The 113,133-nt window shown below is 63.1% G+C and carries 104 protein-coding genes, 3 tRNA genes, 8 pseudogenes and 1 riboswitch (2 of these 116 only partly in view); of the genes and pseudogenes, 57 read left to right on the forward strand and 58 right to left on the reverse strand.

The window, feature by feature from the left end; genetic code table 11:
• Positions 1–2,007, forward strand: partial view of an efflux RND transporter permease subunit gene (locus tag QNO18_RS14205; protein WP_283178193.1) — the 3' portion only. It extends 1,284 nt beyond the left edge of the window; the window shows 2,007 of its 3,291 coding nt (coding positions 1,285–3,291); its start codon lies off the left edge, out of view; the stop codon is at positions 2,005–2,007.
• Between the two features lie 79 nt (positions 2,008–2,086).
• Here the strand turns inward: QNO18_RS14205 and QNO18_RS14210 are convergent, their stop codons facing one another.
• The 6 genes from QNO18_RS14210 to QNO18_RS14235 all read right to left on the reverse strand — a co-directional run bounded on the left by QNO18_RS14210 (position 2,087) and on the right by QNO18_RS14235 (position 6,045).
• A complete protein-coding gene (locus QNO18_RS14210; RefSeq protein ID WP_283178194.1) occupies positions 2,087–2,479 on the reverse strand; it encodes a Fur family transcriptional regulator in 393 nt (130 codons plus the stop codon).
• A 440-nt stretch (positions 2,480–2,919) separates the two neighbouring features.
• Positions 2,920–3,177, reverse strand: coding sequence for a hypothetical protein (locus QNO18_RS14215; RefSeq protein ID WP_283178195.1), 258 nt, complete (start codon positions 3,175–3,177; stop codon positions 2,920–2,922).
• A gap of 18 nt (positions 3,178–3,195) precedes the next feature.
• On the reverse strand, positions 3,196–3,462 hold the full coding sequence (locus QNO18_RS14220) for a hypothetical protein (protein ID WP_283178196.1): 267 nt from the start codon (positions 3,460–3,462) through the stop codon (positions 3,196–3,198).
• A gap of 323 nt (positions 3,463–3,785) precedes the next feature.
• Positions 3,786–4,304, reverse strand: coding sequence for a DUF2478 domain-containing protein (locus QNO18_RS14225; RefSeq protein WP_283178197.1), 519 nt, complete (start codon positions 4,302–4,304; stop codon positions 3,786–3,788).
• 66 nt (positions 4,305–4,370) lie between these two features.
• On the reverse strand, positions 4,371–5,483 hold the full coding sequence (aroB, locus tag QNO18_RS14230) for a 3-dehydroquinate synthase (RefSeq protein WP_283178198.1): 1,113 nt from the start codon (positions 5,481–5,483) through the stop codon (positions 4,371–4,373).
• A 19-nt stretch (positions 5,484–5,502) separates the two neighbouring features.
• Positions 5,503–6,045, reverse strand: coding sequence for a shikimate kinase (locus tag QNO18_RS14235; RefSeq protein ID WP_283178199.1), 543 nt, complete (start codon positions 6,043–6,045; stop codon positions 5,503–5,505).
• Positions 6,046–6,254: 209 nt separating this feature from the next.
• On the opposite strand from QNO18_RS14235, the gene QNO18_RS14240 reads away from it, so the two are divergent.
• The 5 genes from QNO18_RS14240 (at position 6,255) to QNO18_RS14260 (ending at position 11,565) form a co-directional block, all read left to right on the forward strand.
• Complete coding sequence (locus QNO18_RS14240) at positions 6,255–6,389, forward strand: hypothetical protein (RefSeq protein ID WP_283178200.1); 135 nt, start codon at positions 6,255–6,257, stop codon at positions 6,387–6,389.
• A gap of 79 nt (positions 6,390–6,468) precedes the next feature.
• Positions 6,469–8,025: a hypothetical protein gene (locus QNO18_RS14245; RefSeq protein ID WP_283178201.1), complete on the forward strand. Its 1,557-nt coding sequence runs from the start codon at positions 6,469–6,471 to the stop codon at positions 8,023–8,025.
• Positions 8,026–8,029: 4 nt separating this feature from the next.
• Positions 8,030–9,016: a site-specific tyrosine recombinase XerD gene (locus tag QNO18_RS14250; RefSeq protein WP_283178202.1), complete on the forward strand. Its 987-nt coding sequence runs from the start codon at positions 8,030–8,032 to the stop codon at positions 9,014–9,016.
• Between the two features lie 227 nt (positions 9,017–9,243).
• Entirely contained in the window at positions 9,244–10,914 is a 1,671-nt protein-coding gene (ctaD, locus tag QNO18_RS14255; RefSeq protein WP_283178203.1) for a cytochrome c oxidase subunit I, read from the forward strand.
• Between the two features lie 138 nt (positions 10,915–11,052).
• Positions 11,053–11,565 carry a DUF2244 domain-containing protein gene (locus QNO18_RS14260; RefSeq protein ID WP_283178204.1) on the forward strand — a complete coding sequence of 171 codons (513 nt, stop codon included), beginning with the start codon at positions 11,053–11,055 and terminating at the stop codon, positions 11,563–11,565.
• A gap of 40 nt (positions 11,566–11,605) precedes the next feature.
• Here the strand turns inward: QNO18_RS14260 and QNO18_RS14265 are convergent, their stop codons facing one another.
• Positions 11,606–12,067 (reverse strand): GatB/YqeY domain-containing protein, encoded by a 462-nt coding sequence (locus QNO18_RS14265; protein ID WP_283178205.1) that lies wholly within the window; start codon positions 12,065–12,067, stop codon positions 11,606–11,608.
• A gap of 195 nt (positions 12,068–12,262) precedes the next feature.
• On the opposite strand from QNO18_RS14265, the gene carA reads away from it, so the two are divergent.
• On the forward strand, positions 12,263–13,420 hold the full coding sequence (gene carA / locus QNO18_RS14270; RefSeq protein WP_283178206.1) for a glutamine-hydrolyzing carbamoyl-phosphate synthase small subunit: 1,158 nt from the start codon (positions 12,263–12,265) through the stop codon (positions 13,418–13,420).
• 379 nt (positions 13,421–13,799) lie between these two features.
• Entirely contained in the window at positions 13,800–15,587 is a 1,788-nt protein-coding gene (locus QNO18_RS14275; RefSeq protein WP_283178807.1) for a glycosyltransferase, read from the forward strand.
• Between the two features lie 47 nt (positions 15,588–15,634).
• Here QNO18_RS14275 and QNO18_RS14280 read toward each other — a convergent pair whose 3' ends face one another.
• A complete protein-coding gene (locus QNO18_RS14280; RefSeq protein WP_092898108.1) occupies positions 15,635–16,270 on the reverse strand; it encodes a GntR family transcriptional regulator in 636 nt (211 codons plus the stop codon).
• 205 nt (positions 16,271–16,475) lie between these two features.
• On the opposite strand from QNO18_RS14280, the gene QNO18_RS14285 reads away from it, so the two are divergent.
• The 7 genes from QNO18_RS14285 to QNO18_RS14315 all read left to right on the forward strand — a co-directional run bounded on the left by QNO18_RS14285 (position 16,476) and on the right by QNO18_RS14315 (position 23,670).
• Complete coding sequence (locus tag QNO18_RS14285) at positions 16,476–17,126, forward strand: pyrimidine 5'-nucleotidase (RefSeq protein ID WP_283178207.1); 651 nt, start codon at positions 16,476–16,478, stop codon at positions 17,124–17,126.
• Positions 17,127–17,309: 183 nt separating this feature from the next.
• A complete protein-coding gene (locus QNO18_RS14290) occupies positions 17,310–17,555 on the forward strand; it encodes a hypothetical protein (protein ID WP_283178208.1) in 246 nt (81 codons plus the stop codon).
• Positions 17,556–17,684: 129 nt separating this feature from the next.
• Entirely contained in the window at positions 17,685–18,899 is a 1,215-nt protein-coding gene (locus QNO18_RS14295) for a UbiH/UbiF family hydroxylase (RefSeq protein WP_283178209.1), read from the forward strand.
• A gap of 28 nt (positions 18,900–18,927) precedes the next feature.
• Positions 18,928–19,006: riboswitch (SAM riboswitch) on the forward strand.
• Between the two features lie 57 nt (positions 19,007–19,063).
• Positions 19,064–20,242: an O-succinylhomoserine sulfhydrylase gene (gene metZ, locus QNO18_RS14300; protein WP_283178210.1), complete on the forward strand. Its 1,179-nt coding sequence runs from the start codon at positions 19,064–19,066 to the stop codon at positions 20,240–20,242.
• A 203-nt stretch (positions 20,243–20,445) separates the two neighbouring features.
• A complete protein-coding gene (gene folE2, locus QNO18_RS14305) occupies positions 20,446–21,537 on the forward strand; it encodes a GTP cyclohydrolase FolE2 (RefSeq protein ID WP_283178211.1) in 1,092 nt (363 codons plus the stop codon).
• Positions 21,538–21,540: 3 nt separating this feature from the next.
• The gene (locus QNO18_RS14310; RefSeq protein WP_283178212.1) at positions 21,541–22,164 is read left to right on the forward strand and encodes a DUF1287 domain-containing protein; all 624 of its coding nucleotides are present in this window, start codon (positions 21,541–21,543) and stop codon (positions 22,162–22,164) included.
• A 57-nt stretch (positions 22,165–22,221) separates the two neighbouring features.
• A complete protein-coding gene (locus QNO18_RS14315) occupies positions 22,222–23,670 on the forward strand; it encodes a TrkH family potassium uptake protein (RefSeq protein WP_283178213.1) in 1,449 nt (482 codons plus the stop codon).
• A 54-nt stretch (positions 23,671–23,724) separates the two neighbouring features.
• On the opposite strand, the gene QNO18_RS14320 is transcribed toward QNO18_RS14315, so the two are convergent.
• Positions 23,725–25,542, reverse strand: coding sequence for a serine protease (locus QNO18_RS14320; RefSeq protein WP_283178214.1), 1,818 nt, complete (start codon positions 25,540–25,542; stop codon positions 23,725–23,727).
• Positions 25,543–26,038: 496 nt separating this feature from the next.
• Between QNO18_RS14320 and dnaG the strand changes: the two genes are divergently transcribed.
• Positions 26,039–28,045, forward strand: coding sequence for a DNA primase (gene dnaG, locus QNO18_RS14325; RefSeq protein ID WP_283178215.1), 2,007 nt, complete (start codon positions 26,039–26,041; stop codon positions 28,043–28,045).
• Positions 28,046–28,135: 90 nt separating this feature from the next.
• Positions 28,136–30,145, forward strand: coding sequence for an RNA polymerase sigma factor RpoD (gene rpoD, locus QNO18_RS14330; protein WP_283178216.1), 2,010 nt, complete (start codon positions 28,136–28,138; stop codon positions 30,143–30,145).
• Between the two features lie 42 nt (positions 30,146–30,187).
• On the opposite strand, the gene QNO18_RS14335 is transcribed toward rpoD, so the two are convergent.
• Complete coding sequence (locus QNO18_RS14335; RefSeq protein WP_283178217.1) at positions 30,188–31,303, reverse strand: GlxA family transcriptional regulator; 1,116 nt, start codon at positions 31,301–31,303, stop codon at positions 30,188–30,190.
• Between the two features lie 184 nt (positions 31,304–31,487).
• Between QNO18_RS14335 and QNO18_RS14340 the strand changes: the two genes are divergently transcribed.
• On the forward strand, positions 31,488–32,186 hold the full coding sequence (locus QNO18_RS14340; protein WP_283178218.1) for a glutathione S-transferase N-terminal domain-containing protein: 699 nt from the start codon (positions 31,488–31,490) through the stop codon (positions 32,184–32,186).
• Positions 32,187–32,297: 111 nt separating this feature from the next.
• On the opposite strand, the gene QNO18_RS14345 is transcribed toward QNO18_RS14340, so the two are convergent.
• The 4 genes from QNO18_RS14345 to QNO18_RS14360 form a co-directional block, all read right to left on the reverse strand.
• Positions 32,298–32,915: an inner membrane-spanning protein YciB gene (locus tag QNO18_RS14345; RefSeq protein ID WP_283178219.1), complete on the reverse strand. Its 618-nt coding sequence runs from the start codon at positions 32,913–32,915 to the stop codon at positions 32,298–32,300.
• Between the two features lie 33 nt (positions 32,916–32,948).
• Positions 32,949–33,899, reverse strand: a complete 951-nt coding sequence (locus QNO18_RS14350; RefSeq protein WP_283178220.1) for a hypothetical protein — start codon at positions 33,897–33,899, stop codon at positions 32,949–32,951.
• Positions 33,900–34,025: 126 nt separating this feature from the next.
• Positions 34,026–35,261 carry a signal recognition particle-docking protein FtsY gene (gene ftsY / locus QNO18_RS14355; protein ID WP_283178808.1) on the reverse strand — a complete coding sequence of 412 codons (1,236 nt, stop codon included), beginning with the start codon at positions 35,259–35,261 and terminating at the stop codon, positions 34,026–34,028.
• Between the two features lie 434 nt (positions 35,262–35,695).
• Positions 35,696–35,905, reverse strand: a complete 210-nt coding sequence (locus tag QNO18_RS14360) for a hypothetical protein (protein ID WP_283178221.1) — start codon at positions 35,903–35,905, stop codon at positions 35,696–35,698.
• On the opposite strand from QNO18_RS14360, the pseudogene QNO18_RS14365 reads away from it, so the two are divergent.
• From QNO18_RS14365 to QNO18_RS14375, 3 genes and pseudogenes are all read left to right on the forward strand, one after another.
• Positions 35,834–36,554 (forward strand): annotated as a pseudogene (locus QNO18_RS14365) (fatty acid desaturase). The gene QNO18_RS14360 and the pseudogene QNO18_RS14365 sit on opposite strands and share 72 nt — an antisense overlap.
• A 94-nt stretch (positions 36,555–36,648) precedes the next feature.
• The gene (locus QNO18_RS14370) at positions 36,649–37,083 is read left to right on the forward strand and encodes a hypothetical protein (RefSeq protein ID WP_283178223.1); all 435 of its coding nucleotides are present in this window, start codon (positions 36,649–36,651) and stop codon (positions 37,081–37,083) included.
• A gap of 1 nt (position 37,084) precedes the next feature.
• Positions 37,085–37,594 carry a hypothetical protein gene (locus QNO18_RS14375; protein WP_283178224.1) on the forward strand — a complete coding sequence of 170 codons (510 nt, stop codon included), beginning with the start codon at positions 37,085–37,087 and terminating at the stop codon, positions 37,592–37,594.
• 27 nt (positions 37,595–37,621) lie between these two features.
• Here the strand turns inward: QNO18_RS14375 and xseA are convergent, their stop codons facing one another.
• The 13 genes and pseudogenes from xseA to QNO18_RS14440 form a co-directional block, all read right to left on the reverse strand.
• Entirely contained in the window at positions 37,622–39,262 is a 1,641-nt protein-coding gene (gene xseA / locus QNO18_RS14380; RefSeq protein WP_283178225.1) for an exodeoxyribonuclease VII large subunit, read from the reverse strand.
• 58 nt (positions 39,263–39,320) lie between these two features.
• Positions 39,321–39,527 carry a hypothetical protein gene (locus tag QNO18_RS14385; protein ID WP_283178226.1) on the reverse strand — a complete coding sequence of 69 codons (207 nt, stop codon included), beginning with the start codon at positions 39,525–39,527 and terminating at the stop codon, positions 39,321–39,323.
• Between the two features lie 42 nt (positions 39,528–39,569).
• Entirely contained in the window at positions 39,570–40,214 is a 645-nt protein-coding gene (gene scpB, locus QNO18_RS14390; protein ID WP_283178227.1) for an SMC-Scp complex subunit ScpB, read from the reverse strand.
• Entirely contained in the window at positions 40,211–41,023 is an 813-nt protein-coding gene (locus QNO18_RS14395; RefSeq protein ID WP_283178228.1) for a ScpA family protein, read from the reverse strand. The genes scpB and QNO18_RS14395 overlap by 4 nt, the downstream gene beginning before the upstream one ends.
• Positions 41,020–42,050: pseudogene (locus QNO18_RS14400) on the reverse strand (glycoside hydrolase family 3 N-terminal domain-containing protein). The gene QNO18_RS14395 and the pseudogene QNO18_RS14400 overlap by 4 nt, the downstream one beginning before the upstream one ends.
• The gene (locus QNO18_RS14405) at positions 42,047–43,300 is read right to left on the reverse strand and encodes an SPOR domain-containing protein (RefSeq protein WP_283178229.1); all 1,254 of its coding nucleotides are present in this window, start codon (positions 43,298–43,300) and stop codon (positions 42,047–42,049) included. The pseudogene QNO18_RS14400 and the gene QNO18_RS14405 overlap by 4 nt, the downstream one beginning before the upstream one ends.
• A 74-nt stretch (positions 43,301–43,374) precedes the next feature.
• Entirely contained in the window at positions 43,375–45,117 is a 1,743-nt protein-coding gene (gene argS, locus QNO18_RS14410; protein ID WP_283178230.1) for an arginine--tRNA ligase, read from the reverse strand.
• A gap of 150 nt (positions 45,118–45,267) precedes the next feature.
• Positions 45,268–45,729, reverse strand: coding sequence for a cytochrome c maturation protein CcmE (ccmE, locus tag QNO18_RS14415; RefSeq protein WP_283178809.1), 462 nt, complete (start codon positions 45,727–45,729; stop codon positions 45,268–45,270).
• A 114-nt stretch (positions 45,730–45,843) separates the two neighbouring features.
• Positions 45,844–46,872, reverse strand: a complete 1,029-nt coding sequence (argC, locus tag QNO18_RS14420; RefSeq protein WP_283178231.1) for an N-acetyl-gamma-glutamyl-phosphate reductase — start codon at positions 46,870–46,872, stop codon at positions 45,844–45,846.
• A 190-nt stretch (positions 46,873–47,062) separates the two neighbouring features.
• Complete coding sequence (gene prfB / locus QNO18_RS14425) at positions 47,063–48,184, reverse strand: peptide chain release factor 2 (RefSeq protein WP_283178232.1); 1,122 nt, start codon at positions 48,182–48,184, stop codon at positions 47,063–47,065.
• Between the two features lie 124 nt (positions 48,185–48,308).
• The gene (locus QNO18_RS14430) at positions 48,309–50,864 is read right to left on the reverse strand and encodes a PBP1A family penicillin-binding protein (RefSeq protein WP_283178233.1); all 2,556 of its coding nucleotides are present in this window, start codon (positions 50,862–50,864) and stop codon (positions 48,309–48,311) included.
• 285 nt (positions 50,865–51,149) lie between these two features.
• Positions 51,150–52,412, reverse strand: coding sequence for an N-acetylmuramoyl-L-alanine amidase (locus QNO18_RS14435; protein WP_283178234.1), 1,263 nt, complete (start codon positions 52,410–52,412; stop codon positions 51,150–51,152).
• A gap of 90 nt (positions 52,413–52,502) precedes the next feature.
• Complete coding sequence (locus QNO18_RS14440) at positions 52,503–53,654, reverse strand: pyridoxal phosphate-dependent aminotransferase (RefSeq protein WP_283178235.1); 1,152 nt, start codon at positions 53,652–53,654, stop codon at positions 52,503–52,505.
• Positions 53,655–53,742: 88 nt separating this feature from the next.
• Here QNO18_RS14440 and QNO18_RS14445 point away from each other — a divergent pair, with 88 nt between their 5' ends.
• On the forward strand, positions 53,743–54,492 hold the full coding sequence (locus QNO18_RS14445; protein ID WP_283178236.1) for a DsbA family protein: 750 nt from the start codon (positions 53,743–53,745) through the stop codon (positions 54,490–54,492).
• Between the two features lie 69 nt (positions 54,493–54,561).
• On the opposite strand, the gene ispG is transcribed toward QNO18_RS14445, so the two are convergent.
• The 3 genes from ispG to hemA all read right to left on the reverse strand — a co-directional run bounded on the left by ispG (position 54,562) and on the right by hemA (position 58,451).
• The gene (ispG, locus tag QNO18_RS14450) at positions 54,562–55,686 is read right to left on the reverse strand and encodes a flavodoxin-dependent (E)-4-hydroxy-3-methylbut-2-enyl-diphosphate synthase (protein WP_092898165.1); all 1,125 of its coding nucleotides are present in this window, start codon (positions 55,684–55,686) and stop codon (positions 54,562–54,564) included.
• A 117-nt stretch (positions 55,687–55,803) separates the two neighbouring features.
• Positions 55,804–57,039, reverse strand: coding sequence for a helix-turn-helix domain-containing protein (locus QNO18_RS14455; RefSeq protein WP_283178237.1), 1,236 nt, complete (start codon positions 57,037–57,039; stop codon positions 55,804–55,806).
• A 182-nt stretch (positions 57,040–57,221) separates the two neighbouring features.
• Positions 57,222–58,451 carry a 5-aminolevulinate synthase gene (gene hemA / locus QNO18_RS14460; protein WP_283178238.1) on the reverse strand — a complete coding sequence of 410 codons (1,230 nt, stop codon included), beginning with the start codon at positions 58,449–58,451 and terminating at the stop codon, positions 57,222–57,224.
• A 282-nt stretch (positions 58,452–58,733) separates the two neighbouring features.
• Between hemA and QNO18_RS14465 the strand changes: the two genes are divergently transcribed.
• Complete coding sequence (locus QNO18_RS14465) at positions 58,734–60,128, forward strand: M20/M25/M40 family metallo-hydrolase (RefSeq protein WP_283178239.1); 1,395 nt, start codon at positions 58,734–58,736, stop codon at positions 60,126–60,128.
• Positions 60,125–60,589, forward strand: coding sequence for a GNAT family N-acetyltransferase (locus tag QNO18_RS14470; RefSeq protein WP_283178240.1), 465 nt, complete (start codon positions 60,125–60,127; stop codon positions 60,587–60,589). Before QNO18_RS14465 ends, QNO18_RS14470 begins: the two co-directional genes overlap by 4 nt.
• A gap of 129 nt (positions 60,590–60,718) precedes the next feature.
• On the opposite strand, the gene QNO18_RS14475 is transcribed toward QNO18_RS14470, so the two are convergent.
• From QNO18_RS14475 to QNO18_RS14485, 3 genes are all read right to left on the reverse strand, one after another.
• Positions 60,719–60,795: transfer RNA gene (locus tag QNO18_RS14475), tRNA-Asp, on the reverse strand.
• Between the two features lie 32 nt (positions 60,796–60,827).
• Positions 60,828–60,903 (reverse strand) — tRNA-Asp (locus QNO18_RS14480).
• 129 nt (positions 60,904–61,032) lie between these two features.
• Positions 61,033–61,971, reverse strand: a complete 939-nt coding sequence (locus tag QNO18_RS14485) for a pirin family protein (protein WP_283178241.1) — start codon at positions 61,969–61,971, stop codon at positions 61,033–61,035.
• Positions 61,972–62,242: 271 nt separating this feature from the next.
• On the opposite strand from QNO18_RS14485, the gene QNO18_RS14490 reads away from it, so the two are divergent.
• Positions 62,243–62,318 (forward strand) — tRNA-Val (locus tag QNO18_RS14490).
• A gap of 187 nt (positions 62,319–62,505) precedes the next feature.
• Here QNO18_RS14490 and QNO18_RS14495 read toward each other — a convergent pair.
• From QNO18_RS14495 to QNO18_RS14510, 4 genes are all read right to left on the reverse strand, one after another.
• Entirely contained in the window at positions 62,506–62,700 is a 195-nt protein-coding gene (locus QNO18_RS14495) for a hypothetical protein (protein ID WP_283178242.1), read from the reverse strand.
• A 256-nt stretch (positions 62,701–62,956) separates the two neighbouring features.
• Positions 62,957–63,739: an SDR family oxidoreductase gene (locus QNO18_RS14500; protein ID WP_283178243.1), complete on the reverse strand. Its 783-nt coding sequence runs from the start codon at positions 63,737–63,739 to the stop codon at positions 62,957–62,959.
• A gap of 113 nt (positions 63,740–63,852) precedes the next feature.
• Entirely contained in the window at positions 63,853–64,020 is a 168-nt protein-coding gene (locus QNO18_RS14505; RefSeq protein WP_283178244.1) for a hypothetical protein, read from the reverse strand.
• A gap of 30 nt (positions 64,021–64,050) precedes the next feature.
• Entirely contained in the window at positions 64,051–64,296 is a 246-nt protein-coding gene (locus QNO18_RS14510; protein WP_283178245.1) for a hypothetical protein, read from the reverse strand.
• Between the two features lie 392 nt (positions 64,297–64,688).
• Between QNO18_RS14510 and QNO18_RS14515 the strand changes: the two genes are divergently transcribed.
• Complete coding sequence (locus QNO18_RS14515) at positions 64,689–65,030, forward strand: helix-turn-helix transcriptional regulator (protein WP_283178246.1); 342 nt, start codon at positions 64,689–64,691, stop codon at positions 65,028–65,030.
• A 37-nt stretch (positions 65,031–65,067) separates the two neighbouring features.
• On the opposite strand, the gene QNO18_RS14520 is transcribed toward QNO18_RS14515, so the two are convergent.
• Entirely contained in the window at positions 65,068–65,463 is a 396-nt protein-coding gene (locus QNO18_RS14520) for a hypothetical protein (RefSeq protein ID WP_283178247.1), read from the reverse strand.
• 193 nt (positions 65,464–65,656) lie between these two features.
• On the opposite strand from QNO18_RS14520, the gene QNO18_RS14525 reads away from it, so the two are divergent.
• Both QNO18_RS14525 and QNO18_RS14530 read left to right on the forward strand, forming a co-directional pair.
• The gene (locus QNO18_RS14525) at positions 65,657–66,277 is read left to right on the forward strand and encodes a hypothetical protein (RefSeq protein WP_283178248.1); all 621 of its coding nucleotides are present in this window, start codon (positions 65,657–65,659) and stop codon (positions 66,275–66,277) included.
• Between the two features lie 169 nt (positions 66,278–66,446).
• Complete coding sequence (locus tag QNO18_RS14530; RefSeq protein ID WP_283178249.1) at positions 66,447–66,878, forward strand: VOC family protein; 432 nt, start codon at positions 66,447–66,449, stop codon at positions 66,876–66,878.
• A gap of 211 nt (positions 66,879–67,089) precedes the next feature.
• Here the strand turns inward: QNO18_RS14530 and QNO18_RS14535 are convergent, their stop codons facing one another.
• From QNO18_RS14535 to QNO18_RS14565, 7 genes are all read right to left on the reverse strand, one after another.
• Positions 67,090–67,281, reverse strand: coding sequence for a hypothetical protein (locus QNO18_RS14535; protein ID WP_283178250.1), 192 nt, complete (start codon positions 67,279–67,281; stop codon positions 67,090–67,092).
• A 177-nt stretch (positions 67,282–67,458) separates the two neighbouring features.
• Positions 67,459–68,187 (reverse strand): IS21-like element helper ATPase IstB, encoded by a 729-nt coding sequence (istB, locus tag QNO18_RS14540; protein WP_283177605.1) that lies wholly within the window; start codon positions 68,185–68,187, stop codon positions 67,459–67,461.
• Entirely contained in the window at positions 68,187–69,686 is a 1,500-nt protein-coding gene (gene istA / locus QNO18_RS14545; RefSeq protein WP_283177606.1) for an IS21 family transposase, read from the reverse strand. Before istA ends, istB begins: the two co-directional genes overlap by 1 nt.
• Before the next feature lie 98 nt (positions 69,687–69,784).
• A complete protein-coding gene (locus tag QNO18_RS14550; RefSeq protein WP_283178251.1) occupies positions 69,785–70,234 on the reverse strand; it encodes a hypothetical protein in 450 nt (149 codons plus the stop codon).
• Between the two features lie 109 nt (positions 70,235–70,343).
• Entirely contained in the window at positions 70,344–70,802 is a 459-nt protein-coding gene (locus QNO18_RS14555) for an acetyltransferase (protein WP_283178252.1), read from the reverse strand.
• Positions 70,803–70,885: 83 nt separating this feature from the next.
• Entirely contained in the window at positions 70,886–71,653 is a 768-nt protein-coding gene (locus QNO18_RS14560) for an alpha/beta hydrolase (RefSeq protein ID WP_283178253.1), read from the reverse strand.
• A 74-nt stretch (positions 71,654–71,727) separates the two neighbouring features.
• Positions 71,728–71,862 (reverse strand): hypothetical protein, encoded by a 135-nt coding sequence (locus tag QNO18_RS14565; protein WP_283178254.1) that lies wholly within the window; start codon positions 71,860–71,862, stop codon positions 71,728–71,730.
• A gap of 527 nt (positions 71,863–72,389) precedes the next feature.
• Here QNO18_RS14565 and QNO18_RS14570 point away from each other — a divergent pair.
• Positions 72,390–72,836 (forward strand): annotated as a pseudogene (locus tag QNO18_RS14570) (transposase); the annotation flags it as partial.
• Between the two features lie 165 nt (positions 72,837–73,001).
• Here the strand turns inward: QNO18_RS14570 and mnmH are convergent.
• A complete protein-coding gene (gene mnmH, locus QNO18_RS14575) occupies positions 73,002–74,045 on the reverse strand; it encodes a tRNA 2-selenouridine(34) synthase MnmH (protein ID WP_283178255.1) in 1,044 nt (347 codons plus the stop codon).
• Positions 74,046–74,267: 222 nt separating this feature from the next.
• Between mnmH and QNO18_RS14580 the strand changes: the two genes are divergently transcribed.
• The 9 genes and pseudogenes from QNO18_RS14580 to QNO18_RS14620 form a co-directional block, all read left to right on the forward strand.
• A complete protein-coding gene (locus tag QNO18_RS14580) occupies positions 74,268–75,440 on the forward strand; it encodes a Xaa-Pro peptidase family protein (RefSeq protein WP_283178256.1) in 1,173 nt (390 codons plus the stop codon).
• A 161-nt stretch (positions 75,441–75,601) separates the two neighbouring features.
• A complete protein-coding gene (locus tag QNO18_RS14585; RefSeq protein ID WP_092898183.1) occupies positions 75,602–77,206 on the forward strand; it encodes an ABC transporter substrate-binding protein in 1,605 nt (534 codons plus the stop codon).
• 78 nt (positions 77,207–77,284) lie between these two features.
• Positions 77,285–78,292: an ABC transporter permease subunit gene (locus tag QNO18_RS14590; protein WP_092898185.1), complete on the forward strand. Its 1,008-nt coding sequence runs from the start codon at positions 77,285–77,287 to the stop codon at positions 78,290–78,292.
• Entirely contained in the window at positions 78,289–79,191 is a 903-nt protein-coding gene (locus QNO18_RS14595) for an ABC transporter permease subunit (protein WP_283178257.1), read from the forward strand. The genes QNO18_RS14590 and QNO18_RS14595 overlap by 4 nt, the downstream gene beginning before the upstream one ends.
• Before the next feature lie 4 nt (positions 79,192–79,195).
• On the forward strand, positions 79,196–80,044 hold the full coding sequence (locus QNO18_RS14600) for an ABC transporter ATP-binding protein (protein ID WP_283178258.1): 849 nt from the start codon (positions 79,196–79,198) through the stop codon (positions 80,042–80,044).
• Positions 80,028–80,882, forward strand: a complete 855-nt coding sequence (locus QNO18_RS14605) for an ATP-binding cassette domain-containing protein (RefSeq protein ID WP_283178259.1) — start codon at positions 80,028–80,030, stop codon at positions 80,880–80,882. Before QNO18_RS14600 ends, QNO18_RS14605 begins: the two co-directional genes overlap by 17 nt.
• A gap of 804 nt (positions 80,883–81,686) precedes the next feature.
• Positions 81,687–82,019 (forward strand): hypothetical protein, encoded by a 333-nt coding sequence (locus QNO18_RS14610; RefSeq protein ID WP_283178260.1) that lies wholly within the window; start codon positions 81,687–81,689, stop codon positions 82,017–82,019.
• A 573-nt stretch (positions 82,020–82,592) separates the two neighbouring features.
• Positions 82,593–83,216, forward strand: coding sequence for a nicotinate-nucleotide adenylyltransferase (locus tag QNO18_RS14615; protein ID WP_283178261.1), 624 nt, complete (start codon positions 82,593–82,595; stop codon positions 83,214–83,216).
• Positions 83,217–83,334: 118 nt separating this feature from the next.
• Positions 83,335–83,713 (forward strand): annotated as a pseudogene (locus QNO18_RS14620) (transposase); the annotation flags it as partial.
• 79 nt (positions 83,714–83,792) lie between these two features.
• Here the strand turns inward: QNO18_RS14620 and QNO18_RS14625 are convergent.
• Positions 83,793–84,167, reverse strand: a complete 375-nt coding sequence (locus QNO18_RS14625; RefSeq protein WP_283178810.1) for a transposase — start codon at positions 84,165–84,167, stop codon at positions 83,793–83,795.
• A gap of 486 nt (positions 84,168–84,653) precedes the next feature.
• Between QNO18_RS14625 and QNO18_RS14630 the strand changes: the two genes are divergently transcribed.
• On the forward strand, positions 84,654–85,541 hold the full coding sequence (locus QNO18_RS14630; protein WP_283178262.1) for a hypothetical protein: 888 nt from the start codon (positions 84,654–84,656) through the stop codon (positions 85,539–85,541).
• A 202-nt stretch (positions 85,542–85,743) separates the two neighbouring features.
• Here the strand turns inward: QNO18_RS14630 and guaD are convergent, their stop codons facing one another.
• A complete protein-coding gene (guaD, locus tag QNO18_RS14635; protein WP_283178263.1) occupies positions 85,744–87,018 on the reverse strand; it encodes a guanine deaminase in 1,275 nt (424 codons plus the stop codon).
• 165 nt (positions 87,019–87,183) lie between these two features.
• Here guaD and mgtE point away from each other — a divergent pair.
• The 3 genes and pseudogenes from mgtE to QNO18_RS14650 all read left to right on the forward strand — a co-directional run bounded on the left by mgtE (position 87,184) and on the right by QNO18_RS14650 (position 89,649).
• Positions 87,184–88,553 (forward strand): annotated as a pseudogene (gene mgtE, locus QNO18_RS14640) (magnesium transporter).
• Positions 88,550–89,095 carry a 5-formyltetrahydrofolate cyclo-ligase gene (locus QNO18_RS14645; protein WP_283178264.1) on the forward strand — a complete coding sequence of 182 codons (546 nt, stop codon included), beginning with the start codon at positions 88,550–88,552 and terminating at the stop codon, positions 89,093–89,095. Before mgtE ends, QNO18_RS14645 begins: the two are co-directional and overlap by 4 nt.
• Positions 89,092–89,649, forward strand: coding sequence for a hypothetical protein (locus tag QNO18_RS14650; RefSeq protein ID WP_283178265.1), 558 nt, complete (start codon positions 89,092–89,094; stop codon positions 89,647–89,649). The genes QNO18_RS14645 and QNO18_RS14650 overlap by 4 nt, the downstream gene beginning before the upstream one ends.
• Before the next feature lie 7 nt (positions 89,650–89,656).
• Here QNO18_RS14650 and QNO18_RS14655 read toward each other — a convergent pair whose 3' ends face one another.
• The gene (locus QNO18_RS14655; RefSeq protein ID WP_283178266.1) at positions 89,657–90,742 is read right to left on the reverse strand and encodes a substrate-binding domain-containing protein; all 1,086 of its coding nucleotides are present in this window, start codon (positions 90,740–90,742) and stop codon (positions 89,657–89,659) included.
• A 196-nt stretch (positions 90,743–90,938) separates the two neighbouring features.
• Here QNO18_RS14655 and QNO18_RS14660 point away from each other — a divergent pair, with 196 nt between their 5' ends.
• The 3 genes from QNO18_RS14660 (at position 90,939) to QNO18_RS14670 (ending at position 93,969) form a co-directional block, all read left to right on the forward strand.
• Entirely contained in the window at positions 90,939–92,408 is a 1,470-nt protein-coding gene (locus QNO18_RS14660; RefSeq protein WP_283178267.1) for an aldehyde dehydrogenase family protein, read from the forward strand.
• A gap of 104 nt (positions 92,409–92,512) precedes the next feature.
• Positions 92,513–93,475 (forward strand): methionyl-tRNA formyltransferase, encoded by a 963-nt coding sequence (locus tag QNO18_RS14665; protein ID WP_283178268.1) that lies wholly within the window; start codon positions 92,513–92,515, stop codon positions 93,473–93,475.
• A complete protein-coding gene (locus QNO18_RS14670; protein ID WP_283178269.1) occupies positions 93,472–93,969 on the forward strand; it encodes a hypothetical protein in 498 nt (165 codons plus the stop codon). The genes QNO18_RS14665 and QNO18_RS14670 overlap by 4 nt, the downstream gene beginning before the upstream one ends.
• Before the next feature lie 36 nt (positions 93,970–94,005).
• On the opposite strand, the gene QNO18_RS14675 is transcribed toward QNO18_RS14670, so the two are convergent.
• From QNO18_RS14675 to QNO18_RS14685, 3 genes are read right to left on the reverse strand one after another with little or no spacing between them, the layout of a single operon-like run.
• A complete protein-coding gene (locus QNO18_RS14675; RefSeq protein WP_283178270.1) occupies positions 94,006–94,524 on the reverse strand; it encodes a periplasmic heavy metal sensor in 519 nt (172 codons plus the stop codon).
• A gap of 12 nt (positions 94,525–94,536) precedes the next feature.
• Positions 94,537–94,971 (reverse strand): hypothetical protein, encoded by a 435-nt coding sequence (locus QNO18_RS14680; RefSeq protein WP_283178271.1) that lies wholly within the window; start codon positions 94,969–94,971, stop codon positions 94,537–94,539.
• 3 nt (positions 94,972–94,974) lie between these two features.
• On the reverse strand, positions 94,975–95,589 hold the full coding sequence (locus QNO18_RS14685; protein WP_283178272.1) for an RNA polymerase sigma factor: 615 nt from the start codon (positions 95,587–95,589) through the stop codon (positions 94,975–94,977).
• Positions 95,590–96,059: 470 nt separating this feature from the next.
• Here QNO18_RS14685 and QNO18_RS14690 point away from each other — a divergent pair, with 470 nt between their 5' ends.
• Complete coding sequence (locus QNO18_RS14690; protein WP_283178811.1) at positions 96,060–96,407, forward strand: DUF983 domain-containing protein; 348 nt, start codon at positions 96,060–96,062, stop codon at positions 96,405–96,407.
• Positions 96,379–97,011: an NUDIX hydrolase gene (locus tag QNO18_RS14695; protein ID WP_283178273.1), complete on the forward strand. Its 633-nt coding sequence runs from the start codon at positions 96,379–96,381 to the stop codon at positions 97,009–97,011. Before QNO18_RS14690 ends, QNO18_RS14695 begins: the two co-directional genes overlap by 29 nt.
• Positions 97,012–97,092: 81 nt before the next feature.
• Here QNO18_RS14695 and QNO18_RS14700 read toward each other — a convergent pair whose 3' ends face one another.
• The 3 genes from QNO18_RS14700 to QNO18_RS14710 all read right to left on the reverse strand — a co-directional run bounded on the left by QNO18_RS14700 (position 97,093) and on the right by QNO18_RS14710 (position 99,360).
• Entirely contained in the window at positions 97,093–97,629 is a 537-nt protein-coding gene (locus QNO18_RS14700) for a lipocalin family protein (RefSeq protein ID WP_283178274.1), read from the reverse strand.
• Positions 97,617–98,027, reverse strand: coding sequence for a hypothetical protein (locus tag QNO18_RS14705; protein WP_283178275.1), 411 nt, complete (start codon positions 98,025–98,027; stop codon positions 97,617–97,619). The genes QNO18_RS14700 and QNO18_RS14705 overlap by 13 nt, the downstream gene beginning before the upstream one ends.
• A gap of 292 nt (positions 98,028–98,319) precedes the next feature.
• Complete coding sequence (locus tag QNO18_RS14710) at positions 98,320–99,360, reverse strand: aldo/keto reductase (RefSeq protein ID WP_283178276.1); 1,041 nt, start codon at positions 99,358–99,360, stop codon at positions 98,320–98,322.
• Between the two features lie 215 nt (positions 99,361–99,575).
• On the opposite strand from QNO18_RS14710, the gene QNO18_RS14715 reads away from it, so the two are divergent.
• The 7 genes and pseudogenes from QNO18_RS14715 to QNO18_RS14745 all read left to right on the forward strand — a co-directional run bounded on the left by QNO18_RS14715 (position 99,576) and on the right by QNO18_RS14745 (position 105,726).
• A complete protein-coding gene (locus QNO18_RS14715) occupies positions 99,576–100,529 on the forward strand; it encodes an SDR family NAD(P)-dependent oxidoreductase (RefSeq protein ID WP_349293863.1) in 954 nt (317 codons plus the stop codon).
• A 33-nt stretch (positions 100,530–100,562) separates the two neighbouring features.
• The gene (gene metG / locus QNO18_RS14720) at positions 100,563–102,281 is read left to right on the forward strand and encodes a methionine--tRNA ligase (protein ID WP_283178277.1); all 1,719 of its coding nucleotides are present in this window, start codon (positions 100,563–100,565) and stop codon (positions 102,279–102,281) included.
• 362 nt (positions 102,282–102,643) lie between these two features.
• Entirely contained in the window at positions 102,644–102,829 is a 186-nt protein-coding gene (locus QNO18_RS14725; RefSeq protein WP_283178278.1) for a hypothetical protein, read from the forward strand.
• A 79-nt stretch (positions 102,830–102,908) separates the two neighbouring features.
• The gene (locus QNO18_RS14730; protein WP_283178279.1) at positions 102,909–103,190 is read left to right on the forward strand and encodes a hypothetical protein; all 282 of its coding nucleotides are present in this window, start codon (positions 102,909–102,911) and stop codon (positions 103,188–103,190) included.
• Between the two features lie 394 nt (positions 103,191–103,584).
• Positions 103,585–104,211, forward strand: coding sequence for a hypothetical protein (locus tag QNO18_RS14735; RefSeq protein WP_283178280.1), 627 nt, complete (start codon positions 103,585–103,587; stop codon positions 104,209–104,211).
• 135 nt (positions 104,212–104,346) lie between these two features.
• On the forward strand, positions 104,347–104,649 hold the full coding sequence (locus QNO18_RS14740) for a DUF2218 domain-containing protein (RefSeq protein ID WP_349293864.1): 303 nt from the start codon (positions 104,347–104,349) through the stop codon (positions 104,647–104,649).
• 145 nt (positions 104,650–104,794) lie between these two features.
• Positions 104,795–105,726: pseudogene (locus tag QNO18_RS14745) on the forward strand (IS5 family transposase).
• A 77-nt stretch (positions 105,727–105,803) separates the two neighbouring features.
• On the opposite strand, the pseudogene QNO18_RS14750 reads toward QNO18_RS14745, so the two are convergent.
• From QNO18_RS14750 to QNO18_RS14760, 3 genes and pseudogenes are all read right to left on the reverse strand, one after another.
• Positions 105,804–106,604, reverse strand: a pseudogene (locus QNO18_RS14750) (IS5 family transposase).
• Positions 106,605–107,082: 478 nt separating this feature from the next.
• The gene (dusA, locus tag QNO18_RS14755; RefSeq protein ID WP_283178281.1) at positions 107,083–108,087 is read right to left on the reverse strand and encodes a tRNA dihydrouridine(20/20a) synthase DusA; all 1,005 of its coding nucleotides are present in this window, start codon (positions 108,085–108,087) and stop codon (positions 107,083–107,085) included.
• Positions 108,088–108,756: 669 nt separating this feature from the next.
• Positions 108,757–108,903 (reverse strand): annotated as a pseudogene (locus QNO18_RS14760) (IS5/IS1182 family transposase); the annotation flags it as partial.
• 441 nt (positions 108,904–109,344) lie between these two features.
• On the opposite strand from QNO18_RS14760, the gene dhaL (QNO18_RS14765) reads away from it, so the two are divergent.
• The 3 genes in view from dhaL (QNO18_RS14765) to QNO18_RS14775 are tightly spaced (at most 1 nt apart) and all read left to right on the forward strand, a layout consistent with a single transcriptional unit that may run on beyond the window.
• A complete protein-coding gene (dhaL, locus tag QNO18_RS14765) occupies positions 109,345–111,075 on the forward strand; it encodes a dihydroxyacetone kinase subunit DhaL (protein ID WP_283178282.1) in 1,731 nt (576 codons plus the stop codon).
• A gap of 1 nt (position 111,076) precedes the next feature.
• Entirely contained in the window at positions 111,077–111,730 is a 654-nt protein-coding gene (gene dhaL / locus QNO18_RS14770) for a dihydroxyacetone kinase subunit DhaL (protein WP_283178283.1), read from the forward strand.
• Positions 111,730–113,133, forward strand: partial view of a bifunctional sugar-binding transcriptional regulator/dihydroxyacetone kinase subunit DhaK gene (locus QNO18_RS14775; RefSeq protein ID WP_283178284.1) — the 5' portion only. Its footprint extends 645 nt past the window's final position; 1,404 of the gene's 2,049 nt are visible here — the first part of the coding sequence; it begins with the start codon at positions 111,730–111,732; its stop codon lies beyond the right edge, outside the window. Before dhaL (QNO18_RS14770) ends, QNO18_RS14775 begins: the two co-directional genes overlap by 1 nt.

Raw genomic sequence — 113,133 nt, forward strand, 5'->3', positions numbered from 1 at the left:
ATCGGCCTCGCGGTGATTTCAACCTCGGCGACGATCATCGCGGTTTTCGTGCCGGTCTCTTTCATGCCCGGCATTCCCGGACAGTACTTCATGCAATTCGGGCTGACGGTCGCGGTCGCAGTGTTCTTCTCACTGCTGGTTGCCAGGCTGATCACGCCGATGATGTCAGCCTATATCATGCGGCCGAAAGATGCCGAAGGCCAAATGGATGAGCATCGGGATGGTCCGGTGATGCGCTTCTATATGCGGCTCGTGCGGCTGAGCACCGGCCCCGCCCGCATGGGCCGCTGGCGCTTTCTCGCCCGCTACCTGACCCTGATCTTTGCCATCGTGCTGGTGACCGGCTCGGTGATCGCCATGTCGCGGATCCCCGGCAACCTCTTCCCGCCCGATGACGAAAGCCGCTTCACCATCTCGGTCGAACTGCCGCCCGGCTCGGGCCTTTCTGAAACCGACCGCATGACCGAAGCGATGCGTGCGGCCATCGCGCCGACCGAAGGCATCGAGCATATCCTCGTCACGGGCGGCGCCTCGCCTCTGGGCGACCGCGAACTGCGCCGCGCCACTATCACCGTGCTGCTGGAACGCCGCGATGTCAGCCTCCTGCGACGGCTCTCAGATGTGGCCGGCCAGCTGCCGCTGATCGGATCCTGGGCGACACTGCCGCCCTCTGACACCCGCACCCGCCCCCAGGACGTGATCGAGGCCGAAGTCCTGACCCGCCTCGCCGCGATCCCCGATATCCGCGCCTTCAAGCTCGGCGGCCCCGGAGGCCCGGGCGGCCGGCCTCTCGCCTATGACATCCTCTCGCCTGACGCAGACGCGCTGTCCAAAGCCATCGAGCAGCTGGAAAGCGCGCTGGCCGGCGAGCCGCTCCTGATGAATGTCTCGACCGAGGCCACGCTGCCGCGCCCCGAGATCCGCGTCACCCCCCGCCTTGAAGAGGCCGCGCGGCTTGGCGTCACCACCGGCGCCATTGCGGCCACCCTGCGCACCGCCACCATCGGCGATTTCGATGCGGCGCTTGCCAAGCTCTCGATCGACAACCGCCTGATCCCGATCCGGGTGCGGCTGAATGACGAGGCGCGCGGCGACCCGGACCGGCTGGCCGCGCTGAAGGTGCAGACCGCCACAGGCATTCTGGTGCCGCTGGCCTCGGTCGCCGATATCGCGATCTCGCAGGGCCCGGCGCAGATCAAACGGCTGAACCGGCTCCGGGTTGCGCAGATCGGCGCTGACCTCGCCCCCGGGATCGCGCTCGGCGATGCCACCGCCCGGTTCGAGGCACTGACCTCGGCGCTCGACCTGCCAGACGGCGTCATCCTGCGCCCCTCGGGCGATGCCGAGATCCAGGCCGAACTCCTCGACAGTTTCGCCAATGCGATGATCATGGGGCTGATGCTGGTGCTGTCGGTGCTGATCCTTCTGTTCCGCTCGGTCATCCAGCCAATCACCATCCTTGCCTCGCTGCTCCTCTCGGTCGGAGGCGTCGCCATCGCCCTGATCATCACCAATAACCCGGTCTCAATGCCGGTGCTGATCGGCATTCTGATGCTGATGGGGATTGTCACGAAAAACGCCATCCTGCTGATCGATTTCGCCATCGAGATGCGCGCGCGCGGCATGGAGCGGATCGCCGCCGTGATCGAGGCCGGCCATAAACGTGCCCGCCCTATCGTCATGACCTCGATCGCGATGTCGGCGGGGATGCTGCCTTCGGCGCTCGGTGTTGGCGAGGGCGGAACGTTCCGCGCACCGATGGCCATCGCGGTCACCGGCGGCATCATCGTCTCAACGGTCCTCAGCCTCGTGATCGTGCCGGCCTTCTACCTGATCATGGACGATATCTCGCGCCTCTTCGCCCGGATCTTCGGCCGTCTGATCGGCAGCCCGGAGCGCGAACCAGAGGCCCCCGCGCCTGAGGACCTCGCAGCCCGCATCGAGGGCCTCTCGGCAAGGCTCGAGAGCCTCACCACAGCGCCGCGCCGCAATCATGCCGCGGAATAACCCTTCCTCCTGACCGAGATACCCCCGGGGGGGCCGAAGGCCGCTTGGGGGCAGGCCCCCCACTCCCCGGCCAAACCCTTCAGACCTTGCGGCAATACAGCTCCAGCCGGTGATGGACGATCTCATAGCCCATCTCGGCGGCGATCCGGCGCTGCAATTCCTCGATCTTCTCACTGTGGAATTCGATGATCTCGCCACTGTCGAGATCGAGGATATGATCATGATGGCCCTGGGCCGCGACCTCGAACCGGGCCGAGCCGTTTTCAAACGAATGGCGATGGATCACGCCCTCGCGTTCCAGCACGGTCAGCGTGCGGTAGACCGTCGCCAAAGACACCGTGTCATCGATCACCTGCGCGCGGCGATGCAGCTCGGTCGCATCCGGGTGATCGGCGGATTCGGTCAGGACCCGGACCAGCGCCTCGCGTTGCCGGGTCACCCGCACCCCGCCATCGCGGAGCGCCTGGGTCATTCTTGCTGCCTGACTGGCCGCCTGATCGGAATGTTTTGCTTTCATGCCCGGATTTTAGCATGCACGTTCTCAGATGGGAACCGCAGTTGAGAATCCATCCACAGCTTCCTCGCCCCCCCCCCGGCGCAGAGCCGCCGCACTTGCTGCCTGAGCGCCTTGATCGCATGCAGCCACGCCGCGCGCAAAGCCGGGAGCCAGCGTCGGTGCCTGCAGCGGGCGTCCCGTTGCGACGGGATCACCTGCTCTCCCTCGCGCAGATCGTCAGCGCTCGCATCGATGCCGGCAGCCGGTCGATCACGGCACTGCCCTGAGCCGCGCCGGCAAGTCGCAGAGCAGCACGCAGACCCAGGGGCCATACCCATCCCCGGACCATGCCGCCGGGGCCAGGCAACACCGGTAAAGCTCGCCTCCTGCCCCGGCGCCACATGGCCGGTATCTGCCTAATCGACGGAAACGCGCAGCTCAATCCGCCGCAGTTCCACGGCCAGCATGAACAGCACCGGCCCATTCGGCGCGGCGGCAAGGATCTGTCCCTTCCCGCTCGCGCGGTCCGGCGCGATCCCGTCAATGGACAAACGGATCACCGCCTTATCGGGATCGTCGCTGATCGAGGCCAGCGCGCACTCACAGGCCGCGCAGGCGGCGATGAGTAGCGAACCGGGCCGACCCACGTAGGTCCAGCGCCTCGGCAGTGTCAAACCAATCAGCGGTCCTGATCACGGTGGCTTGCGCGGACACGAGCCGCGCCCGTGAGGCGCCAGCTGGGCCTCGGAATTCAACAACTGAACGTTTAGTCCGGTGCAATCCAGCCGCGCCAGAACCTTGCCCGAAGCAACTGTCGGGTGGAAATCGGCCTCGACTGCGGCAAACCTGCCGGAAAGCTCGGACGACATTGCGCCCCATGTGCCCGGCTGCACCGTGCCGATGGCGGTCACGGTCACCTCAAAATTGCCGCGCGTGACCGGCGCCGTCACCTGGTACACAGGCGCAGGTTCCCGCGCGCGCAGCCCCAGAAGATCGCCCAATGGCCAGGAATGCCATGACCGGTAAAAACCAACGTCTGTAGCGATGCATTTGCCCGATCCGGGCGAGATCTGACGCATCGCGCGGAAGGGGTTTCGTCCCGTCAGGTTACCTCATGCTGCCTTGCAGCAATTGGTCCGGATCGCGCCGGTGGGCGACCGGCGGCCGTGTCGCCGTATCATGGCGGGCGCGGATAAAGATCGATATCGGACTGTCAGCCCCGAGGCGAAGATCCGCCGCTCCCCCGGCAAAGACGGGGTTTGCCCTGACCTTCCCCACCAGCTCAGACGGTTGCGAGCCGGGCCTGATGCGCTTCCAGCACCCAGGCAAAAACCTGATCGGCTTCGCGGGGCAATTCCTCGGCATGGCCGGCGGCGTAGTTCAGGAAGCCTTCGAGAAAGTGATCCGCCATGCCGCAGAGCACGGGCTTGCCGTCCCCGAGCGCCTCGGCCACGGAATCGGCGAGGCCATGACCATCGGCCTCCTGCTTGCCGAATTTATTGACCATCAGCACATCCGCCGCGCCAAGTCGCTGCGCCACGATCACCGCTGCCTCTTCCAGCGCCGACGTGTCGAGCCGACAGCCGGTCGCCGCGTCGCCGCGGTCAAGGCTGATGCGGATCTGCGGCCCTTCGGGCAAAACCAAGAGATCCATGTCGCTTTTTGTGCGCCCCGGGCGCAGCGTGTTGATCTGCACCGTACCCGCCGTTGTCAGACCATGCGCGCTCAGACGGCGCGCGACTTCCTGGAGCAGCAGGTCGGTTTCGCCCTCGGGGCCAGCAGAAATATAGCCGAGCTTCATGGCAGCCTCTCAGGTCGATGCGTTATGTTTCGACAAGTATATCGAACCTTTCTGGCAGGTAAAGCCTCAGCGCTGCGCCAGCGCGTCCCGCAGCACAGAAAGCACCATATCCGGTGGCACATCATCGGCCACGAAAGCCTCACCAATGCCCTGCGCGAGGATGAAGCGCAGCTTGCCGTCGACCACTTTCTTGTCCTGGCCCATCAGGCGCAAGAGCCCCTCTGCATCGGGAAGTTCGCCCTCGATATCAGCGAGATCGGTCTTCATCCCCATCGATTTAAGATGGGCACGGACCCGGCTCGGCGCCTCCTGGGCGCAAAGGCCAAGCCGCTGCGACAGCTCGAATGCCAGCGCGCAACCGATGGCCACGCCCTCGCCATGCAAAAGCCGGCCGGAATAGCCAGTCGCGTTTTCCAGCGCGTGACAGAAGGTATGGCCCAGATTCAGAAGCGCGCGCTCGCCCTCTTCTGTCTCGTCGCGCTCGACGATGCCGGCCTTCATCTCGACCGAACGCGTCACCGCCTTCAGCCGTGCCTCGCGGTCGCCGCGCGCCAGCGCCGGACCTTCAGCTTCCAGCCATTCAAAGAACAGCGGGTCCCCAAGAAGGCCGTATTTCACCACCTCGCCATAGCCCGCCAGGAAGTCGCGCGGCGTCAGCGTTTCCAGCACACCGATATCGGCCAGCACCAGCGAAGGCTGGTGGAAAGCGCCGACCAGGTTCTTGCCCTGGGGGGTGTTGATCCCGGTTTTGCCGCCGACGGAACTGTCGACCTGGGCCAGCAGCGAGGTCGGGATTTGCACGAATCGAACGCCGCGACGCAGCACAGCCGCAGCGAAACCGACGAGATCCCCGATCACACCGCCGCCAAAAGCGACCACGACATCTTTGCGCTCGACCTTTTGTTCCAGCAGCCATTCGACGGTCTGCGACAGGGAGCGCCAGGACTTGGTCGCCTCGCCCGCCGGCAGCGCCATATGGGACATTTCGATGCCGACAGTGGCAAAGCCGGCCCTGAGCCGGTCCAGATGCAGCGCGCCCACGGTCTCATCGGTGACCACGGCCAGCTTCTTTCTGCGCAGCATCGGCAGGATTGCTGCACCCGCATTTTCGATCAGGCCAGAGCCGATCCGGACCTCATAGGAGCGCTCGCCCAGATTGACCGGCACAATATTCAACATGTTCTTCTCCGGATTCCCGTCAGAGTTCTTCCAGCACATCGGGGCGCGTCAACAGCGCCTCGACCACCCGCGCCGCCATCTGTTCGACCGTAAGGCCGGCTGCCGAATCCACCGCCAGATCGGCAAGCTGGTAAGACGGCTCGCGCGCGGCACAAAGCTCCATGAGCGTCTGGCGCGGGTTGGCGGTGCGCAGCAAGGGCCGCGTGGTTTTGTGCCGCACGCGCTGCCACAGGACTTCGGGTTCGGCCTTCAGCCAGACCGAGATCCCGTGCTCCGCGATCTGGTCGCGGTTGCGGACCGCCAGAAAGGCGCCGCCCCCGGTCGAGAGCACCGCCGGACGGCCGCGCAACAGCCGGCCGATCACCTCGAATTCGCGGTCGCGAAAGAAAGGCTCGCCATCGCGTTCAAAGATCTCGGCAATGCTGCGATCCGCGGCTTTGACGATTTCTTCATCCGAATCGACAAAGGGCACTTTCAGCAGTTTCGCCAGCGCCGTTCCGACGGCGGTTTTCCCCGCCCCCATCATACCGACCATGGCGACGGTCTTTTTCAGTCGATACATTGCCTTCACCATCGCGTGAACGCGGCGGAGATCACGGTAAGCCGCCGCGCTTTTCGTTCTCCAATGGCGTGATCTTGGCCGGAAAGCCATATATATTCACCCGGCGGGCAGACGATCAGGCAGGAAAAGGACCGGATCGGCAGAAATTACCTGTCCGCAAGGCAGCACAGAGGCAGCGCTGAGACAGGCGAATACAAAGGGACTGGTTTATGGGGCGGATTTTCAAGGCATTGCTGGTTCTGGCGATTCTCGGCTTTGCGGCGCTGGCCGCCTATGCCTATCTCGTCGATATGACACCGACACCGGCCGAAGTGACAAAACCTGTGGTGCTGGATGCGAGTTGATCGCTTTTGCGCGCTGCTGCCGCGGGCGATTTCCCCATCCGCGCCGCATCCGGGCGCCGGGAGGGCTCTGCGCCGGCTGATGGCGTCGGGGGTCGTTGGCTTCGCCTGCAGCATGGGCGGCGCTCCGGCTTTTGCGGCCGGTGATGATCCGCTCTCGGCGATCGACTGGCTGTCGCAATCGGTCAGCACGCCGGGCGCAGGCAAAGCGGGCAAGCCTGCCGGTCCGGTCAAGACCATCGAGCCACCGGTGACCAGCGAAGGCGCGCTGCCGGTGACGGTGTCTTCGACCTCGCTGGATATCCCATCGCCCGATTCCGTCGGGCTGATTTCCCCGGCGGTCTCGGGCCTGCCGCGCAATCTCTGGGGCGCGGGGCTCTCGGATGAGATTGCCCGCGCCGTGATCCGCGACCGGATGGAAAGCCTGCCGGCGCTGCGCCAGCTTTTCCTGACCATGTTGCTGGCCGAAGCCGATCCGCCGATTGACGCCGGCAATGACGGGCGGCTGCTTCTGGCCCGGATCGACAAGCTTTTGCAGATCGGCGCGCTGGAACAGGCGGCGGCGCTGATCGACATTGCGGGGGATGGGACACCTGATCTGTTCCGCCGCGCTTTCGACATCGCGATCCTGACCGGGCGCGAGGACAAAGCCTGCGAGAGGATGCAGAAGGCCCCGGGGCTGGCCCCGACGCTGCCGGCCCATGTCTTTTGCCTGGCGCGTGGCGGGGAATGGGATGCGGCCGCGCTGACCCTGACCAGCGCCGATGCGCTTGGCGATGTCGACAAGGCGCAGAGCGCGCTCTTGTCGCGTTTTCTCGACCCCGACCTGTTCGAGGCCGATACTGTGCCCCCGCCGCCAAGCCCGGTGACACCGCTGGACTGGAAGCTTTACGAAGCGATTGGCGAGACCATTCCCACGGGGCGAATGCCCATCGCATTCGCCTATGCCGAGATCGGGCCGCAATCGGGATGGAAGGCCCAGATCGAGGCCGCCGAGCGGCTGACCCGCGCCGGTACCATCGCGCCCAATGTCTTGCTCGGGCTCTATACCGAACGCGACGCGGCGGCGTCGGGCGGGGTCTGGGACCGGGTCGATGCGTTCCAGGCCTTCGATGCGGCGATGCAGTCGAAAGACAAGACCCGGATTGCGGCGGCATTGCCGCCGGTCTGGGCGAGGATGCAGGAAGCCGAGCTCGAAGTGCCTTTCGCCTCGCTTTACGGGCCGGCGCTTGCCGCGCTGGATCTGCCGCCGGATGTCGCGCGGATCGCCTTCCGCATCGGGCTGTTATCGCCGCAATACGAGACCATCGCCAGCGCGCATAAGGCGCTGGACGAAACCGAGATCTTCCTGACAGGGCTGGCGCTTGGCGATATTGCCGGGCTGCGCGCGCCGGATATGATGGGCCGCGCCATCGCCCCGGCCTTCCTCACGCCGGAGCTCTCGGATGAGGCGCGTATGCTTCTGGAAGGGATGCGGCTTGGCGAGGCGATTTTGCTGGCAATCGAAGACATCCAGCGCGGCGTTGACGGAAATGTCTCAGGGGTAACGCGCGGCCTGTCACTGTTGCGCAAGGTGAAACTGGAGAATGTCGCCCGCCGCACCGCGCTGGAACTGATGATCCTCGAGCGGCGGGGCTGAGCCGATGGCAGGCCGGACAGCAGGTGCAAAAGGGGTGAAGCCACCCGTCAATCCGGCCTGGCGCTGGATCTCGACCTTTCTCGATGCGATCGCAGCCGAAGCAGGCGCGGCACGCAATACCAGCCTCGCCTATGGCCGCGACCTTAAGGATTTCGCCGAATGGGTCGCGGCCGGGGGTCATGATATCGCGACGCTCGACCGTATGACCATCGAGGCCTATCTGGTCCATTGTGACGCCCAGGGGCTTTCGGCCGCGACACGCGCGCGGCGGCTCTCTTCGATTCGCCAGCTTTACCGCTTCGCCTTTGAAGAAGGCTGGCGCGAGGATAATCCCGGGCTGCGGATTTCCGGCCCCGGCAAATCGAAAAGCCTGCCGAAGACGCTTTCGGTCGAAGAGATCACCCGGCTGCTGGATGCCGCAGCCGGACATGGCCGCACACCGGCAGACCGGCTGCGCAATACTGCGCTGATGGAACTGCTTTACGCCACCGGCATGCGGGTGAGCGAGCTGGTGACGCTGCCCCAGGCGTCGGTGCGCGGCAATCCGGCGATGATCCTGGTCCGCGGCAAGGGCGACAAGGAACGGATGGTGCCGCTCTCGCCCCCGGCGCGCGCGGCTGTTGTGGACTGGCTGAATGTGCTGGACACGCGCGAGGCCGCACAGAAAGCCGCAGGCCAGCCGGTATCGAAATACCTCTTCCCGGGGAGTGGTGCGGACGGGCATATGACCCGGCAGAGCTTTTTCGTACTGATCAAGGCGATGGCGGTTGCCGCCGGCATCTCACCGGCAAAGGTGACCCCGCATGTGCTGCGCCACGCTTTCGCGACGCATCTGCTGGCAGGTGGTGCCGATCTGCGGGTCATCCAGACCCTTCTCGGTCATGCCGATCTTGGCACCACCGAGATCTATACCCATGTGCTGGAAGATGAGCTGAAGGACCTCGTGTTCAATCATCATCCGCTGGCGAAACTGCCGGGAAAACCGGGCTGAGCCGCCGCAGCCAGCCGCCATCGCCCCCCGACAGAGGCGCTGAAACCCGGCACTTCAGTGTGTTCGTGCCACAGGCCGGGCCCTGCCTCCTGGCGAATTTGATCCTGATCAATTCATCGTTGCGGCCCTTCGCCGCGCCCGCTAAACACGGATCAGCAAGGGAATGAGGCCCCAGCCACAGGCGTAAGCCCGGGCGTGGGGCCGAAGTGCAATAGCGGGAGACGCCTATGGCGGATGCAGCCATCCACGGGCATGACCATGACAAGCGCGGATTTTTTGTCCGCTGGTTCATGTCCACCAACCACAAAGATATCGGGATTCTCTATCTGTTCACGGCGGCAATCGTCGGGCTGATCTCGGTCATCTTCACCGTCTATATGCGGATGGAGCTGATGGAGCCGGGCGTACAGTATATGTGCGCCGAAGGAATGCGTCTGACCGCAGCGGCGCCCGGAGAATGTACTCCGAACGGCCACCTGTGGAACGTGACCGTCACCGCGCATGGCATCCTGATGATGTTCTTCGTGGTTATTCCGGCTTTGTTCGGCGGTTTCGGCAACTATTTCATGCCGCTGCAGATCGGCGCGCCGGATATGGCGTTCCCGCGCATGAACAACCTCTCCTACTGGCTCTATGTTGCAGGGACCGCGCTGGCCGTGGCCTCGCTCTTTGCGCCGGGCGGTGACGGGCAGCCGGGATCGGGCGTGGGCTGGGTGCTTTACCCGCCGCTCTCGGAAAAAGAAGCCGGTTTCTCGATGGATCTGGCGATCTTCGCGGTTCACCTTTCGGGGGCGTCCTCGATCGTGGGCTCGATCAATATCATCACCACCTTCCTCAATATGCGCGCGCCTGGCATGACCATGCATAAGGTGCCGCTGTTCGCCTGGTCGGTCTTTGTGACCGCCTGGCTGATCCTGCTCGCTTTGCCGGTTCTGGCCGGTGCGATCACCATGCTCTTGACCGACCGTAACTTCGGCACCTCGTTCTTCGTGCCCGAAGGCGGCGGCGACCCGATCCTCTACCAGCATATCCTGTGGTTCTTCGGCCATCCGGAAGTGTATATCATCGTGCTGCCGGCCTTCGGCGTTATCTCCCAGGTGGTTGCGACCTTCTCGAAAAAGCCGGTCTTCGGATATCTGCCGATGGTCTATGCGATGGTCGGGATCGGTGTTCTGGGCTTCGTCGTCTGGGCACACCACATGTACACTGTCGGCATGTCGCTGTCGCAGCAGAGCTACTTCATGATGGCGACCATGATCATCGCGGTGCCCACCGGCATCAAAGTGTTCAGCTGGATCGCGACCATGTGGGGCGGCTCGGTCGAGTTCAAGACGCCGATGCTCTTCGCCTTCGGCTTCCTCTTCCTCTTCACCGTCGGCGGTGTGACCGGTGTGGTCCTGTCGCAGGCGCCGCTGGACCGTGGCTACCATGACACCTATTACGTCGTGGCCCATTTCCACTATGTGATGAGCCTTGGTGCCGTGTTCGGGATCTTCGCTGCCGTCTATTTCTGGATCGGCAAGATGTCGGGTCGGCAATACCCGGAATTCGCAGGCAAACTGCATTTCTGGGCGATGTTCATCGGCGCGAACCTGACCTTCTTCCCGCAGCACTTCCTTGGCCGTCAGGGCATGCCGCGCCGCTATATCGACTACCCGGTGCAGTTCGAATACTGGAACTACATCTCGTCGATCGGTGCGTTCATCTCGTTTGCTTCGTTCCTCTTCTTCATCGGCATCGTGTTCTACACCCTGCTTGCAGGCCGCCGCGTGACCGAGAACAACTACTGGAACGAATATGCCGACACGCTGGAATGGACCCTGCCCTGCCCGCCGCCGGAGCATACGTTCGAAACGCTTCCCAAGCGTGAGGACTGGGACCGTTCGCACAGCCACTGAGCTGATGTGACACTCCTGAATCTGAAACGGCCCCGGAGATATCTCCGGGGCCGTTTCATTTCGGGCCTTTGCCTTTGGCGGCGACGCGGTTTATGCGACAGATCAGACGATCAGGCATAAGTTAAGTTCGGATCCACCATGCCCTATCACTGGTCGCGCCCCGCAGACGGGCCGGAACATCTGCACCTCGTGCCCTATTCCGCACTGAGCCGGCCGGGCTTTGCCTGGTTCATCGGCGCCACTGCCCTGCTGATCGCCCTGCCGCTGCTTTCTGTGATCGCGACGCCGGTCTTCTGGGGGCTGCTGCCATTTCTCCTGATCACACTGGCCGTAATCTGGCTCGCACTGAACCGGTCCTGGAGCGACCGTGCCATCACCGAGGATCTGGAGCTGAGCCGCGACCATATCAGCCTCACCCGGCGCGGCCCGCGTGGCCGGCTGCAAAGCTGGGAGGCCAATCCCTATTGGGTCAGCGTGCATCTCTGTCCAAATGAGGGGGAACACAGCGGGCCGGTGCCAGATTACCTGACCCTGCGCGGCGGCGCGCGCGAGGTTGAGCTCGGCGCTTTCCTCACCCCCGAAGAACGCCGCCGGCTGGCGCAGGAGCTGCGCGAGGCGCTGGCCCGCACCAGAGCTGCCGGCCGGGTCTGACCGACCGGGCCCGGGCCTGGCTCCGACCCTGAACCTGGCCTCAGGCCAGCTTTGCGCGGATCGTGGCGCCGACCTGCGCGAAATCCATCTGGCCGGTGTATTTCTCTTTAAGCTCCGCCATCACCCGGCCCATATCGCGGATCGAGGTGGCGCCAAGCGCGGCGATGGTCTGGTCGATCACCGCCGCCGCCTCTTCAGGATCCATCTGGCGCGGCAGGAATTCCGAGATCACCTTCACCTCGGCCAGTTCCTTTTCTGCCAGTTCCAGCCGGCCGCCTTCCTCATAGATGCGGGCGGATTCCTGGCGCTGTTTCACCAGCTTGCCCAGGAGAGCCAGCAATTCACTGTCAGCGACCCCATCGTCGCCACGCCCCTCGCCGCGCTCTGCAATGTCCCGATCCTTGATCGCGGCATTGATCAGCCTCAGCGTCGAGGTCCGCGCAGAATCGCGGGCCTTCATCGCCTCTTTCATCGCCTCATTCAGGCTGTTACGCAGGCTCATCGCGGGGCTCCTCTTCGGTCCGGTGTCTAACCTGCCATGCGGCGCCGATTCCGGCAAGTCACCACCTCTGAACCAAGACACTGATTTCTCACAACAATATCAAAGCCCCCAAAGCCTTGACCCTGCCCTGGCAGAGGCATAGGTTGCGCCCGTTTAGCCAGCATACCAGAATCCCCTCACGCTCCGGAGCCAATCATGCCGCATGCAGCACCCCGTCCTACTGCCTGTCTTGTGCTGGCGGATGGCACGCTCTTTTATGGCTACGGCTTTGGCGCGACCGGCGAGACGGTGGCCGAACTCGTGTTCAACACCGCAATGACCGGTTACCAGGAGATCATCACCGATCCTTCCTATGCGGGCCAGGTCGTGACCTTCACCTTCCCCCATATCGGCAATACCGGCATCACGCCGGAGGATGACGAGACCGTGGCCCCGGCGGCGGCGGGGATGGTGGTGAAATGGGATCCGACCGAGCCCTCGAACTGGCGCGCGACCGGCGATCTGCGGTCCTGGCTGGCAAAGATCGGCCGCATCGGCATCGGCGGCATCGACACCCGCCGCCTGACCCGCGCCATTCGCCAGCAAGGCGCCCCGCATGTGGCCCTCGCCCATGACCCGGAAGGCAGGTTCGACGTCGAGGCGCTGGTGGCGAAGGCCCGCGCCTGGAAAGGTCTTGTCGGCCTCGATCTGGCAAAAGACGTGACCTGTCCGCAAAGCTATACCTGGGATGAGAAACGCTGGGCCTGGCCCGAGGGCTATACCAAACGCACGGCCCCCGGCCCCAAAGTCGTCGCCGTCGATTTCGGTGCGAAGAAAAACATCCTGCGCTGTCTCGCCTCGACCGGCTGCGAAGTCGTGGTTCTGCCGGCCTCGGCCACGGCCGAAGATGTGCTGGCGCATAAGCCGGATGGCGTGTTCCTGTCGAACGGCCCTGGCGACCCGGCTGCGACCGGCGAATATGCTGTGCCGATGATCAAAGGCGTTCTTGAGAAAGACCTGCCGGTCTTTGGCATCTGCCTCGGCCATCAGATGCTGGCGCTGGCGCTTGGCGCCCAGACCCGCAAGATGAACCATGGCCATCACGGCGCCAACCATCCGGTCAAGGATCTGACAACGGGTAAGGTCGAGATCACCTCGATGAATCATGGCTTTACCGTCGATGCCGATACCCTGCCCGAAGGCGTGATCGAGACACATGTCTCGCTGTTCGACGGCACCAATTGCGGTATCGCCATCAAGGATCGCCCGGTGTTTTCGGTGCAATACCACCCCGAAGCCAGCCCCGGCCCGCAAGACAGCTACTATCTCTTCGAGCGCTTCGCCGCCGAGATGAATGCGCGCCGCGCCCTCTGAAGATGCAGGCTCAGAGTTTTTTGAATCAGTCCAGTCAGGCTTAACTGCCCGTTAACCGATCCTTGCGCAATCTCGGGCCCGGAAGTGACCCGGGATGCGCAAGGCGATGACAGTTCGGCATTTGATCAGTATCGGTGGCGCCGCCCGCTTCGGCCCGGGGGTGGAAGCTGCGGCCTGGCTGAAATCGCGGTGGGAAGATCCGCGGCGCCGGTCCCCCCTGTTCGACCAGTCGCGGAACCAGCCTGACCAGAGACAGACTTACCATGAACGAATTTACCAGGATCAGCCTTATCAGGACAGCGGGGCCGCTGGCGCCGCCACCAGACGTCCCGCAGAGGATGCGGATTCTTTCGCGATTTCGCTGCTCCGCCATGGGCTGATCCGGCCCGAACAGCCCGGCTCCGCGGCATCGGCGCGGCTCCGGTCGGGGTCAGGTGGCGGTTTTCATCCCCATGGTACCCTGGCCGAAGATGATCTCCTCGCAGCAGCCCGAGACCATTTCGGTGCGCCTTTTGTCGATCCGCTCTCGCCCCCGCCCGAAGCGGCCGCGATTGACCGGCTCGGGCCTGGTTTCTGTCAGCGGCATGGCATTCTGCCCTTATGGCGCGCCGGGGCGGTGACGGTGGTGGCGACCGCGCGGCCCGAGGCTTTCGCCCGGCTGCGCCCGGTGATCGAAGCACGGATCGGCCCGGTGCTGATGGCGCTGGCACCAGCCGCACGCATCGCCCGGGCGCTCACGCTGGTGCGCGGCGCACAAATCGCCCATGCCGCCGAAACCAGGGTGTCGGCCGATCTCTCCTGCCGCGACTGGGGAGGGATCGGGCTCAGGCTGATCGCCGCCGCAATGGCGGCCTGCCTTCTGGCAAGCGTCGCGAATTTCCCGATCAGCACCGGGCTTGCGCTGTTGTTTCTGGCGCTTGGCTCGATGCTGCTGTCGACGCTGTTGAAACTGGTCTGCGCGATCGCCACCCTGCGTCAGCTCCCCGTGCCCCCGCCCCGCCTGGCGACCGGACCGCTGCCCCGGGTCTCGGTCCTCGTTGCGCTCTACCGCGAAAGTGACATCGCACCGCGTCTCGTGCGGCGGCTGTCCCGGCTCGATTATCCCCGCGACCTGCTTGAAGTGGTGCTCGCGGTCGAGGCGGAAGACCATTCGACCCGCGCCGCTCTGGAAAACGCCGGACTGCCGGCCTGGATGCGGATCGTTGTGGTCCCGCCGGGCCGGGTTAAGACAAAGCCGCGCGCGCTGAATGTGGCGCTTGACCACTGCCATGGCACGATTATCGGCGTCTATGATGCCGAGGATGCGCCCGAAGCCGATCAGATCCGCCGCGTTGTCGACCATTTTCGCCAGAGCGATTCGGGTCTCGCCTGCCTTCAGGGGGTGCTGGACTATTACAACCCGGCGACCAACTGGATCGCGCGCATGTTCACCATCGAATATGCCGCCTGGTTCCGGCTTATTCTGCCTGGCGTGGCGCGGCTCGGGCTCATGGTACCTCTCGGGGGAACAACGTTGTTTTTCCGCCGTGATGTGCTGGAAGAGCTTGGCGCCTGGGATTCGCATAATGTCACCGAGGATGCCGATCTCGGCATCCGCCTCGCGCGCGCCGGCTACCGTACCGGGCTCTTGTCAACGGTCACCCGCGAAGAGGCGAATTGCCGCCCCTTCCCCTGGATCAAACAGCGCTCGCGCTGGATCAAGGGCCATATGATGACCTGGATCGTCCATATGCGCAGCCCGTGCAGCCTCTGGCGCGAGGTCGGAACCCGCGCCTTCCTTGGCTTTCAGGTGATGTTCCTCTTCGCGGCGCTGCAAACCCTGTTTGCACCGCTGCTCTGGAGCTTCTGGATCATCGCCTTCGGCCTCACACATCCCCTGGCCGAGGCCCTGCCCCCCGGCCTCACCTGGGCAATGCTGGGCGCCTTCCTGTTTTCGGCTGCGGTCGATTTCACCCTGGGCTGGCTGGCGCTGAAACAGGCCGGGCACAGGATCTCGAAACTCTGGGTCTTCACCCTGCATTTCTACCAGCCACTCGCGACCTTCGCCGGCCTCAAGGCGCTGTGGGAGCTGATCACCCGCCCCTTCTACTGGGACAAGACCAGCCACGGGATCTTTGACACTGCCGAAGCGGCAGGCGCATCAGAGCGTAAAAAGCCTGTGGGCTGAATACCTGCTTTGCGACATCAGCTTTCCCGGCCCGCCGGGCTCCCGGGTCAGCGCAGTTTCAGCTCGCCCGCCTCAACCCTCAGCCGCGTCTCGAAGGCCCGGCTGATATGGGTTTTCAAAGCCGTCCAGGCGCTGTTTTCGTCACGCGCCGCAATCGCCGTCACAATCGCCTCATGTTCCGTAAGGGCAACCCCGTCCCGCCCTTCGGCGGCGAAAGAAGTCTGCGCCATCAAAGCCATCGAACGGTGCAGAAGATCCAGTTGCTGCACCAGAAACCGGTTATGGCTGGCAAGATGGATCTGGCGATGAAAGCGCTTATTCGCCCGGCTGAGCGCCGCCGGATCACCGCCTAGCAGCGCGCGGTCATCGGCAACCATGCTTTGCAGCACGCGAATCTCTTCTTCAGTCGCATGCCGCGCCGCCAGCCGTGCGGCAAGACCTTCGAGTTCCGTCCTGACCGCGTAAAGCTCTGCCAGCTGATTATGGTCCAGCGTCGCCACGATCAGGCTGCGCCCGTCGCGTTTCAGCATCGATTGCGTCTCAAGCCGCTGCAACGCCTCGCGCACCGGGGTCCGCGAGACCCCGAATCGCTCGGCAAGCTCGCTTTCGACCAGCCGCTCGCCAGGCCGGAATTCTCGCGCTTCGATCGCTTCAAGGATCAGCGTATAGGCGTCTTTCTGCACTGGACCCGCTCCTGTTCGCGCATCATCGCGGCGCTATGACGACGCCCCGGGGCCAGCACAGCCGACCAGAAAGCGCGCGCCCCGCAACCCTGGCCGGGAACCCTAGAGGCGGGAACGGCGGCAGGCAAGCCCGCCTGGTCCCGAAGCGCTGCGGCTGCGCGCAAGTTCCGGCTGCATCCCACCCGCGTCCATGCTAAGAAAGCCCATGCCAAAAGAAGCTTTCAACAATATCAGCACCTGGGTCTTTGACCTCGACAACACGCTTTACCCCGCCGGGGCCTGCCTCTTTCCCCAGATCGAGCGCAAGATGACCGATTGGGTGATGCGCAATCTTGGCCTTGACGAGGCCAGCGCCAATGCGCTGCGCCATGGGTACTGGCAGGAGTATGGCACCACGCTTGCCGGCCTGATGTCCGGCCATGATATTGATCCGTCAGACTTTCTGGCCTTCGTGCATGATATCGACTTCTCGGGCCTGAGCCGCGACAATGCCCTTGCCCGCCGGATCGCCGCTCTGCCCGGGCGGCGCATCGTTTTCACCAATGCCGACACGCTTTATGCCACCCGCGTGCTGGAGCGGCGCGGGCTTTCCGGCCTGTTCGACGCGATCTATGGCATTGAAGAAGCAGGATATTTGCCGAAACCGCGCCGCGATGCCTTTGACTGTATCGTCCGGCTTGACGGGTTCGACCCCGGCCGAGGCGCGATGTTCGAGGATGATCCGCGCAACCTGCTGGAGCCGCACCGGATGGGGATGGCCACGGTTCTGGTCGCCCCCGAGCCGCTGGTTGAGGACCACATCCACCACAATACCGGCGATCTGCGTGACTTCCTCGACAGGCTTGCGGCCGGCTGAACGCGGCCCGGAGGAGCAGACGGGACGCGAGGCAGATTGCCGCAGTGCGACACCACGCCCCGCCCCTCCGGCCTTTCCCGCGGATGAAGGCCCGATGAAAATGCGGTATGTCCCAATCAGTCATTGAAGATACGGCTTTCGCCCCCTCCCCGGGGCGGCCAGAGCCGTCAGAGGGATCCCGCCATGTCCGACAGTCTCACCCTTACCTCCCGCCCGGCACGCCGCAGCCTTATCAGCCGTATCCCGCTGATTGGCCGGATCGCCCGCGAGATTGACCAGGATGTGAATAATTTCTTCTGGCTCCTGCCGGTCGTCATCCTTGGCCTCGTGCTTGGCATCAAGTTCTGGGGTATGGCGGCGCTTACGATGCTGGCACTGGTACTGGTGCCGGTGGTCTTCGCCTTTTTCATCGCCATTTCCTGGCCCTGATGCGCCCCCTTTAGCCGCCCGCCCGGGCGGCATCCTGTCCACTGGCCTCTCTGTCCACTGGCCCCTCGCGGGCCAAGGGCGTAGACTGGCAGCCGAAGCAGCCAGAAGGCCACAGGGGATGAAACCGGCATGAAACGCGCGGAAACCGGAATCCTGATCTCGGGCGGCGGTATTGCCGGGCTGACGGCGGCTGCAGCTTTTGGGTCGGCCGGGTTCGAGGTGATCTGCGTCGATCCCGCGCCGCCGCCACAATCCGAGGCGGCAAGTGATGCCGATCTGCGCAGTACCGCCTTTTTGCAGCCCTCGGTTTCAGTGCTGGAAGAGGCCGGGATCTGGCAGCATCTTGCCCCCCATGCGGCGGCGTTGCAGGTGATGCGGATCGTCGATGCCGGAAAGGCAGATGCGGGCGGGACGAATGCGACGGCCCGCATCATCCGCGATTTCGACGCCACCGAGATTTCCGACCAGCCCTTCGCCTGGAACCTGCCGAACTGGCTTTTGCGCCGCGAGATCGCCGCGCGGCTGGCCAAGCTCCCGAATGTGACCTTCCGCGCGGGGATTGGCACAAAAGGCCTGATGACCCGCGACAGTGAGGCGCTGGTCACGCTGAGCGACGGATCCCAGGTCGCGGCGCGGCTGTTGATCGCGGCGGACGGGCGGCATTCAGCGATGCGTGACGCGCTGAATATCCCGGTGAAAACCATTCGTTACGGGCAAAAGGCCCTGGTGTTTTCGGTCACCCATGACCTGCCGCATGACAATGTCTCGACCGAGGTGCATCGCTCGGGCGGGCCGTTCACGATGGTGCCGCTGCCCGATCGCGACGGGCGCCATGCGTCTTCGGTTGTCTGGATGGAACATGGGCCCGAGGCCACGCGGCTTGCCGCCCTGCCCGAGGCCGAGTTCGAGGCCGAAATGAATGCGCGCTCCTGTGGCATTCTGGGCGGGATGCAACTGGCGACAAGACGCCTTGTCTGGCCGATCATCAGCCAGGTGGCGCAGCGGCTTTCGGGACAGCGCAGCGTGTTGATGGCCGAAGCCGCGCATGTGGTGCCGCCCATTGGCGCGCAGGGGCTGAATATGTCGCTGAAAGATCTGAGGGTGCTGCTGGATCTTGTGAAAGGATCTGGCGGCGATCCGGGGGTGCAGAACGTCCTGGATGCCTATCACTGGGCGCGGCACCGCGATATCACGCTGCGGGTTGGCGGCATCGACATGCTCAACCGCGCCTCGATGGCCGGCGCGCCGGCCCTGCGCGCCCTGCGCAGCGGTATGCTCGGGATGCTCTATGCGCTGCCGCCGGTGCGGCAGGGTCTGATGCGCGCCGGGCTGGGTGTGTCGTGACGGTTGACCCTGGCCCAAGCGAGGCGTAAGCAAGGCGCGTGGCGATTTGTTGACCGGATTGCGGGCCACGTTAAATAAGCCGCTAAAGAGGTGACGGGACGTCTTCGCCCTGCCGCGCTTTCCGGTCATTGGATTAGCTTATGGCCCGGGAGCCTTGTGCTGCGATGACGAACTGGAAGACACGCACCAAACTTGTCCATGAAGGCAGCCGCCGCAGCCAGTACGGCGAGATGGCCGAGGCGATTTTCCTGACGCAGGGCTTCGCCTATCCCGATGCCGAAACCGCCGAGGCGCGGTTCATCAAATCGGGCGCCGATGAATTCATTTATGCGCGCTACGGCAACCCCACCACGCGGATGTTCGAAGAGCGCATCGCGGGGCTTGAGGGCACCGAGGATGCGTTTGCGACCGCCTCCGGCATGGCAGCGGTCAATGGCGCGCTGACCGCGCTGCTCAGGGCCGGGGATCATGTGGTCTCGGCCAAAGCGCTGTTCGGATCCTGTCTTTACATCCTTGAAGACGTGCTGACGCGTTACGGGGTGAAGGTCACTTTCGTCGACGGCACCGATCTGGCGGCCTGGGAGGCCGCCGTGACGCCGGAGACGAAGGCCGTCTTCTTCGAGAGCATGGCGAACCCGACACTTGATATCGTTGATGTCAAAGGGGTTGCCGAGATTGCGCATCGTCACGGCGCGCTGGTGATTTGCGACAATGTGTTCGCGACGCCGATTTTTTCGCGCGCCGTCGATCTGGGCGCCGATGTAGTGATCTATTCGACCACCAAACATATCGACGGCCAGGGCCGCGCGCTTGGCGGCGTGATCTGTGGGTCGGCCGACTATATCCAGAAGGTCGTGCAGCCCTATATGAAACACACCGGCGGCGCGATGAGCCCGTTCACCTCCTGGATCATGCTCAACGGTATGGCGACGCTGGATCTGCGCTGCCGGGCGATGGCGGCTTCGGCGCTGGAGATTGCGACCTTCCTGGAAGATCATGATAAGATTGAGAAAGTTCTGTTTCCAGGCCTGAAGTCACATCCGCAATATGATCTCGCGATGGCGCAGATGGGAACCGGCGGCACGATTGTGAGTTTTGTGGTCAAGGGCGGCAAAGAGGGCGCGTTCCGGCTGCAAAACGCGCTGGAAATCCCGAAGATCTCGAACAATCTCGGCGATGCGAAATCGATTACTACGCATCCCGCGACCACCACGCATCAGCGGCTTTCCGATGAGCAGAAAGTGAGCCTCGGGATCGCGCCGGGGATGATCCGGTACTCGGTCGGGCTGGAAGATGCGGGCGATCTGATCGCCGATCTTGATCAGGCGCTGGCACTGGTGTGAGCCACTGGCGGCGGGGGCCAGCCCCCCGCCCCTCCGAAGTATTTCGCTCAGGAGGAAGGCAGCAGCGTTTCGAGCTTGCTTTCGCGGCGCCAGTGCCTATCTCATAGGCGTCCCGGCGATTTATCATTCCGCTGGTTCATCCGGAAATTGACGGCCCGATGCCCCCGGGAAGGAGGCGCGGCCGGAACCGAAAGGATCTTCCCATGACACGCCATGACAGGATTACCGACCGCGCGCCCTCGCGCGAGGAGGCCGCGGCCGCGCTTTTGACTTTGCGTCGCTGGGCAGAGGAGGCGGGCGAAGAGGAGATCGCGGGGCTTGACCCTTCGATTGGCAATCTGCTGCCCGATCTGTCCTATCCCGCATTGCGCCGCGCCTATCCCGAGGATTTCGCGGTTGATCAGGCTTACCGCGCCACGCTTCCTGATCTGCAAAACGGGCCGGCGAGCCTGATCGTCGGCGCAAAGACGCAGATCCAGCATGTGGGGATCTCGAATTTCCGCCTGCCGATCCGGTTCCGGACACGCGCGGCCGGAGAGGTGATGCTGGAGACCAGCGTGACCGGCACGGTAAGCCTGGAGGCGGAGAAAAAGGGCATCAATATGAGCCGCATCATGCGGTCATTTTACGCCCATGCGGAAGAGCAGTTCAGTTTCGAGGTGATCGAAGCGGCGCTGGAGGATTACCGCCGCGATCTCGACAGTTTCGATGCGCGGATCCAGATGCGGTTCTCTTTCCCGGTGAAGGTGGAGAGCCTGCGATCGGGGCTGTCGGGCTGGCAATATTACGATTTCGCACTGGAACTGGTTGATCTGAATGGGGAACGCATCAAGATCATGCATCTTGATTATGTCTATTCCTCGACCTGCCCCTGTTCGCTGGAATTGTCAGAACATGCGCGGCGCACGCGCGGCCAGCTCGCAACGCCGCATTCGCAACGCTCGGTCGCGCGGCTGTCTGTTGTGGTGAAGACCGGCGAGATGCTCTGGTTCGAGGATCTGATCGATCTGGCGCGAAAGGCGGTTGTGACCGAGACCCAAGTGATGGTGAAACGCGAGGATGAGCAGGCCTTTGCCGAGCTGAACGGCGCCAATCCGATCTTTGTCGAGGATGCGGCGCGGTCTTTTTACGAGGTTTTGCGCGCGGATCCGGCGATCGGTGACTTTCGCGTGATGGCGAGCCATCAGGAAAGCCTGCATTCCCATGATGCGGTATCCTTGCTGACCGAGGGGCCGACATTCGCGGCCACCAGCCTGGATCCGCGCCTGTTCCAGTCACTGTTCCATGTGGGGTAGAAGATGATCCGCCGTTCTGTCCTGAGCCTGCTGGCAGTGCCTTTCGTCATGCCGGCGGTTCTCAGGGCGGAGGGCGCAACGGCCGGCCAGAAGATCGCGCAGGCGGCCGAGGCACAGGAAGGCGTCGTGCGGATATATGATCCGGCCTATGTCGCGCTGGATTTTCCCGGCGGTGATGTGGCGCCGGATCGCGGGGTCTGCACCGATGTTCTGGTCCGGGCGCTGCGGGTGGCCGAGAGCATTGACCTGCAAGTCGCGATCAACCGCGATATGAAGGCGGATTTCGCGGCCTATCCGAAAAACTGGGGCCTGACGCGGACCGACCGCAATATCGACCATCGCCGGGTGCCCAATCTCAGGCGCCTTTTCGAGCGGGTGGGCGCAGAGCTGCCGATCAGCGAAACCGCTGCCGACCATTTGCCAGGTGATGTGGTGACCTGCCTCATTCCCGGCGATCTGGCGCATCTGATGGTGGTGGGGACCGGCCTCGCCGGACCGCGCCCGCTGATCATCCATAATATCGGTGCCGGCACCAGGGTCGAGGACCGGCTTTTGGAGTTTCGTATGACCGGGCGCTACCGGCTGACGCCTCCTGTGCTGGAAAAGCTGCGCCGGCTGAGTGCCTGAGGCCCTGACGTCAGCGGGGGTTTGACGGGGGCGCCGCGCGGGCCTAAGCCTTGCCCCATGATCGACCTCAGACCCGTGGCCTATGTGATCGGACGGATTCTGATCGTCCTCGCCATTCTGATGGTCGCGCCTGCGATTCTCGACTGGCGGTCGGGCGATCCGAATGCGCGTGCCTTTTTGCGGTCTGCTCTGATCACCGGTTTTGCCGGCGTGAGCCTTGCCCTGTCGACGGCGAACAGCCAGACAGCGGCGCTCGGGGTGCGGCAGGCCTGGCTTCTGACCTCGGCGATCTGGTTCATTCTGCCCTTGTTCGCGGGCCTGCCCTATGTGCTGGGAGAGCCTGGTCTGAGCTATCTGCATGCCTGGTTCGAAGCGGTCTCGGGCCTCACAACCACCGGGGCTACTGTGATCACCGGCCTCGATCATCTGCCGATGGGGATGAACCTCTGGCGCGGCATGACGACCTGGATCGGCGGGCTCGGGATCGCCATTATCGCGATGATCTTCCTGCCGCTGATGCGGGTCGGCGGCATGCAGTTCTTCCGCACCGAGGGTTTCGACACCTTTGGCAAGGCCCTGCCCCGCGCCACTGATATCGCGCGCCAGCTGATGCTGATCTATGCCGCGCTGACCCTGACCTGCATGGTCTCATATCTCATGATCGGGATGCCGGCGCTTGGCGCGGTGGTGCATGGCATGACCACGGTCGCGACCGGAGGCTTTTCGCCTTATGATCATTCTTTCAACAACTTCCAGGGCGCCGGCGAATATATCGCGGTGTTTTTCATGCTGGCGGGTAGCCTGCCTTTCATCCGCTATGTGCAGATGGTGAATGGCCAGCCCTTCGCGCTCTGGCATGATCCGCAGGTCCGGGCCTATCTGCGCTGGCTGCTGAGCGCAGTGATGATCGTCGCGGTCTGGCGGATCCTTACCGCTGATATGGAGATCGAGCCGGCCTTCCGCGAAAGCCTGTTCAACCTGACCTCGATCATGTCCTCGACCGGGTTCTTTTCGGGAAGTTTCCCGTCCTGGGACGGGCTGATGCTGGTGGTCGCGCTGATCATCGGCATCGTCGGCGCCTGTGCCGGATCGACGGCTTCGGGGCTCTCGGTGTTCCGGGTGCAGATCGCTTTTTCGGTGCTTCGCGCCCAGGTGCGGCGGATTGCATGGCCGAACTCGGTCGAAGCGGTCAAATATGACGGGCGCACGGTCGAAGATGATCTGATCCAGGCGCTGATCATGTTCATCTCAAGCTATATCCTGATCCTCGGCCTGTTCAGTGTCGTGCTGACCCTGGTGGGGGTGGATCTGGAATCGGCGATGTTCGCGATCTGGACGACGCTTGGCAATGTCGGTTACGGCTTTGGCCCGCTGGTCGAGCGCACCGGCACATTCGTGGAATTCCCCGATGCGGCGATTGCGGTGATGGGGCTTGCGATGATCCTCGGCCGGCTCGGGCTGCTTGCGGTGCTCGTGCTGCTTTTGCCGGCATTCTGGCGGGCCTGAGGCGGGCCAAAGGGTAACCCAAAGCCCCCCCGCCCGCCTGGCCACCAGCTCAGATCAGGGCTGGTCCCAGCACGAGACCAGCACCGTCATCCCGCGTGCTTCGCGGGTCAGGCTCTCGGGCGGCAGGGCAACCGTGCTCGCGCGCTCCAGCGGCGTGATACCGGCCTGGGCCAGCACGCCGGCCACCCGCGCTGCATCGGCGGCAAAGGCAACATCGGCGGGCAGATCGCGTGTGCTGTCGCGCAATTCGGGCAGCAACATGCCAAGCACCGCCCCCGATCCGTCGATCACCGCACCACCTGCATCGCCCGGCCGGGTCGCGACCGTCAGACGCAATATACCCGCCGCACCGTCCAGCCCCTGGGCCTCCTCAAAGGCGCCATGGGTCAGAACCGGCGCCGGCAGCCGCCCCTCATAGGGATAGCCTGCGACCACGACGCCCGCACCCGGCCTCGCGTCACTGCTGAATTCCGCCACCGCAGGCGGTGCCAGCGCCGTCACCGGCTGCAGAACCGCAAGCCCCGACGTCGCATCCTCCACCACCAGCTTCGCCTCGACCGCATGGTCAAGCGTGATGCGGCTGCAGGTTTTCACCGCGTCAACCGTGGTCAGCACCGCCCCCGCTTTCGAGACATAAAAGCCCGAACGGTTGCGGATCGGCTGTTGCACCTCAAGCCCGGCGACAAGGCCGCGCCGCGCCGCCTCATCCAGCGGCACGAGGCCCGGATCAAGTGCCGTGTCGCCAACCGCGCGGAAGCTCGCGTCCAGCACTTCGAACACCCGCGCATCGCGGGCTGCGTTTTGCGGTTTGCCGAACGCCATCCAGCCCTTGATCAGCCCGCCCGAAAGCCTGGCCCAGGCGCGGCCCTCCTGGCCGCTGCCGTGCCCCGACAGCCGGATCTCGGTATCGCTGCGCTCACGCGCGCCGCCCGCAGGCATGGCTGTCAGCGAACTGATAACCTCGTAAAGCCCGCCAAGACTGCTGGCATCCCCCGGCTGCGAGATCAGCACAATCGACAGGCCCGAGCCGTTTTTCTCGCGGAAATGTACGAAAGGCGGCTCGTAACGGTCGAATTCCACCAATGCCAGCGGCAGGGTCGCGTCAATGCCGCTTTCCTGTTCCTCGACAAGGGCAAAGCCGAAAGCCGCAACTTCGCCCTGATGCGCCCCGACCAGGGCCGCGCGCTGTGCCGTGGTCAGAATGCCGCTTGCCTCATGCCCGCTGGCCGCCTGCCAGGCCGCCATCGAGTTGCGGGTGCCCGGCCCGAACGCGCCGTCGATGCCACCATTGTAAAACCCGAACCATTGCAGCGCGACCTGCAATTCCTTGCGTTGATCCAGGTCAAGCACCGCCTCAGAGGCACGGGCCTCTGCCGGCGTCTCTTCGATAACCGCAGGCTCCGCCACCTGCCCGGCGATCACCGCCGGCTCGGGAGCCGGCTCAGCAGCCGGATCGGGCAGAGCCTCAACGGCGACCTCGGGCTGCAGGACCCTCTCCGGGACAGAACCCTCCGGTGGCCAGAATTGCGCCCTGAACTCTGCGCCATCGGTGATATAGCTGTCAGCCGGGATCCGCGCGCCCGATTTCAGCGCCGAAAGCACCGAGCCCACCTCGGCCCCGTCATAGGGGCCAAGCACCACGCCATACCATCCCGATGGCAGGCCAAATCCCCAGACATTTCCGAATTCCGCGCCGAAAGCCGCCGCGCGTTCATTGGCCCGCGCAAGACCCGGCAGCGCCTCGACCTGGATCCAGCGCCGCTCCTGCGCCGCAGAGGGCGCAGCAAATGGCACTGACAGCACCATTGCGGCTGTCGCGGCAGTGATCACCCTGAAGGGCGCAACCAGAGATTTAAAACGGGAAATGATCATACGGTCTCGCTGCTTCCGGCTGGCCGGGGGCGAGGCCACCCGGACATCACATCGTTCTTCACATCTGCGTAACCAATACCCGGCCCACGCCCGAGAACAAGGGCCAGAGGCATGTGAGCGGCCCTGCTCCCCAGCTTGTGACCGGCCTTTCAGCGCTGTGCTGCCATGGGTGCAAACTGCCGTGGGAACGCGCGCGGGCAGATCAGCCTGAGATCCCGGGGACCGGGACCGTTGCGGCACAAGACCCGGCCCGCGTCTTTTCCGGCGCGTCTTTCGATCCCTCGCGCATGAATGTGGTTACGGCAAGGGCTCCTGCATTCCTCGTTCTCAGCCCTTGCCACCGGGACCTGCCGACCCTGTGGTTCCCCGGTAGCGCGCGCATTTTAGCGCCACCTTCCCGAGGGAAGCTCTGTTCAGGTTAGCGAAACCTTACCGGCCCGGTCGTCGCTCAGGTTTGGGCTGGCATCCGGGCGCGGCTCGCCCCATATTTGGCACCATGAGCCTGCCCCCCGGTTTCCTTGATGAATTGCGCAACCGCGTCTCGCTTTCCGCCGTGGTCGGCCGGAAGGTCACCTGGGATATGCGCAAATCCAATATGGCCAAAGGCGACTGGTGGTCGCCCTGCCCCTTCCATCAGGAAAAATCCGCAAGCTTCCATGTCGATGATCGCAAAGGGTTTTATTACTGCTTTGGTTGCCATGCGAAGGGCGACGCGCTGACCTTTATCAAGGAAAGCGAGAATCTCGGTTTCATGGAGGCGGTGGCAGTGCTGGCCTCTGAGGCCGGCATGCAGATGCCCGAGCGCGACCCGCGCGCGGCCGAAAAGGCCGACCGGCGCACGCAGCTGATCGAGGTGATGGAAGAGGCGGTGAAATGGTTCCGCCTGCAGCTGAAGACCCAGGCCGCCTCTGACGCCCGCGCCTATCTGGCGAAACGCGGGCTTTCCGAACCTGCCCAGGACCGCTGGGAGATCGGCTTCGCCCCCGATGGCTGGTCGGGGCTGTACCAGGCGATGACCGGCCGGGGCATCGCGAAAGAGCTGCTGGTCGATGCCGGGCTCTGTGCGACCTCGGCCAAAGGAAAAGAGCCCTATGACCGGTTCCGCAATCGCATCATCTTTCCGATCCGCGACGGGCGTGGCCGTGCAATCAGCCTTGGCGGGCGGGCGATGGACCCGAATGATCAGGCGAAATACCTCAACGGCCCCGAGACCGAGCTGTTCGACAAGGGTCGCAGCCTCTTTAACCATGGACCGGCGCGCGAGGCCGCCGGCAAGGGCCAGCGCCTGATCGTGGCCGAAGGCTATATGGACGTGATCGCGCTCTCCGAGGCCGGGTTCCAGGCGGCGGTGGCGCCTCTGGGCACGGCGGTCACGGAAGACCAGCTGCGGCTTTTGTGGCGGATCTCGGATGAGCCGGTGATTGCGCTGGATGGCGACAAGGCGGGGATCCGGGCGGCTTTGCGGGTGATCGACCTTGCTCTGCCGCTGCTGGAGGCGGGCAAAGGGCTCAGATTTGCGGTGATGCCGGACGGCCTCGACCCGGACGATCTGATCCGGGCGCGTGGTGCACCTGCGCTGCAGGAGGTGCTGGACGCTGCCCAGCCGATGGTGCGGCTGTTGTGGAACCGCGAAACCGAGGGTCAGGTTTTCGACAGCCCCGAGCGCAAAGCGGCGCTGGACAAAAACCTGCGCGCGGCGCTGAAACGCATCCAGGACCCCTCGATCCGCAGCCATTACGGCGAGGATATCAAGGAACTTCGCTGGGAACTGTTCCGCCAGGGCCGCCGTCCGGCGGCGCGCAACCCGGGCCGGCCCTGGCAACCAGGCCCGCGCGGCCAGATGCGCGGTGGCAAATTCGTGCCGCCCGCGCTGCCTGCAACTGATGCGGCAAAAAACTCGGCGCTGGCGGGTACCGAGGCGGATCTGCTTTATCCCAGCCGGGTCTCGGACGGGATCCGCGAAGCGGTTGCTTTGGCGATTCTGATGCGTTTTCCGGGCCTTGTCGCGCGGTTTGAAAGCGATCTGGAACGGCTGGAGATGAGCAACGAGGCGCATTTCCGGCTGCGCAACCTGATCCTGACGCATTTCCACGCCCCCGATTGCCGCGCGCTGATCGAGACCGACAGCCCCGGCCTTCTTGACGAGCTGACCCGCAGTAACCATGTGCGTTCCAACCCCGGTTTGCAGCCAAAGGCAGATGAAGACTTCGCGGCTGCCTGTGTCGAAGAAGCGCTGGCGCGGCTCCAGGCCGATCGCGGTCACCGGGTTGAACTTGCCGAAGCGGTCGAGGACCTCTCTGGCCTCGTGGATGAGGGTCTGACCTGGCGGCTGTCAAAGGCGGCAGAGGCCAAAGTCAGCGCCAGCCGGGGGCCACAGGACCAGAAAACCGAATCGGTTATTGCGCCAAATGGCGTCGAACTGGACCGCGAGGAACTCGACAGACGCCAGAAATTGTTCGATTCGATTGATTTCAGTGCCGGTGGCAAGGCCAGACCGGGCTGACATGTATGATTCGCCCTTTCCCCCGCTGTGATTCGCGTTATTGATTCGACTAAAAGAAGCGCGATTCGCACCATCCCCACAGGAGCATCCATGGCCCTCAAGGAAAATGACGACGTTAAGCAGGATGGCGACGAGACTGACATCTCGCTCGACATGTCGCAGGCTGCCGTCAAGAAAATGATCGCCGACGCTCGTGAGCGCGGCTATATCACGATGGAGCAGCTCAACGCCGTCATGCCGCCCGATCAGGTCTCCGGGGACCAGATCGAAGACGTGATGTCGATGCTCTCGGAAATGGGCATCAATGTCGTTGAAGATGACGAGGCCGAGGAAGCCGAGGACGGCGGCACCGGCTCTGAGCTGATCGATCCGGGCGCAGCCCCCGGCTCGCGCGAAGTGGCCCTTGCGGGCCCTGCCGCCGAGACGCTGGACCGCACCGATGACCCCGTGCGGATGTATCTGCGCGAAATGGGCTCGGTCGAGCTTTTGTCGCGCGAAGGCGAGATTGCCATCGCGAAACGGATCGAGGCCGGTCGCAACACGATGATTGCCGGGCTGTGTGAAAGCCCGCTGACCTTCCAGGCGATCACCATCTGGCGCGACGAACTTCTGTCCGAAGAGATCCTCCTGCGCGACGTGATCGACCTCGAGGCGACCTTCGGGCGCAATCTCGATGGCGACGAAGAGCTTGAAGGCCCGCCGCTTGACGAAATGGGCGTGGTCTCGGCCGATGCCGCGCCGCGCCGCGCGTCGAACGAGCCCGAGCTGGATGCCGACGGCAATCCGATCTCGCGCGAAGACGTCGATGACGAGGATGACGACGGCTCGAACATGTCGCTGGCCGCGATGGAGGCGACGCTGCGCCCCAAAGTGCTTGAGATCCTCGAGCAGATCGCGGCCAATTACGCGCAGCTTTCCGAGATGCAGGAACAGCGGATGGCGGCGACGATGTCGTCCTCGACCCGCTTTACCACCACCGAGGAAGGCGCTTATCAGAAGCTGCGCGGCGAGATGGTGTTGCTCGTGAACGAGCTGCATCTGAACAACAGCCGGATCGAAGCGCTGATCGACCAGCTTTACGGCATCAACAAGCGCATCATGTCGATCAATTCCGGCATGGTGAAGCTGGCGGATGCCGCACGGATCAACCGCCAGGAATTCATCGCGGAATACCAGGGCTTTGAGCTCGATCCGTCCTGGGTCAGACGCATGGCCGAGAAAGCCGGCCGTGGCTGGCAGACCCTGATCGAGAAGAGCCTCGAAAAGGTCGAAGAGCTGCGCGCTGACATGGCCCAGGTCGGCCAGTATATCGGCGTCGATATCGGCGAATTCCGCCGCATCGTGAACCAGGTCCAGAAGGGCGAGAAAGAGGCCCGCCAGGCCAAGAAGGAAATGGTCGAGGCCAACCTGCGTCTGGTGATCTCGATTGCCAAGAAATACACTAACCGCGGCCTGCAATTCCTGGATCTTATCCAGGAAGGTAACATCGGTCTGATGAAGGCGGTCGATAAGTTCGAATATCGCCGCGGCTACAAATTCTCGACCTATGCGACCTGGTGGATCCGCCAGGCGATCACCCGGTCTATCGCTGACCAGGCCCGCACGATCCGTATCCCGGTCCATATGATCGAGACGATCAACAAGCTGGTCCGCACCGGCCGCCAGATGCTGCACGAAATCGGCCGCGAGCCGACGCCGGAAGAGCTGGCCGAAAAGCTGCAGATGCCGCTTGAGAAGGTCCGCAAGGTGATGAAGATCGCCAAGGAGCCGATCTCGCTTGAGACGCCGATCGGCGACGAGGAAGACAGCCAGCTTGGCGATTTCATCGAGGACAAAAACGCGGTCCTGCCACTCGATTCGGCAATTCAGGAGAACCTGAAAGAGACCACGACAAGGGTGCTGGCCTCGCTGACCCCGCGCGAGGAACGTGTGCTGCGGATGCGCTTCGGCATCGGCATGAACACCGACCACACGCTGGAAGAGGTCGGCCAGCAATTCTCGGTGACCCGCGAACGGATCCGGCAGATCGAAGCCAAGGCGCTGAGAAAGCTGAAACATCCGAGCCGCTCGCGGAAACTCCGCAGCTTCCTCGACCAATAAGAAAAGGCGCCCCGAGGGGCGCCTTTTTTCATATGGCGGCGGTCAGATCGACAGCCGGACCGGCATCGCGCCGGGCATACCGCTCTGAGTGCCACGTTCGCGGTAAGGCGTGGTGTTGTAATGCGCCCGGTAGCATTTCGAGAAATGCGAAGGGCTGGCAAAACCGCAGGCCAATGCCACATTGATCACCGACATATCGGTCTGCATCAGCAGGTTGCGCGCTTTAGACAGCCGCAGCTCCATATAATAGCGCTTGGGACTGCGGTTGAGGTAACGGCGGAACAGGCGCTCAAGCTGCCTCGTGGACATCCCCACGCGCTCGGCCAGATCGGCGGGCGAGAGCGGATCTTCGATGCTGCCCTCCATCATCTGGATCACGAGGCTCAGCTTCGGATGCCTGACCCCGATCCGGGTCGGGATCGACAGGCGCTGCGTATCCTGATCGGTGCGGATCGTCGAGTAGATCAGCTGGTCGGCGACGGTATTGGCCAGCGTCTCGCCATGATCTGCCGCAATCACCTTCAGCATCAGATCAAGCGACGAGGTCCCCCCCGCTGTCGACCAGCGATTGCCATCCATCACAAAGACCGACTTCGTCAGCCGCACCTCATCGAAATCCTCAAGAAAACCGTCCTGGTTTTCCCAATGGATCGTGGCCTTCTTGCCGTCCAGCAGACCCGCCTTCGCCAGCGCCCAGGCGCCGGTGCAAAGCCCGCCGATCGTCACCCCCCGCCGCGCCTCGCGCCGGAGCCAGGACAGCACGGCTTTAGACGTCGCCTTCTGCACGTCCAGACCGCCACAGACCAGGATCACATCTTCGCGGTCGATCTCTTCAAGGCCGATATCCAGCCGGAAGGCGGTATCATTGGAACAGGTGGCCGATGCGCCGCCCTCTCCCGCCAAAACCCAGGAATAGATCCTGCGCCCGGCAACCCGGTTTGCGATGCGCAAAGGCTCGATGGCCGAAGCAAAGGCCAGCAGCGTGAACCTGTCCAGCAGCAGGAACACGAATCTCCGGTTGCCACCACTGCGCCCGGCCGCGTTTCCGGCACCAACACCGGCACCGGCACCGGCACCACCGAAAGCACTGTCAGCCGCACCGCCAGTGGCAGGCTTTGCTGCTCCTGACTGTTGCACCTTGCTCTCGGGGCTGGGCATCTGCGCTGACCTTTTCTCAATACGACAGATTCATGTCGTTAATCGCGATGGAAGCAGTAATTTTACACTTGTGCAAGAGCGCAGAATTGCATTTGCCCGCCCGCCCGTCGGACCCGCCTCGCTTGCATCCCTGCCGGCTCTCGCGCAAAGTCGCAGCTGTTCAGAACCGATGCAGGAAATGCCGATGTCCGCCCCGATCAGCCTCTATTTCTGGCCCACGCCCAATGGCCATAAGATCGCCATCGCGCTTGAGGAACTCGGCCTGCCCTATGAGGTGAAGCTGATCGATATCGGCAAGGGTGAACAGTTCGCGCCGGACTTCCTGGCGATTGCGCCGAACAACCGTATCCCGGCCATTGTCGATCCCGACGGCCCTGACGGCGCGCCGGTCTCCGTCTTCGAATCCGGTGCCATCCTGCAATATCTCGCCCGCAAAACCGGCAAGCTCTGCGGCAGCTCCGAACGCGAGAGGATCCAGGTCGAGGAATGGCTGATGTGGCAGATGGGCGGCGTTGGCCCGATGGCAGGCCAGGCCAATCATTTCCTGCGCTATGCCCCGGAAATGGATCCGCCCCAGGTGCTGCCCTATGCCCAGGACCGCTATCGCCGCGAGGTCGGGCGTCTTTACGGCGTGCTTGACCGCCGCCTCGCTGACCGCGCTTTCGTCGCCGGTGACAGCCTCTCCATCGCCGATATCGCGATCTGGCCCTGGGCGCGCGCCTGGGAGAAACAGCAGCAGCAAATCGGCGACAAACCGCATTTCAAAGCCTGGCTTGACCGCCTCGCGGCGCGTCCGGCCTTTGCCAAAGGCATCGCGCTTGCCGCTGATGCAAGGCCCGCCACCCTCGACAAGACCGCCATCGAAAACCTCTACAAACGCTGATGTAAAAAGGCCCGGGATCCATATCCCCGGGCCTCCTTTCATCTGTCCATAAATATCCCGGGGGGAATGCCCTTCACGGGCATCGGGGGGCTGGCCCCCCGCTCGCCGCTTTCAGCCCTCGCCGCGTTTTTCATCCTCGGGCTCAATCACATAGCGCCCCAGCATGGTGATCTGCACCATCAGGAACACGAAAAGCGCCGCCGGAAAGGCAAAGGTCTCCAGCGTCACCCAGGCCGCCTCCGACATATTTCGCCAGATCAGCTCATTCGCCACCGCCAGCAGCAGAAACACCAGCGCAAGCCGCCGCGTCAGGATCATCCAGCCCTCATGCTGCATCGGCAGCGCCGAGCCGAGCACCCATTCCAGCCAGCTCTGCCGGCGCAAAAGCCCGATCCCCAGCAGTGCAGCGAATGTCCCATAGACGAGCGTCGTCTTCATCTTGAAGAAGCTCGCATCGTTGAACCAGGCCGTCAGCCCGCCAAAGAAGATCACCACCAGCCCGGTAAAGACCTGCATCCGCGACAATTGCCCGGTCAGCAGCCAGAGCACCGCAATCGAGGCCAGCAGGATCGGCACAAACACCACCGCCGCCACGATGAACCCGGAATATTCCGTGCCGCCGATCAGATATGTCTCATCCTTGATCCACATATAGATCCCGAAAAAGAGCACCGTCGGCCCCAGCTCCAGCACCTGTTTCAGCACAGGATTGATCGCTTTTTCTGCCATAGTCGCCTTCCACCTGCCGCGTCCGGCAACCGCTCAGCTGCGGTCACCCCGGCGCCAGTCGATATCAAACCGCGTGCCATCGAACAATGGCGCGAGCTCTTTCATCGTCTGCGGCAGTCCCGTCAGCGCAAAACGCGCGAACCGCGCCGCACCAAAACCGCTGGCAGAGCGGAACTTCACCACCAGCTTGCCGCGCGGACCAGGCAGATCCGACAACAGCGCGGCCAGAGCGGCCCGGGACGGCGCCGGAAAGGCCGCATCCGGCAGCTGATTGATCGCTGTGCGCAATTCCAGCTTTTTCTCAGCCACCAGCGCCGCGAAATCGGCCTCGCTGTGAACATCGCCATTGTCGGGTATATTGCTGACAAGAAGCGGCAGCATGACCTGCTCGAACAGACCGAAGCTCTTCACCTCAAGATCGAGCTCCGTCAGCGCCGCACTCATAACCGCCATCTGCGCGGTGCCGGGCGTCGAGAGATCAACATTCTTCAGCCGCGCCCCGAACCGGATGCGCGACGCCTCCCCAAAGGTCAGATCAAACCGGCTTATCTTCGCTTCTTTCTTCGACTTGTCCCAAGCCGCGGTCAGATCAAGCGTCATCGCACCGACCCGCGCCTGCGCGCCGAGCAGGTAATCTGTCCGCGCATCCCCCAGCTTACTGGCAAAGCGCATCCCAGCAGCCTCGACCACAAGATCGGCAGAAGGCATCTCGCCCTTGCGGTCCCAGGCAAGAAGGCTGCCAGAAATGATCACGCTATCGGCATAAAAATTCGGCGCATTTCGCCGATCGCCCCGGATCACAACCTCTTCAAAGGCGCAGCCACCATTCGTCCTGCTCTTTGAACCGGCGCTGAGCGTCAGCCCGCTGTTTTGCAATGCAAGCTGGAAATCCGCCAGTGCCGCGGCACACTCATCGCCCGGGATTTCCTTCCCCTGCGCCTGCCCCGGCAGTTCCGCAAGCCCAAGCCAAAGTCCGATAAGCACAGGAAGCAGATATGAAGCGCTCAGTCGAGATCGGCGAAGCGCGGTCGCATCAGCAGCAGGTTTGCGACCAGAGAACACTTTGTAAAACATCACCACTATCCCGGTCTGGCGCCGCCGCGACCGGCGCTATTTCTCCAGCCCGACCAGCGCCCGGGCAAAGTCATCCGGATCGAAGGGAGAGAGATCGTCGATCTGCTCGCCAACACCGATCGCATGGATGGGCAGGCCGAATTTATCGGCCAGCGCGACAAGCACACCGCCTTTTGCCGTGCCGTCAAGTTTGGTCATCACGAGGCCTGAGACATCGGCAATTTTGCGGAAGATATCGACCTGGGTGATGGCGTTCTGCCCGGTGGTCGCATCCAGCACCAGAAGGGTATTATGCGGCGCGGTCGGGTCTTTTTTCTTCAGAACGCGCACGATTTTCGCCAGTTCCTCCATCAGATCCTGGCGGTTTTGCAGCCGGCCGGCGGTGTCGATCATCAAAAGATCCGCGCCCTCCTCCTGCGCGCGGCCAAGCGCGTCAAAGGCGAGGCTTGCCGGGTCCGAGCCTTCGGGTGCGGTCAGAACCGGCACCCCGGCGCGCTCGCCCCAGACCTTCAGCTGTTCTACCGCCGCTGCGCGGAACGTGTCGCCCGCCGCGATCACCACTGTCTTGCCTGCCGCGCGGAACTGGCTTGCAAGCTTGCCGATGGTCGTCGTCTTGCCAGAGCCATTCACGCCCACCACCAGCACAACCTGGGGCTTTTTCGCATAAAGCGGCAGCGGTTTCGCGACCGGCGTCATGATCCGCGCGACCTCACCGGCAAGGGCCTCTTTCAGCTCGCGGGTCGAAACCTTCCGGCCAAAGCGCCCCTCGGCGATATTGGCAGTCACCCGCACCGCCGTATCCACGCCCAGATCTGTCTGGATCAGCAATTCCTCAAGGCTTTCAAGCATCTGATCATCAAGCACCCGGCGCGGCTCTGCCGCCTCGCCCCTGCCGAAAAGACGCCCGAGAAGGCCAGGTTTTGCAGGCTCTGCAGCCGCTTGCGGCACCACAGGAACCAGCGCAGGAACCACCTCTGCGGCCGGGCTGACAGGGACCGGCGGCGCGATATCCACCGGCGCCGCGCGCTCAGGTGCATCCGGTGCGTGTTTTGGCGAAATGGCCTCCGCCTGGGGAAGGCCGGTCGCGGCAGCTGCCGGTTGCTGCTCCTCTCCACCCGCGGCCCCTTCAGTCTGACCCTGGCACGCATCTCCCGCATCCGCGTGATCCGCACCTTCCTGGACCGCCCCGTCCTGAACAAGGGCATCAAGCCCCTCGCCGATCTTGTCGGATGAGCGGAACAGCCGGTCCTTGAGCTTGCGGAAGATCGACATGGCAAAACCCTTCATTCTGTCGTGTTTTACCTGGTCATTTTGACCTGTGAAGTAAAGGGCATTGGGTCTGCGCCAGACAGTCCTGGCCCTGGTAACCTTCGCGCCCGCCTGTCGCCCCCGCCTGGCCCGCGACACGGCGCGGCCTTTTCCCTGCCCGGGTTTCGTGCTTCGGTGCCGCTATCATGTCTGACCCCGATCTCCTCTCGCCCCCTGCGGCGCCGATCCCGATGCTGGCCTTCGCCCTGGCCGCCGCGACGCCGGTGCCGCTTCTGGTCATTGGCGCCTTCATGGGCGGGGCCTGGCTCTGGGCCGGGTTCCTTTACATGGCAGTTCTGTCGGTGCTGCTTGATCAGCTGATCCCCTGGGTCGCGGGCGCGGGCGAAGAGGGCCAGGAGTTTCCCGGCGCCGATGCGCTTCTGGCCGGGATCGGTTTGTCAGCTCTCGTGCTGCTGCCGGTGGCGGTCTGGGCAGTTGCCGGAGCTTCCGGCCTTTCCGCCGGCCAGCGGCTGCTCATGTTCTTCGGATCGGGCTTCTGGCTCGGTCAGGTCGGCCATCCGGCGGCGCATGAGCTGATCCACCGGACCAGACGCCCGCTTTTCCGTCTTGGTCAGGCCTTTTACGCCGCGATCCTCTTCGGCCAGCATGCCTCGGCGCATCGCCTGGTGCATCACCGCTTTGTCGCGACCGACCAGGACCCGAATTCCGCCCGCGAAGGCGAGAGCTTTTACCGCTTTGCCCCCGCGCGCCTGGATCTGGTCATTCCGTCTGGGGCGGCAGGCGGAAAGCGATCTGCGCGCAAGGGCGCGTTCGCGTCAGGGCCTGCATCCTTACGCGATCTATGCGCTTGGCGGTCTGATCGCGATGAGCCTGGCCTTTGCGGTCGCAGGCCTTGCCGGGATCCTCGCATGGCTCCTCCTGGGGGTTCATGCCCAGATGCAGATCCTCGTCTCGGATTATGTGCAGCATTACGGGCTCAGACGCCGCATCCTCGAAAATGGCCGGCCAGAGCCGGTCGGGCCGCGCCACAGCTGGAACACCGCGCATTGGTTCAGCTCGGCCATGATGCTGAACGCGCCGCGCCATTCTGACCATCACGCCCATCCCACGCGCCCCTGGCCCGCTTTGCGCCTGCCCGAGGCCGATGAGGCGCCGCGCCTGCCCTGGCCGCTGCCAGTGGCCTGCACGCTTGCCTTCCTGCCCCGCACCTGGGCGCGGGCCATCCGGCCGCATCTGAAACGCTGGCGCCAAAGCGATACGGGGCCCGGGGCAAATCCCGGGGTAACAGATGCCTGACTGGCATATTCCGCGAGCCTCTGGCAGGTTTCGCCCCAGGACGGACCCGGCCCGGCAGATCCCCCCGCCGCCAGACTGCGCTAAAGGAGTTCAGATGCGTCTCACCCCTGCCCTTTCCCGCAGCCTCGGGCTCGTTTTCGGGATCGCCTTATTCCAGGGCGTCGCTCAGCCGGGCGCGGCTGACACGGTCACCCCCATGACTGCGGCGGAATTCGACGCCTATGTCGAGGGCAAGACCCTCACCTGGTCGCAATATGGTTCGATCTTCGGGATCGAGGAATATCTGCCCAATCGCAAGGTGCGCTGGAAGACCTCGCCCGATGAATGCCAGTATGGCAGCTGGTTTGAACGTGAGGGCCTGATCTGCTTTGTCTATGAATACGGGGTTGGCGAGCATTGCTGGACCTTCTGGACCGAAGGGGACGAGCTTCGCGCGCTGTCGGCCAATGGCTTTGAGGGATCAGAACTGACCGTGATCAACGAAACGCCGGAGCCGCTGGCCTGCCCCGCGCCGGATGTGGGGGTGTAAAATGACGACAACAATCCGTGGCATGACGCCTTTTCTGGCCGTCCTGGCCCTGCTGGCCGCCCCGGTCATGGCCCAGGATGGGGGTGCACAGCAATTTCAGTCGCCGCCCCAGGCCGAGTTCGGCGATGAGGCGCCCGAAGGTCTGCCCGATACCGCCCCTGAGGCCGGCTCTGACCCCGCGCTCGACGCGGCGCAGTTTGATGCGCTGACCCGGGGCAAGACCTTCGACACCTATGATTCCGAGAGCGGCCTTTACGGCGTCGAAAGCTTCCTCTCCGGTCAGAGGGTGATCTGGCGTGACGCCGAACGCTGCATGCATGGCAGCTGGGACCAGGTCGGCGACAACATCTGCTTCCTTTACGAGGACAAGCCAGATCAGCCGGTCTGCTGGACCTATCATGACCGCGCCGGCTGGATTCTCGGGCGCTATGAGGGACTTTATGAGCTGCCGCCGATCATGCTCTACCCCGCCCAGGGGCCGATCTCCTGCCAGTCCTATCTGGGCGCCTGATCTGGCCTGAAGCAAAGGCGGGGGCGCTCAGAAAAGCGATCCCTGACCGCCGCCTTCCGGGCCATCCCCGCGCGGTTTCGCCGGTTTTACCGGTCTGGCCGGGGCGGCTGGGGACGGAACCGGCGCCGGACGATCTGTCGTACCCGACCCTGACGGCCCCGCAGGCGTGAACCTGCCGGCAGCGAATTCGATTTCAAGATGGGCGGCCTGTCGCGCCGCCTCGACGCTGGTCACGACGTGGCCATCGCCCCAGACCACCGCAAAGCCGCGTTTCAGGGTCTCGCTGTAACCAAGGCTCTGGCGGGTCCGATCCAGCCGTTCCAGCGCCTCGCGTGCGCGGGCGATGCGCTGGCCCGGCACGGCATCAAGACGTAAAGCAACCCCTTCAAGCCGCTGGCGCTGTTCGGAAATCCGCCGCGCTGCATCCTGGGTCAGCCGCATCAGTGCCGGCTCCAGCCGCGAGGACCATTGTGCCAGCTGCATCTGGGCGCGCTCATACCGGCGGGCAAACCGCGCCTCCAGCGCATCGCCGCGATTGGCCACCGCGGCACGCCGCTCGCGCACATAGCCCAGCAGGAGCCCCGGCTGCACCCGCCCGGCCACCCGCGCAAAATCGCCGCGCCGGCGCGCCACCATCAGCCCAAGCGCACCGCCAAGCCGCCCCGCCGCATGATCGAGCCGCTGTGACGCAAGACCCGTCAGCGCCTCGGGGCGCGGCAGGGCGCGGGAAAGATCGCTCAGACGCTGCCGCTTTCGCTCGGCCGATTGCAGGGTCGAACGCAGAAGCCGCGACGACAGCCCGTCGAGGCCCGCGATCAGCTCAAGGCGCACCGGAACCGCCAGCTCTGCCGCAGCGGTCGGCGTCGGGGCGCGCAGATCGGCGGCATAGTCGATCAGTGTCGTGTCGGTCTCATGCCCCACCGCCGAGATCAGCGGAATCCGGCTTTCCGCCGCCGCGCGGACCACAATCTCCTCATTAAAGCCCCAGAGATCTTCGAGCGAGCCGCCGCCCCGCGCCACGATGATCAGATCCGGGCGCGGGATCGGCCCGCCGGGCGTCAGCGCGTTAAACCCCCGGATCGCCGCTGCAACCTCGGGGGCGCAGCGTTCGCCCTGCACGGCCACCGGCCAGATCAGCACATGGCGCGGAAAGCGGTCGCGGAGCCGGTGCAGAATGTCGCGGATCACCGCGCCCGAAGGCGAGGTGACCACCCCGATCACGCCCGGGAGCCAGGGGATCGGCTTTTTACGGGCCGGGTCGAACAGGCCCTCGGCCTGCAACATGGCGCGGCGTTTTTCCAGCATCGCCATCAGCGCGCCGGCCCCGGCGGGGGCAATATCGTCGATGATCAGCTGATATTTCGACTGGCCCGGAAAGGTGGTCATCCGCCCGGTGGCGATCACCTCCATCCCCTCTTCGGGCCGGACCGTCAGCCGCCCCGCCTGGCCCTTCCAGGTGATGGCCGCGATGACCGAACGGTCATCCTTCAGGTCGTAATAGAGATGGCCCGAGGCCGGGCGCGACACCCGACCGATCTCGCCGCGCACCCGGACCATGCCGAATTCGCCCTCGATCACCCGTTTTACCGCGCCCGAAAGCTCGGAGACGGTGAATTCCGGGCTGTTGCTCGCGCCCTGGCCGGGCTCGCTGTCATCGAAAAGTTCCATACGGGCAGTTTTGCCCTGCCCCGCGCCGCAGCGCAACAGGCCCCGTCACTCTGGCCGGTCAGAGCCGTCGCCCGAGCCGCGCCGCCTTCTTCGCCCTGTCCGAAAGTTCGCGCATCCTGCGGGCATTTTCGCGCTCCTCCGGCGTCAGCTCCGCCTCGTTTTTGCCGCGCCGCGCTGCGTAATCGGTCGCCGAGCGGATGCCCCTGTTCACCGCTTTGCGCAGGAACATGTTCACAAGCATATTGATCAGCCGGTTCAGATCCATCTCATCCTCCTCGGGTTGGCGCAGCCCGGGCCTTCGGCAGGCTCAGTCCTCGAACAGCTCGCTCTGGCCGCTTTGCGCTTCATCTTCATCATCATCACGCGGCTGATCGAGGCCCGGCATCGGGCGGTTTTCAAGCAGCCCGGCCGAGCGCAGCTCTTTGAGCCCCGGCAGATCGCGCGCGGATTCGAGACCGAAGTGATCGAGGAACCCTTCGGTCACCACAAACGTCACTGGCCGCCCCGGCGTCATGCGGCGCCGGCCAAAGCGGATCCATTCCATCTCCATCAACTGATCGACCGTGCCACGCGACACGGCAACGCCGCGGATTTCCTCGATTTCCGCCCGGGTTACCGGCTGGTGATAGGCGATGATCGCCAGCGTCTCGATCGCCGCGCGCGACAGTTTTCGGGTCTCGACCTGTTCGCGCACCATCAGATGGCCCAGATCTCCTGCGGTGCGAAAGGCCCAGGCATCCCCCACCCGGGCCAGATGCACGCCGCGCCCCTCATAGCGTTTGCGCAGATAGGCCAGCGCCTCGGCCGGATCGCAGCCATGCGGCATGCGTTTAACCAGTTCCGTCACCGTCATCGGCTCGGTCGCGGCAAAGAGCATGGCCTCGACCATACGCTCCTGCTCGCCCATGGGCGGTGCGTCGAAAAGGCTTTGTTCTTCCGGCTCGCGGCTCATTCCGGATCTCTCCGCCGGATCTGGATCGGCGCGAAAGTCTCGCCCTGGCGCAGGGTCAGCTGGCCGCGTTTCACCATTTCCAGCACCGCCGCAAAATGCGCCGCCGTGACCGAACGCCGCGCCATCGGCGTGGTATCCCAGCCCTCGGGCATGAAACCCGCCAGATCCGCCCAGTCGCCGACATAACCGATCAGCCCGCGCATCCGGTCCAGCGCTTGTTCCATGGTGAAGACATGTTCACGGTCCATGACAAAGGGGCGAAACTCGTCGCGGGTGCGGATGCGGGCATAGGCGCGCATCAGGTCGAGAAGGTTCGCCTCCCATTGCGTCTTGCGCTGCAATGACACGGTCTCGGGCTGGCCGCGCACAAAGAAATCGCGGCCCTTCTGGTCACGCGCCATCAGCCGCGCGGCAGCCTCGCGCATCGCCTGAAGCCGTTCAAGCTGGAAGGCCAGATGCGCCGCGAGATCTTCGGCGGAGGGCCCCGCCTCGCCCGGTTCGGGCGGCAAAAGCAGGCGCGATTTCAGAAAGGCGAGCCAGGCCGCCATCACCAGATAATCCGCCGCCAGCTCAATCCGAAGCTTCGCGGCCTTGTTCACGAACAGAAGATATTGTTCCGCCAGCTGCAAAACAGAGATCCGCCGCAGATCGACCTTCTGCGTCCTCGACAGCGTCAGCAAAAGGTCCAGCGGCCCCTCGAACCCGTCGACATCAACGATCAGCGCCTCGGCGGCGAGCCGGGCGGCAGGGTCAAGCCGTTCCGGCAGGGACCAGTCTTCGGCCAGAGGCAGCTGTTTCTCGTCACTCATCCATCGGCATCCCGCGACAGAGCAAGAAACTCCGCCCCGAGGCCTTCGATGTCAACCGTATCGGGCGCAACCCGGCGTGACAGCGCCCGGGCGGCGCGCGCCTTTGCGGCCTCAGTCATCTCACCGGCGGCGCTGGCCACCTCCTGCATCTGGGCAAAATCCCCCTTGCAATGCAGTGCGATATCGCAGCCCGCCCGGATCGAGGCACAGGCGCGGTCCGAGAGGCTGCCGGAAAGCGCCTCCATATTCAGGTCATCCGTCATCAACAGGCCGTGAAAGCCGATCTCTTCTCGGATCACCCGGATCATCCCGGGGCTCTGGGTCGCGGGATGATCCGGGTCGTAATCGGCGAAGACGATATGGGCGGTCATCGCCATCGGCAGATCGGACAGCGCGGTGAAGGGCCAGAAATCCACCTCATGCAGCGCGGCGCGCGACGAGGTCACGCGGGGAGTTCATGATGGGTATCCTGGCGCGCAAGGCCATGGCCGGGCATATGTTTGATCACCGGCAGCACGCCACCGGCAAGATAACCATCTGCCACGGCGCGACCGATCCGTGCCACCGCTTCGGGGCCGGTGCCATAGCAGCGGTTCTTCAGGAACGGGTGGGTGTCGGCGCGGGCCACATCAAGAACCGGCGCGCAATTCGCATCAATCCCGACGGCGCGCAGATCATATGCGATCAGCCGCGCCATGATCTCCATCGCGCGCGGCGCATTGTCAGGGCCGATGCGGGCGATCAGATCAAAGGGCGGCTCCCATTCGCGCCAATGCGGGGCGCGCATCCGCTGGACGCGGCCACCTTCCTGATCGATCAGGACCGGCGCGTCCCGCCCAACGGCGTCGCGCAGGTCAGCGGTCAGGCGCGACAGCTGCGCAGGGTCTTCGACATTGCGCGCGAAGAGGATGAACCCGAACGGGTCATAGTCACGGAAAAAATCGCGCTCCTGCGGCAGGAGATCCGGACCCGCAAGGCCAAAGATCGCCGCGCCGCGCCCGATTTCGGGCCTTGTCGGCGTGCTCATCTGTGGGTCACCGGGATACAGTTGATCTGTTCCGCCACCGCAGCCGAGCAGAAGCGACGCGCGTCATCTTCGCTGGCAAAGCCAAAGCCGCGCAGCCGCCAGAAGGTATGGCCACCGCTTTCCGCCGATTGCACCACCATCTGTTTTTCCACCATCAGCGGCCCAAGTCTGGCGGCGATCTTCTGCCATTCTGCCCGGGCCTGCGCCTCGCTGTCATAGGCACCGAACTGAACCAGACGGGCGCCGGCCTCGATGGTGGCCGGGTCTTTGCCGGCACCCGAAGGCGCAGAGGCAACGGCTGCGGTCTGCATCACGTTTTCGGGCGTGCCGGCTGCGGAGCCGCCGGTTGCGGCAAGCGTCGACGGCCGCATGCGCGGGCGCGGCGAAGAGGTCATCGCACCGGGCGCCGCCGGGGCCGCAGCAGGTGCCGCCGCTGCGACCAGATCGGCCGAGGCGGTCTCATCCATGCCAAGGGCTTCGGCAAGGGCAAGCGCCACCGCCTCATCCTGGCTGATCGTTGCGGGCTGGCTCTCGGTGGCGAGGACCGGCGCGGCGGGAAGCTGATCGGGGCTGACCTCAAGCGGCAGGGGAGATTCCTCTGCCGCTGACATGCGCGGCGCATCCACCGTTCCGGCTGATGCCATTGCCGGGGCCAGAGGCGCGACCGCAGGCGCGGCCGAGGCCAGCGCAAGACCCGCCACATCATCCGCCGCCAGATCGACCGGCGCCGGTGCCAGCACCACGCGGTCCGAGTTCTTGCCGCCATCGCGCGCCGCCACATCATTGACCGCAAGGCCCTGATGATCGACCACCATGCCGCCGCCCTCTTCCGGCGCGGTCCGCATCGGACCTTCCAGCGCACGCACCACCGGCACGCCCCGCACATCGCGTACCGCGAGTTCCCAGCCCCAATAACCAAGCGACAGGACCAGCGCCACCGAGCCAAGCGCGCCGGCCATATTTACCATGCGCTGGCCGCGCGTCAGCGGGATCTGCGGGGCCACATGCTGCTGCATCTGCGGTTCGGACTGAGCCGCGTAGCCGTCATGATCGTCATAGGCCTGAAACGCCCCGCGCCTCGCCATTGCGGCCTGAGGCTGTTGCGGTTGTGACTGGGCCCGCGCGGCCTGAAAACCACCGCGCTGAGCCCCGCCAATACGGGTCGGCCGCATCGGAGCGGCTTCGGAAAAATTGCCCGGCCGCGCCTGTGATGCGTAGCCGCCGTAATCGCCGAAATCAGCGTTTGCCATGCCTGCCCTCTGCGCCTGCTCTCAGGGCTTATAATGCCCTTTGCCTGTTCGTGGCCGATTGCGGGCGCTTTTGGTCAGCGCATCTCTTCAACCGGCGTCACACCCAGGATAGCAAGACCTGCGCAAATGACAACGCCCGTGGCACGCGCAAGGGCGATTTTCGCCTGTGAATCAGCCACTTTCTCCTGCACGAAGCGCAATTCCGTTTCATCATTGCCACGGTTCCACAACGCGTGGAACTCGGATGCCAGTTCATAGAGATAGAAGGCAATGCGATGCGGCTCGTTATTGCGGGCAGCAATTTCTACCAGACGCGGCCATTCGGCGATCTTTTTCAAAAGCCCGATTTCCGCCGGATGCGACAAAGAGGCGTGATCTGCCGCCAGAAGCGTGGTGTCATCGACCGGGGTTCCGGCCTCGCGCGATTTTCTCAGAACCGAATTCACCCGCGCATTGGCATATTGCACGTAAAAGACCGGATTGTCCTTGGACTGCTCCAGCACTTTTGCGAAATCGAAATCCAGGGCGACGTCATTCTTGCGGGTGAGCATAATGAAACGGGTGACATCGGCCCCCGCCTCTTCCACCACATCGCGCAGCGTGACGAATGTGCCCGCACGCTTTGACATCTTGAAAGGTTCGCCGTTCTTATACAACTTCACCAGCTGGATCAGCCTGATATCCAGCGGCACGCGGCCCCCGGACAGTGCCGCCACCGCCGCCTTCATCCGTTTGACATAGCCGCCGTGATCGGCGCCGAAAATGTCGATCAGCTGATCGAAGCCGCGTTTCACCTTATTATAGTGATAGGCGATGTCGGGCGCGAAATAGGTCCAGGAGCCATCCGATTTCATCACCGGGCGGTCAACATCATCGCCGTGATCGGTCGAGCGGAACAAAGTCTGTTCGCGGGCTTCCCAATCTTCGGGGAGCTTGCCTTTCGGGGGCTCCAACACGCCTTCATAGATCAGACCTTTGGCGCGCAGCTCAGTGATGGCCGCTTCGATCTCACCGGTGCCGTAAAGCGCCTTTTCCGAGGAATAGACATCCATCCGCACTCCGAGGGCTGCGAGATCCTCGCGGATCATCCCCATCATCGCCTCGGTCGCGAATTCGCGGATATCGGTCAGCCAGACGGATTCCGGCTGGTCGATCAGGCTGGCGCCGTATTTCTCTTTCAGCGCCTCGCCAACCGGGATCAGGTAATCGCCGGGATAGAGCCCTTCGCGGATCTCGGGCTCAAGCCCATTGGCCTCGCGGTAGCGTTCATAGGCCGAGCGTGCCAGAACATCGACCTGGGCGCCGCCATCATTGATGTAATATTCGCGAGTGACATCCCAGCCCGAGAAGGCCAGCAGGTTAGAGAGCGCATCGCCCACCACCGCACCGCGCACATGGCCGACATGCATCGGGCCGGTGGGGTTCGCCGAGACGAATTCGATATTCACCTTCTCGCCGCCGCCAATGGCAGAGCGGCCGAAATCAATGCCCGCCGCGAGGGCGACACGGACGAGACCCTGCCAGACCGCATCATCAAGCCGCAGGTTGAGAAAGCCCGGGCCTGCAACATCGGCGCCGGCAATGCGCGGATCTTCCAGCAGGCGGGTGGCCAGTTCGCTCGCGATCACGCGCGGCTGGAGGCCTGCGGGTTTCGCCAGCACCATGGCGGCATTGGTGGCCATATCGCCATGCGCGGCATCGCGCGGCGGTTCGACCGCGACATTCGAGAGGTCGAGACCTGCGGGCAGAACGCCGTCCTGAGCCATCCGGCCCAGAGCATCCACCACCGCGCCGCGGATATCCGCAAAGAGGTTCATCTGATCAAATCCTGTCCTGATGGATCAGGCATTGCCAGAGGCGGCGGCATTGGTCAAGCGAAGCCCGGGATTTCAGGCCGGGAAAGGGGGCGCTGCCCCCTCGCGGCGGAGCCGCTCACCCCCGGGATATTTAGAGACAGATGAATGGGGTCAGGAGGCGGGCTGGTCTTTCGGGTCTTTATAGACGCCCTGCTCCTTCAGCGCATCCATCACCTCTTTCGGCATATAAGTCTCATCATGCTTGGCGAGAAGCGTGGTCGCCTCGAAGGTTCCCCCAATGAGATTGCCGGTCGCAATGGTGCCGGTGTTTTCCTTGAAGAGATCGGGACGCGGATCCTTGCCGATGTAGCGGACCGGGATCTCGGCGCCGCCATCGGTGATGATGAAATCGAAATGCACGCCGGCGCGGTTGACGATCGAACCGGCTTTCACAAGGCCGCCAAGCCGGAAGATCTCGGTCTCGGGCGGGGCCTCGGCCAGCACCTGGGTCGGGCTGCGGAAAAAGTTGATGCCGTCTTTCAGGGCGAAGCCGATGAAGATCGTGGCCAGGACCATGGCAAGCGCCGCAAGCACGATGATCTGGATGCGGCGCTGTTTCTTCAGCCCCTTCATCCCCCGGAATTGCGGTTTCGCTGTGCTTTGCATGGCTGTCCTTCCTGCGTCAGGGCAGTGGTGGCAGGTATTGCTTCCCTTTGCCCTGACTTCGATCAAGTCCCCTGAAGGATGTTACGGGAAAACAGGCGCCATCAACAGGCCCGTGGTTTCATCGATCCCAAGCATGAGATTGGCATTTTGCAGCGCCTGACCGGATGAGCCCTTGGTCAGATTGTCGAGCACCGCGATCACCACCACGCGCCCCGGGATCCGGTCGGCGATCACCCCTATATGGCAATGGTTCGAGCCGGCAATATCCCGCGTCGAGGGCAGCGCGCCGAAAGGCAGCACATGCAGGAACGGCTCTGACGCGTAAGCTGCCGCAAGCGCGGCATGGACCGCCTTAGCATCGCCTTTGACATAGGTCGTGGCGAGTATGCCCCGGTTCATCGGCAGCAGATGCGGGGTGAATTGCACCAGCACCGGCCTCCCGGCGATTTTCGAGAATTCCTGATCGAATTCGCCGAGATGGCGGTGTTTGCCGCCCGCCGAATAGGAATGGGTGCCGCCCGAAAGCTCGGCATGGAGGAGGTTTTCCTTAAGCGAGCGCCCCGCCCCCGATACCCCCGCCTTAAGGTCGATCAGAATGTCATCAAGGTCAATAACTCCCGCCGCGATCAGCGGACGCAGCGCATATTGCCCGGTTGCGGCATTGCAGCCGGTGCCGGCGATCAGGCGCCCCTTGCGGATATCATCCCGGTAGAATTCGGTGAGCCCGTAAACCGCCTCTTTCTGCATCTCGACCGCCGTATGGGGCTGGCCATACCATTTTTCATATTCCGCCGGGTCGCGCAGACGGAAATCGGCCGAGAGATCGACGATCTTCAGATCCTTTGGCAGCTGTGAGATCACCGCCTGGCTGGTGGCATGGGGCAGCGCGCAGAAACAAAGATCGATCTGGGCGAAGTCGATCTCATCGATCTTCACCAGCTGCGGCAGGTCGAGATGGCGCAGGAAGGGAAACACATCCGCCATCGCCATGCCGGCCTTGCGATCCGCCGAAAGTGCGGTGATCCGCATCTGAGGATGGCCGGCGATCAGCCGGACAAGCTCTGCCCCGGTATAGCCGGAGGCACCGAGAATTGCGATGCGGAAGGTCATGGGCGGTATCCATCAGCAAGGGGAGATTTCTGCCCGCTTTCCTGACGTGATTTCCCGCTGTTTGCAATGCGGCATAGCGGCAAAAGCGCGGAGCCCTGCCCCGCATCCCGGAGTATTCAGATTCAAAAGGAAGGGGCAGCAAAATGCCGTATTCCTCTTGAGAAAAACACTCCCGCCGGATTCGCTGCTGTCAGCCCTCGGCGTCGGCGCGGCTCTTGCCCGCCATATCCAGCGCCAGCGTGGCCGCCATGAAGGGATCGAGATCGCCATCAAGCACGCCTTGCGTGTCCGAGGTCTCATGGCTGGTGCGCAGGTCTTTCACCATCTGGTAGGGCTGCAACACGTAAGAGCGGATCTGGTTGCCCCAGCCCGCATCCCCTTTGGCATCATGTGCCTCGTTGATCGCCGCCGAGCGCTTGTCCAGCTCCTGCTGGTAAAGCCGTGCCTTCAGCGCATTCATCGCAATCTCGCGGTTCTGGTGCTGCGATTTCAGCGAGGAGGTCACCACGATCCCGGTCGGGAAGTGGGTGATCCTGACCGCCGAGTCGGTTTTATTCACGTGCTGACCGCCGGCGCCGGACGACCGGAAGGTGTCGATGCGGATATCCTTGTCTAGCACCTCGATCTCGATATTGTCATCGACCACCGGATAGACCCACACGCTCGCAAACGAGGTCTGGCGCTTGTCGCCCGACCCGAAAGGCGAAATCCGAACCAGGCGATGCACGCCTGATTCCGTCTTCAGCCAACCGTAAGCGTTATGGCCCGAGATCTTATAAGCGACCGATTTGATCCCCGCCTCCTGCCCGGCTTCCTCTGAGAGCATCTCAACGGTGAAACCGCGACGCTCCGCCCAGCGGGTGAACATTCGCGCCAGCATCTCGGCCCAGTCCTGCGATTCCGTGCCGCCCGCGCCTGCATTGATCTCAAGGAACGTGTCATTGCTGTCGGCCTCGCCATTCAGCAAAGCCTCCAGCTCTTTTTGAGCCGCGACCTCAAGCAGCGCCTTCAGCGCATCCTCAGCCTCCGCAACCAGCGCATCCTCGCCCTCGGCCTCGCCGAGCTCGATCAGCCCGAGATTGTCATTCAGCCCGCTTTCGATCAGCCGGTAGCCGTTCAGCGCATCCATCAGCGACTGCCGCTCGCGCATCAGCTTCTGCGCCCGGGCCGGATCATTCCAGAGATCCGGCTGCTCGATCAGCGCGTTGAACTCCTCAAGCCGGTGCGGCGCCATCTCAAGGTCGATCCGCTGTGCCAGAAGGCCCAGCGACTTGCGGATCTGATCAACATTGCCTTGCGTCTCGGCGCGCATAACTCACCCTCTCAATCATCGAGCGGCGTCATATCTCCTGGGGCTCTCCGGAACAAGGGGCCTGTGCGCGCGCCCCATGCGACACCACCCCGAGGCGCGGCGCCCGGCGCGCGCGCCTGCCAGGTCAATAGAGCCCGCCCGATGACACCGTGCCGAAATCCGCCTTGCCCGGGATCACCCGCGTCTCGCCCGTCGCGGTTGTGACCGAAGCCGAGCCGCTTTCCGTCTCGCCATAGGCAAACAAGGGCAGGTTCTGGCCCATTTCGAAGCCGCCATCCACCATGGCGCCCAGCCCGAAATCGACATCCGTGCCCTCGCGGAAATATTCCGCCACCACATTCGCGCCCGAAGCATCATCTGACAGCCGCGCGCCGGTGAACCGGTCGATCTTCACGAAATAACCCCCCGGCGGCACTTTGAATTTCGAACCGCCGTATTTCTTCACGACCTCTTTCATGAAATCCTGGAAGACCGGCACGCAAAGCGTCCCGCCATAGGCGCGCGAGCCAAGCGTCCGCGGCTGGTCAAAGCCGATATAGCAGCCCGCCACAATGTTCGACGTATAGCCGATGAACCAGACATCCTTGGCGTCATTGGTCGTGCCGGTCTTGCCCGCCACCGGCACCGGCAACCTGACCCCACTGCCCGAGCCGCGCTGCACCACACCTTCCAGCATCGAGGTCAGCTGATAGGCGGTGATCGCATCCATCACCCGCTCGCGGTTCGAGGTGATCTTCACCCCGTTGCCCCGGGGAAGATCACCGGCGCCGCAATCCTCGCAAGAGCGTTTGTCATGGCGGTAGATGGTGCGCCCGTAGCGGTCCTGCACCCGGTCGACCAGCGTGGGCTCCACGCGTTCGCCACCATTGGCGAACATCGCATAGGCCGCCACCATCTTGTAAAGTGTGGTCTCCTGGGCACCGAGGCTGTTCGCCAGATGCTGGCCCAGCCGGTCATAGACGCCAAAACGCTCGGCATAGGCCGCGACCGTCGACATCCCCACTTCCTGCGCCAGACGAATGGTCATCAGGTTCCGCGATTGCTCGATCCCGGTCCTCAGAGGCGTCGGTCCGTAGAATTTGTTCGAGGCATTCTTGGGAGTCCAGAGCCCCTGCGGCGTCTCGATCTCGATCGGCGCATCGACCACGATGGTCGCGGGCGTATAGCCGCTGTCCAGCGCCGCCGCATAGACGAAGGGCTTGAACGAAGAGCCCGGCTGGCGTTCGGCCTGGGTGGCGCGGTTGAACACCGAATACTGATACGAGAACCCGCCCTGCATCGCGAGGACCCGGCCGGTATTCACATCCATCGCCATGAAGGCGCCCTGCACTTCCGGCACCTGGCGCAGGGTCCAGCGGATGAACGCGCCATCCGCATCCTTCACCATGCGGCGCACCAGCACCACATCCCCGACCTCGACCAGATCCGAAGCGCGTGTCGCCTTCTTCCCAAGCTTGCCATCGGCCAGGCGCTTCCTGGCCCAGCTCACGTCATCGGCCGGAATATCGCCGGTTTCCGCCACTCCCTCGATGCCGATCGTGGCAGAGCGCTCGCCCAGCGAGAGCACCACCGCCGGATACCAGCCCTCGATATCGCGCGACACATCCGTCGCACTCAGCGCCGCGCGCCAGTCTTCCTCGCGGGACAGCTGATCGGCTGCGATGGTCTTGCCGGTGCCGCGCCAGACCCCGATGCCACGGTCATATTTCTCCAGCGCCTTGCGCAAAGCCGCCTGGGCGATCTCCTGCAATTCCTGGTCAATGGTGGCGCGGATCGTCATGCCGCCTTCAAAGAATTCCTTGCGCCCGAAATCCCGCGACAGCTGGCGCGAGACCTCTTCGGTGAAATAGGTCCGCCCGGGAAGCTCTTGCCGGAAAGACGGAAAATCACCGTTCTGCACGGACAAAAGCGGGGCCTCGCGTTCGGATTTCCAGCTGGCCTCGTCGATATAGCCATTGTCCCGCATCTCGCGCAGCACATAGTTGCGCCGGTCGATCAGCTTCTGGCGATTGCGCACAGGGTGGAAATCAGAGGGCGCCTTAGGCATCGAGGCAAGCGTCGCCGCCTCATGTGGTGACAGCTCGGTCAGGGATTTGTTGAAATAGGTCTGGGCCGCTGCTGCGACACCATATGAATTCTGCCCGAGAAAGATCTCGTTGAGATAGATCTCGAGGATCCTTTCCTTTGACAGCGTCTCCTCAAGCCGTGTGGCGAGGATGATTTCCTTGATCTTGCGCTCGACCCCGGCGGCGCCCTTACGGGTCCCGTCGAGCAGCATGTTCTTCGCCACCTGCTGCGTGATGGTCGAGGCGCCGCGCACATCCTGGCCGCGCGATCTGACCGCCTCGGAAAAGGCGGCGAGCATACCGCCGGCATCATAGCCCTGATGGCTGAAGAAATTCTTGTCCTCGGCCGAAACAAAGGCCTGCTTCACCAGATCGGGAATATCCTCGGCCGAGACAAACAACCGGCGTTCATCGGCGAATTCATCCAGAATCCGCCCCTCACCGGAATAGATCCGGCTGATGGTGGCGGGGGCATATTTCGCAAGGCTCTCATGGCTCGGCAGATCGCGCGAATACATCCAGAAAATCGCGCCAACCGTCAGGGCACCAAAGAAGATGCCAAGCGTGACAGCTGAAAAGATAGCCCCAAAGAAAGAGGCGATGAATCGCAACACTGCTCTGATCCCCGGATGATGCTGCCTTTCCCTATATCAGACGCGCCCCCCCGTCAAAACCCTGGCCATCACCAGATCGTCACCCCGGCGGAAACCGCCCGACCGAACATACCTGACCGAACAGGCCCGGGGAACCTCACCAAAGCGCCAGACATCGCGCTGCATTTTCTGTCACTAAATATCCCGGGGGAGTCATGGCTCCGCCATGACGGGGGCAGCGCCCCCTGCCCGGCCCGCCACTGCACGCGGCCCCCGTCCAGCGCCGCCCTCAGTCCAGCGCGGCCCTCAGTCCCGCGCCGCCCGCAAAGCCGCATCTTCCTTTGCCCAGGCAAGGATCCCGTCCCGCATCGCCGCGGCCATCCTGGCCCGCCATTCCGGATCGGTCAGCCGTTTCAGATCCCGCGCCGAGGACAAAAAGCCCAGCTCCACAAGGACCGAAGGAATATCGGGGGATTTCAGCACCGAGAAGCCGCCTTCCTGATGCGGCTTGCGATGCATCCTGAGATCCGCCCCCTTTATCGACGCCTCCAGCGCCGACACCAGCCGGTCGATCCTTGGCTTTGTCTCGGTCCGTGCCATGTCGATCAGCACTGTCGCCACCAGATCGTCCTGGGCCGAAAGATCGATCCCCGCCAGCAGATCGTCACGCTCATGCCGTTCGGCCAGCGCCTCCGCCGCGGCATCGCTGGCCGCATCTGAGAGGGTGTAAAGCGTCGCGCCATGCGCCTCGCCCTCGGCCAGGGCATCGGCATGGAGCGAGAGAAACAGATCCGCGCCCGCTGCCCGCGCCACCGAGATCCGCGTCTCAAGCGGCACGAAGATGTCTTCTTCGCGGGTCAGAACCACTTTGAACCGCTCGTCCCGCGCCAGCAATTCCTTGAATTCACGCGCGAATGTCAGCATCAGATCGGCTTCTTTATGGCCGTCGCGTTCTGCGCCCGGGTCGATGCCGCCATGACCGGGATCAAGCACCACGATGATCGACCCGCCCGCGCGCCTCGCGATCACCGGAACATCTGCAGGCACCGGCAGAGACCATTCCTCAGGCTCCGGCAGCGCGGTGATCTTTGCAAAATTTGCCGCCGAACTCGGGCTCAGACGAATGGTCAGCCGCGCCGTCTCGGCGGCCCCTGCCCGGCCGGTCTCCATCCCCGCCCGGAGCACCTGCCAGGGCCCGTCCAGTTCGATCACCAGCCGCGACCAGCCGGGACGGAAGATCCCTGCCCGCATCGCACGAACAGGCTCTGCCACCTGGGGCATCCGCTCAAGGCCCGCCCAGTCGACCTCGCGCATGTCAAGGATCATGCGCGGCGGGTTATCAAGCATTCTCACCCGCCAGGGCACCGGCTGGCTGATCGACAGATCCAGCACCAGATCGCCGGTTTCCTGCGAAAGCGACGATTGCGCCGGATCAAACCGGGCCAGCGCGCTCAGCACAGGTGTGACCGCCGGCGGGCTGGTTTCAGCCTTCAGCCCAGGGACAGGTCCGCCCGACAGCATAACAGCAAAGGCCACGGCCAAAGCCCGCGCCAGCCTTGAAACTCCCATAGAGCCCGATCCCCGCAACCCGCATCCGGAACCTGTCAAAGGCCGGAAAATGTTCCCGTGATTATGGAAAATCCGCCGTGTGAAGTCCATTCACCTTGCGGCCATGAAGCGCGAGAGCCGCGCCAGCCCCTCGACAATATCTGCGGTCGCCCGCGCATAGGAAAAGCGCAGCCGCTGCCGGCCCCGGATCGGATCGAAATCCAGCCCCGGCGTCACCGCCACGCCTGCGTTCTGCAGGATCTCGCTCGCAAATTCCAGGCTGTTTTCCGTCAGATCCGATACATCCGCATAGATGTAGAACGCCCCGTCCGGCGGCGCGATCCGGGTGAAACCGGCTTTCGGCAGGCCTTCCAGCATCAGACGGCGGTTCTCGCGGTAGACGGCGCGATTGGCCTCCAGCTCATCGGTGCAATCCAGCGCCGCCAGGGCCGCGATCTGGGCAGGATGGGGCGGGCAGATGAACATATTCTGCGCCAGCCGCTCGACCCGGCGGATCTGATCCTCCGGCACCACCATCCAGCCGATCCTCCAGCCGGTCATCGAGAAATATTTCGAGAAGGAATTGATCACCCAGGCAGTGTCGCTGACCTCCAGCGCCGAAACCGCCCGCGCGGCGTAATGCAGCCCGTGATAGATCTCGTCCGAGATGAAGGGGATACCGCGTGCCTCTGCCCAGCCGGTCAGCGCCGCCAGCGCATCGCGGTCGAGCATCGTGCCGCTCGGGTTACCAGGTGAGGCGACGATCAGCCCGTCGAGGTCATGGCCGTCAAGATCCGCCGGCACCGGCTGCAGCCGGTTCTCATCCTGCGCCGGAATGCCGACCGGCACCAGCGACAACGCGCGCAGGATCTGGCGATAGCTCGGATAGCCCGGTTCCCCGAGCCCGACCCGCTGGCCGGCATCGAACAGCGCGGTGAACGCCAGCAGGAACGCGCCGGAAGAGCCTGAGGTCACAATGACCCGGGCAGGATCGATGTCGATATCATACCAGCGCCGGTAAAGCCCGGCGATGCCCGCGCGCAGCTCGGGCAGGCCGGTCGCGACCGTATAGCCCAGCGGCTGGTCAAGGGCGTGGATCAGCGCGTCGCGGGCGGCTTTCGGCGCGGGCGTGCCGGGCTGGCCGACTTCCATATGGATGATATGGCGGCCTTCGGCCTCAAGCCGGCGGGCCTGTTCCATCACATCCATCACAATAAAGGGATCGACATCACCCCGCCTGGATCCCTGACTTGTAATGCCCATCCGCTGCCCCCTAAAATGCCGGAAATCACGCGCGAGCCGGCTGACTGGACCCTGCGCGTGCCAAGGTCAACCCGGAAGGATTCCCCCTATGCGCCCCGCCCTCGCCCTTGCCGCGCTTCTGACGGCTGTCTCAGTTCCTGCGGTAAAGGCGGAAAGCCTGAAAGACATGATCGCCGCCGAGCCGGAGGTCTTCAACGACGCGGTGGCCGACTACCTTCTGGCCAATCCCGAGATCATCATCGAGGCGATGAAGGTTCTGCAATCGCGCGAGGATGATGCCGCCGCCTCGCGCGATATCGACATGCTGGCCGCGAACCGCGATGCGATCTTCAACAATGCCGCCGACTGGTCGGGCGGCAATCTCCAGGGCGATGTGGTGCTGGTCGAATTCATGGATTACCGCTGCGGCTATTGCCACAAGGCCTTTGAAGAGGTCGAAGAACTGGTGAAAAGCGACGGCAATATCCGCTTCGTGCTGAAGGAATTCCCGGTTCTGGGCGAGCAGTCGGTGCTGGCGGCAAAATTCGCCATCGCGGTGAAGATGCTCCATGGCGACGAGGCCTATAAGAAAGCGCATGACGCGCTTTTCGCGATGCGCGGCGATATGACGCCCGATACGCTGACGCGGCTGGCGGAAGGGCTGGGCCATGACGGGGCGGCGCTGCTGGCAAAGGCCGCAACGCCCGAAGTCCAGGCAGTGATCGACGCCAATTACGCGCTGGCCGATACGATGGCGATCAACGGCACACCGACCTTCGTGATCGATGACGCGATGGTGCGGGGCTATGTGCCGCTGGACGGAATGCGCCAGATTGTCGAACGCCAGCGCAAGGGCTGACCTTCAGACCACAGATTAAAAAAGCCCCGCAATCCTTTAAGATTGCGGGGCTTTTTGATGTCTGTGGGTTCACTCTGCCGCTTTGATCGTCTCGGCGTCGATCTCGACTGCGCGTTTCTCGACCAGCTCGACGATATGGTCGATCATCTGGTCATTGTTCATCTTATGGCTTTGTTTGCCGGCCATATAGACCATGCCATTCCCTGCACCACCACCGGTAAAGCCGATATCGGTCATCAGCGCCTCACCCGGCCCGTTCACCACACAGCCGATGATCGAAAGGCTCATCGGCGTCTTGATATGTTCCAGCCGGCGCTCGAGTTTCTCGACGGTTTTGATCACGTCAAAGCCCTGGCGCGCGCAGGAGGGGCAGGAGATGATCTGCACGCCGCGCGTCCTGAGGCCCAGCGATTTCAGGATCTCATAGCCGACCTTGACCTCCTCGACCGGGTCCGCCGAAAGCGAGACCCGGATCGTATCGCCGATGCCGAACCACAAAAGGCTCCCCAGCCCTACCGCCGATTTCACGGTGCCCGACATCAGGCCCCCGGCCTCGGTGATCCCGAGGTGAATGGGCGCATCGGTGGCGGCAGCCAGCTGTTGATAGGCGGCGGCTGCAAGGAACACATCCGAGGCCTTCACCGAGATCTTGAATTCGTGGAAATCGTGATCCTGCAGGATCCTGATATGGTCGAGGCCACTTTCGACCATCGCATCCGGGCAGGGTTCGCCATATTTATCAAGGAGATGCTTTTCCAGAGACCCGGCATTCACCCCGATCCGGATCGAACAGCCATGGTCTTTCGCGGCGCGGACCACCTCGGCCACGCGCTTCGCGTCGCCGATATTGCCGGGGTTGATGCGCAGACAGGCGGCGCCTGCCTCGGCGGCCTCGATGGCGCGTTTGTAGTGGAAATGGATATCCGCCACGATGGGCACCGGGCTTTCGCGGCAGATTTCGCGCAAAGCGGCGGTCGAATCCGTATCGGGCGTCGAGATACGGACGATATCCGCCCCCGCCTCTGCCGCACGGATCACCTGATCCAGCGTCGCGCGCACATCCGACGTGATCGTGTTGGTCATGGTCTGCACCGAGATCGGCGCATCGCCCCCGACCGGTACAGAGCCGACCATGATCTTCCGGCTCTGGCGGCGTTCGATATTCCGCCAGGGGCGGATCGGGTTGAGACTCATTCCCGCATACTCCGGTTGATGCCTCGCCCTATGTAATCCCGCCCGTGCCGCACGGCAACCGGCCCGCAGCACGGGCCGGGTCACATTGCAGCAATGTCGCAGATTACCGCGCCCTGATTACTGGGCGGGCTTTGTGGTCGCGCAGCTGGAAGCCAGATTGGGCAGCGCGCCGCTGGCATCTGCCGTCATGATCCGCGCCAGATCGCGGTCTTTCGCCAGATCGGCTTCGGCATATTTGCCGGTCACCGCTTCGGGCGAAAGCGCGATATTCGACGCGACATTGGCGCCGGGTGCGGCCGGACCATAGGTCTTGCCGCCCACCACGAAATAGACGCCGCCGGAATTGCCGGTGCGCAGGCTTGCCACCTCTTCCATCGCCGGCACCTGATAGCTTTCGCAGGTGTTCAGGATCTTCTCAAACAGGACGGTACCATCGGCAGAACTCACGCGCATCCAGGCCGGGCGCACCGCCAGGATCTGCACACCCGGAGGCGCATCGGCGGTGACCTGGATCACGCCCTCCTGCGGCCCGGCGCCGGTCTCTGCTGCGACAACGCCGCTGACACCGCCGGCCTCGGCCCCGCCTATACGCGGGTCAATCGAGCCGATCGGGCCATTGCGCGATTCAAACACCGGCACATCAAGCGCCTGCGGACGGTAAAGCCGGTCCATCAGATCGGGCGCGGCCCCGGCCTGAGCGGTCTGGGTCACCGGGGTCCGGCTCGCCTCGTCGCTCATGGCGGTTTGCTGCGCCACATCCTGTTGCAGCGGATCGATGGAGACGACGACCGCAGGGGCCTCATCCACCGGCGCCAGCTGCACGCGCTGCACCTCCTGAAGGATCGACCAGCCGCCATACCCGATGGCGCCGATCAGCACGACCAGAACGGCAAGCGAACCCACAGCCCCCGGCTCGATCTTCGAGAGCCAGCTTTCGCCGCGCGGCACGAAGGTCAGATTGGGATTGGCAAGCGGTTCCGAGAAATCGCTGCGCGGGCGCGCCTGGGCCGCGCGCGGCGTCCCTGCCTGGGCCGACATGCCATGGGCGGGGGTGAAATTCGCTTCCTTGCAGAAGCGTGCGAAAGCGATATCCGAATCCATGCCCAGATAGCGGGAATAAGACCGCACATAGCCCGCCACGAAACCGGGCGATTCAAAAGCGGAGATATCAGCATTCTCGATGGCGGCTATATAGGTCGCCTTGATCTTCAGATCGCGCTGAACATCAAGAAGGGACTTGCCCAGCGTCGCGCGTTCACCGCGCATAATATCACCAAGCCGCAAGTCGAAATCGTCAAAGCCTTTCGGCTTTTCGTCTTCCGCTGCCTGAGGTTTCGACCTCCAGCTGATCATGCGATGCCCGTCCCCCAGCCTGCGCCTCTGGACCCGTTTGGCCGCGCCTTATCTGGCATCGGTCTCTTCGGGTTGTCCCACCGGGTGAGTCTCCGCGTCCTTATCACGTTCGCGCGACTCACCTCGCTTCGTATTGCGAAAACGCTAACACAGGGCAAGAGTTTTTGCACATGCGAGAATGCTCAGGCGGATGCTTCGGCGCGATTCAGCGCACAATGCCCCCAGAGCTGATCCATCGCCTTCACAAGCTGGTCAATTTCCGCCGCGCCATGCACCGGCGAGGGCGTGAACCGCAGCCGTTCGGTGCCGCGCGGCACGGTCGGGAAATTGATCGGCTGCACATAGATGCCGAACTGGTCGAGCAACATATCCGAGAGCATCTTGCAATGGATGGGGTTGCCGACATGAACCGGCACAATATGTGTATCATGATCGATGATCGGCAGGCCAAGGCCGCGCAGCCGCATCTTAAGGATGCGCGCCTGGTCCTGGTGCTGTTTGCGCAAAGCCCGACCGCCCTCGCCCTTCAGAAACCGGATCGCGGCCGCCGCACCTGCCGCAACCACCGGCGGAATCGAGGTAGTGAAGATAAAACCGGGCGCATAGGAGCGCACGGCATCAACCATCTTCGCAGATGCAGCAATATAGCCGCCAAACACGCCGAAAGCCTTGCCCAGCGTCGCGTTCACAATATCGATCCGGTGCATCTGGCGATCACGTTCCGCAAGCCCTGCCCCGCGCGCGCCATACATGCCAACGGCATGGACTTCGTCGAGATAGGTCAGCGCGCCGAATTCTTCGGCCAGGTCACAGATCGCGCTGATCGGCGCCACATCGGCATCCATTGAATAGATCGATTCAAACGCGATCAGCTTCGGCGCGGCAGGGTCATCCGCCGCCAGCAATTCGCGCAGATGCGCCACATCATTATGGCGGAAGATCCGCTTCTGACCGCCGCCGCGCCGGATCCCCTCGATCATCGAGGCGTGATTGAGCGCGTCCGAGTAAATGATCAGCCCGGGGAAAATCACCTTCAGCGTCGAAAGCGTCGCATCATTGGCAGTATAGGCAGAAGAGAAAACCAGCGCCGCCTCCTGGCCATGCAGATCGGCGATCTCGGTCTCGAGCCGTTTGTGATAGACGGTCGTGCCCGAGATGTTGCGGGTGCCGCCCGAACCGGCGCCGGTGGCCTCCAGCGCCTCATGCATCGCGCCCAGCACGTCCGGATGCTGCCCCATGCCAAGATAGTCATTGCCACACCAGACGGTGATCTGCTGCTCGCTGCCATCGGGACGGGTGCGGATCGCATGCGGGAACTGGCCCTTGCGACGCTCGATATCAATGAAGGTGCGGTAGCGCCCCTCGTCATGAAGCCTGCCAAGCGCGGAATCGAGCGCTGCATCGTAATTCATGGGTCCGTCCTCACGTCTTTGCGGCGCCCTTTATGGACCTCAAGCCGCCGCCCGGCTTTGATATGCGTCATGTCACGACACAAGTGAACCTGACGAAATGTCGCTGCCACCATATAATCATTCTAAACCCAGCTTTAGCGTGGTGCGACACAAAATGCTACCTCTCCGGATTGGTTAACTGATATCCGGACGGCCTCACCGCAAACAGATGGCAGGCGCCGCCTCTGGACAGTTGCGCCCGGTCCTGGCAGGTTTCCTCAACATGACCCGGGAGAGACCGCGATGAGCGCCGCCGACACCAACAATCACCTGGACCAGATCCTTGCAGGGATCGACAGGGCCCTGCCCGACGCGATTGAGCGCCTGAAAGAGCTTTTGCGCATTCCCTCGATTTCGACCGACCCCGCCTGGAAAGCCGATTGCGCCCGCGCCGCCGACTGGCTGGTCGCCGATCTGCAGAGCCTTGGCTTTGAGGCCAGTGCCCGCCCGACGCCGGGGCATCCGATGGTGGTCGCCCATGCCGGCGAGGGACCGCGCCATATCCTGTTTTACGGCCATTACGATGTGCAGCCGGTGGATCCTCTGGCGCTGTGGCACCGCGATCCCTTTGATCCTGTTGTGGAAAGCACCCCCAAAGGCGATGTGATCCGCGGCCGTGGCACCTCGGATGACAAGGGCCAGCTGATGACCTTTATCGAGGCCTGCCGCGCCTGGAAGGCCGTGAATGGAAGCTTGCCCTGCCGCATCACCATTTTCCTTGAGGGCGAAGAGGAATCCGGCTCGCCCTCGCTGATCCCGTTCATGCAGGAAAACGCCGCCGAACTGACCTCGGATATCGCGCTGATCTGCGACACGTCGATGGTCTCGCCCGGCGTGCCCTCGATCGCGGGCCAGCTGCGGGGGATGCTCAAGGATGAGTTCACCCTGCACGGGCCAAAGATCGACCTTCATTCCGGCCATTACGGCGGCCCGGGCCTTAACCCTTTGCGCGAAATCGCAAAACTCATCGCGAGCTTTCATGACGACCAGGGCCGCGTCGCGGTCGCGGGCTTCTATGAGGGCGTGCATGAGGTCCCGTCCGAGCTGAAACGGCAATGGGAACTGAGCGGCTTTGACGAGAAGGATTATCTCGAATCGGTCGGCTTCACCGTGCCGCATGGCGAGGCCGGCTATACGACGCTGGAACAGCAATGGGCGCGTCCGACGCTGGAGATCAACGGGCTTTGGGGCGGCTATCAGGGTGCCGGCTCAAAAACGGTGATTCCCGCCGAGGCCCATTGCAAGATCACCTGCCGCCTCGTGGGCGATATGGACCCCGATGATCTGCGCCGGAAGGTCCGCGCCCATGTCGAGGCCCGCCTGCCGAAGGACGCGAAGATCACCTGGGATAACAATCTCGAAGGCTCGCCGGCGGCGGTGATGAACACCGACCGCCCGGAATTCGAAGCCGCGCGCGTTGCACTGTCCGACGAATGGAACCGCGAGGCGGTGATTGTCGGCATGGGCGGCTCGATCCCGATTGCGGGTTTTTTCAAATCCGTGCTCGGGATGGATGCCATGCTGATCGGGTTCGCGAATGACGATGATGCGATCCATTCGCCGAATGAGAAATACGATGTGAAAAGTTTCCATAAAGGCATGCGCTCCTGGGCGCGCGTGCTGGATCGCATCGCATGAGCGGCGCCGTCACGAAAAAAGCGCCGGAGATTCGCGATCTGACAGCGGCGGATGAAGCCGCCTGGCGCGGCATCTGGGACGAATACCTGACCTATTATGAGGTCAGCCTCGCCCCCGAGGTCACCAGCCATACCTGGTCACGCCTGATGGACCCCGCCGCACCGCTGAACGGAAGGGTGGCGGTGCAGGACGGTCGCCTGCTCGGATTCGCGCTTCACCTGACACATGGCTCGACCTGGGTGATCGGCGAGGATTGCTACCTCGAAGACCTCTGCGTCACCGAAGCGGCGCGGGGTGAGGGAATCGGCCGCGCGCTGCTGGAGGACCTGGTCGCGCTTGCGCGGGAGAGAGGCTGGAACCGGCTCTACTGGCATACGAATGAGACAAACGCGCGCGCCCGGGCGCTCTATGATACATTCGTGCAAAGCGACGGGCATATCCGCTACCGAATGCGCCTCTGACGGCGAGGGATGCCTCTGGCGGGAGTATAAAGGTCAGGAGGAAATGCCAATTTCCTCCTGATACGAATACGCAAAGCAGCCCGGAATGGGCTGTTTATTTGTATCTTTCAGGAGAAATTATATACGAAATGGCGCGGTTGACGGGGCTCGAACCCGCGACCCCCGGCGTGACAGGCCGGTACTCTAACCGACTGAGCTACAACCGCGCTATCGTCCCTGTTCGCATCCGGAAAGCAAGTGGCGCGGTTGACGGGGCTCGAACCCGCGACCCCGGCGTGACAGGCCGGTACTCTAACCGACTGAGCTACAACCGCGCTTTTGGTCTCTTGCTTCCCCGGCGAACCGGGTGTGGGGGCTAGATACCTGGGGTCGCCCCCCCCGTCAAGCGGCGGAATGAGGAAATTTCACCTTGTCCGCCAATACCTCGATTTTTCGTCAAAAAATCATTTTTCCGGCGCGGGGATGAACTCCTGGTCATCCTGCGGCGGCAGGCGGAAGCGGCCATGGGCCCAGTCCCCTGCCCGCCAGGCCTCTTTCGCGGCATCAATCCGGTCTTTCGACGAGGCGACAAAGTTCCACCAGATATAGCGCGGCCCATCCATCGTCGCGCCGCCCAGCAGCATGATCCGCGCGCCCTGAGCGCCGGCTTTCACCGAAACCCGGTCGCCTGGGCGGAACACCAGCATCCGTCCGGCCTCAAAAACCTGACCGCCCTGTTCGACCTCGCCGGTCAACACATAGACGCCACGATCCTCATGATCATCGGGCAACGGAATTGACGCGCCCGGAGCCAGCACAGCATCCGCATAGAAGACCTCCGAAGGCATTTCGAGATCCATCCGCGCGCCCCAGGCATGACCAAGGATCAGACGCACCTGTTTGCCCTCGCCCTCCAACTCCGGCAGCCGCGACTTTTCGACATGGATAAAGTCTGCGGGATCATCCTCGCGGTCCTTCGGCACGGCAAGCCAGGTCTGGAGGCCAAACATGGTCAGGGGCGCGCGCCGCGCCGCGCCGTCGGTGCGTTCGGAATGGGTGATGCCATGGCCCGCCATCATCCAGTTCACCGCGCCCGGCTCAATCCACTGATCGGTGCCGAGGCTGTCGCGGTGATGGAGACGCCCCTTCATCAGATAGGTCACGGTCCCAAGCCCGATATGGGGATGCGGACGCACATCGATCCCCTCCCCGGTCAGGAATTCGGCAGGGCCCATCTGATCAAAGAAGATGAAAGGCCCCACCATCTGACGCTGGGCCGAGGGCAACGCCCGGCGCACCTCGAAACCGCCAAGGTCACGCGCCCGCGGAACAATGACGGTCTCGATGGAATCAACCTGATTGCCGACAGGGATCGAAGGGTCGAGGGCGGGGTTCCAGCTCATGGCTTGCCTCCTGGGATCTGGCGCGGGGTCTGGCGCGTCTGTGAAGGGCCTGCACGACCTGCGCTGTCTTTGCGCCGGCCCATGCAGTCCCGGTCTGAAGACTAGTCGCCTTTTCGCAGCATTTCACCCTTTGCATCCTGCGGCATGGCTGTTCAAAAACGCACAATAAACGGCCAGACCCACCCCTTGAGTGACCAGCCGAACAACCACCCCGCCTGTTGCGTAAATCCCTTGCGTCCAGGCCGTGTCCGGGTTAGGTCCCCGGCGGGGCGGGCGGTTAGCTCAGTTGGTAGAGCGCTTCGTTTACACCGAAGATGTCGGGGGTTCGAGTCCCTCACCGCCCACCATATTTCCGAGCACTTTATGGCATATTTTACAGCGCCTTAGAGCGCATTCTCGGGCTGCCGGACATCTTCGGAAATACCCCGAAGATGTCACGCGGTCACCGCGCGGTCACCAGATTTTGGAACGGATCCGCTGCCACGGTCACCAGCCCCTGCCCGAGGTACTGCTCGAATCGAAGCCCGGCCCGCGTCACAGGCTGAGTACCAGATTCATCCGAACCACGGTCTCGCGCCCTTCACTGGCACTCGCGAGCGCCACCACGAACTCGCGCAGGCTCCTGCCCGCTTGCGGCGTGGTATCGCCTTCGATCTGCCACTCGACAAGCTGCGGCATCGCCAAAGTCACAGTGGCCCATGTCGCGCCGTCGATTTTGCTCTTCGTCATTGTTTTGGCTCCTGCTCTGCCTTGATTTAAGAAGGAAAATTAGCAGGTTGACGGGATGGCGCACAAAATAGGGCTGTGCGGTTTGCCGGGCATATGTAGCAGTTCAGGGACAATGGCTACGGCAAGGTACGGGGTGCCCCCGGCGAGCATCTGCATCGTCTACACGCGCTACACTTCGCAATGGGTCCGCTATGGCGGACAAAGCTGCCGTTTGATCTAAGGCCTGCGCAGCCGACATGCTATCTGCTGATGACCCTCATGCCATGTAGCCGCCGTCAAGTATCATCGGGCTTCCAAGAGCGAAAGAGGAGGCATCAGAGCAGAGCCACAAGACACCATTTGCGACTTCAGCAGGCGTTCCAAGGCGACCGATTGGCTCCTGGCCGAGGATCCGGGCACCAATCTCTTCGTTTTTCTTGATGTAGTTCTGAACCAGAGGGGTTCCGATCCAGCCCGGACATATAGCGGTAATGCGAATGCCATCCTTGGCGTGTTCGAGCGCGGCGCTTCGGGTCAGGCCAAGAACGCCATGTTTGGCTGCGGCATAGGCCCCTCCACCAGTTAAGGGGTAACCCCGAAGACCATCGACGGATGAATTATTCACGATCACGCCATGGCCGGCCTTCAGCATCACGGGTAACTGGTGACGCATACACAGAAAAACAGATGTCAGATAGCCGGTGATTGTCTTCCCCCATGCTTCCTCGCTCATGCTCGCTATAGGTGACATCTTTCCGCCGCTGCCCGCATTATTGAACGCATAGTCGAGGTGACCGTGGTCTCTGGAAATCGTGGTGATTAGCCGTTCCACATCGCGCCCGCTAGTGACATCGCAGGCGATCCAACTTACTCGCCCAACATCGGCAAGCCCCAACAAAGCCTGTTGCGCTCGCTTTTCATTGCGGCTGGCAATGACAACGGTAGCGCCCTCATGCGCGAAAGCCTGAGCAGTCGCCAGACCAATCCCCGTGGTGCCCCCCGTCACCAGCGCGACTTTTCCTTTCATTTCGGGATATCGTCTTGGTGTAACATCAGCCATCGTTGCCATCATCCCCTCGCGCGTTTCCCGATCTGCTATGAGGCTACACATCCAGCTGACCGTCCGCTATAAGCTCAAAACGTCGATCTGCCCCGCCCCCATTCATCTGCCCGTCATCTGTTCCACCATTTCCACCACCACCAAATGGCAGCACCAAGGAGCCACAGAGCACCACCGAGCAGGGCGATGATCGCCAGCAGCGGCTGAATTATGAAGAGACAACCGAAGGTGAGCAAGATAGCGCAGATGGCGAGAATCAGGCGGAAATTGTCGGGGCTCATGGGTTGGGATCCTGATCAGCCGGGGCGGCATTAGTTTAAGCTCAGACCAAAATACCGGGCGAGACAAACGGCCAGAACAATTAGGAAGCCGACCGCCATGAGAGCAAGATCGCTGTCGATATCTTGCGAGATGACACACCACAGTGCGAATATCATCCACATCTCGTCGCCGACCGGCACCCATAAAGGCAGCTCAAAAACTGGCAGCCATTCGGGACGCTCCCATTTCGCGGGATCCAGCCGCTGTAGCCATGTGAACTGTTCGGTTGCGTTCACCCCGCTTTCCCTCTCAGCTTGCATTCATAGGCGCGGCTGGAAAGGTGAGACTGGCGGGTACGATCTGGCTGCACTGCCATCCCCGCCATCCCTACCACGGGGATCCACATGATTGTTTCGCGGGTCTGGCTCGCGCGCCGGTCGGCCTCCTCCTGCCGCTGCAACTCTGCATGGACAGTTTTGCACGGCCAGACGGACGGATGCGGACCTGCGGCTGCGGCCTTCTGGTTCGCCGGGACGCAGCCCGACAGGGCAGCTGCCGCACTTATCACCAGCCATTTCATCGCCTTCATGCCGGATATCTCCAATAATCAGAACTACACTTCAATTTTTCAGAAAATTCAAAGCATGATCGATTTATGCTGTCAATCTATGAAGCCTAATCCGGCATCATGGACAGCGATCTCAAAACCTATATCGCGCAGCAGGTGCGGACACATCGCAAGGCGGGTGGCATGCGGCAGACCCGGCTCGCCGAGGCAATCGACCGCACCGCCGAGGCGATATCGAACATCGAGCGGGCGAAATCGCTCCCGGCACTCGACACCCTGATGGCCATTGCTCAGGCGCTGAAGGTGCCCCTGCGGGACTTTTTCCCCGAGGCCGGGGCGGTGGAGAACAAGAGCCCGAACCGGATGCGGCTGGAAGCCGAGGCAGCGGCACTGCTGCGCGGGCTGAGCGACGAGCGAATGAAGATCGCGCTGAGCCAACTCAAGGCGCTCGACAGCGCCTGAACGTGGGGCCGCTATGCGGGACGAAGCAGACGGTCGCTCAACGTGTAGCTTTGTCGCGGAGCAGATCATGCATCCACGGGGACACTTTCCAACGATCTGCTTCAGGTGCGTCATTTGCCGCCCAATACCAGACTTGGGAAGCATGGATGCTGAGGTTCTCGGACAGCCGAACAAGGAACTCGTTCCACCGAGGATCGGTTGACAAGTCGTTACCGTCTGCGAACGCTTGAATGATCATATCCGCCAGTGTGAAGCGGATGTCCTCGTCTAGGGACACTTCGTCATACAGCGCGAGATAGGTATCTAGATGCGAGAAATCGGCAACCTCGAAAGGCCAATCTTGTTGGGTTCCGTCGAGCGGATGATCAAGCCTTTTCGACAAGAACTCGATGGACGGGCCTGTCCAATAGCGCTCAGGGAACGGCGGATGCATGTCGTACCTATACCATCAACACTAGGTGACGTTGTATCGTTCAGCCAATGACTGCAATGGGCTCTTCGCGTCGATCTGACCGCGTGATCGCCGCTGCGGCGCTGGACCGCGCCAGCCGTGGTGGCTATGCAGGACATTGCGGACGATCAGGTAAGCCGTCATCCTCCGCTTACAGTGACGTGAAGGGATGCCAGTGAGCGACTTGCTTGCGAAAGCTATTCAAACAGCAGCAAAAGGAAGCGGCTGGACCGTGAAACGGGATGTGCTTTCAAAGCGTATTGATGACCACCTTCTCGCCGTCCATCCCCGAAGGGGATCGATAGGACGGATCGAGTTCCGGGCGAAGCCCGCCGCTTGGGACTACATGTTATGGTCAATCCTTCAGATTGAAGGGAATGATCTGCAGCCTACGAGCTTTCATTTCACCGGAGCCTTTACCTGTGACAGTCCCGCGCTACTTCAGCAAGATCTGGAACCATCTGCATCACATGAGCAATTTGCTCGCGAGATGGTCCAGCTTGCGAAGCGCATCCCGCATATGGTGAGCCTGTGGCAGGAATATGATCTAGCCCGCGCGATTGCAGACGAAAGACCGCAGGAACCGTATCGCTATCATATGACCCGAGTTGTGGAGCGGATCTGTTGCGGAGATAGGCAAACTGCTTCTAAAATATGTGATGCCGCACGGCAGGGAGAGCTGGACCTCCGCGGCTTTTTCTCTTCGACCGACAAGCTCACACCACCGGACGCGAATGGCCGCAGGCAAAGCCTATCGTTCTTCGATCTAGCGCGGCTATGGATGAACCGCCACTGACCGCAAAGGGCTCTGAACGTCGATCCTGACGGCTTGGCACCGCCAGCCGCGCTGGACCAGGGCGGCGGTGGCAGCTATGCGGACTATGCGGTCGTTTGACCTGCCCTTTTTCTTGACGTGCGGCCATTATAAGGTGCGCACCACGCTTCATTCAGGGTTATGTTAACACATGCAAACACCAACCGATTTCGAATGGTCGCCGTTGATCCCCGAACTCGCATGTGTCGACTTGGCAGCAAGTCTACATTTCTACGTTGATGTCGTGGGTTTCTGCGTCGCCTATGATCGCCCAGAGGCAGGCTTCGCATTTCTCGCGCTTGGCCGATCACAAGTTATGCTTGAGCAGGTGAACCTGACCCGCCCGCAAGATCACTGGGTTACCGGAGAACTAACACATCCCTTCGGTCGCGGAATCAACTTCCAGATTGAGGTCGACGATGTGGAGCTCCTCAATGACCGACTTGCAAAAGCAGAAATCGAATTGTTCGAACCGATCTCGGACGCGCGCTATCGCGTCAGGGGCGGTGAACGTCTGCAGCGCCAATTGCTTGTGCAAGATCCTGACGGCTACCTGCTTCGCTTCTGCCAAGCGCTCAACTGAACGCGCTAATCTATGAGCGCCGTTGGCGAGGCCAACCGGCAGCTAAGGGCTCGAAACGACGATCCGGTCGCTCCGCCCCCGCCCGAGGCTGGAGCGTGCCAACGATAGAAAGCTGTAGGCAAGACCTGCCTCAAGCCGTCGCTCTCGGTGCAGTGGTATCTATACTCCTCCGCAGCTGCACCCGGCACGGTAGAGGGGGCTACATCCCCCTTCACTGCGCCACCGTGACCCGCCAACTTCCTGTCTCAAAAGCCCCGTCGCAGGCGATGCACCAGTCGACATAGCCGATCTCGATGCCAAGGGTGGCAGCGATCCGGTCATGTGGCAGGTCGACCTCCTCGCCGCTCCGGATATCGGTGAGACGGTAACGCGGGGCCACCGGACGGGGCACGGAGAGGTCCACAGGAGCCCCCTCTCGGCCCGGCGCAGCCATGGATGCGGTCACCATGTCAATCGGCATCCAAACGGGCCCCCTGATCGGCGTCCAAAAGTAACCCCTTCGGCGCGCGGGTGAGCAGGCCCGTGGCGGCGTAGCTTTTCAGCTTGCGCAGCCGACGCGGGCCTGCGTTTTGGAGGGTGTTCAGACTCGGGTTTTGATGCGCCAACTGTCGTTGCCGGTCTCGACGATGTCGCAGTGGTGGGTGAGCCGGTCGAGCAGCGCGGTGGTCATCTTTGCGTCCCCGAAGACGGTCGGCCACTCCCCGAATGCGAGGTTGGTGGTGACGATGACGGAAGTCTGCTCATAGAGCTTGCTGATCAGATGGAACAGCAACTGGCCTCCGGATTGGGCGAATGGCAGGTATCCGAGTTCATCGAGGATAACGAAGTCGAGCCGCATCAGATGTTCTGCAAGCCGGCCCGCCCGTCCAGCACGGGCCTCGGCCTCCAGCCTGTTCACCAGATCGACGACATTGAAGAACCTGCCCCGGGCACCATTGCGGATGACCGCGCGCGCGATGGCCACAGAGATATGGGTCTTGCCGGTCCCCGTGCCACCAACCAGCACGACATTGCGCTGTTGGCTGAGGAACTCCCCGCTGGCCAGATCTCGCACCAGGGTCTCGTTGATCGGGGTGTCATCGAAGGTGAACTCCTCGATCTCCCGGGCATAGGGCAGCTTGGCGGTGGTGATCTGGTATTTGACCGACCGCGCTTTCTTCTCGTTGATCTCGGCGGCCAGAAGATCTCCAACGATCTGGCGGGGTTCATGCTGGCGGCGCACAGCCACCGCCATGAGTTCATCATAAGCGGCGCGCATCCCGTAGAGCTTCAGCTCGCCCATTGCGGCCATGATGTCAGCACGATCCATCAGCTGGCCCTCCGCAGCAGGTCATAACGGGCGCAGTCCGCCACCGGTTCGTGGGTCAGGCGCAAGGCCGGGGAGGTCAGCAGGAGAGGCGGCGGTTCGGGATCGCGCCTGCGGGATATAATATTGAGGATCACATCGGCAGAATGGACACCTTGCGAGAGGGCTTCGGCGCATGCCTTTTGCACCGTAGGCATCCCTTCCGTCAGCACGGCGCCGAGGACCTTCACCATCTGGCGGTCGCCATCTGATGAGCCCTGCAGCTTACGGCGGATCTGTTCGAGAGCTCCGGGAAGAACCCAATCCTTGAACGGTGCGCCGTTACGCAGCGCTCCGGGTTTACGAAGCAAAACAGGCACATAATGCCAGGGATTGTAGACCGTTCGGTCTCGGCCGAAGTGGCGCGGGTGGTCTCCGACCAGTCGGCCCTCCTGCCGGATCTCGATCCGCTCAGCATAGGCCCTGATCTCGACCTGCCGCCCGACAGCCGTTGCCGCAACCGAGTATTTGTTATTGTCGAAGCGCACGAGGCAGGTCTTCGACACCGCCGCAGGCAGCGAATGGAACCCGTCGAAGCGCCCGGCATAGGGAACAAGGTGTGGGCGCTCTTCCTGGAAGACCTGCCAGACGGTTTTGTCCGTCAGCTCCGGATGCTTGCTGGTTCTGGCCGAGGCGATGCACTTGTCCAGCAGCCAGGCATTCAGTTCCTCGTAGCTTTTGACCCTGACGCGCGGCGCGAAGAACCGCTGGCGAACTGTGCCAACTTGGCTCTCCACCTGGCCTTTCTCCCAACCCGCAGCAGGGCTGCAGGCAACAGGTTCTACCAGATAATGGCTGACCATCTGTAGGAACCGACGATTGTAGAGACGCTCTTTGCCGGTGAAGATGGTCTCCACCGCTGTCTTCATGTTGTCGTAGATCCCGCGGGTGCAGGTGCCCTTGAAGAAGGCGAAGGCCCTGTCGTGGGCATCGAACAACATCTCCTGCGTCTCGCGAGGATAGGCCCGCACGAAGAACATCCGGCTGTGACACAGGCGAACATGAGCCACTTTGATGGTGGTCGTCGCCCCATCAATGACCACAACCTCGTGGCTCCAATCGAACTGATAGGCTTCGCCGGGCGCAAAGCTCAGAGGCACGAAAGCGGAAGAGGCACCCCAGCTCTGATTGCGCGCCCAGTTCGAGGCGTAGCGGCGCACCGCGTCATACCCACCTTCATAACCGAGACCGCTCAGCTCTTCGTAGATCTGTGTCAGAGACTGCCGTTCCCGGCTGGCCCGCGCGGCGTTGACCTCAAGCAGCCGGTTGAGTTCACCCAGCCAGGCACCCAGCTTCGGGCGCGGCTGCACCGTCCGGGTATAGGTGAACTCGGTAATCCCGGTGCGGACCACCTTCCGCACCACCTTCTTCGACAGCTTCAGGTCACGGCAGATCGTCTTGATCCCCTTGCCCTCGGTGAAATGTAGCCGCCTGATTTTTGCTATTGTCTCCACGATCAGCATCCCGTGCTCGGCCTCCGATAATCATCGAAGGCACAATGGACCCAACCCCCGGTCGGTGGGGTCCCTTTTGGACGCCGATCACCCCAGAAGCGGGGTCCTTATTGCAAGCCGTTCAACACCCCGGGCAGGTAATCCCGCAGCGCCTTGCCGGTGAACCAGCCGTCGAGCATTCCCTCGACAAGGATCTGCGCCGAAATCGCCGGATCAAGCGCGAGGTCGTAATCCGCCGCCAACCGGCCGCCCAGACCGAGCTCACGATCTGCGCGCTGATAGTTCTCGCGCCAGGTGAGCTGGACATAGCCCCGGCCATAGGGCGCCTTGCCGGTCTGATCGACCACGCCGTATTTCTTACCCTTGCCCCGGCCATATTCCCGGATCGGCTGCATGGTGTGGGCAGTCTCGTGATAAGCGGTCGCAAGGATATAGGCGCGGAAACTGCGCGGCAGGGTCGTGGTGGCGGCAAGGATGGCGTTGAGGCCATCAACCTGCGCCTGTTTCAGGCTGCCGCCGAACAGCGGACGGATCGCGGCAAAGAATGCCTCGGTCATGTCGTTCTCCATGATGGATGTGAAAAAGCCCGGCGCGGCGGCCGGCATGATGAGAAGCGGATTGCGCTTCAGGTGTGGCGAGGGTCAGCTATGCGGACAGAGCGGACGCTCACATGTGCGACTGATATCGTAGGTGAATAAGGGGGTAAGGTCTTCCTTGCCCATCATGGGAAGATCGTCCCGTGCGGACGAACCCGATATGCTCGTAGAACCCGAGCGCCTCTGTATTTTGCTCGTTCACATCGGTCGTCAGTTCAGAGTGTGCCGCGACTGCTCGTGAAATCAAAGCTCTGCCAACCCCATTGCCATGTTGATCCGGGTCGACAAACAGGGCCTCCAGATGCCCCGCATGCAGAAACATGAAGCCTTGCGGCATCCCCGTTGCATCCGCAGCAAGCACCAGGCTCAACTTTGGAAATAACTCCAGAACTTCGACCTCAATTGCCAGTCTGTCGAGGGGCGCAAGAAAGTGATGGGTGGCGTCGACAGACCGGCGCCAAATCTCCATGACGCGCGGCAAGTCCTGATCTGTTGAAGGTCTGAAAATAAGCATGCTGTCTGATACCATGTATTTCCGACTGACCGCAAACGGCTCTTGCGCTTCAGGTGATGCAAGGGTCAGCTATGCGGACGAAGCGGACGGATGCGGCGTCAACCTTTAAGAAACTGCCGCAAAAGTTCTGCGAACTCTTTACGGGCATCAATGTGGACAGAGTGTCCCGCATGAAGCTGCGCGAACTTGGTGCCGCTCCGCCGCTCCGCCATTGCCCTCAACTCGGTGGCATCACAGATGCGGCTTTCGCTACCCGAGATAACAAGTGCCGGGCATTGGCTTTGCAGCCAGCTGTTCCAATGGTCGCCATTGGTCGCCCGCTCTGACACCAGAAACTCCGCTGGATCGAAATTGAGCGCCCACCCTTCGGGAAGGCGGTGGATGGAATTCTGTAAATATGGGGAAAGGCGGGTGCCGAGGCGCTCCTCAAGGGCTTCACGCAAACGAAACACACCGCCCCAACTCGCGACATAAGGCGATGAATCGTCCTGAATATTCACACCTATGTCTTCGATGACCATCGCGGACACGCGTTCAGGATGTGCCGCCGCGAAGTGATAGGCGACAATCCCACCAAAAGAGTGGCCAATGACCGGGACTGGTCCAGTGATGGACAGATGGTCCAGAAGTGCCTCCACATCAGAAACATAGGCTGGCATGCTATGCCGTGCAGCGTGCTCGGTTTCACCAAAGCCCCGCTGATCCAGAGCAATCACACGCCATTCAGGGGCAAGGTCTTCTGCAAGCATGGAGAAATCAGACCCGCCCATCCAATGCCCGTGAAGCGCAATAATGGGCTTTCCTGCCCCTCCTGCATCGAGAAATGAAAAAACCAAACCATCATGTTCGAAGCTATGTCTGCGCATGAATTCACCTTTCGTTCCGCCACCTTTTAAAGGCGCCCGTGTTCTTGAGCAATGACCGCAAAGGGCTCAAAGCGTCACCCCCGCCTGCTGGCCCACCGCTCTACCATCGCCCCGGCGCCACGCGGGCCCAGATAGGACAGGACCGCGATCAGCCCGACCGTGACCTCACGCGACAGGCCCATGTAGGCGCCGAGGGCATCCCCGGCCATTCCGCGTCACGAACTGGATCGTGTCGAGCTGCAAGCTGGGTGTGAGGAGCCGGCGCGGGAGCCGGACGGGATATAGGCAAAAATACCTGCGCAATCTCGCCGTCTATCCTCGCAGCGGCATTACAGCTCTAAAGCCACATAGTGAGTAACCGATTGAAAAACTGTTGTTTAATCAGTTGGCGGCGTTAGCCGCATGTCGCGTAAACAGTTGTGTCATTGAGATTTTACGAGTTATGCGGAATTGACCGCTGAAGCCCGTCGGAGCGAGAGCCCGTCGGGCTTTCGTATTTTTGCTGTGCGGGCGCCCCGCCATGCAGATGCTGCGATACAGTTTCCGGATCAAACCCCCCGATTTCCGCCATATTCTTCAATAGATCCACAACCTCTGCCGTTCTCTGTCTAAGCCCTGCCAGCGATCACGGCTCACCCCGCCCCCAGAGCGGGGTGAGATATCACGGCCTCAGCTGCAACTTCTCCAACTGCGCCTCGATACGGCTGATCCCACTCTGGATGCTGCGCAGATCGGATTGCCGGATCTGCTGGCACAGATCCCGGCGGAGGAACAGATCGGCAGCGTCACCGCCGATGGCATCTATGATACCAGGGGTTGTCACATCGCTATCGCGGCCCGAGGTGCAGATGCCGTTATCCCGCCCCGCCGGAATGCCCGGGACTGGAAGGGACATGATCCCGGCCTGCAGGCTCGCAACGAAGCCCTGCGCGCCTGCAAGCGCTTCGGACGGACCAACTGGAAGAAATGGCCCGGATATCATCGACGAAGTCGCATCGAGGCCAAGATGAGATGCGTCAAGATCCTCGGCGAGCGCATCATGGCGAAAGACTTCGACAGGCAGGATGCTAAGGTCCTGATCCGGATCGCACTCAGGGACCGCTTCACATCACCCGGCACGCCCGAGACCGTCCGCAGGCGCCGAAGATACCAGGAAAAGGGACAAGTCCAGCCTCATCCCTAATAGCGCAAAAAAGCTTGCTGCTTTGTCCCGAATTATGACGAAATCTGGCAAGCAGTTGTGATTGTACAGAAAATGTCAGGAATCGACAGGACTGGGATATAAGGCAGCAGAGGAGGTCTGCCGCGACCCCATGGGGATGCGAGACCGGGAGCGCGCCTGCACCTGCTATATGCGCTGCACTTCTTCGGCCAGACTGTCCGCTGCGGCAAGCAGCCCCGCCGGATCGAGACCTGGCACAAAGACCCTGTGGCGGGCCATGCCGCTTCTTGCCCGGTGTTTCGCATAGCGCGGGTCGTAATGGGCTGCGATCAGCGCTTCTGACAGCGCCACATAATCCGCCCGCCCGGCAAGCATATGCCATTCTGCGACCCGCTCAGCCGGATGGAACGGGCGCAGCTGATCGATGGTCGCGCTGAGCCGGTCATGATCGGCCGTCAGGTCGCTATAGGCACTGGCAAGGTATCTTGCCCGTTCCTGCGGCGGCACATCAAGCTCGATCCTTGGCGCCGCACACATCGCTTTCCACAGCTGTGACGGAAGCCGGCATTGACCGATAGCCGAGCTTTCGGCCTCGACAACAACAGGGCGGCTGGGGTCGAGATCACTCAATGCCTGGGCGATGCGTCCCTCGAACATCCGTTGCGACGGCTGAAGGCCCCGGCTGCCAAACAGCGACCCCCTGTGGTTCGCCATGGCTTCAAGATCAATGGTCTGGATGCCGCGCAGCGCCAGCAGCTGCAGGAGTTCGGTCTTGGCCGATCCGGTATTGCCATCAAGCAAGATGATGCGTGACGGGGGCGCGGCCTCCAGCGCGCGCACCACCAACCCGCGCCAGGCCTTGTAGCCGCCGGCAATGATCTCCGCCCGCCAGCCGATCTGCGACAGGATCATGGCCATCGAACCGGAGCGTTGACCGCCGCGCCAGCAATAGAGCAAGGGCCGCCAGCCGCCCGGCCTGTCGGCAAGCGGCCCTTCGAGATGGCGCGCGACATTGCGTGAAATCAGCGCCGCGCCAAGTTTGCGCGCCTCGAAAGGAGCGACCTGTTTGTAGATCGTGCCGACGCGGGCGCGTTCCTCATCATCGAGGACAGGAAGGCTGATGGCTCCGGGCAGGTGATCGGCCGCAAATTCTGACGGCGACCGAACATCGATGACGTTGTCGAAGCCCTGTCTTATAAGATCATGAAGTGAGTTCAGCTTGATGGCCATGCGGCAGCGTTATTCCATATCCTGCGCCTGGAAAAGACGCCATCAGCCCAGGCGTGAAGAAGGGGATGCGTTGCCCCCCGCAGGCAGATGATAGGCGAGACCCGGGTCAGGGCCGGCAAACCGCCTGTCCTGACCGAAATTCCGCCGTGACCGGCCGCCGCTCTTGCTCCGCGCCGAAAGGCAAGGGACAAAGGTGGCAGATCAGCCGGGGAGTGACAGAAGATGAGCTTTGACAGGGCGCTTGACGGATTTCGTCCGGTTTCGGTTCCGGCAATTGGCGGCGCGGAATATGCGGCGCGGGTCGGGGCTTTGCAGGCGCGGATGCGGGCGGCGGAAATCGGCGCGGTCTGGCTCGATGCCTCGTCCTCGCTGAGCTATTTCCTCGGTCATAGTCTTGGCCTTTCAGAGCGGATCCACGGGGCCCTGATCCCCGCCCGGGGCGCGCCGGTTCATATCAGCCCTACCTTTGAAGAGCCGAAGCTGCGCGCGTTGTTGCGCGAAGACGGGCCTATAACCACCTGGCAGGAAGACGAAGACCCCTACGCGCTGATCGCAGCCGAGGTCGCCCGGATCGCGGGTGAAGGCGCGGTCCTGGCGCTTGACCCCGCAACGCCCTGGCTGTTCGCGGCGCCTCTGCAAGCCGCGATGGCGGGTCGGATCACGGTGGCGAAACCGCTGATCTCGGCCTTGCGCCAGGTAAAATCTGCAGCCGAGATCGCCATTATCCAGACTGCAATGGAGGCCAGTTATCAGGTCCAGAAAGCCGTCTGGCAGAACCTGCGCGCCGGGATATCGACCACCGAGACCTGCGCTTTCATCTCGGCCGCGCATAAGGCGCTCGGGGTAAAACCGCTTTTCGCGGCGGCACAATTCGGCGCGGCCACTGCTTATCCGCATGGCGTGCCCGAGCCGCAGATCCTCACTGAGGGCGATATGGTTCTGATCGATATGGGAGGGGTTTTGCACGGATATTGCTCAGATATCACCCGCAGTTACGTCTTCGGCACGCCAAGCGCGCGCCAGCGGGAGCTATGGCACCATGAAGATGCGGCCCATGCGGCGGCTTTTGCGGCAGCCCGGATCGGAGCCCCCTGCGAAGCCGTGGATCTCGCCGCGCGCGACAGCCTGACCGCTGCCGGTTTCGGCCCCGGATACGCGGTTCCCGGCCTGCCCCACCGCACCGGACACGGGCTTGGGATGGACATTCACGAGGACCCCTTTATCGTCAGAGGCAACCGGACTCCGCTCGCCCCCGGCATGTGTTTTTCAATCGAACCGATGCTCTGCCTTTACGGCGAATGCGGCATCCGGCTGGAGGATATTGCCTGGATGGCGGAAGACGGCCCGCGCTGGTTCTGCCCGCCATCAGTCAGCCTGGACCGGCCTTTTGACTGAATGCTGACAGGCCCGTCATTCTGTCAGGAATTTCGTTCGCTTTTCGGCCAAATAAAGTGGAACATCGACATTCTGGCGATGTATGCAAACAGAATACAGTCCGGACATTTGGCACGAATCCGGAACAAAAAACCGTCAACAGTGAGTGAAAGGAACCACTTATGAAGCTTCTCTCGCGCAGCCTGATTGCTGCCTCGGCGCTGGCGCTCAGCGCCGCAGCGCCCGCCATGGCGAAAACCTTCATCTATTGCTCGGAGGCCTCGCCCGAGGGCTTCGATCCGGCCCCCTATACCGCCGGCACCACTTTTGACGCCGGCGCGCACCCGGTTTACAGCCGCCTCGCCGAATTCAAGAAGGGCACAACCGAAGCCGAACCGGCGCTCGCAGAGTCCTGGGATGTGTCGGAAGACGGCACCGAATATACTTTCCACCTGCGCAAGGGCGTGAAGTTCCATTCGAACGACAAATTCACCCCGACCCGCGATTTCAACGCCGATGACGTGATCTTCTCCTTCGAGCGTCAGTCCAGCGCCGACCACCCCTGGCACCAGTATATCCCCGGCATTACCTACGAATATTACACCTCGATGGATATGCCGAACCTGGTGAAATCGGTCGAGAAGGTCGATGATTACACCGTCAAGGTGACGCTGAACCAGCCCGAGGCCCCCTTCATCGCCAATATCGCCATGCCCTTCATGTCGATCGTGTCGAAAGAATATGCCGATGCGCTGGACGCCGCCGGCACCCGCGAAGATTTCAACAATCTGCCGATTGGCACTGGCCCGTTCAAATTCGTGGCCTATCAGAAAGATGCTGTGATCCGGTATCAGAAAAACGCCGATTACTGGGGTCCTGCCCCGCTGATCGACGATCTGGTCTTCGCGATCACCCCGGATGCGGCCGTTCGTCTGCAAAAGCTGAAGGCCGGTGAATGCCACCTGATGCCGTTCCCGGCGCCCGCCGATCTGGCAGCAATCGCGGCTGATCCGAACCTCAAGCTGGACGAACAGGCTGGCCTGAATGTCGGCTACCTCGCCTATAACACTACGCTGGCGCCCTTCGACAATCCGAAGGTCCGCAAGGCGCTGAACATGGCGATCAATAAGGAAGCCATCGTCTCGACCGTGTTCGAGGGCCATGCAGAGCCCGCCAAGAACCCGATCCCGCCGACCATGTGGTCCTATAACAACGCCATCATCGATGACCCCTATGATCCTGAAGCCTCGAAGAAGATGCTTGAGGAAGAGGGCGTCTCGGGTCTCTCGATGGAGATCTGGGCGATGCCGGTGCAGCGGCCCTATATGCCGAATGCCCGCCGCACCGCCGAGATGATGCAGGAAGACCTGTCGAAAGTCGGCGTCAAGGCCGAGATCGTCTCGTATGAATGGGGCGAATATCTCGACAAGTCGATGGAGCCGGGCCGCAAAGGCGCCGTTATCCTTGGCTGGACCGGCGATAATGGCGACCCCGACAACTTCCTCTCGGTTCTGCTGAGCTGCGCCGGTGCGGCACCTGGCGGTGCGAACCGCGCCTTCTGGTGCAACGAGGATTTCTCGGCATTGCTGCAAAAGGCCAAGGTCACGTCGGACCAGGCCGAGCGCACCAAGCTTTATGAAGAGGCCCAGGTCATCTTCAAGGATCAGGCGCCCTGGTTCACCATCGCCCATTCGACGCAATATGTGCCGATGAGCAACAAGGTGACCGGCTTCGTACAAAGCCCGCTTGGCGATTACACCTTCGACACTGTCGATATCGCCGAGTAATCAGCCCGGAACTCTCCACCCGGACGCGCGGGAAGGCCAGGCCTTCACCGCGCGTCTCTTTCAGGGGCAAAGAGGCGTATGATCCGTTTCATCCTTTCGCGACTTTTGTATCTGGTGCCGACCTTCCTTGGCATCACCATCGTAGCCTTCTCGTTCCCGCGTTTACTTAAGGGCGATCCGGTGCTGCTGATGGCGGGCGAACGTGGCGTCTCGCCCGAGCGCCATGCCGAGATCTCGGCGCAGCTGGGATTCGATAAGAACATCGTCCTGCAATATTTCGATTTCGTCGGGCGGCTGTTTCAGGGCGATTTCGGCAATTCGCTGGTGACGAAAAAGCCGGTCCTGTCTGAATTCCTGACGCTTTTCCCCGCAACGATTGAGCTTGGCTTTGTCGCCATCGTACTGGCAACGCTGGTCGGCGTGCCGATTGGCGTGCTGGCCGCGATCAAACGCGGCTCATGGTTCGATCAGCTGTCGATGTCTGCGGCGCTTGTGGGCTTTTCGATGCCGATCTTCTGGTGGGGCCTGCTGCTGATCATCGTCTTCTCGGGCAATCTTGGCTGGACGCCGGTCTCGGGCCGGATCTCGCTGATGTATTTCTTCCCCAATGTCACCGGATTCATGCTGATCGACAGCCTGCTTTCGGGCCAGAAAGGCGCCTTCGCCTCGGCTTTGCATCACCTGATCCTGCCCTCCATCGTGCTGGCCACGATCCCGCTGGCGGTGATCGCGCGGCAGACGCGGTCTGCCATGCTGGAGGTGCTGGGCGAGGATTACGTCCGCACCGCCCGCGCCAAGGGGATGCCGGCGCGCCGGGTGATCGGCGTCCATGCTTTGCGCAACGCGATGATTCCGGTCGTCACCACCATCGGCTTGCAGATCGGGGTATTGCTGGCGGGCGCGATCCTGACCGAGACGATCTTCTCCTGGCCGGGGATCGGCAAATGGATGATCGATTCCATCTCGCGCCGTGATTATCCGGCAGTGCAGTCGGGCCTTTTGCTGGTCGCGGGCGTCGTCATGCTGGTCAATCTGCTGGTCGATCTGACCTATGGCCTCATCAATCCGAGGATCCGCAACAAATGAGCGACACTTTCGTCAAACTCACCGATGCGCAGATCCGTCGCCGGATGCTGGCCGAATTCTGGTTCTATTTCTCGCGCAATCGCGGCGCGGTGATCGGACTTTGCGTCTTTGTGCTTCTGGTGCTGATGGCCTGCTTTGCCGATCTGATCGTGCCGCACAGCCCGACCATGCAATATCGCGGGATGGAGAAACTGCCGCCCGCCTGGGCTGCGGGCGGCAATTCCGACTTCTGGCTCGGGACCGATGCCGTTGGCCGCGATATGCTGTCGCGCCTCATCAAGGGCTCGCAATATTCGATGTTCATCGGGGTGGTCGTGGTTTCCATCGCGCTGGTCGGAGGCATTGTGATCGGGCTGATCTCGGGCTTTTTCGGCGGCTGGGTCGATGTGGTGATCATGCGGGTGATGGATGTGATCCTTGCCTTCCCGTCCTTGCTGCTGGCGCTAGTGCTGGTCGCCGTGCTGGGGCCGGGGCTGACCAATGCGATGATCGCCATTGCCATCGTCTATCAGCCGCATTTCGCGCGGCTGACCCGGGCGGCGGTGATGTCAGAGCTGAAGCGCGATTATGTCTCGGCGGCGCGGGTCTCAGGGGCAGGCAATCTGCGGCTGATGTTTAAGACAATCCTGCCGAACTGTCTTGCCCCCCTGATCGTCCAGGCGACGCTGTCGTTTTCCTCGGCGGTGCTGGATGCTGCAGCACTTGGTTTCCTCGGCATGGGGGCGCAGCCGCCGACCGCCGAATGGGGCACCATGCTGGCCGAGGCGCGGGAATTCATCCTGAGCCATTGGTGGATCGTGACCTTCCCGGGCCTTGCCATCCTGATCTCGGTGCTGGCGATCAACCTGATGGGTGACGGGCTGCGTGACGCGCTTGATCCGAAACTGAAGCGGAGCTGAGACGATGGCGATATTGAAAATCCGCAATCTGACGGTCCGTTTTGCCACCTCGACCGGCTCTTTCACCGCCGTCGACGGCATCGATACCCAGGTCGACCGCGGCGAGGTGCTGGCCATCGTCGGCGAGAGCGGCTCGGGGAAATCGGTCTCGATGCTGGCGGTGATGGGGCTTTTGCCCGACACCGCTACCATCACCGCCGATGAGATGAGCTATGACGGCCACGACCTTTTGCATATGACAAAGGCCGAACGCCGCCAGCTGATCGGGCGTGAGATCACGATGATCTTCCAGGAGCCGATTGCCTCGCTGAACCCGTCCTTCACGGTCGGGTTCCAGATCGAAGAGGTGCTGCGTCTTAACCTCGGCATGTCGCGCCGCGAGGCCCGCGCCCGCGCGCTGGAGCTGTTCCGCCAGGTCGGCATCCCCCAGCCCGAGGAAAAGCTGACCTCCTATCCGCATCAGATGTCGGGCGGGCAATGTCAGCGCGTGATGATCGCCATGGCGATTGCCTCGAAACCGCGCCTTTTGATCGCGGATGAGCCAACGACCGCGCTCGATGTGACGATCCAGAAGCAGATCCTCGATCTGTTGATGGATCTGCAGGAGGAATACGGCATGGCGCTGATCCTGATCACCCATGATATGGGCGTGGTCGCGGAAACCGCCGACCGGGTGGTGGTGCAATATCAGGGCAAAAAGATGGAAGAGGCCGATGTGCTTTCGCTGTTCGAGGCCCCGAAGCACCCCTATACGCGGGCGCTCCTTTCGGCTCTTCCCGAGAATGCGACCGGCGACCGGCTGCCGACCGTCTCTGATTTCTTCGGGGGGCTGTGCGATGAGCGTGGTTCTTGAAGGTCGCAACATCACCCAGGACTATCATATCGGCGGAGGCCTGTTCGGCGCCTCAAAGACAGTCCAGGCGCTGAAAGGCGTCAGCTTTTCGGTGGAAAAGGGCAAGACACTGGCGATTGTCGGCGAAAGCGGCTCGGGCAAATCGACCCTGGCGCGGATCATCGCGCTGATCGACGCCCCCTCTGGCGGGGATCTCCTGATCGAGGGCCAGCCGGTCGATATCGCCCTGAAGCGCCCCGATCCGGTGCTGCGCTCCAAGGTTCAGATGGTGTTCCAGAACCCCTATGGCAGTCTCAATCCGCGCCAGAAGATCGGCTCGGTGCTGATGGAGCCGCTGGTGATCAACCGGCCGGCGATCGCAGCCGAAGAACGCCGCGCGCTGGCCGAGGCGATGCTGGTCAGGGTTGGCCTTGGCCCCGAGCATTTCAACCGCTTTCCGCATATGTTCTCGGGCGGGCAGCGGCAGCGGATCGCGATCGCGCGCGCGCTGATGCTGAACCCGTCGCTGCTGGTGCTGGATGAACCGGTTTCTGCGCTGGATCTGTCCGTACAGGCGCAGGTGCTGAACCTCCTCGCCGATCTGCAGGAGGAATTCGGGCTCACCTATGTTTTCGTCAGCCATGACCTGTCTGTGGTGCGCTATATTGCCGATGATGTGATGGTGATCAGCCAGGGCCTGGCGGTGGAACAGGGCACGCGAGAGGCGGTTTTCGCCAATCCGGCCGATGCCTATACCCGCCAGCTTTTCGCCGCGACCCCGGTCACCGATGTCGAGGCAATCCGGGCACGGGTGGCAAAGCGCCAGGCCGCGCGCGAGGCGGCAGGCGCCCCGCGCTGAAGCACTGCCCGGATTAATGCCGGCCGCGCCCCGGCAGATCCCCTGGGGGCGCAATCCGTGCGCTTATAGCTATCCCCCGCTGCTGTGGTCGCGCTGACCGCCCTGCCCCCTCCCGATGACGCCGGGGCGGCAGCAGATTGCCGGCGGGGGAGCCCATCACCCGGGGAGGCAGACGCCTAGCCTGGTGCCCCCATTTTTCTGCGTTTCATGCGAGCAGGTAGCAAAAGGACATCGTACGGCGACCGCGCGGCATCCCGCGCTCTGACTGACTGCGCCCGGCCTTCGGACGCGGGATTTCCCGAGGGTTGCAGATACCTGCCCGGTGAGCTTTTGGCATAATTCTGTTCCACTTGTGTGAAGATCCGTGGCCGATCTCTCGCCATATGGGCGAGATGATCGGCCAGCGTCTGCGCTCTCGTATTAAAGCAACTGAGAGTGGTGCAGGCTGGCCCCCGAGGCCAGGCTCACGCTCCGGGTGCAGAGAATTTGCGCATGAGATGAGCTGGCCAGATAGCGGCGCGCCCGCGAAGCGTTCAGAGCGTCGGTCTGCCGACTTTACCATCTCTCGACCATCGCGGCAGTGCCGCATGCGAGAAGAGAAAATGACACACAGCCTGCCCCCCTGCTGCCGGGTGGAAAGGCAAGTCGAAGTGCCCGGACGGGCGAGAAGTGATGCGATCCTGAGCCAAACAGAAAAACGGATGAAATGGCCAGATTGTCGCCACATTGTAACCACAATACCCAGACGATACTCAACCCACAGTTGGTTACCGAGTCTTAAGCAATACCTAAGAGGAGGATGCCATGTTTCTTGTCTCACTGACCGCCGCAACCCTTGCCGGAGCTTTCGCAGCCGGAGCCGCCTATTGCCTCGGATCTGATATCTTTGGCATTGTCGTGACCTATGCAATCGCGGGCAACATCACCTTTGCAGCCATCATTGCCATGCTCACGTCCGGCGCCCACACAAGCGATATCGACTTCCAGCAGCAAGCGGAACTTGATCTTCTTGCGATGAAACTGGACCTCATGCGCCAGAATGAAAGCGGGAAACGCGTAAGCCTGTTCCGCCAGGAGCGTCAGGGTCATAAGCGCAGGTCCCGGGTGATTCCCCGGCCGATACGCTCTGTGAACTGAGTGCCCATGCGACCATCGGGCCAGGGATGAGCGCGCTTTGCGCCAAACCTTCCCGAGGTCGATGATTGGCCAGGGGGGCATGAGCGGGCATCAAAAGCCATCGCATTCTCCCCTTTGCCACCAGCGTCATGATAGCTGTGTCGACTGGCACCTGCCTGCCCCCGCAGAAAACCGCACCGGTGCCACCCGCAGCTCCACAGGTTTTTCGACGGGGCGGAAACGGAGTTCAAGAGTACCGCTACCACTTTTCCCGCCTGCAGTGGGAAAAGCGGGACCTTCGGGCTGATGCTGATCGCTCGCCATGAAGTCACGGATAATATGCCGCGCGGCAGCAGCTGACCGCCGTGGCCCGCCCTGCCCCCCGCGGTCGGGCGAGGTCAGCCCCGCCCGATAGTTGCCGCCGGATGCGCCCTGAGCCTCTGCGGCGGTATGCGCGCAGACACGCCAGAGATCAGGTGGACCCCCGGGGCGACACCGGCGCCCGGCGAAAGTCCGGATTGCCGGCGTCGTTTAGCCCGACGGCGGCGCTATCCATCTTTCCATAGCCGTCATGAATGAAATATGAACCCCGCTATGGCACAGGGCTTTCCTCTCGCGACACGCGGCATGGTTGTGGGTCTTCTCGGCGGGTCGTTCGATCCGGCGCATGAGGGGCATGTCCATATCACCCTTGAGGCGTTGAAGCGGATGGGGCTTGACCAGGTCTGGTGGCTGGTCTCGCCTGGAAATCCGCTCAAGGCGCGTCAGCCGGCGCCGCTTTCGGCGCGGCTGCAACAGGCGCGGCGGGTCATGCGCCACCCCAGGGTCCGGATCACCGATCTCGAGCGGCGCCTCGGCACACGTTTTACTGCGGATACCATCGCGATGCTGAGGGCGATCTACCCGGGCGTGACCTTTGTCTGGCTGATGGGGGCCGATAATCTCGCGGGTTTCCACCGCTGGGACCGCTGGCGGCGGATCATGGAGACGGTGCCGGTTGGTGTCCTCGCGCGGCCAGGCGCGGGTCTGCGCGCACGGCTGTCACCGGCGGCACAGATCTATGGCGGCAATCGCGTCGGGCGGGGCGAAAACCTTGCACGGATGAAGCCTCCGGCCTGGGTCTTCGTCAATCTGCCGATGAAGGATGCCTCATCCACTAAGATCCGGGCGAAGGGGGGCTGGCGGGCGCCGGAGGGGGGCGCTGCCCCCGGCTCCTGACGGAGCCTCCCCCGGGATATTTCAGGACAGATGAAATAGGGCCTGGCCTCGCGAGGTATGGGCGCCCTGCCCCCTGAGAACTGGATCGTTTGGAGCTGGATTTTACGGCTGGATTTCCCTGGCTGGAAGAGGAGCTGAAGACGATGAAAGCATCGCATTCACGGCGGCGCAGAAGGCGTTCCTCCTGAAGCAGGGCAAGGAAGGAACGGCCGTGGCCGGGATCTGCCGTAAGGCGGGGATCAGCCTGGCGACCTGCTTCACCTCGAAGAAGCGCTATGGCAGTTTGTTGCCAGACGAGATGCGCTGGCTGAAGGCCCTGAAGATGAGAATGCGCGGCTGAAGACGATCATGGCCGACCTCACGCCTGATCGGGACATGCTGCAGGACGCCATTCGCCGAAAGCTCTGAGACCTGCCCGGACGCGCAAGTTTATCGACGGGATGTTGGTCGATTGGCACGTGTCGATCCGTCGGGCCTGTCAGGCGCTGCTGTTCGACAACCTCGAGCTGCCCTTGCAAATCCCGCCGCGAACTGTGCAGGCCGACCTCGAACTTCGGATCCGTGAGATCTGTTAGGTCATGTTGACAAATGGCGGAGCCAGAGCCTGATGCAGGCGACGTCGACGAAGCCCAGGAAGCTTTCGGCGGTTTTATCGTAGCGGGTTGCAAGGCGGCGGCTGTTTTTCAGGTTGTTGAAGCAGCGCTCGACCATGTTGCGCAGGGTATCCTCCCACAATCCCGCCAAAGTCCACCGGCGGAACTGACGGTAGACCGAGGACCACTTGCCAAACTCTTTGGGCAGATCACGCCATGGCGCACCAGTCCTTGTGATCCAGGAAATTCCATCGAGAACAAGACGATGGTCCGCAGGTTTCCGCCCGTTAGAGTGCCGGGCGGCACGAATGAAGCCCTCGAAGAAGGTCCACTCATCGTCGGATATTCTCGAAGACAAGGCGTGGTTCGCCGGAAGACGCTTTCCCGCTGCGGGCGTCGGGGGCAAAAAAGTGCGTGGCTGCCCTGATTGCATTGAATCGCAGCCGGGACTGCTTGGCGTCTGATCATTGCCGCTCATGACAATTTGCCTTGATCACAAGAGGCCACTCATGACGCTATGGACGGCTCCGGACAAGTTGGACTGCCACGATGTCGTCGAGCGACTTGCAGAGCTTGACCTGTCCGCGGTAACGCGCCCTGCGACCCGCGATCCTTCCGGGTTTGAACTTTGGTTCCAGGGTCGTCTTGAGGGGAAATCTGAGCCAGGACAATGGCTTGATCAGTTCGACCTCATGCGGCGGCGCAATTCTGCTTCGAACTTGGCCGGGCGGCAATTGCGACGAAGCTGCGAAGATCAACCGCGATCCGAGAGGATCTGCACTGGTGGCCTGCCGCTATCGGTTTCCGGCTATGCGCTGGTGGGGACGCGGATCTCTGCGCCGCTTTGGTCGGATTGCAACATCTGATGGGGCATTGCGGGGAAGGGCCAAGCAAGATCTTTGGCGGCCTTTACGATTTGCTCGCCCGCGATCCTTGCCCCGAGGAATTGCGGCCGTTTCGCAGTATCCTGCAGCGCCACATTCTGGAAACCTGGCCGCTCGCGCCGGGGGATGAGGTGCTCGGAGAACCCGTCCTGCACCCTGGGCGTATGGGGGTGCGGGCAGTGGCGCATCTGCTGCAGATCCCAGAGACTGAGGTCATCGCGGCGATTGGCGAAGACCGCAGCTGCCCGCCGGAATGGAGGCTGATCGACAGGTCTGAAGCGAAGGCGCTTTTCCCGCCGAGCCTCGCCGAGCCTGAATTCTGCAAAGCTCTCTCGCTTTCAACCCGGCAGTTTGAACAAATGCGAGATGAGGGCTTTCTGCAGCCCGTTGAGGGCGGGTTCTGGGACGTTTGGGCGGCGCAGGATCTGATCGACGACCTGCTATTTGGGGCGGAGCCGATATCTTTCGCCCTGCATGACTGGTGCAGTCTGACAGAAGCCTCAGATCGCTTGCAGATGACATTTCCCAGGATCATCGATGAAATCCGCTCCGGGCGGATTGCCCGGGTTGGCAAATATGTGCAGCGGTCCGGTTTTGCCTCGGTCCTGATCAATCTCGGCCATGTGGGTCAGGAGGGCGAAGCGATTTCGATTGAAACCTTTGCCTTTTCGCTGGGGCTGCGCCCGGTTGAACTCATCACCTTCGTCCGTCGCAACAAGGTCTCTTGTCAGCAGATGGCCGGGGCCCGGGGCAGCGCAAAGCTGCGAATGAGCGCGGCGGACAGGCAGGCCTTCCATGACCGCTTCATTAGCTTTCGCGACTTGGGAATAGCGGCTGGTTTGGGATGAGACGTGCTTCAGGCCCTGCTTGATGAAAGCAGCATCGGGCCTGCGGGCGGCAGTGCGAGGATTTATTCCCGTGCTGAAATCAGCCAGCTGCTGCCCTGAATACCCCTTACCCGCAGATTTCACTTGACGCCCTTGCGCACACTATTCCTTACGTTTGCGCATGCTTCCCCTTTTTTTTGGCTCACTGGTTGCCAGCACCCGCTCAGCGCGGCCTGCCGCTGATCCAGACCGCGCGGATGGCACGGTCGTCGCCCATCATAACGGTGGGGAACAGCGCCTGCCAGAGGGTTTCGGCGCGGGCAGTGGCCTGGGCGATGGCCGGGGTGGAATTCAGGTCGATCACCGCCAGATCGGCTTCCATCCCGGGGGCGATATTGCCGACCTGCCCTTCGGCATGCAGCGCGCGGGCCGAGCCGACCGTCGCCAGCCACCAGAGCTGCGCCGGATGCAGCGCCTCGCCGCGCAACTGCGCGACCTCATAGGCGGCGGCCATGGTGCGCAGCATGGAAAATGACGACCCGCCGCCGGTATCCGTGGCCAGCCCGACCCGCAAATGCCGCGCAAGACCCATGTCGAAAAGCCCCGAACCGATGAACATGTTCGAGGTCGGACAATGCACCAGCGAAGCACCGGCCTCACGCAGCCGCGCCTTTTCGCGGTCGGTCAGCCAGATCGCATGGCCGTAGACCGCGCCCTCGCGCAACAACCCCTGGGTCTCGTAAGTATCGAGGTAATCGCGCGATTGCGGGAAGAGGTCTTTCACCCAGGCGATCTCATCGGTCTGTTCCGAGAGATGCGTCTGCATCAGGCAATCGGGGTGCTCGCGCCACAATGTACCAAGTGCCGCAAGCTGCTCCGGCGTCGAGGTCGGCGAAAACCGCGGCGTAATCACATAGGACAGCCGGTCCCGGCCGTGCCATTTCTCCAGCAAGGACTTGCTGTCATCATAGGCGGATTGCGCGCTGTCGCGCAGGCCCTCGGGGGCATTGCGGTCCATACAGGTCTTGCCGGCATAGACCCGCATCCCCCTTGCCTGCGCGGCCCTGAAAATCGCATCGACCGAGGCCGGATGGATCGTCGCATAGGAACAGACCGTCGTGGTGCCGCGCGCCAGCACCAGATCGAGATAGCGCCCCGCGATCTCCTCCGCATAGGCGGGATCGGCAAAGCGCATTTCCTCGGGGAAGGTATAGAGGTTCAGCCAGTCGATCAGCCGCTTGCCCCAGGAGGCGATGATCGCCGTCTGCGGGTAATGCACATGCGCGTCGATAAACCCGGCCGAGATCAGGCAGTCACCGTAATCATGCACCTTGGCGCCGGGATGGGCCGCACGCAGATCACCCGCCTGCCCCACCGCCCTGATCCGGCCCTGGTCGACCAGCACCGCGCCCTGGCTCAGATGCTGCGCCGCAGCCTCGCCGATCACAAAGGGGTCGCCGGTGAAACTCAGCACCTGTCCCAGCAAGAGATCCGCCATTCGCCTCTCCGATCCGTTCACATCCTGTCAGCGAAACACCGCCACCATGTTACAATAAGCCGTCATCAGCGAAAGGAAATCCGCCGCTTGCCCCCTGTTTCCCGCATACGGCTTCCGGTAAACCCGGAGAATGCGGTGTCCGGAGAGTGCGGTGAAGGAGTGTCCATGAGGGAAACGGTCCAGGAGCGCGACGACGAGGAACTGGCCGCCGAACGCCTGACCCAGGTGCTTGAAGCCGTTGCGGCAAAGGATACCGCGCGGCTTGATTTACTGCTTGATCCCCTGCACGCCGCCGATATCGCCGATATCCTTGAACAGATCTCCTCGGGGGACCGCAGCGGGCTGCTGGCGCTCTGGCATGGCGGCATCGACGGCGATGTGCTGTCCGAGATCGACGAGTCGATCCGCGAAGAGGTTATCGAATCGCTGCCTGACAGCGTGGTGGCCGAGGCCGTTCGCGAACTCGACACCGATGACGTGGTCGATATTCTCGAAGATCTCGACGAGCCCGCGCAGGAAAAAATCCTTGATGCGCTGGAAGATGCCGACCGGATCGCGGTCGAACAGGCGATGTCTTATCCGGAGTATTCCGCCGGGCGTCTGATGCAGCGCGAGGTGGTGATCGCCCCGAGCACTGGAATGTAGGCGAGACGATCGACTTTCTGCGCGGTGCCGACTGGCTGCCCGACCAGTTCTATCATGTCATCCTCGCCGATCCGAGGATGCGCCCCATCGGCTATGTCACCCTTGGCCGCATCCTCTCGGCCCCGCGCGATGCAAAGCTGAAAGACATCACCGAAGAGAGTTTCCGCACCGTAAAGGCGACCGATGAAGAGGCCGATGTCGCCTATTACTTCAACCAGTATCACCTGATTTCCTGCCCGGTGGTGGACGAGAATGGTCGGCTGGTCGGCGTCATCACCATTGATGACGCGATGAATGTGCTCGACGAAGAACATGAAGAAGACATGCTGCGCCTCGCCGGTGTCTCGGATGAGAGCTCGATCCAGGACGGGGTGATCGCGACGGTCAGAAGCCGCCTGCCCTGGCTGGTGGTCAATCTTTTCACCGCCTCGCTTTCCGCATTGGTGATTTCGCAATTCGAAGGGGTGATTGCCTCGCTGGTGCTGCTGGCGGCTCTGATGCCGATTGTGGCCTCGACCGGAGGGATTGCGGGCACGCAGTCGCTGGCGGTGGCGGTGCGCTCGCTTGCGACCCGCGATCTGACGCCGGCGAATGCCCGGCGGGTGATCTGGCGCGAACTCCGGGCAGGAATGGTGAACGGGATCTTCCTCGCGCTGGTTCTGGCCCTTGCAGCCGTAGTTTTCTTCCACGACCCCTGGCTTGGATCGGTGCTGGCGATGGCGATGATCTGCAATCAGGTTGTGGCGGCAACGGGCGGGGTTCTGGTGCCACTTGCCTTTAACCGGATGGGGATGGACCCGGCGCTTGCCTCGGGAACCTTTGTGACTACACTCACCGATGTGATGGGCTATCTTGCCTTTCTTGGCTTCGCTGCACTGGTGCTGTTGTGAAAGAACTCAAAGCTGAAATCCGCAGACAGGCGGCCGAAGCCCGCGCGCTTGCCTATGCGAAAGGGCAAGGTCAGGCAGCGGATCTGCTGGCGGATTATCTGGCGGCACATGCGGGCAAGGTGCTCTCGGGCTATATGCCATTCCGGACCGAGATCGACCCCCTGCCCGCCATGGCGGCACATCAGGGCCCGCTCTGCCTGCCGGTGATCGCTGGCCGCGACCAGCCGCTCAGGTTTCGCGAATGGAGCCCCGGTGCCCCCCTGATCGAGGGCACCTTCAAGGCGCTGATCCCGGCCGAGGGTGCCTGGGCGGAACCCGAGATCCTGATCGTGCCGATGCTGGCCTTTGACGCCCGCGGCTACCGGCTGGGCTATGGCGGCGGCTTTTACGACCGCACGCTCGAAGCCCTGCGCGCGCGCCGCCCTACGCTGGCGGTCGGTTTCGCCTTTGACGCGCAGGAGATGGACGAGGTGCCGATCGACAGCACCGATCAGCGGCTCGACGTCATGATCACCGAAAGCGGCGTCAGGGTTTTCGGGTGATCCGCGGCCTGGTCCTCGGCCTCTTCGCCGCGGGCCCCGCAGCGGCCGGCTGCTTCACCGCAGAGGACCTGCCCGCGCGCGCGGTCTATTCCGACGGTGCCACGCTCGAATATCTCGACCTGACGGATGATGTGCTGACCTATCGCAGCGGCCAGATCACCTCGCGCCTGGCGGCTGGTCTCTGGCCGCTGACGAGCGAGGCGCCGGGCTTCCGGATCAGCTATGACTGGAACGCCCCCCTGCCCTTGCCCGGGCCAGAAGCGATCCGGGATCAGGGCGGCGAGATCACCCTGAAGGCCCGGATGACGCGGCAAAAAGCAGCGCCGGTGACAGTCTCGCTCACCATCCGGGTCCTGGGCGAAGAGGCGGTGACCTGGGAAGATTGCATCTATACCAGCTTCCGGATCCATAAGGTGATGACGGCGGCGGATGGCCGGAAGATGATGGATGCCAGGCTTTTGTTCGCGCCGTCGGCCATGCTGGCCATATCGACCGAATCCTTAGATCTGACGGATGATACATCGCGGGTCAGCCAGCTGAAATCGCTCGAATAGCGCCATATCAGCCGCGCGCGCGGAACACCTCGCGGATCGTCTTGACCTTACCCGGCTCCTTCACCTGATAGCCCGGCAGCTGCGAGATCTCGCGCGCGAATTCCGGCCCGCGCATCACCGCCAGCACCCGCTCCATCGCCGGGTGGTCCAGAATGCGGCGGTGGCAGATAAAGACGTAGTCTTCCGTCAGCACCGGCACGAAATCCAGCCCGAACTGCCGCGCCGCCGCCTCGACGCCAAAGGCCACATCGGCAAAGCCCGAGGCGACATAGGCCGCCACGGCCGCATGGGTGAATTCGGAATGCGAATAGCCGTTGATCGCCGCGCCCTGCACCTGGTGCTGCGCCAGCAGGTGATCAAACAGGATCCGCGTGCCGCTGTCGGGATCGCGGTTCACCAGCCGCACGCCTGAGCGCGTCAGATCATGGCAATGGGTGATCCCCAAAGGGTTCCCCTTTCCCACAATCAGCCCCATCTCGCGCGTCACGAATGAGATCACCCGATGTTCCTCGGGGTCAAGCCAGCCGCGCGTCATCGCGAGCGTGCGCGCGCGCAGCTCGCCCTGCGGCAAATGCATCCCGGCAAGATCACAGGTGTTTTCCACCATCGAAACCAGGGAGTTCGAATTCGAGACATAGCGGAAATCAACGCTGCCTTCGAAATCCCGCGCCAGCAGCTCGCGCAGTTTCGGCACCGCAAAGCCGTGGCTTGCCCGCACCCGGAGCTCGAGCCGCCCGCTGGCAAGCGTCTGGTTCACCTCGGTCTGGAGTTCCTGTGCCAGGTTTTGCAGCAAAGGCCGCAGCCGCGCTTCCAGCCGTTCCGCCGCCCAGACCAGCTTGTCGCCAAAGGCCGTCAGGCTGGTGCCGCTGCCCTGCTTGCGCTCCACAAGATCCGAGCCGAAAAACTCCGACCATTTGACCAGCAGATTCCAGGCATGGCGGTAAGACATCCCCGCCCTGGCCGCCGCGACCGAGAGCTTGCCGGTATTGCGAATATCCGACAGCAAGCCCAGCGTGATCTCCAGTCGCTCCTGGGTCTCACGGCGCTGAAACGCCCAGACCGGCGCGATTTCAACCCTGACTGACCTGTCCATCTTATGAACTCCTGTTCATGTCTTTAACCTGCAAGTCCGGCACAAGCTTGCCGGACCTTGCCCGGCGAGTCATGTAACCCAAATCATATTCACATAATTTTTCACCGGAGTAAGCTTATTTTCATCAGGCGATTCCGGGGGGAGAGCGGATCGCCCGGTCAATATATGAACTGACGTGCATATGATGGAGGGAACTATGCTCGACCAGAGAACCGGCGGGATCTATCCGCTGCTGATCGGCGGCGAGACGCGGCCTGCGCTTTCGGGCCGCACTTTCGAGACGCTGAACCCCGCAACCGGCGCCCATCTTGCCCATGTGGCCGAAGCCGGGGTCGAGGATGTCAATCTCGCCGTCGCTTCTGCGCGCAAGGCGTTTGAAGAGGTCTGGGCCCCGATGCGCGCCGCCGACCGTGGCGCGCTTCTTCTGCGATTCGCCGAGGTGATCCGGAGCCACAGCGAAGAGCTGGTCGAGCTGGAAAGCCTTGATTCCGGCAAGCCGGTTTCCGCGATCCGCCGCCAGGATCTGCCGGCGGTGATCGATACCCTCACCTATTACGCGGGCTGGGCCGATAAGATCACCGGCACTGTGACCCCTGCCCGCCCGGACGCGCTGACCTATACGGTGCGCGAGCCTCTGGGTGTGGTCGGCGCCATCATCCCCTGGAACTTCCCGCTGATGATCGGCATGTGGAAGATCGCACCGGCGCTGGCCTGTGGCTGCACGGTCGTGCTGAAACCGGCCGAGATTACGCCGCTGACCGCGATCCGGCTGGGCGAGCTTGCGCTGGAAGCCGGGCTGCCGCCGGGTGTGCTGAATGTGGTGCCGGGCTTTGGCAAGGTTGCGGGCCAGGCCATCGTGGATCACCCCGATATCGACAAAGTGACCTTCACCGGCTCGCCGGTTGTCGGGCGCCAGATCCTGCAAGGGTCGGCCGGGAACCTGAAACGCGTGACGCTCGAACTCGGCGGGAAATCCGCCAATATCATCTTCCCCGATGCCGATATCGATGCGGCAGTGCGGGCGGCGGGTTCGGGGATCTTCTTCAATACCGGGCAGGTCTGCTCGGCCGGCTCGCGCATCCTCGTTCATGAATCGATCCATGACGAGGTGGCTGAAAAACTCGCGGCCCGGGCCAAAGGCATGCGGCTTGGCAACCCGCAGGAGTCGGGCACCTCGATGGGGCCGGTGGTCTCAGAAGTGCAGATGAACCGCATTCTCGATTATATCGAGATCGGCCGGGCCGAGGGCGCAGAGGTCGTGACCGGCGGTGCCCGCCACGGCGACCAGGGCTATTTCATCGAGCCGACCGTCTTCGCCAATGTCCGTCACGACATGCGTATCTCGCAGGAAGAGATCTTCGGCCCGGTCGCGGCAGTGGTCCCGTTCAAAGACGATGACGATGCGCTTCGCCTTGCCAATGGCACCGTCTACAGCCTCGCCGCCGGGGTCTGGACCTCTGATATGACCCGTGCCCACCGCTTCACCCGCAAGCTGAAGGCCGGCACCGTCTGGGTCAACACCTATGGCCCGACCGATATCCGCCTGCCCTGGGGGGCGTGCGCGATTCCGGTTTCGGGCGTGAACATGGCGAAGAAGCCATCGCCAATTTCACCGAACCGAAAGTGGTCTGGATCAATACCGGACCAGCCTGACCTGCCCCCCTAACTCCCTGAAGCCTTTTCCCGAGGCTCACTTCGGGGTCCGTCTGACTGGTCACGGCCAGGGTGGCGGACCCCGCTTTTCCCCAAATTCCCATAAAGGATCTCCCGATGCGTATCGCGATCATCGGCCAGCAGGCCTTTGGCAAAGCCGTTCTTGAAGCCTTCCTCGCGCGTGGCGATGATGTCGCCGCCGTCTTCTGTGCGCCCGAAAAGCCTGGTGCGAAACCCGATCCGCTGCGGCTTGCGGCCGAAGAAAAGGGGGTGAAGACCTTGCAGCTCCCCAATCTGACCAGCGACGCGGCGGCAGAGGCGCTGCGCGCGCTGGATGTCGACCTCGCGGTCATGGCCTATGTGCTGCAATTCGCGCCGCAGGGCTTTGTGACCATCCCGAAACATGGCGCCATCTGCTATCACCCCTCGCTTTTGCCGAAATATCGCGGCCCAAGCGCGATCAGCTGGCCGCTGATCCGGGGCGAGACCGAAACCGGGCTGACGATCTTCCGCCCCAATGACGGGCTGGATGAGGGCGATGTCGTTTTGCAAAAGACCACTGCGATCAGCGCTGATGACACGCTTGGCACCGTCTATTTCGACCGGCTCTTCCCGATGGGTGTGGCCGCGATGCTCGAAGCCGCCGACCTGATCCTTGCGGGAAAACACAGCGAGACCGTGCAGGATGAGGCCCTGGCCACCTATGAGGGCTGGTGCCGCGACCCCGAGGCGCGGATCAACTGGTCGGCCCATGCGATCGATATCCACAACCTGATCCGGGGATGCGATCCGGCGCCCGGCGCCTGGATGCTGGTCGGCGACGAGAAGATCCGCATCTATGACAGCCATCTGATCCCCGCCCGCCGCTTTGCCGATGTGAAAGGCAAGCCCGGCACCATCGCCGGGATCGACGGCGGCAAGGTCCAGGTCGCGCTGCAAGGCGGTCTGATCGAGATCGGCCGCGTCCGCACCGCTCAGGGCGAGAAGCTCAGCGCGGCAGACTATGCCAGCCGCCTCGGCCTTGCGATCGGCGACCGGATCGACAGCCATAATACCGGGCTGCGCACCGCTGCCGAATGACAAAAAACCGCCCGGGCCTTACGGTCCGGGCGGTCTCTTCAGCGACGATTGCGGGTCATTCAGGGCTGCGGCATATCGCCCGCCATCATGCCGCCGTCAGGGTCGATGCAATTGCCCACAGCGGCGAGGCCATAGTCGCGGATCTGATCCATCATCGCGCGCGCCTGTCCCCAGAGGGCAGGCCCCCGCGCGAAGCCGATGGCGATGGGCTGTTTCCTGATCGGATCGATGCGCTTGATCCGGCGGGACAGGCCGCCCTTTTGCAGCTGATCGGGGCGTGGCGCTCTTGTCCGGCCGTCTCCGAGACCGAGGTCACGGCGTGCGTCCAGCTGGTGGCGACGATCCGCGCCTGTCGCGATTGCGCGAGCCTTTCGGCGGCGGGACGCAGGCGCTTTGCCGCCTCGCGCCAGGACAAGGCCAGTCAGAATGATGCCGATGGGCTGCGCAAATATCTTGCGCGTTTCGGGCTGGACCGGGCGGAGATCTGCGCCTGACCGGCGCCTGAAAGCCCGGTCCGGAAACCCCTGTGGTCAGTCCTTTTTCTTCTTCGGCTGCAACGCATGTTCCAGCCGTTCCGCATAGGCGCGGCGCTCGGTCTCGTTCAGGGTGGCCAGATAGGCGCCCATCACCTCGCTGGCACTGATAAGACGGCGGCTGTTGCTTTCCGAGATCGTCACCAGCGCATCCTGCATGGCTCCGGCCTCAAAAGGCGTGGCCCGCAGCGCGGCCAGAAGCGGGTCATAATCGGCGCGCAGCTGCGCATGGCCGCGTTTCAGATCGGGGTTGCGGCTGACCCAGGCCTCGCGCATCGCGCGCCAGTCCTCGCCCCGCATCGCTGTCGCCAGCGGCCCGAGCCCATTGTCGCGCCGCGCGCCCGACCCATGTTCCCCGCCGCTTCTGGCGCCCGAATGCATATCCGACCAGGCCCCCAGCCAGGCACCGGCGAAAAACCCGCCAATGGCCAGATTGAGCGCCAGTGAGGCCGCCAGAAGCGCCCTGACCCAGCCGCGCGTTCCAGGCTGTCCTGCCCCGTTTTGCGGATCCGTCACACCCATTTCTCCTCAGCCTCCGGCCAGAAAATAGATCGCCACCGGCTCCAGTTCAGGCCCGTCATCGCCCTCGGCCCCGGTCGCGGCCGCCACCCCGGTCCAGAACCCGTCGCTCAGCCCGGCGGGGTCGGAATAGCCCAGAAACAGCGCAAGTGCGGCCACGGCGCCAAGGCTGGCCACCACACCGCTGCCTCCGAACCCCGCGCTGAAAGACGTCCAGAGCCGCACGATCCCCGCAAGGGGACCCGCAGCCGCAGGATGTGCCCGCCGCAAGGGTGTCTCTGAAGGTGCCGGCATCGCCGCAAGGCCCGCCTGCAGCACATGCGCCATCAGCGCCCCGGATGGCTCGGGGGCAGTCGCCCGCGCAAGAAGGAAGACGCGGTCAAGCTCGGCGCCCGTCAGCTCCGGCCCATTCCGTTCTGGTCCATTCAGCTCTGTCTTGCCCATCGCTCAATCCCCTTCAAACCCCAAAAGCGCCCGATACGGCCCGAGCGCCTGCGCCAGACCGCGGCGCCCGCGTGCGGTCAGGCTTTCGACCGCTTCGATCCCCACGCCCAGCACCGCCGCGATCTCGGGGTTCGAGAGCCCCTCGATATGGCGCAGGACCACCGCCTCGCGCTGGCGGTCGGGCAAGGCGGCCAGCGCACGGTCAAGTGCGGCCATCCGTTCGGACGCGATCAGCCGCGCCTCAGCCCCCGGCGTGCCATCTGCCGCTTCGGGCGCATCGCTCAGTTCCAGCGGCGCACCGCCTGTGTGACGGTGGCGGCGCTGCCGGCTGCGGATCCGGTCGGTCGCCAGATTGGCCACCACCCGGTAGAGCCAGGTCGAGACCTTCGCCTCGCCCTCGCGCCAGCCCGGGGCCGCGCGCCAGAGCCGGAGCATCGCCTCTTGCGCGATGTCTTCCGCCTCGGCCCGGTCGCCCGCCATCATCCGGCTGGCAAAGGACAGGACCGGCGGCAAAAGCCGCGCCGTCAGAAGCCGGGCCGCAACGGCATCGCCCTGCGCATAGCGCGCGAGCAAAACCGCCTCGTCCTCGTCCTCGACCGTATCCCGGGGCATCTTCATTCCCATCTGTTACCCCGGAACCCGGGGTCACCGCAAAGCCCGGCTTGCGGCCCCCCGCCCTCAACCGATCTTTTACTGAACGATCCGCGAAGCGGCCCGCCATCCGATATATGCTGTCCGAAACCGGCCGTTCCCGTAGTGCCTGACAGCTTTATAACGGCGCGGATCGGCGCTTCCGTCGCGGTATCGCAGATAAATCCGGCCCGCCACCGCAAGAGCATTCCCGATAAAGCACCTGCGCCGGGGCGGGATGCGACTAAACATCCCTGTGAAACAGGTTTCAAACTGCCTAATCTGATGGCGGGGACGAGAATCGAAGAGGCAGAAGACGCGGCATGCAGAGCAGCAATCCGAAAACCGCCTCCGGCTATGATCTGCTGGCGGAGGGGCGGGTCAGCAAAGAAGCCGGAGGCACAGCAGAGCAGCCAGCGCCGGACCAGGATGCCTCTGAACGGCCCCTGCGCCCGGCCATGTTGCGCGGCTGGCGCCGCCGCTGCCCGTCCTGTGGCGCGGGGCCGCTGTTCCAGGGCTTTCTCAAGGTGCGCGATCACTGCCCGGTCTGTAATGAGGCGCTGTTTCACCAGCGCGCCGATGACGGGCCGGCCTATGTGACGATCCTGATCGTGGGCCATATCATCGGGCCGCTGATGCTCGCGCTCTATATCAAATGGACGCCTGATCCGCTGATTACCGCTGCGCTTTTGTCGGTGGCGAGTGTGGCGATGTCGCTGTTTTTGCTGCCCCGGATCAAGGGGGCCTTTGTCGGATTGCAATGGTCGCGGAGGATGCATGGCTTTGGAGGAAATGAACGTGGATGAGCCACAGATCCGCGATGCGGCCACGGTAATCCTCACCCGGCGCGAGGGCGGCGAGGCGCGGATCCTGATGGGGCAGCGCGGCGCGAAAGCGGTCTTCATGCCGTCGAAATTCGTCTTTCCGGGTGGTGGTCTGGATGCGGCGGATGAGGATGCCGGGGTCTCGGGGCTGAGCGCGGATTGCGCCGCACGCCTGGCGCAGATCAGCCCGGGCGTTCCCGGCGGGGCAGCACCTGGCCGGCTGGTGACGGCCGCCTTGCGCGAGCTGCGCGAAGAGACCGGGCTGGGATATCCGCCGGGGGCGGCAAAGCTGCGCTATGTGTTTCGTGCCATCACGCCGCCCGGGCGGCCGCGCCGCTTTGATGCGCGGTTTTTCCTCGCTGATGCGGCGGGGCTGGACGGCGATCCGGATGATTTCTCGCAGGCCTCGGATGAGCTGTCGCATCTGGCCTGGCTGGGGCTGGAGGAGGCAAGGCGGCTTGATCTGCCCTTTGTCACCGAAGTGGTTCTGGCCGAGATCAGCAATCTTTTGCGCGGTGGCGATCAGCCCGGCGTACCGTTTTTCGACAATTCCGGCGCGCGGCCGGCGTTTCGGCGGATACTGTAGGGACGGGTTTCCCACCGGGGGCTGACGCCTCCGGCGGGAATATCTTCGTCATGAGCAGACGGCATTGCCGGAAAGACCTGGTCAGAAGGGCTTCAGCCGGTCTTTCGGATAGCCGTTGAAATCGAAGATTTCGGCGGCGGCGCGCAGGCGGTCTGGGCTGATGCGGCCCCGGTCAAGCACAAAGCCGAATTCGCCCCTTGGCGTTGCGATGGCGAGGGTGCGGTAGCCGCTGTCGACCCAGATCACCCACCATTCTCCCATTCCGGGCACGGTGAATCTGCCGGGGCCGGTCACGGTCACGGGGCCGGAAGCGGTGATCTCACGCCCGTCGAGGCAGAGCCGGGCTTTGAGGGAAAGCTGGCCGGAAGCTGTCTGGCTGAAGACGGCGCCGCCGGGCGCGCAGCTCTGGGTCGCGCCCCTTGTATAGGCAGCAGCCTGGCGCCAGTCGCCTGTGATGCGGGCGGGCTGGAAAGCGGCGGCGGACCAGATCCCGGCGCCTGAGTTGCGAAACACCGTGCGGCCGACGGTTTCAGGCGCGCGGGGCGCGCAGGCCTGCAGGACGAGGCCAAGCCCCGCCGCGGCAAGCCCAAGGCGGATCAGTCGGGTTATTGCAGGCATTCGGTCATCCTTCGGCCGCTGTCATCAAGGATCTCATTGCAGCCAAACAGCGGTGTGAACGGCGCGCAGGTGCCCGACCGCGCAAGACATTGCCCTTTGCATTGGCTCGACGCGGTGCAGCGCTTGCCGGAATCTTTCGTGCTCCAGACGCAGCTGCTGAAGCCGGACCCGGTCTTTGCCCAGCTGCCCCCGGCCTTTTCACAGGTCAGGCGGGCCTCAGCGGTGAAGGGGTTGGTCTCGACCGGGGCGGCTTCCGGCATGGCCACCTCTTGCGGGGTCACCTCTTGCGCGGCGGGCACTTGCGGGGCGGCCTCATGAGGCTGTCCGGCAGCCTCTGCGGGGGCGGCCTCTTTCGCGCCCGTCGCGGCCCCGGCTGTGGCGGGTGTCGTCTTTGCCACCGGCGCGCCAGCGGCAGCACCGGGGGGCCAAGCGGTGTGGTCTCGATCGCATCGCCGGTGATAACCGTCGTCGCGGATTTTTCCGTGCCCGCCCCGCCCGCGCCGGATTTCTCGACCCCAGGCAGGCAGCCGCCAAGCGTCAGCGCGAGCGCGAGCGCCCCGGCCAGTGTCACAAACCGATACCCGATACCTGTCATCCGGCTGTCCCGCCGCTCTTGCCCGTGTTTATCATTATGGCGCGAGACTGCCCCGAAACGGCCAGGCGGGCAAGCGCGAAGCGCCCGGCAAAGGATCAGAACGGGCGCGGATGCAGGCGATAGACCTCGTTCAGATCGGCCAGCACCCCGGGCGACAAATTCAGCCCCGCCGCGCCGATGCAGGTCGCGAGATCGGCAAGCCTGGTCGCCCCGATAATCGGGATCGAGGTGAAGGGCCGCGAGCGGCAAAAGGCAATCGCCATCTGAACCGGATTGAGCCCGTGATCCGCCGCCACCGCGAGACAGGCCGCCACCGCCGGAAAGACCTGCGGTGTGATACGGCCACCGAGATCCGGGACCCGCGCCCGGCGGCTGTCTGAGGGCGTCACATCGCCGGCATATTTGCCAGAAAGCAGCCCCGTCGCAAGCGGCGAATAGGCCAGCAGCGGCAGATCCTCGATCAGGGAAAGCTCGGCATGATCAGTGTCGAACTGGCGGCACAACAGCGAATATTCGTTTTGCGCGCTGAACATGCGCGGCAGACCCAGCGTATCGGCCAGATGCAGCCAGCGCGCCGTGCCCCAGACGGTCTCATTCGAGAGCCCGATGGCGCGGATCTTGCCCTCGGCAATCAGGCTCTGCGCGGCGGTCAGGATATCGGTCATCGCAGCGGTTTCGGCGGCACGGTCGATTCCGGTCGGCGCATAGTTCCAGTTCTGGCGGAAATGGTAGCTGCCGCGATTGGGCCAGTGCAGCTGATAAAGGTCGATATAATCGGTGTTCAGCCGCTTCAGCGAAGCCTCTGCCGCCGCCCGCAGGCTGGCGCCGGTGATCGGCTGGCCGGGGCGGACATGCTGGCCGGTGCCGGTGATCTTGGTGGCAATCACCAGCCGGTCGCGCCCGCCCCGCGCTTTGATCCAGGAGCCCACAATCTCTTCGCTGAGGCCCACGGTTTCGGCCCGGACCGGGTTGACCGGATACATCTCGGCAGTGTCCCAGAAGGTGATGCCGCGATCCAGCGCCAGATCGGCCTGGGCATGACCCTCGGCCTCGGTATTCTGGCTGCCCCAGGTCATGGTGCCGAGGCAGAGCTCTGAGACGGTCAGGCCGGAACGACCGAGGGGAATCATTTTCATGGCAGAGCTCCTTTTGCGGGCGAGACTGCGGGCGCCGGAAGCAGGAGGCAAGGCCGCCCGGACAGGCTGGCATGCAGGGGCGGCGTTTGCGCAAAAGGCCGCCACATCTGCACATCCCCGCGCCCAGGGCCGGTTTGCGCCAGATCAAGGCAGGGACGCCCCGGCAGGCCCAGACTGTGCCCTGAGCCCATCCCGGACACAGAGGAGTCCTGAATATGGAAATCAGGTTTGACGGAAAAACGGCACTGGTAACCGGGACCGGATCGGGGATCGGTGAGGCGGTCGCGCTGGATCTGGCCGCCTCCGGTGCTGTCGTGGTCGTGTCGGATCTGACCGAGGATGCAGCGCAAAAGACGGTTGCAAAGATCATCGCCGCAGGGGGCGCGGCGGTTGCGGCTTACGGCGATGTTGCGGATCCTGCGGTGGTGGAGGCCCAGATCGCGCTGGCCGAACAGCATGGCGGGCTGCATCTTCTGGTCAACAATGCCGGGATCGGCGGCCCCTCGGCCCCGACAGGCGCCTATCCGCTGGACGGCTGGGACCGGGTGATCGCCGTCAATCTGAATGCGGTTTTCTACGGCCTGCGTTTTGGACTGCCAGCCATGGAGCGCGCAGGCGGCGGTGCGGTGGTCAATATGGCCTCGATCCTCGGCAGTCAGGGCTTTGCCGGATCGGCGGCCTATGTCGCGGCGAAACATGCCGTGCTGGGCCTGACCAAAACCGCAGCGATGGAATATGGCGGAAAGGGCATCCGGGTGAATGCGGTCGGCCCCGCCTTTATCGACACGCCGCTGCTTTCGGGCTTCGACAAAGAGACCCGCGACTGGCTGATCTCGAAGCATCCGGTCGGCAGGCTGGGACGCTCAGAGGAGGTCTCGTCACTGGTTCTGTTCCTGCTTTCGGATCGGGCGAGTTTTGTTACCGGAAGCTATCACCTGGTCGATGGGGGCTATTGCGCACCGAAACAGAGGGGGCTCTGCCCTCCGATACCTCCCAGGCCCCACCTGTGGCGGAGCCGCCCCCGGGGATATTTCCGGACGCGTAAAAGCCATGACCCGCCCGGACTGATGATCCGGCCCTGCCCCGGTCCTGACAGGCGAACCGGATGGCCCGGCCCGGAGGGGATGGTTTATCGCAAAGCTCTGGCCCTTGGCGGCGCCCCGCGTTAAACCCCGGATCCGAACCGGTCGAAAGGCGTCTTCATGGCCCGCATTCTCATCACCTCTGCAATTCCTTATATCAACGGGATCAAGCATCTGGGGAACCTTGTCGGTTCGCAGCTGCCTGCGGATCTGTTTGCCCGTTATATGCGTGGCCGCGGCAATGAGGTGATGTTCATCTGCGCGACCGACGAGCATGGCACCCCCGCCGAACTTGCCGCCGCCAAAGCCGGCAAGCCGGTCGAAGACTATTGCCGCGAAATGCATCTCGTCCAGGCCGATCTGGCAAAGGGCTTCCGGCTGAGCTTTGACCATTTCGGTCGCTCCTCCAGCCCGGAAAACCACCGCCTGACCCAGCATTTCGCGGGGGTTCTGGCCGATAACGGGCTGATCCGTGAGGTTACGGAGCAGCAGTTCTATTCGATCGATGATGGCCGCTTCCTGCCCGACCGCTATATCGAGGGCACCTGCCCCAATTGCGGGTTCGAATCCGCGCGCGGCGATCAATGCGACAATTGCACCAAGCAGCTTGACCCGACCGATCTGATCAACCCGCATTCGACCATCTCCGGCTCGACCAATCTCGAGCTGCGCGAGACCAAACATCTCTATCTGCGCCAGTCGGCGCTGAAGGGCGATATCGAGGCCTGGATCGACGGCAAGAAGGACTGGCCGATCCTGACCACATCGATTGCGAAGAAATGGCTGCATGACGGCGATGGCCTGCAGGATCGCGGCATCACCCGCGACCTGAAATGGGGCATCCCGGTGAAAAAGGGGGACCAGCCCTGGCCGGGGATGGAAGGCAAGGTCTTCTATGTCTGGTTCGACGCGCCCATCGAATATATCGCCTGCACCGCCGAATGGGCGGATGCGAATGGCCGCCCGGCCGCTGACTGGGAACGCTGGTGGCGCACCGACAAAGGCGCCGCTGACGTCACCTATTACCAGTTCATGGGCAAGGACAATGTCCCCTTCCACACGCTGTCCTTCCCGGCAACGATCATCGGCTCAAACGAGCCGTGGAAGCTCGTGGATTACCTGAAATCCTTCAATTACCTGAATTATGACGGCGGTCAGTTCTCGACCTCGCGCGGGCGCGGTGTGTTCATGGACCAGGCGCTGTCGATCCTGCCCTCGGATTACTGGCGCTGGTGGCTGTTGTCCCATGCACCGGAAAGCGCGGATTCCGAATTCACATGGGAGAATTTCCAGGTCTCGGTGAACAAGGATCTCGCCGATGTGCTGGGGAATTTCGTTTCCCGCATCACCAAATTCGCAAAGGCGAAATTCGGCGATGATGTGCCGGCGGGCGGTGCCTATGGCCCGCAGGAGACCGCGCTGATTGCTGATCTGACCACGCGCATCCGTGAATATGAACGGCTGATGGATGCGATCGAGGTGCGCAAGGCGGCGGCAGAGCTGCGCGCGATCTGGGTTGCGGGCAATGAATATCTGCAATCCGCTGCGCCCTGGTCGGTGGTGAAAACCGACCCGGAGGCCGCCCAGGCCATCGTTCGCTTCGGTTTCAACCTGATCCGGCTTTACGCGGTGCTGTCGCGCCCCTTCATCCCGGATGCCGCGGCGGCGATGATGGCGTCACTTGGCCGCGAGGACTGGGCCTGGCCCGAGGATGTCGCCGATGCCATGGCCGGCGTGGTCGCAGGCAGCGCCTTCGCCGTGCCCGAAAACCTCTTCCGCAAGATCACCGATGAAGAGCGCGCCGACTGGCAACAGCGCTTTGCCGGCATCCGCAGCTGAAGACGCCCCCCTTTCTGGCCCCGGGCGCCGCAGGAAAGCCGCGCCCGGGTCAGTCCTGACAGGGAAGATCTGCCCTGTCTTCAGTCTGCCCTCGATGAAATTCATGGGCCTGGCCTCACACCGGCCCGGCCGCCTCCGCGTATCGCGGCTCCGAAATCCAGAGCGAAACAGCACAGCCCATTTCCCCATGGAGCGCCCCCGCCCGGATCGACCGGCGGCCAGCCGGATGAGGCACTTGCGCTGGTCAGGAGGGAGCCGCTGATTGCCGCCAAAGCCTACAGCCTGTGCGATGCGCCGAACCCCGGAACCGCGCCTTGTGGTACCGGGACCACTGCTATCTTTGCTGGTCAGAGCACAGGCCTATGCTGATCAACGCAGGCCTGCCGGAGCAATCCGGCAGCATTATTAATGTCGCGGGGCTGGCCTCCTGCAATGCTGCAAGCGCGAAAAAATTCCTGCATTTGCGAATAATTCGCCAGATGTATAGCAGCTATCTTAACCAAATCGGCCACATCAGGGAATATTTCCCTAACCTGGGCAAAAACTGAGAACCTCAGACTCGCCATGCCATGGCAGACTGTCGCCACTGCTCGTTCCGCTTCCCGAAGCTGCCAAAGGGAGAATCACATGAACGACATTTCTCAGAAGCGACACGCTCTGACGCGGGGGCCGGTTCTGGCCGCGATAGTTTTCGCGCTCGCCTATGGCTCAGCAATGGTACTGGTGATCGCGCCGCGCGGCCTCCTGGGCGGGTCGCAATCGGTGGCCGTGGAAAGTGGCGTGTTCTCCGGGGGCCCGTTCTCCGGGGGCGTGTTCTCCGGGGGTGCGGGGTCTGATCAGCCGCAGCTCCTGCGGGCCGGGTTCACCCCGCTGCCGCCCGACCGCTCGGCCTATGGGATCCGAGACTGACAGATCAGGTTGCCGGCTGACCAGATGGCTGCATTGCCAAAACGATAAACCGGTTTAATGGTCCGGCCCGGAGCTTTCCGCGCCGGGCCATTTACTGTTTTCTCGCGGCAGTGTCTCGCGTGGAAGTGAACACTCCCCGAACACAAACTTCTGAAAACGCAGCAAACATTCGGCTTGATTAATTCAGAGTATTTTAATAGGAAATACAAGTCCAGCTTTTCGCCAGATATGTCCGGGCGCGCCGCCCGATGTCATCCTGACTTTACGATCTGCGACTTGCCTGCCTTCCCACGCCCGCCCCAGTTTACCGCAACAGCGACCGTTTCCGCACAGGACCCGCATAAGCCGGGACTGCGCCCTGAGAAACGGCCCCCGACCGGAGCCACCTGCCCCGATGTCTGAACATCTCGCCGATGCCGATGCCTTGCAGCTTGCCTCGCTGGGGCTCGATGCTTTCGAGACCGGGATGCTGGCCGTCACCCGCCATTTCATGACCGCCTTCGCGCGGCCTGAAAGCCAGGCCTGGCAAAGCGCCTATACGATTGCCGCCGAACGCTGGGGCCAGGCGCGCGGCCCGCAGATCGCGCATGGGCTTCTTGCGGTGATCCAGGCGCTGCGCCAGGCGCGGGACGAAGATTTCCACTATGCCAACCCGCTCTGCACCTCCTGCCGCGACCAGGTGACGCCGGAGGAGGCTGCCTTTTGCCTCATGCTGCATGCGATGCGCCGCGACCGCGCCGATCTTGCGCGCGGCCCGGTGCTTGAGGTCACCGGCGGCCGGATGGATCCGCTGCTGATCCAGGTAGCCCTGTCTTTCGCGGCGCGGTTCCCGGCAGAGGATGCGGAAAACACCGCCGCCGCAAAGGCCGCCGCAAAATCTGCCGCACAGGCTGAGGGCCTGAGCCTTATCCCGGTTGCCGCCGGCACCGCCTCACAACGCCCCTCACTGCGGCCCACAGAGCGACCGGACCATCGTCCGACCCATCCCCCTGCGGCACGGCACCTGCGCCTCGTGCATTGATCGAATAGTTGTCGCAACCTGTCGCGCCCCGGTGCGAATTTGCACGGTGACGCCGCCGGACTGAGCATAAACCCGGTCTTGCCCGGCGGAGAGTGAGCTCTTAGATCCGGAAAGACAAAAGCGAAGGATCCAGCGATGTTGACATCATCGGCGCGTTTCGAGACCCCGAATGGCTCGAAATATATGCAACAACTGTTCCGGCATTTCGCCCATAAGATCGAGGTCGAAGTGGATGCGCATCACGGTCGGGCCACGCTCGGCCCGGGACCTCTTGAGATGGAGGCCGATGCAGGCGGCCTCTCGGTGAAGGTCTCAGCGGAAGATGTGCGCGGCATTATCGAAGCGCGCTATATCGTCGACAAACATCTGGTGGTCTTTGCCTTCCGCGACGGCTTTTCCGGCTTTGCCTGGACGCTGGACGAGACGGCCCCTGCCTGAAACGGGGCCGCAACCTGCGGCGGGTCTTATCGGGTCAGGATGCAGTGATCCCGCCACCGCAGATTTTGCCCTCCCATCGGTGTTGTAGCAAAACTCTTTCTGGGCAAGGATTCACGTTGCGAAGCCAGCGGGTCAGACCGTCAGCATGAGCAAGCCTGGCCCCACCCGCTACCGCATGACGAACTGGAAGTCCTGCAACGATGCGCTCAGGCGGCGCGGATCGCTGCTGATCTTGCAGGACAGGGACATGGTTTGGCGCGCTCCGAGGGCCGGGGCAACGGTCGGCCGCCGGTGTTCAGTGATGCCGCCATCCAATTCTGCTTGATGGTGAAAGTCCTGTTCGGACTGCCGCTCCGACAAACGACCTGGATGCTGGGCAGCATCGTGCAGATGGCAGGGCTCGACTGGCCAGTGCCGGACTTTTCCACCCTGAACCGGGTGCAAAAGACCATCACGGTCCGGATCCCGGGCCGACGCGCGCCGGGCCCGCTGAACCTGCTGGTGGACAGCACCGAGATCAGGTTCCTGGGCGATGGCGGGTGGCTGGCGCGCAAGCACGGCACGCATCGCCGGCGCCAGTATCGCAAGGCCCATCTGGCAATGGATACGGCCACCGGTGACGTCTGCGCGGTGGAGTTCACCTCCGGCGACAAGGGCGACAGTCCTGTTCTGCCGCACCTACTGGCGCAGATACCGCCCGGTGAACCGCTCGGCGCCGTAACCGGGGACGGCGCGTTCGACAGGCGCCGGTGCCCCACGGCGATCCTGGAACGCGGTGGCACGGCGGTCATTCCCATCCGCAGGAACGGGCGACGATGGCGGGAGGATTGTCCCGCCGCCGTTGCACGCAACGAGATCCTCCGCGCGACCCAACGCCTGGGAAGCGCAGCCTGCAAACGCTGGTCCGGATATCACATCCGAAGCCGGATCGAGGCGAAGATGAGATGCCTGAAAGCCCTCGGCGAACGGATCACATCACGAAATCCGGACCACCAGACAGCCGAAATCCACATCCGTGTCGCTCTTATGAACTGCTTCAATGCCCTCGGTCAGGCCGAGATCGAACATATGGCATGAACTCAACGGGAAAGGGGCGAACCCGCTCTGACCCTGACTTTTGCAACAACGCCGGTCATATCTCTGATGACACCAGATTAATGTCCTCGTCTAGGTCGTGTTGACAAATGGCGAAGCCATAGCCTGATGCAGGCAACGTCTACGAAGCCGAGGAAACTGTCTGCGGTTTTGTCATAGCGGGTTGCCAGTCTGCGGCTGTTTTTCAGTTGTTGAAGCAGCGCTCGACCATGTTGCGCAGGGTGTAAATGGTCATGTCGACAGTCTTGCGCACCCTTCGGTTCTTTCGCATCGGTATCATGGGCAGGGCGTTGCGGCTCTCGATGTCTTCCCGAATTTTATCAGAGTCATAGCCCCTGTCGGCGACCAGAACTGCCGGTTGGGGCAGATTGTCAGCCATCACCAGATCGTAGCCGGTGTAGTCGGAATCCTGCCCGGGCGTGATCTCGGTCCTCATCGGGAGGCCCGCACCGTTGACCCGGAGATGGATTTTGGTCGAGAACCCACCTCTCGAACGGCCAGGAGCCTCTTGTCAGCAGTCCCCCTTTTGCGCCTGCCGCATGATCATGGGCGCGGATCACAGTGCTATCAACCATCTGGAGCTTGTCTGGCGCGATCCCAGCGTGGTTCAGCGCGTCCAGGATGTCCTCCCACAGCCCTGCGAGCGTCCAGCGGCGGAACTGCCGGTAGACTGAGGACCACTTGCCTAACCCTTCGGGCAGGTCGCGCCAAGGCGCGCCGGTTCTTGCGACCCAGAAAATACCATTCAGAACAATACGATGATCCGCAGGATTCCGCCCATTCGGGTGTCGGACGCCACGAATGAAGCCCTCAAAGAAGGCCCACTCATCGTCGGATATCAGGTTGCGCGCCAAGCCCATCTCCCAAGTAGAGATGAGCTTGAATCATAGGACGCCTGCAAGCGGAATCCCTTTGGTCAACACGACCTAAGAAGCGTTTCCGGATCAGAAGCCGCAGGCAACCGGTACGTGTCATCCCGGTGTCGTCCGAGCGGGAGCATCCAGGACCATGTGCCGCAGGCGCCTTTTTTGGGCCCGCCTGAGGCCAGAGGGCCATAACGGGCACAGCCATTTTCACCGAAAAGGGCAACCGCGATGCGGTCGTACAGATCACGGAACGGGGTCCGGACGATCAGGGAGACCCCGGCATGGCTGCCCCGCGCGCTTAAACGCTCAGTCGGGGACGTGGCAGCGGAGGCCACGCCCCTGCCGGAGGCATCGCGGCGAAAGGCTTATCTTCTGGCGTCCACTGCTGCCACCAGCCCAGGCGAAAACCCTTCCAATCCCCTCCACCTGGCCGCGTGAAGAACTGCCTGCGCCTGGCTCGGTCGAAGGTCTGTCACGCAGGCAGCCGGGTGACCTGCTCCAGCGCCTCCAGCACGACATCAACCCCTGCGCCCTCACGGCTCGCTTTGGTTGACAGCACCTGACGCCAGCCCCGCGCGCCGGGCAGGCCGTGAAACAGCCCCAGCATATGGCGGGTGACCTGATGCAGCCGCCCGCCATCAGCCATATGTGCGTCGATATAGGGAAGCATCTGGCGCACCACCGCGTCGCGCGACAGCAGCCGCTCCTCACCCCAGAGCCGATCCGCCCCGATCAGCACATGGCCGGGATCGTGGTAAGCCGCCCGACCGGTCATCACCCCATCAAGCCCCTGATCAAGCAAGGTTTTAGCGGCTGTGAGATCGGCGACTCCTCCGTTGAGGCAGATGGTCAGGTCCGGGAAACGGGCCTTCATCCGCAAGACGAGGTCATAATTCAAAGGCGGGATCTCGCGATTCTCTTTCGGCGAGAGGCCCTGCAACCAGGCCTTGCGCGCATGGATGATGAAATGCGTGATCCCGGCCCTGGCGAGGCGCTCGATAAAGGCAGGCAGCACCGCCTCTTCGTCCTGATCATCGACCCCGATCCGGCATTTCACCGTCACCGGCACATCCGCCTCGGCCTGCATCGCGGTCACACATTCCGCAACGAGATCGGGATCCTTCATCAGCACCGCGCCGAAACAGCCCGACTGCACCCGGTCGGAAGGGCAGCCACAATTCAGGTTCACCTCATCATAGCCCCAGGGGCGCGCGATCCGCACCGCCTCGCCCAGTTCGCGCGGGTCAGAGCCGCCGAGCTGCAGCGCCACCGGATGCTCTTCGCCGGAAAAATCCAGCAGCCGCGCTTTGGGCCCGTGAAGGATCGCAGGCGCAGTCACCATCTCAGTATAGAGCATGGCGCGACGGCTCATGACCCTGTGAAAATAACGACAATTTCTGTCAGTCCAGTCCATCATCGGGGCAACGGAAAGCCGTTGACTGCCGTAAGCACCTTGATTTTGGTCAGTTATCTTCATTTTCGCGGTCATACGAGCTTACACATTCTGGCAGATTTTCGACCATCTCTGAATGTTGCATGTCTCCGGGCCCTGCGGGCTGGTGAAGTGTCATACATGTCAACGACAGATGGACGGACCGTAACGGACGGCACGAGCGCGTTCATAACGCAGATCGTGCGCAGGGGCCACGGGTTCCAGGAATTGCGATCTTTCGACCGCGAAAAGACCGCGAAAGCCTGGGCAAGGCAGCGCGAGGCCAACATTGACGCGATGGATGCGGAAAGCCAGAGGCCGAAGCCGCCCAGGTCGCCGACGCGGCTGACCGGCAGGCCGCATCCATCTTCTTGCCCGTGTGCTTCTTGCCCGTGTGCTTCTTGCCCATGTGCCGCGCCGATACCTCGCGGGCTGCCATCGCGGATGCCCTGAACGCTGCCAGGGTGTCACCCCGCATCAGCGGGTGATGATATCGCGTTTTTATGTTTGCCCCCGTTCTGGAAGGCTGCTGATTAAGTCCTGCGCCTGGAATGTCGGTCTCGCATGTGAGGCAATTTGCGCCCTGGTCTGCCGGGTCTGCGCGCGGCTCGGCATGGTCTGGCCTGGCCGGTTCCCCTCAGGCGCGAGGCAGTTTGGGCAGTCTTGCGAGATTTCCGGTCGCCGGCGGCAGCCGCCCGGTCGATCGGTCAGCCAGCTTCGGTTTTCCATCAGCGCATGACCAACGAAGCATAGCATGGCCCAGGTGCCCGGCGACAATCTGTAAAGCCGCACGTCGGGGTCGGTGGTCGGGGGATCGGTCGCATTCGAACGTCACGCGCCCCGGATGTCGGTCTCAGCATTCAGGGGGCTAGGCTTTGGGTTCGGCAGCGGGCGGGGTCGGGCCTGGTCACGACAGACCATTAACCCCCTGGATTCGCCGAGGGAAACCCGCTTGCCGGCGGTTTCTGCAACAACACGCATCACCGCTCTCCTGGGTGGAGCATCGCAGCCCCCCCTGCACAGAGATGCCGTCGGGGCGCAGTCACATCGCCACAGCACATTTCCAGCCGCACTGGCAGCAGGGATATTTGTGCCGTCGGGGCGCAGCCGAGGCAGATCTGACATTTTTCAGTTGTGTCTTGACAAAAATCAACCGGCGCGAAAAAACAGGCGCAGGACGGGGCCGGCAGCTTTGCAGCCCGCCGTCCGGAGGAGACCAGCTCAGTCCGAAATCCGGCCAGATCGCGCAGCCTGCGCGGGGCATGGAGACGGCCTGGCTGCGAACGGAAAACGGGATCAGATATGCAACGCTTCCTCAATAACCCCGACGATATCGTCGATGAAACTGTCGCGGGATTTGTCCGTGCGCATCGCGATCTTGTGCGGCTTGATCCCGACAATCCGCGTGTGGTCGTCTCGACGGCGGCACCGCAGCCGGGCCGGGTCGGCATCGTGACCGGCGGGGGGTCGGGGCATGAGCCGGCCTTTATCGGCTATACCGGCCGCAATATGGTCGATGCGGTGGCGGTGGGAGAGCTGTTTTCCTCGCCGACCGCCAAAAGCTTTGCCGATGCGATCCGCGCAGCCGATGGCGGCGCCGGGGTCGCGGTGCTCTACGGCAACTATGCCGGCGACAATATGAATGTGCGCATGGCGAAAGAGATGGTGACCCCCGACGGGATCGAGGTCGCCACAGTCGTCGCCAATGACGATGTCTGCTCGGCCCCGCTGGCCGAGCGCGAGCGCCGGCGCGGCGTCGCGGGCGAGATCTTCATGTGGAAGATCGGCGGCGCGAAGGCAGCCAAAGGCGGTTCTCTGGCCGAGGTAATCCAGGCCGCGCAAAAGGCGATTGATGCCTGTCGGTCGGTCGGTGTCGGCCTTGGGCCCTGCACCCTGCCCGCCGTGGGCCATCCGAATTTCAAAATCGAGCCCGGCACGATGGAGGTCGGGATCGGCCATCACGGCGAGCCCGGCGTCCGGGTCGAAGCACTGAAAACCGCCGATGCGGTGGCGGATGACATGCTGGACATCGTGCTGGGTGATCACGGGCTGCAGGAGGGCGCCGAGGTTTCGGTGCTGCTTTCGGGCCTTGGCGCAACGCCGATCAACGAGCTTTATGTGCTTTATGACCGGATCGAGAGCCAGCTGGATGCCAAGGGCATTCATGTTCACAAGGCTTTCGTCGGCAATTACTTCACCTCGCTTGAGATGGTCGGCGCGACGCTGACCGTGATGGCGCTGGATGCCGAGCTGAAAGAACTCCTCGATCTTGCAGCCGAGGCGCCTGGCATGGCCACGGGTGCGGTGGCAGCGCCGAAAAACGCAGGGGTGGCCCATGGCCGCCATGCCGCCAGCGCGGCTGCGACCGCCACCACGATTGCAAAGAATGTCACCCTCACCGGCGCATCTGTGCCGGTGGCGGGCAGCGCCGGGATTGTCCGCGAGATCGCCGCCGTGATCGTCGCCAATAAGGCGCATCTGTCAGAAATCGACGGGCTGATCGGCGATGGCGACCACGGGATCAATATGGCCAAGGGCTTTGGCCGCGCCGCAGACCGGATCCCGGCGGATGCCAGCCTCGATCAGGCGCTGCGGATCCTCTCGGATGTGCTGATGAGCGAGATCGGCGGCTCGATGGGCCCGCTTTATGGCTTCATGTTCCAGGGGATGGCCGATGAAGTCGCAGGCCGCCCGGGTCTTGATGCCGATGGTTTCGCCGATGTGATGAACGCGGCCCTGGCGGGGGTGCGCAAGACCGGCTCGGCCCAGGTGGGTGACAAGACACTGATCGATTGCCTGGTGCCTGCGGTCGAGGCCTTTGATGCGGCGAAAGCTGAGGGCCTTGCCGCTGCACTGACGGCGATGTCTGAGGCCGCAGTCAAAGGCCGCGACTCGACCGTTGATCTGGTGGCAAAGATCGGCCGCGCCAGCCGGCTTGGGGAACGCTCGCGCGGGGTGCCGGATGCCGGCGCGACGTCCTGCTGCCTGATCCTGACCACCCTGGCGGATGCCGCCCTGAAGCGGCTGGCCTGACATGACCGGTCTGAGCGCCGCAGATGTGACCGACCTGTTCCGCACCGTCTCGTTGCGGATCGGCGAGGCACGCGCGGCGCTTGGCGCACTTGACGGCGCCATCGGCGATGGAGACCACGGCAATTCCATGGCCGAAGGCTTTGCCGCCCTGACCCGGGCGCTCGTCACCGCAACCCGCGAGGGCAAGGGCGCGGGCGACCTTTTCCCCGTAGCCGCCGAGAGCTTTCTCGATGCGGTGGGCGCCACCACCGGGCCGCTTTACGCCTCGGCCTTCCTCAGCGCCGGGCAGCTGTTCAGCGGCATGGACAGCATTCCTGCCGCGCGCATCCCCGAACTGGTCACCGCCTTCGATGAAGGCATCGCAAGGCGCGGCAAGGCGAGCGTCGGCGACAAGACCATGCTCGACGCCTGGCGGCCTGCTGCGCGTGCAGTTGCCGCCGCCGGCCCCGACCCGCTGGACGCGCTCGCCGCCGCCGAAGCCGCCGCAAGCGAGGGCCGCGATGCCACCCGCGCCATGGTTGCAGCCCTTGGCCGTGCCGCGCGGCTGGGCAGCCGGACGCTGGGCCATATCGACCCGGGCGCGGCCTCGGCCGTGATCATCATCCAGGGGCTGCGCGAAGGCCTTCAGGCCCATCTTGCGCGGGGGGGCAGCTGATGGCCCTGAAACCCGAAAGCGGTGCGCTGGCGGAAATGCCGATGCGCTTTGGCGATGATGCGCTCCTCTGGGCCGCCTGGCTTTATTACGAGGACGGGCTGACCCAGAGCGAGATCGCGCAGAAGATGGGCCTGTCGCGTGCCTCGGTGAACACCTGGCTGGCCGATGCCCGGGCGCGCGGCCTCGTCAATATCGAGATCCAGCCCGAGCGCTTTCGGGCGGTCTCGGTTGCGCGCGGGCTGAAGGACCATTTCGGCCTGCATGACTGCCTTGTGATCCCCTCGGAAGGCGACGGCAAACCGCTGATTGAACGGCTTGGCCAGGCCGGTGCGATGGTGCTGAAGCGGCTGGTGCGGTCGGGCGACACGCTGGCGGTGACCTGGGGGCGGTCGGTGCTGGCGCTGGCTTCGGCGCTGGATCATCCCGGGCTTGCCGATATCCGCGTGGTTCAGGCCACCGGCTCGACCACGGCGCGCATCGCCTGGACGCCAGAAGCCTGCGCCTCGCGCCTTGCCTCGGCGCTTGGTGCACGCTGGATCCCGCTCTCGGTGCCCGCGATCGTTTCATCACCCGCGATGCGCGCCATGCTGATGGAAGAGCCGGTTCTGGCAGAACAGCTCCAGGTCCTGTCCGAGGCCAATCGCATCATCATGGGCATCTCATCGATGCGGCCCGAAAGCACGATCCACAGCTCGGGATTCCTCGAAGGCGTCGACCGTCACGCCCATTACCAGGATGCAGTCGGCAGCCTGCTCGGCCGGTTCATCTCGGCCAGGGGCGAGCTGGTCGCGGGGCCGGTCAATGACCGTACCATCGGGCTGGATCTCGACGGGCTGCGCCGCGTGCCGCAAAAGATCGCGGTGGCGGGCGGTATCGACAAAGTGGCCGCAATCCTTGCGGCATTGCGCGGCGGGCTGATCGATGTGCTGGTGACCGATGCCGCCACCGCCCGCGGCGTGCTGACCGCCGATGGCTGGCAGGAAAGCAGCCGCCGTCCGGCACCCGTGGTGCCCGCAATCGCCACCCGCAGCCACGGCAAAAAACTGATCAACGAGGCACGGAACGCCGTTGATGAGAGCCTCGCCGGCGCGCTGCTGGCGCATGAGGCGCTGATCAGCCTTGTCCCCGGCACCAGCCGCGCCGTGATGGCAAAGCACGGCCCGCGCCCGGGCAAAGTCGGCATCGTGATCGGCGGCGGCGCCGGGCATGAGCCGGGATTCTGGGGCTATGTCGGCCAGGGCCTCGCCGATGCGGCGGTGGTGGGGAATATCTTTGCCGCCCCTCCGCCCGGCCCGATCCTTGCGGCCAGCCGCGCCGTCGATGGTGGCGCCGGGCTTTTGTACATTTTCGGCAATTTCTCGGGCGATGTGATGAATTTCGAGATGGCGCGCGAGATGGCCGAG

The sequence above is a fragment of the Gemmobacter sp. 24YEA27 genome (assembly GCF_030052995.1).
Lineage (GTDB): Bacteria > Pseudomonadota > Alphaproteobacteria > Rhodobacterales > Rhodobacteraceae > Pseudogemmobacter.

What these genes read in the sequence shown, in the direction of transcription:
- QNO18_RS14555 (WP_283178252.1), bottom strand. Translation starts at nt 70,802, where the DNA reads ATGGTATCAGACAGCATGCTTATTTTCAGACCTTCAACAGATCAGGAC.
- QNO18_RS14395 (WP_283178228.1), bottom strand. Translation starts at nt 41,023, where the DNA reads ATGAGTGACGAGAAACAGCTGCCTCTGGCCGAAGACTGGTCCCTGCCG.
- xseA (WP_283178225.1), bottom strand. Translation starts at nt 39,262, where the DNA reads ATGGAACTTTTCGATGACAGCGAGCCCGGCCAGGGCGCGAGCAACAGC.
- QNO18_RS14375 (WP_283178224.1), top strand. Translation starts at nt 37,085, where the DNA reads ATGACGACAACAATCCGTGGCATGACGCCTTTTCTGGCCGTCCTGGCC.
- QNO18_RS14585 (WP_092898183.1), top strand. Translation starts at nt 75,602, where the DNA reads ATGAAGCTTCTCTCGCGCAGCCTGATTGCTGCCTCGGCGCTGGCGCTC.
- QNO18_RS14680 (WP_283178271.1), bottom strand. Translation starts at nt 94,971, where the DNA reads ATGGGCAAGACAGAGCTGAATGGACCAGAACGGAATGGGCCGGAGCTG.
- QNO18_RS14455 (WP_283178237.1), bottom strand. Translation starts at nt 57,039, where the DNA reads ATGATCAGCTGGAGGTCGAAACCTCAGGCAGCGGAAGACGAAAAGCCG.
- argS (WP_283178230.1), bottom strand. Translation starts at nt 45,117, where the DNA reads ATGAACCTCTTTGCGGATATCCGCGGCGCGGTGGTGGATGCTCTGGGC.
- QNO18_RS14610 (WP_283178260.1), top strand. Translation starts at nt 81,687, where the DNA reads ATGTTTCTTGTCTCACTGACCGCCGCAACCCTTGCCGGAGCTTTCGCA.
- QNO18_RS14530 (WP_283178249.1), top strand. Translation starts at nt 66,447, where the DNA reads ATGCAAACACCAACCGATTTCGAATGGTCGCCGTTGATCCCCGAACTC.
- ctaD (WP_283178203.1), top strand. Translation starts at nt 9,244, where the DNA reads ATGGCGGATGCAGCCATCCACGGGCATGACCATGACAAGCGCGGATTT.
- scpB (WP_283178227.1), bottom strand. Translation starts at nt 40,214, where the DNA reads ATGAGCCGCGAGCCGGAAGAACAAAGCCTTTTCGACGCACCGCCCATG.
- QNO18_RS14445 (WP_283178236.1), top strand. Translation starts at nt 53,743, where the DNA reads ATGCGCCCCGCCCTCGCCCTTGCCGCGCTTCTGACGGCTGTCTCAGTT.
- QNO18_RS14295 (WP_283178209.1), top strand. Translation starts at nt 17,685, where the DNA reads ATGAAACGCGCGGAAACCGGAATCCTGATCTCGGGCGGCGGTATTGCC.
- QNO18_RS14435 (WP_283178234.1), bottom strand. Translation starts at nt 52,412, where the DNA reads ATGGGAGTTTCAAGGCTGGCGCGGGCTTTGGCCGTGGCCTTTGCTGTT.
- QNO18_RS14565 (WP_283178254.1), bottom strand. Translation starts at nt 71,862, where the DNA reads ATGGCCGGGGATGCCCTCGGCGCCTACATGGGCCTGTCGCGTGAGGTC.
- QNO18_RS14265 (WP_283178205.1), bottom strand. Translation starts at nt 12,067, where the DNA reads ATGAGCCTGCGTAACAGCCTGAATGAGGCGATGAAAGAGGCGATGAAG.
- QNO18_RS14335 (WP_283178217.1), bottom strand. Translation starts at nt 31,303, where the DNA reads ATGCCCAGCCCCGAGAGCAAGGTGCAACAGTCAGGAGCAGCAAAGCCT.
- hemA (WP_283178238.1), bottom strand. Translation starts at nt 58,451, where the DNA reads ATGAATTACGATGCAGCGCTCGATTCCGCGCTTGGCAGGCTTCATGAC.
- QNO18_RS14360 (WP_283178221.1), bottom strand. Translation starts at nt 35,905, where the DNA reads ATGCTGGCCGAAGAGGATCGCGGCGTAAAAGGCCTGACCAAGACGGAA.
- QNO18_RS14500 (WP_283178243.1), bottom strand. Translation starts at nt 63,739, where the DNA reads ATGGCTGATGTTACACCAAGACGATATCCCGAAATGAAAGGAAAAGTC.
- metG (WP_283178277.1), top strand. Translation starts at nt 100,563, where the DNA reads ATGGCCCGCATTCTCATCACCTCTGCAATTCCTTATATCAACGGGATC.
- metZ (WP_283178210.1), top strand. Translation starts at nt 19,064, where the DNA reads ATGACGAACTGGAAGACACGCACCAAACTTGTCCATGAAGGCAGCCGC.
- QNO18_RS14285 (WP_283178207.1), top strand. Translation starts at nt 16,476, where the DNA reads ATGCCAAAAGAAGCTTTCAACAATATCAGCACCTGGGTCTTTGACCTC.
- QNO18_RS14665 (WP_283178268.1), top strand. Translation starts at nt 92,513, where the DNA reads ATGCGTATCGCGATCATCGGCCAGCAGGCCTTTGGCAAAGCCGTTCTT.
- QNO18_RS14315 (WP_283178213.1), top strand. Translation starts at nt 22,222, where the DNA reads ATGATCGACCTCAGACCCGTGGCCTATGTGATCGGACGGATTCTGATC.
- guaD (WP_283178263.1), bottom strand. Translation starts at nt 87,018, where the DNA reads ATGGCGGATCTCTTGCTGGGACAGGTGCTGAGTTTCACCGGCGACCCC.
- QNO18_RS14725 (WP_283178278.1), top strand. Translation starts at nt 102,644, where the DNA reads ATGCTGATCAACGCAGGCCTGCCGGAGCAATCCGGCAGCATTATTAAT.
- QNO18_RS14580 (WP_283178256.1), top strand. Translation starts at nt 74,268, where the DNA reads ATGAGCTTTGACAGGGCGCTTGACGGATTTCGTCCGGTTTCGGTTCCG.
- aroB (WP_283178198.1), bottom strand. Translation starts at nt 5,483, where the DNA reads ATGTTGAATATTGTGCCGGTCAATCTGGGCGAGCGCTCCTATGAGGTC.
- carA (WP_283178206.1), top strand. Translation starts at nt 12,263, where the DNA reads ATGCCGCATGCAGCACCCCGTCCTACTGCCTGTCTTGTGCTGGCGGAT.
- dusA (WP_283178281.1), bottom strand. Translation starts at nt 108,087, where the DNA reads ATGAAGATAACTGACCAAAATCAAGGTGCTTACGGCAGTCAACGGCTT.
- istB (WP_283177605.1), bottom strand. Translation starts at nt 68,187, where the DNA reads ATGGATCGTGCTGACATCATGGCCGCAATGGGCGAGCTGAAGCTCTAC.
- QNO18_RS14735 (WP_283178280.1), top strand. Translation starts at nt 103,585, where the DNA reads ATGTCTGAACATCTCGCCGATGCCGATGCCTTGCAGCTTGCCTCGCTG.
- QNO18_RS14505 (WP_283178244.1), bottom strand. Translation starts at nt 64,020, where the DNA reads ATGAGCCCCGACAATTTCCGCCTGATTCTCGCCATCTGCGCTATCTTG.
- QNO18_RS14470 (WP_283178240.1), top strand. Translation starts at nt 60,125, where the DNA reads ATGAGCGGCGCCGTCACGAAAAAAGCGCCGGAGATTCGCGATCTGACA.
- QNO18_RS14320 (WP_283178214.1), bottom strand. Translation starts at nt 25,542, where the DNA reads ATGATCATTTCCCGTTTTAAATCTCTGGTTGCGCCCTTCAGGGTGATC.
- QNO18_RS14690 (WP_283178811.1), top strand. Translation starts at nt 96,060, where the DNA reads ATGTTGCGCGGCTGGCGCCGCCGCTGCCCGTCCTGTGGCGCGGGGCCG.
- dhaL (WP_283178282.1), top strand. Translation starts at nt 109,345, where the DNA reads ATGCAACGCTTCCTCAATAACCCCGACGATATCGTCGATGAAACTGTC.
- QNO18_RS14485 (WP_283178241.1), bottom strand. Translation starts at nt 61,971, where the DNA reads ATGAGCTGGAACCCCGCCCTCGACCCTTCGATCCCTGTCGGCAATCAG.
- QNO18_RS14240 (WP_283178200.1), top strand. Translation starts at nt 6,255, where the DNA reads ATGGGGCGGATTTTCAAGGCATTGCTGGTTCTGGCGATTCTCGGCTTT.
- QNO18_RS14515 (WP_283178246.1), top strand. Translation starts at nt 64,689, where the DNA reads ATGGACAGCGATCTCAAAACCTATATCGCGCAGCAGGTGCGGACACAT.
- folE2 (WP_283178211.1), top strand. Translation starts at nt 20,446, where the DNA reads ATGACACGCCATGACAGGATTACCGACCGCGCGCCCTCGCGCGAGGAG.
- QNO18_RS14340 (WP_283178218.1), top strand. Translation starts at nt 31,488, where the DNA reads ATGTCCGCCCCGATCAGCCTCTATTTCTGGCCCACGCCCAATGGCCAT.
- QNO18_RS14225 (WP_283178197.1), bottom strand. Translation starts at nt 4,304, where the DNA reads ATGAAGCTCGGCTATATTTCTGCTGGCCCCGAGGGCGAAACCGACCTG.
- QNO18_RS14250 (WP_283178202.1), top strand. Translation starts at nt 8,030, where the DNA reads ATGGCAGGCCGGACAGCAGGTGCAAAAGGGGTGAAGCCACCCGTCAAT.
- QNO18_RS14235 (WP_283178199.1), bottom strand. Translation starts at nt 6,045, where the DNA reads ATGTATCGACTGAAAAAGACCGTCGCCATGGTCGGTATGATGGGGGCG.
- QNO18_RS14385 (WP_283178226.1), bottom strand. Translation starts at nt 39,527, where the DNA reads ATGGATCTGAACCGGCTGATCAATATGCTTGTGAACATGTTCCTGCGC.
- QNO18_RS14495 (WP_283178242.1), bottom strand. Translation starts at nt 62,700, where the DNA reads ATGACGAAGAGCAAAATCGACGGCGCGACATGGGCCACTGTGACTTTG.
- QNO18_RS14370 (WP_283178223.1), top strand. Translation starts at nt 36,649, where the DNA reads ATGCGTCTCACCCCTGCCCTTTCCCGCAGCCTCGGGCTCGTTTTCGGG.
- QNO18_RS14655 (WP_283178266.1), bottom strand. Translation starts at nt 90,742, where the DNA reads ATGGACAGGTCAGTCAGGGTTGAAATCGCGCCGGTCTGGGCGTTTCAG.
- QNO18_RS14605 (WP_283178259.1), top strand. Translation starts at nt 80,028, where the DNA reads ATGAGCGTGGTTCTTGAAGGTCGCAACATCACCCAGGACTATCATATC.
- QNO18_RS14550 (WP_283178251.1), bottom strand. Translation starts at nt 70,234, where the DNA reads ATGACCGAGGCATTCTTTGCCGCGATCCGTCCGCTGTTCGGCGGCAGC.
- QNO18_RS14405 (WP_283178229.1), bottom strand. Translation starts at nt 43,300, where the DNA reads ATGGCAAACGCTGATTTCGGCGATTACGGCGGCTACGCATCACAGGCG.
- QNO18_RS14695 (WP_283178273.1), top strand. Translation starts at nt 96,379, where the DNA reads ATGGCTTTGGAGGAAATGAACGTGGATGAGCCACAGATCCGCGATGCG.
- QNO18_RS14260 (WP_283178204.1), top strand. Translation starts at nt 11,053, where the DNA reads ATGCCCTATCACTGGTCGCGCCCCGCAGACGGGCCGGAACATCTGCAC.
- QNO18_RS14560 (WP_283178253.1), bottom strand. Translation starts at nt 71,653, where the DNA reads ATGCGCAGACATAGCTTCGAACATGATGGTTTGGTTTTTTCATTTCTC.
- rpoD (WP_283178216.1), top strand. Translation starts at nt 28,136, where the DNA reads ATGGCCCTCAAGGAAAATGACGACGTTAAGCAGGATGGCGACGAGACT.
- istA (WP_283177606.1), bottom strand. Translation starts at nt 69,686, where the DNA reads ATGCTGATCGTGGAGACAATAGCAAAAATCAGGCGGCTACATTTCACC.
- QNO18_RS14245 (WP_283178201.1), top strand. Translation starts at nt 6,469, where the DNA reads ATGGCGTCGGGGGTCGTTGGCTTCGCCTGCAGCATGGGCGGCGCTCCG.
- QNO18_RS14310 (WP_283178212.1), top strand. Translation starts at nt 21,541, where the DNA reads ATGATCCGCCGTTCTGTCCTGAGCCTGCTGGCAGTGCCTTTCGTCATG.
- QNO18_RS14600 (WP_283178258.1), top strand. Translation starts at nt 79,196, where the DNA reads ATGGCGATATTGAAAATCCGCAATCTGACGGTCCGTTTTGCCACCTCG.
- QNO18_RS14465 (WP_283178239.1), top strand. Translation starts at nt 58,734, where the DNA reads ATGAGCGCCGCCGACACCAACAATCACCTGGACCAGATCCTTGCAGGG.
- QNO18_RS14290 (WP_283178208.1), top strand. Translation starts at nt 17,310, where the DNA reads ATGTCCGACAGTCTCACCCTTACCTCCCGCCCGGCACGCCGCAGCCTT.
- QNO18_RS14345 (WP_283178219.1), bottom strand. Translation starts at nt 32,915, where the DNA reads ATGGCAGAAAAAGCGATCAATCCTGTGCTGAAACAGGTGCTGGAGCTG.
- QNO18_RS14520 (WP_283178247.1), bottom strand. Translation starts at nt 65,463, where the DNA reads ATGCATCCGCCGTTCCCTGAGCGCTATTGGACAGGCCCGTCCATCGAG.
- QNO18_RS14615 (WP_283178261.1), top strand. Translation starts at nt 82,593, where the DNA reads ATGGCACAGGGCTTTCCTCTCGCGACACGCGGCATGGTTGTGGGTCTT.
- QNO18_RS14740 (WP_349293864.1), top strand. Translation starts at nt 104,347, where the DNA reads ATGTTGACATCATCGGCGCGTTTCGAGACCCCGAATGGCTCGAAATAT.
- dnaG (WP_283178215.1), top strand. Translation starts at nt 26,039, where the DNA reads ATGAGCCTGCCCCCCGGTTTCCTTGATGAATTGCGCAACCGCGTCTCG.
- prfB (WP_283178232.1), bottom strand. Translation starts at nt 48,184, where the DNA reads ATGCGCGCCGAGACGCAAGGCAATGTTGATCAGATCCGCAAGTCGCTG.
- ccmE (WP_283178809.1), bottom strand. Translation starts at nt 45,729, where the DNA reads ATGAAGGGGCTGAAGAAACAGCGCCGCATCCAGATCATCGTGCTTGCG.
- ftsY (WP_283178808.1), bottom strand. Translation starts at nt 35,261, where the DNA reads ATGTCGATCTTCCGCAAGCTCAAGGACCGGCTGTTCCGCTCATCCGAC.
- QNO18_RS14590 (WP_092898185.1), top strand. Translation starts at nt 77,285, where the DNA reads ATGATCCGTTTCATCCTTTCGCGACTTTTGTATCTGGTGCCGACCTTC.
- mnmH (WP_283178255.1), bottom strand. Translation starts at nt 74,045, where the DNA reads ATGGCCATCAAGCTGAACTCACTTCATGATCTTATAAGACAGGGCTTC.
- ispG (WP_092898165.1), bottom strand. Translation starts at nt 55,686, where the DNA reads ATGAGTCTCAACCCGATCCGCCCCTGGCGGAATATCGAACGCCGCCAG.
- QNO18_RS14595 (WP_283178257.1), top strand. Translation starts at nt 78,289, where the DNA reads ATGAGCGACACTTTCGTCAAACTCACCGATGCGCAGATCCGTCGCCGG.
- QNO18_RS14685 (WP_283178272.1), bottom strand. Translation starts at nt 95,589, where the DNA reads ATGAAGATGCCCCGGGATACGGTCGAGGACGAGGACGAGGCGGTTTTG.
- QNO18_RS14715 (WP_349293863.1), top strand. Translation starts at nt 99,576, where the DNA reads ATGGAAATCAGGTTTGACGGAAAAACGGCACTGGTAACCGGGACCGGA.
- argC (WP_283178231.1), bottom strand. Translation starts at nt 46,872, where the DNA reads ATGACCTTCCGCATCGCAATTCTCGGTGCCTCCGGCTATACCGGGGCA.
- QNO18_RS14700 (WP_283178274.1), bottom strand. Translation starts at nt 97,629, where the DNA reads ATGCCTGCAATAACCCGACTGATCCGCCTTGGGCTTGCCGCGGCGGGG.
- QNO18_RS14210 (WP_283178194.1), bottom strand. Translation starts at nt 2,479, where the DNA reads ATGACCCAGGCGCTCCGCGATGGCGGGGTGCGGGTGACCCGGCAACGC.
- dhaL (WP_283178283.1), top strand. Translation starts at nt 111,077, where the DNA reads ATGACCGGTCTGAGCGCCGCAGATGTGACCGACCTGTTCCGCACCGTC.
- QNO18_RS14730 (WP_283178279.1), top strand. Translation starts at nt 102,909, where the DNA reads ATGAACGACATTTCTCAGAAGCGACACGCTCTGACGCGGGGGCCGGTT.
- QNO18_RS14670 (WP_283178269.1), top strand. Translation starts at nt 93,472, where the DNA reads ATGACAAAAAACCGCCCGGGCCTTACGGTCCGGGCGGTCTCTTCAGCG.
- QNO18_RS14440 (WP_283178235.1), bottom strand. Translation starts at nt 53,654, where the DNA reads ATGGGCATTACAAGTCAGGGATCCAGGCGGGGTGATGTCGATCCCTTT.
- QNO18_RS14710 (WP_283178276.1), bottom strand. Translation starts at nt 99,360, where the DNA reads ATGAAAATGATTCCCCTCGGTCGTTCCGGCCTGACCGTCTCAGAGCTC.
- QNO18_RS14660 (WP_283178267.1), top strand. Translation starts at nt 90,939, where the DNA reads ATGCTCGACCAGAGAACCGGCGGGATCTATCCGCTGCTGATCGGCGGC.